General features: G+C 38.6%; 105 protein-coding genes, 1 tRNA gene and 2 pseudogenes (1 of these 108 running past the window's edge). 58 read left to right on the top strand and 50 right to left on the bottom strand.

Annotation, left to right across the window (positions count from 1 at the left end; all coding sequences use genetic code 11):
* The 3 genes from ACKI4H_RS01765 to dnaX form a co-directional block, all read left to right on the top strand.
* Nucleotides 1–370, top strand: partial view of a serine hydrolase domain-containing protein gene (locus tag ACKI4H_RS01765; RefSeq protein ID WP_407303429.1) — the 3' portion only. The gene continues 881 nt to the left of window position 1, outside the view; the window shows 370 of its 1251 coding nt (coding positions 882–1251); its start codon lies off the left edge, out of view; its stop codon occupies nt 368–370.
* Nucleotides 371–475: 105 nt separating this feature from the next.
* A complete protein-coding gene (locus tag ACKI4H_RS01760) occupies nt 476–937 on the top strand; it encodes a copper resistance protein NlpE N-terminal domain-containing protein (protein ID WP_407303428.1) in 462 nt (153 codons plus the stop codon).
* 134 nt (nt 938–1071) lie between these two features.
* Nucleotides 1072–3189 carry a DNA polymerase III subunit gamma/tau gene (gene dnaX, locus ACKI4H_RS01755; protein WP_407303427.1) on the top strand — a complete coding sequence of 706 codons (2118 nt, stop codon included), beginning with the start codon at nt 1072–1074 and terminating at the stop codon, nt 3187–3189.
* Between the two features lie 2 nt (nt 3190–3191).
* On the opposite strand, the gene ACKI4H_RS01750 is transcribed toward dnaX, so the two are convergent.
* Nucleotides 3192–3629, bottom strand: coding sequence for an acyl-CoA thioesterase (locus tag ACKI4H_RS01750; protein WP_407303426.1), 438 nt, complete (start codon nt 3627–3629; stop codon nt 3192–3194).
* 180 nt (nt 3630–3809) lie between these two features.
* Nucleotides 3810–4970, bottom strand: coding sequence for an iron-containing alcohol dehydrogenase (locus tag ACKI4H_RS01745; RefSeq protein ID WP_407303425.1), 1161 nt, complete (start codon nt 4968–4970; stop codon nt 3810–3812).
* A gap of 116 nt (nt 4971–5086) precedes the next feature.
* Between ACKI4H_RS01745 and ACKI4H_RS01740 the strand changes: the two genes are divergently transcribed.
* From ACKI4H_RS01740 to ACKI4H_RS01725, 4 genes are read left to right on the top strand one after another with little or no spacing between them, the layout of a single operon-like run.
* Nucleotides 5087–5611, top strand: coding sequence for a low molecular weight protein-tyrosine-phosphatase (locus ACKI4H_RS01740; RefSeq protein WP_407303424.1), 525 nt, complete (start codon nt 5087–5089; stop codon nt 5609–5611).
* A 12-nt stretch (nt 5612–5623) separates the two neighbouring features.
* Nucleotides 5624–6658 carry a UDP-N-acetylmuramate dehydrogenase gene (gene murB / locus ACKI4H_RS01735; protein WP_407303423.1) on the top strand — a complete coding sequence of 345 codons (1035 nt, stop codon included), beginning with the start codon at nt 5624–5626 and terminating at the stop codon, nt 6656–6658.
* A gap of 6 nt (nt 6659–6664) precedes the next feature.
* Nucleotides 6665–7789 carry a YdcF family protein gene (locus tag ACKI4H_RS01730; protein ID WP_407303422.1) on the top strand — a complete coding sequence of 375 codons (1125 nt, stop codon included), beginning with the start codon at nt 6665–6667 and terminating at the stop codon, nt 7787–7789.
* A complete protein-coding gene (locus ACKI4H_RS01725) occupies nt 7789–8832 on the top strand; it encodes an alpha/beta hydrolase (RefSeq protein ID WP_407303421.1) in 1044 nt (347 codons plus the stop codon). Before ACKI4H_RS01730 ends, ACKI4H_RS01725 begins: the two co-directional genes overlap by 1 nt.
* An 85-nt stretch (nt 8833–8917) precedes the next feature.
* On the opposite strand, the gene ACKI4H_RS01720 is transcribed toward ACKI4H_RS01725, so the two are convergent.
* Complete coding sequence (locus ACKI4H_RS01720; RefSeq protein ID WP_407303419.1) at nt 8918–10588, bottom strand: FMN-binding glutamate synthase family protein; 1671 nt, start codon at nt 10586–10588, stop codon at nt 8918–8920.
* 562 nt (nt 10589–11150) lie between these two features.
* Nucleotides 11151–12149, bottom strand: coding sequence for a helix-turn-helix transcriptional regulator (locus tag ACKI4H_RS01715; RefSeq protein ID WP_407303418.1), 999 nt, complete (start codon nt 12147–12149; stop codon nt 11151–11153).
* Nucleotides 12150–12391: 242 nt separating this feature from the next.
* On the opposite strand from ACKI4H_RS01715, the gene ACKI4H_RS01710 reads away from it, so the two are divergent.
* From ACKI4H_RS01710 to ACKI4H_RS01690, 5 genes are all read left to right on the top strand, one after another.
* Nucleotides 12392–13945, top strand: coding sequence for a circularly permuted type 2 ATP-grasp protein (locus ACKI4H_RS01710; RefSeq protein WP_407303417.1), 1554 nt, complete (start codon nt 12392–12394; stop codon nt 13943–13945).
* A 24-nt stretch (nt 13946–13969) separates the two neighbouring features.
* Nucleotides 13970–14572 (top strand): alpha-E domain-containing protein, encoded by a 603-nt coding sequence (locus ACKI4H_RS01705; RefSeq protein WP_407303416.1) that lies wholly within the window; start codon nt 13970–13972, stop codon nt 14570–14572.
* Entirely contained in the window at nt 14569–15348 is a 780-nt protein-coding gene (locus tag ACKI4H_RS01700) for a transglutaminase domain-containing protein (protein ID WP_407303415.1), read from the top strand. The genes ACKI4H_RS01705 and ACKI4H_RS01700 overlap by 4 nt, the downstream gene beginning before the upstream one ends.
* 28 nt (nt 15349–15376) lie before the next feature.
* Nucleotides 15377–16117 (top strand): peptidase, encoded by a 741-nt coding sequence (locus tag ACKI4H_RS01695; protein WP_407303413.1) that lies wholly within the window; start codon nt 15377–15379, stop codon nt 16115–16117.
* 141 nt (nt 16118–16258) lie between these two features.
* Nucleotides 16259–16669: a BLUF domain-containing protein gene (locus ACKI4H_RS01690; protein WP_407303412.1), complete on the top strand. Its 411-nt coding sequence runs from the start codon at nt 16259–16261 to the stop codon at nt 16667–16669.
* A 53-nt stretch (nt 16670–16722) separates the two neighbouring features.
* Here the strand turns inward: ACKI4H_RS01690 and alr are convergent, their stop codons facing one another.
* The 12 genes from alr to ppsA all read right to left on the bottom strand — a co-directional run bounded on the left by alr (nt 16723) and on the right by ppsA (nt 29715).
* Nucleotides 16723–17790: an alanine racemase gene (alr, locus tag ACKI4H_RS01685; RefSeq protein ID WP_407303411.1), complete on the bottom strand. Its 1068-nt coding sequence runs from the start codon at nt 17788–17790 to the stop codon at nt 16723–16725.
* 395 nt (nt 17791–18185) lie between these two features.
* A complete protein-coding gene (dnaB, locus tag ACKI4H_RS01680; protein ID WP_407303410.1) occupies nt 18186–19631 on the bottom strand; it encodes a replicative DNA helicase in 1446 nt (481 codons plus the stop codon).
* A gap of 253 nt (nt 19632–19884) precedes the next feature.
* A complete protein-coding gene (gene rplI / locus ACKI4H_RS01675; protein WP_131216159.1) occupies nt 19885–20331 on the bottom strand; it encodes a 50S ribosomal protein L9 in 447 nt (148 codons plus the stop codon).
* 9 nt (nt 20332–20340) lie between these two features.
* Entirely contained in the window at nt 20341–20568 is a 228-nt protein-coding gene (rpsR, locus tag ACKI4H_RS01670) for a 30S ribosomal protein S18 (RefSeq protein WP_004676982.1), read from the bottom strand.
* Nucleotides 20569–20579: 11 nt separating this feature from the next.
* Nucleotides 20580–20966 (bottom strand): 30S ribosomal protein S6, encoded by a 387-nt coding sequence (gene rpsF / locus ACKI4H_RS01665; protein WP_004648827.1) that lies wholly within the window; start codon nt 20964–20966, stop codon nt 20580–20582.
* A 276-nt stretch (nt 20967–21242) separates the two neighbouring features.
* A complete protein-coding gene (gene cyoE / locus ACKI4H_RS01660) occupies nt 21243–22121 on the bottom strand; it encodes a heme o synthase (RefSeq protein ID WP_407303409.1) in 879 nt (292 codons plus the stop codon).
* Between the two features lie 10 nt (nt 22122–22131).
* On the bottom strand, nt 22132–22461 hold the full coding sequence (locus tag ACKI4H_RS01655) for a cytochrome o ubiquinol oxidase subunit IV (protein WP_407303445.1): 330 nt from the start codon (nt 22459–22461) through the stop codon (nt 22132–22134).
* Entirely contained in the window at nt 22458–23078 is a 621-nt protein-coding gene (gene cyoC, locus ACKI4H_RS01650) for a cytochrome o ubiquinol oxidase subunit III (protein WP_407303408.1), read from the bottom strand. Before cyoC ends, ACKI4H_RS01655 begins: the two co-directional genes overlap by 4 nt.
* Nucleotides 23079–23082: 4 nt before the next feature.
* Entirely contained in the window at nt 23083–25071 is a 1989-nt protein-coding gene (gene cyoB, locus ACKI4H_RS01645; protein WP_407303407.1) for a cytochrome o ubiquinol oxidase subunit I, read from the bottom strand.
* A 3-nt stretch (nt 25072–25074) separates the two neighbouring features.
* The gene (gene cyoA / locus ACKI4H_RS01640; protein ID WP_407303406.1) at nt 25075–26148 is read right to left on the bottom strand and encodes a ubiquinol oxidase subunit II; all 1074 of its coding nucleotides are present in this window, start codon (nt 26146–26148) and stop codon (nt 25075–25077) included.
* A 316-nt stretch (nt 26149–26464) separates the two neighbouring features.
* Nucleotides 26465–27235, bottom strand: coding sequence for an RDD family protein (locus ACKI4H_RS01635; RefSeq protein WP_407303405.1), 771 nt, complete (start codon nt 27233–27235; stop codon nt 26465–26467).
* Between the two features lie 101 nt (nt 27236–27336).
* Complete coding sequence (ppsA, locus tag ACKI4H_RS01630) at nt 27337–29715, bottom strand: phosphoenolpyruvate synthase (RefSeq protein ID WP_407303404.1); 2379 nt, start codon at nt 29713–29715, stop codon at nt 27337–27339.
* Nucleotides 29716–29869: 154 nt separating this feature from the next.
* On the opposite strand from ppsA, the gene ACKI4H_RS01625 reads away from it, so the two are divergent.
* Nucleotides 29870–30706 (top strand): pyruvate, water dikinase regulatory protein, encoded by an 837-nt coding sequence (locus ACKI4H_RS01625; RefSeq protein ID WP_407303403.1) that lies wholly within the window; start codon nt 29870–29872, stop codon nt 30704–30706.
* Nucleotides 30707–30857: 151 nt separating this feature from the next.
* A complete protein-coding gene (locus tag ACKI4H_RS01620) occupies nt 30858–31289 on the top strand; it encodes a hypothetical protein (RefSeq protein WP_407303402.1) in 432 nt (143 codons plus the stop codon).
* 305 nt (nt 31290–31594) lie between these two features.
* On the opposite strand, the gene ACKI4H_RS01615 is transcribed toward ACKI4H_RS01620, so the two are convergent.
* The 5 genes from ACKI4H_RS01615 to ACKI4H_RS01595 all read right to left on the bottom strand — a co-directional run bounded on the left by ACKI4H_RS01615 (nt 31595) and on the right by ACKI4H_RS01595 (nt 35574).
* On the bottom strand, nt 31595–32149 hold the full coding sequence (locus tag ACKI4H_RS01615) for a flavoprotein (protein ID WP_407303400.1): 555 nt from the start codon (nt 32147–32149) through the stop codon (nt 31595–31597).
* A gap of 508 nt (nt 32150–32657) precedes the next feature.
* Complete coding sequence (locus ACKI4H_RS01610) at nt 32658–33659, bottom strand: LLM class flavin-dependent oxidoreductase (RefSeq protein ID WP_407303399.1); 1002 nt, start codon at nt 33657–33659, stop codon at nt 32658–32660.
* A 172-nt stretch (nt 33660–33831) separates the two neighbouring features.
* On the bottom strand, nt 33832–34332 hold the full coding sequence (locus tag ACKI4H_RS01605; RefSeq protein ID WP_407303397.1) for a hypothetical protein: 501 nt from the start codon (nt 34330–34332) through the stop codon (nt 33832–33834).
* A 181-nt stretch (nt 34333–34513) separates the two neighbouring features.
* Nucleotides 34514–34951, bottom strand: coding sequence for a hypothetical protein (locus tag ACKI4H_RS01600; protein ID WP_407303395.1), 438 nt, complete (start codon nt 34949–34951; stop codon nt 34514–34516).
* A gap of 191 nt (nt 34952–35142) precedes the next feature.
* Nucleotides 35143–35574, bottom strand: coding sequence for a hypothetical protein (locus ACKI4H_RS01595; protein ID WP_407303394.1), 432 nt, complete (start codon nt 35572–35574; stop codon nt 35143–35145).
* 368 nt (nt 35575–35942) lie between these two features.
* On the opposite strand from ACKI4H_RS01595, the gene prfA reads away from it, so the two are divergent.
* Together prfA and prmC are read left to right on the top strand one after the other, a co-directional pair.
* Nucleotides 35943–37031, top strand: a complete 1089-nt coding sequence (gene prfA / locus ACKI4H_RS01590) for a peptide chain release factor 1 (protein WP_407303393.1) — start codon at nt 35943–35945, stop codon at nt 37029–37031.
* Nucleotides 37032–37850, top strand: a complete 819-nt coding sequence (prmC, locus tag ACKI4H_RS01585) for a peptide chain release factor N(5)-glutamine methyltransferase (RefSeq protein ID WP_131316524.1) — start codon at nt 37032–37034, stop codon at nt 37848–37850.
* Between the two features lie 44 nt (nt 37851–37894).
* Here the strand turns inward: prmC and ACKI4H_RS01580 are convergent, their stop codons facing one another.
* From ACKI4H_RS01580 to ACKI4H_RS01565, 4 genes are all read right to left on the bottom strand, one after another.
* Nucleotides 37895–38728 (bottom strand): ABC transporter permease, encoded by an 834-nt coding sequence (locus ACKI4H_RS01580; protein WP_407303391.1) that lies wholly within the window; start codon nt 38726–38728, stop codon nt 37895–37897.
* Nucleotides 38729–38730: 2 nt separating this feature from the next.
* A complete protein-coding gene (locus tag ACKI4H_RS01575; protein WP_407303390.1) occupies nt 38731–39696 on the bottom strand; it encodes an aliphatic sulfonate ABC transporter substrate-binding protein in 966 nt (321 codons plus the stop codon).
* Nucleotides 39697–40435: 739 nt separating this feature from the next.
* The gene (locus tag ACKI4H_RS01570) at nt 40436–41251 is read right to left on the bottom strand and encodes an MFS transporter (protein ID WP_407303389.1); all 816 of its coding nucleotides are present in this window, start codon (nt 41249–41251) and stop codon (nt 40436–40438) included.
* A complete protein-coding gene (locus tag ACKI4H_RS01565) occupies nt 41190–41654 on the bottom strand; it encodes an MFS transporter (protein WP_407303387.1) in 465 nt (154 codons plus the stop codon). The genes ACKI4H_RS01570 and ACKI4H_RS01565 overlap by 62 nt, the downstream gene beginning before the upstream one ends.
* A gap of 88 nt (nt 41655–41742) precedes the next feature.
* On the opposite strand from ACKI4H_RS01565, the gene ACKI4H_RS01560 reads away from it, so the two are divergent.
* Nucleotides 41743–42360, top strand: a complete 618-nt coding sequence (locus ACKI4H_RS01560; protein ID WP_407303386.1) for a TetR/AcrR family transcriptional regulator — start codon at nt 41743–41745, stop codon at nt 42358–42360.
* A gap of 643 nt (nt 42361–43003) precedes the next feature.
* On the opposite strand, the gene ACKI4H_RS01555 is transcribed toward ACKI4H_RS01560, so the two are convergent.
* Nucleotides 43004–44026, bottom strand: coding sequence for an AraC family transcriptional regulator (locus ACKI4H_RS01555; protein WP_407303385.1), 1023 nt, complete (start codon nt 44024–44026; stop codon nt 43004–43006).
* A 155-nt stretch (nt 44027–44181) separates the two neighbouring features.
* Between ACKI4H_RS01555 and ACKI4H_RS01550 the strand changes: the two genes are divergently transcribed.
* The 11 genes from ACKI4H_RS01550 (at nt 44182) to ACKI4H_RS01500 (ending at nt 54337) form a co-directional block, all read left to right on the top strand.
* Nucleotides 44182–44952 carry a 3-hydroxyacyl-CoA dehydrogenase gene (locus ACKI4H_RS01550; protein WP_407303384.1) on the top strand — a complete coding sequence of 257 codons (771 nt, stop codon included), beginning with the start codon at nt 44182–44184 and terminating at the stop codon, nt 44950–44952.
* Between the two features lie 303 nt (nt 44953–45255).
* A complete protein-coding gene (locus ACKI4H_RS01545) occupies nt 45256–46392 on the top strand; it encodes an acyl-CoA dehydrogenase family protein (protein WP_407303383.1) in 1137 nt (378 codons plus the stop codon).
* A gap of 265 nt (nt 46393–46657) precedes the next feature.
* On the top strand, nt 46658–48304 hold the full coding sequence (locus tag ACKI4H_RS01540; protein WP_407303382.1) for an AMP-binding protein: 1647 nt from the start codon (nt 46658–46660) through the stop codon (nt 48302–48304).
* 167 nt (nt 48305–48471) lie between these two features.
* The gene (locus tag ACKI4H_RS01535) at nt 48472–48645 is read left to right on the top strand and encodes a hypothetical protein (RefSeq protein WP_407303381.1); all 174 of its coding nucleotides are present in this window, start codon (nt 48472–48474) and stop codon (nt 48643–48645) included.
* A gap of 9 nt (nt 48646–48654) precedes the next feature.
* Nucleotides 48655–49080 carry a DUF4236 domain-containing protein gene (locus ACKI4H_RS01530; protein ID WP_407303380.1) on the top strand — a complete coding sequence of 142 codons (426 nt, stop codon included), beginning with the start codon at nt 48655–48657 and terminating at the stop codon, nt 49078–49080.
* Nucleotides 49081–49157: 77 nt separating this feature from the next.
* A complete protein-coding gene (locus ACKI4H_RS01525) occupies nt 49158–49913 on the top strand; it encodes a HesA/MoeB/ThiF family protein (protein WP_407303444.1) in 756 nt (251 codons plus the stop codon).
* A 57-nt stretch (nt 49914–49970) separates the two neighbouring features.
* Nucleotides 49971–51269, top strand: coding sequence for an ABC1 kinase family protein (locus tag ACKI4H_RS01520; protein WP_407303379.1), 1299 nt, complete (start codon nt 49971–49973; stop codon nt 51267–51269).
* 141 nt (nt 51270–51410) lie between these two features.
* Nucleotides 51411–51791, top strand: a complete 381-nt coding sequence (gene folB, locus ACKI4H_RS01515; RefSeq protein ID WP_171538985.1) for a dihydroneopterin aldolase — start codon at nt 51411–51413, stop codon at nt 51789–51791.
* Entirely contained in the window at nt 51748–52185 is a 438-nt protein-coding gene (locus ACKI4H_RS01510; RefSeq protein WP_407303378.1) for a 2-amino-4-hydroxy-6-hydroxymethyldihydropteridine diphosphokinase, read from the top strand. The genes folB and ACKI4H_RS01510 overlap by 44 nt, the downstream gene beginning before the upstream one ends.
* A gap of 338 nt (nt 52186–52523) precedes the next feature.
* The gene (locus ACKI4H_RS01505) at nt 52524–52949 is read left to right on the top strand and encodes a hypothetical protein (RefSeq protein ID WP_407303377.1); all 426 of its coding nucleotides are present in this window, start codon (nt 52524–52526) and stop codon (nt 52947–52949) included.
* 812 nt (nt 52950–53761) lie between these two features.
* Nucleotides 53762–54337: a DedA family protein gene (locus tag ACKI4H_RS01500; RefSeq protein ID WP_407303376.1), complete on the top strand. Its 576-nt coding sequence runs from the start codon at nt 53762–53764 to the stop codon at nt 54335–54337.
* Nucleotides 54338–54420: 83 nt separating this feature from the next.
* Here the strand turns inward: ACKI4H_RS01500 and coq7 are convergent, their stop codons facing one another.
* Both coq7 and ACKI4H_RS01490 read right to left on the bottom strand, forming a co-directional pair.
* On the bottom strand, nt 54421–55056 hold the full coding sequence (coq7, locus tag ACKI4H_RS01495; RefSeq protein WP_407303375.1) for a 2-polyprenyl-3-methyl-6-methoxy-1,4-benzoquinone monooxygenase: 636 nt from the start codon (nt 55054–55056) through the stop codon (nt 54421–54423).
* A gap of 4 nt (nt 55057–55060) precedes the next feature.
* Nucleotides 55061–56383, bottom strand: a complete 1323-nt coding sequence (locus ACKI4H_RS01490; protein ID WP_407303374.1) for an MFS transporter — start codon at nt 56381–56383, stop codon at nt 55061–55063.
* Between the two features lie 178 nt (nt 56384–56561).
* Here ACKI4H_RS01490 and ACKI4H_RS01485 point away from each other — a divergent pair, with 178 nt between their 5' ends.
* Both ACKI4H_RS01485 and ACKI4H_RS01480 read left to right on the top strand, forming a co-directional pair.
* Nucleotides 56562–59288 carry an autotransporter assembly complex protein TamA gene (locus tag ACKI4H_RS01485; protein WP_407303373.1) on the top strand — a complete coding sequence of 909 codons (2727 nt, stop codon included), beginning with the start codon at nt 56562–56564 and terminating at the stop codon, nt 59286–59288.
* Nucleotides 59289–59317: 29 nt separating this feature from the next.
* Nucleotides 59318–63829: a translocation/assembly module TamB domain-containing protein gene (locus ACKI4H_RS01480; protein WP_407303372.1), complete on the top strand. Its 4512-nt coding sequence runs from the start codon at nt 59318–59320 to the stop codon at nt 63827–63829.
* 446 nt (nt 63830–64275) lie between these two features.
* On the opposite strand, the gene ACKI4H_RS01475 is transcribed toward ACKI4H_RS01480, so the two are convergent.
* On the bottom strand, nt 64276–65499 hold the full coding sequence (locus ACKI4H_RS01475) for an alpha/beta hydrolase family protein (RefSeq protein WP_407303370.1): 1224 nt from the start codon (nt 65497–65499) through the stop codon (nt 64276–64278).
* Between the two features lie 393 nt (nt 65500–65892).
* Here ACKI4H_RS01475 and ACKI4H_RS01470 point away from each other — a divergent pair.
* Nucleotides 65893–66330 (top strand): annotated as a pseudogene (locus ACKI4H_RS01470) (Sbal_3080 family lipoprotein).
* Nucleotides 66331–66426: 96 nt separating this feature from the next.
* Here the strand turns inward: ACKI4H_RS01470 and ACKI4H_RS01465 are convergent.
* Complete coding sequence (locus ACKI4H_RS01465) at nt 66427–66636, bottom strand: cold-shock protein (protein WP_053577989.1); 210 nt, start codon at nt 66634–66636, stop codon at nt 66427–66429.
* A 562-nt stretch (nt 66637–67198) separates the two neighbouring features.
* On the opposite strand from ACKI4H_RS01465, the gene ACKI4H_RS01460 reads away from it, so the two are divergent.
* The 6 genes from ACKI4H_RS01460 to ACKI4H_RS01435 all read left to right on the top strand — a co-directional run bounded on the left by ACKI4H_RS01460 (nt 67199) and on the right by ACKI4H_RS01435 (nt 72564).
* Nucleotides 67199–67275: transfer RNA gene (locus ACKI4H_RS01460), tRNA-Met, on the top strand.
* Between the two features lie 155 nt (nt 67276–67430).
* On the top strand, nt 67431–67790 hold the full coding sequence (locus ACKI4H_RS01455) for a hypothetical protein (protein ID WP_407303369.1): 360 nt from the start codon (nt 67431–67433) through the stop codon (nt 67788–67790).
* A 156-nt stretch (nt 67791–67946) separates the two neighbouring features.
* Nucleotides 67947–68216, top strand: coding sequence for a hypothetical protein (locus tag ACKI4H_RS01450; RefSeq protein WP_171535796.1), 270 nt, complete (start codon nt 67947–67949; stop codon nt 68214–68216).
* A 296-nt stretch (nt 68217–68512) separates the two neighbouring features.
* Nucleotides 68513–71152: a bifunctional aconitate hydratase 2/2-methylisocitrate dehydratase gene (locus tag ACKI4H_RS01445; RefSeq protein ID WP_407303367.1), complete on the top strand. Its 2640-nt coding sequence runs from the start codon at nt 68513–68515 to the stop codon at nt 71150–71152.
* A 65-nt stretch (nt 71153–71217) separates the two neighbouring features.
* A complete protein-coding gene (locus ACKI4H_RS01440) occupies nt 71218–71937 on the top strand; it encodes a hypothetical protein (protein WP_407303366.1) in 720 nt (239 codons plus the stop codon).
* 408 nt (nt 71938–72345) lie between these two features.
* Entirely contained in the window at nt 72346–72564 is a 219-nt protein-coding gene (locus tag ACKI4H_RS01435) for a hypothetical protein (protein ID WP_407303365.1), read from the top strand.
* A gap of 176 nt (nt 72565–72740) precedes the next feature.
* On the opposite strand, the gene ACKI4H_RS01430 is transcribed toward ACKI4H_RS01435, so the two are convergent.
* Nucleotides 72741–74198: a DASS family sodium-coupled anion symporter gene (locus tag ACKI4H_RS01430; RefSeq protein ID WP_407303443.1), complete on the bottom strand. Its 1458-nt coding sequence runs from the start codon at nt 74196–74198 to the stop codon at nt 72741–72743.
* Nucleotides 74199–74583: 385 nt separating this feature from the next.
* Nucleotides 74584–75011: pseudogene (locus ACKI4H_RS01425) on the bottom strand (Lrp/AsnC family transcriptional regulator).
* Nucleotides 75012–75297: 286 nt separating this feature from the next.
* On the opposite strand from ACKI4H_RS01425, the gene gltS reads away from it, so the two are divergent.
* On the top strand, nt 75298–76524 hold the full coding sequence (gene gltS / locus ACKI4H_RS01420; protein WP_407303364.1) for a sodium/glutamate symporter: 1227 nt from the start codon (nt 75298–75300) through the stop codon (nt 76522–76524).
* 174 nt (nt 76525–76698) lie between these two features.
* On the opposite strand, the gene ACKI4H_RS01415 is transcribed toward gltS, so the two are convergent.
* Entirely contained in the window at nt 76699–77559 is an 861-nt protein-coding gene (locus tag ACKI4H_RS01415) for an alpha/beta fold hydrolase (RefSeq protein WP_407303362.1), read from the bottom strand.
* 117 nt (nt 77560–77676) lie between these two features.
* On the opposite strand from ACKI4H_RS01415, the gene ACKI4H_RS01410 reads away from it, so the two are divergent.
* Entirely contained in the window at nt 77677–78141 is a 465-nt protein-coding gene (locus ACKI4H_RS01410) for a hypothetical protein (protein WP_407303361.1), read from the top strand.
* A 78-nt stretch (nt 78142–78219) separates the two neighbouring features.
* Here the strand turns inward: ACKI4H_RS01410 and ACKI4H_RS01405 are convergent, their stop codons facing one another.
* Nucleotides 78220–78462 (bottom strand): hypothetical protein, encoded by a 243-nt coding sequence (locus ACKI4H_RS01405; RefSeq protein WP_407303360.1) that lies wholly within the window; start codon nt 78460–78462, stop codon nt 78220–78222.
* 670 nt (nt 78463–79132) lie between these two features.
* Entirely contained in the window at nt 79133–80419 is a 1287-nt protein-coding gene (brnQ, locus tag ACKI4H_RS01400; protein WP_407303359.1) for a branched-chain amino acid transport system II carrier protein, read from the bottom strand.
* A gap of 358 nt (nt 80420–80777) precedes the next feature.
* Here brnQ and map point away from each other — a divergent pair, with 358 nt between their 5' ends.
* Nucleotides 80778–81572: a type I methionyl aminopeptidase gene (gene map, locus ACKI4H_RS01395; protein ID WP_407303358.1), complete on the top strand. Its 795-nt coding sequence runs from the start codon at nt 80778–80780 to the stop codon at nt 81570–81572.
* 394 nt (nt 81573–81966) lie between these two features.
* Here the strand turns inward: map and ACKI4H_RS01390 are convergent, their stop codons facing one another.
* Complete coding sequence (locus tag ACKI4H_RS01390) at nt 81967–82866, bottom strand: LysR family transcriptional regulator (protein WP_407303357.1); 900 nt, start codon at nt 82864–82866, stop codon at nt 81967–81969.
* Between the two features lie 243 nt (nt 82867–83109).
* On the opposite strand from ACKI4H_RS01390, the gene ACKI4H_RS01385 reads away from it, so the two are divergent.
* Nucleotides 83110–84024, top strand: a complete 915-nt coding sequence (locus ACKI4H_RS01385; RefSeq protein ID WP_407303356.1) for a LysR substrate-binding domain-containing protein — start codon at nt 83110–83112, stop codon at nt 84022–84024.
* A gap of 61 nt (nt 84025–84085) precedes the next feature.
* On the opposite strand, the gene ACKI4H_RS01380 is transcribed toward ACKI4H_RS01385, so the two are convergent.
* Complete coding sequence (locus ACKI4H_RS01380) at nt 84086–84985, bottom strand: alpha/beta fold hydrolase (RefSeq protein WP_407303355.1); 900 nt, start codon at nt 84983–84985, stop codon at nt 84086–84088.
* Nucleotides 84986–85003: 18 nt separating this feature from the next.
* Nucleotides 85004–85546, bottom strand: coding sequence for a PadR family transcriptional regulator (locus ACKI4H_RS01375; RefSeq protein WP_407303354.1), 543 nt, complete (start codon nt 85544–85546; stop codon nt 85004–85006).
* A 137-nt stretch (nt 85547–85683) separates the two neighbouring features.
* Here ACKI4H_RS01375 and ACKI4H_RS01370 point away from each other — a divergent pair, with 137 nt between their 5' ends.
* The 4 genes from ACKI4H_RS01370 to ACKI4H_RS01355 all read left to right on the top strand — a co-directional run bounded on the left by ACKI4H_RS01370 (nt 85684) and on the right by ACKI4H_RS01355 (nt 89978).
* On the top strand, nt 85684–87708 hold the full coding sequence (locus ACKI4H_RS01370; protein WP_407303353.1) for an FAD-dependent oxidoreductase: 2025 nt from the start codon (nt 85684–85686) through the stop codon (nt 87706–87708).
* A gap of 192 nt (nt 87709–87900) precedes the next feature.
* The gene (locus tag ACKI4H_RS01365) at nt 87901–88317 is read left to right on the top strand and encodes a nuclear transport factor 2 family protein (RefSeq protein WP_407303352.1); all 417 of its coding nucleotides are present in this window, start codon (nt 87901–87903) and stop codon (nt 88315–88317) included.
* 82 nt (nt 88318–88399) lie between these two features.
* The gene (locus ACKI4H_RS01360) at nt 88400–89497 is read left to right on the top strand and encodes a YheT family hydrolase (protein WP_407303351.1); all 1098 of its coding nucleotides are present in this window, start codon (nt 88400–88402) and stop codon (nt 89495–89497) included.
* Between the two features lie 250 nt (nt 89498–89747).
* Entirely contained in the window at nt 89748–89978 is a 231-nt protein-coding gene (locus ACKI4H_RS01355) for a hypothetical protein (protein ID WP_067867009.1), read from the top strand.
* Nucleotides 89979–90491: 513 nt separating this feature from the next.
* Here the strand turns inward: ACKI4H_RS01355 and ACKI4H_RS01350 are convergent.
* Nucleotides 90492–90665: a hypothetical protein gene (locus tag ACKI4H_RS01350; RefSeq protein WP_407303442.1), complete on the bottom strand. Its 174-nt coding sequence runs from the start codon at nt 90663–90665 to the stop codon at nt 90492–90494.
* A 1077-nt stretch (nt 90666–91742) separates the two neighbouring features.
* Here ACKI4H_RS01350 and ACKI4H_RS01345 point away from each other — a divergent pair.
* Nucleotides 91743–91952 carry a hypothetical protein gene (locus ACKI4H_RS01345; RefSeq protein WP_235942475.1) on the top strand — a complete coding sequence of 70 codons (210 nt, stop codon included), beginning with the start codon at nt 91743–91745 and terminating at the stop codon, nt 91950–91952.
* A 224-nt stretch (nt 91953–92176) separates the two neighbouring features.
* The gene (locus ACKI4H_RS01340; RefSeq protein ID WP_407303349.1) at nt 92177–92434 is read left to right on the top strand and encodes a hypothetical protein; all 258 of its coding nucleotides are present in this window, start codon (nt 92177–92179) and stop codon (nt 92432–92434) included.
* A gap of 141 nt (nt 92435–92575) precedes the next feature.
* Here the strand turns inward: ACKI4H_RS01340 and ACKI4H_RS01335 are convergent, their stop codons facing one another.
* Nucleotides 92576–93211 carry an SOS response-associated peptidase family protein gene (locus ACKI4H_RS01335; RefSeq protein ID WP_407303348.1) on the bottom strand — a complete coding sequence of 212 codons (636 nt, stop codon included), beginning with the start codon at nt 93209–93211 and terminating at the stop codon, nt 92576–92578.
* A gap of 1119 nt (nt 93212–94330) precedes the next feature.
* On the opposite strand from ACKI4H_RS01335, the gene ACKI4H_RS01330 reads away from it, so the two are divergent.
* From ACKI4H_RS01330 to ACKI4H_RS01315, 4 genes are all read left to right on the top strand, one after another.
* Complete coding sequence (locus ACKI4H_RS01330) at nt 94331–94498, top strand: hypothetical protein (RefSeq protein ID WP_407303347.1); 168 nt, start codon at nt 94331–94333, stop codon at nt 94496–94498.
* Between the two features lie 127 nt (nt 94499–94625).
* A complete protein-coding gene (locus ACKI4H_RS01325) occupies nt 94626–94898 on the top strand; it encodes a hypothetical protein (protein ID WP_407303346.1) in 273 nt (90 codons plus the stop codon).
* A gap of 759 nt (nt 94899–95657) precedes the next feature.
* Nucleotides 95658–96218, top strand: coding sequence for a glycine zipper domain-containing protein (locus ACKI4H_RS01320; protein ID WP_407303345.1), 561 nt, complete (start codon nt 95658–95660; stop codon nt 96216–96218).
* Nucleotides 96219–96601: 383 nt separating this feature from the next.
* Entirely contained in the window at nt 96602–97759 is a 1158-nt protein-coding gene (locus ACKI4H_RS01315; protein WP_407303343.1) for an MFS transporter, read from the top strand.
* A 33-nt stretch (nt 97760–97792) separates the two neighbouring features.
* On the opposite strand, the gene ACKI4H_RS01310 is transcribed toward ACKI4H_RS01315, so the two are convergent.
* Nucleotides 97793–99283, bottom strand: coding sequence for an amidase (locus ACKI4H_RS01310; protein ID WP_407303342.1), 1491 nt, complete (start codon nt 99281–99283; stop codon nt 97793–97795).
* Between the two features lie 470 nt (nt 99284–99753).
* On the opposite strand from ACKI4H_RS01310, the gene ACKI4H_RS01305 reads away from it, so the two are divergent.
* Nucleotides 99754–100236: a hypothetical protein gene (locus ACKI4H_RS01305; protein WP_407303341.1), complete on the top strand. Its 483-nt coding sequence runs from the start codon at nt 99754–99756 to the stop codon at nt 100234–100236.
* A gap of 76 nt (nt 100237–100312) precedes the next feature.
* Here ACKI4H_RS01305 and accC read toward each other — a convergent pair whose 3' ends face one another.
* The 4 genes from accC to ACKI4H_RS01285 form a co-directional block, all read right to left on the bottom strand.
* Nucleotides 100313–101680 carry an acetyl-CoA carboxylase biotin carboxylase subunit gene (gene accC, locus ACKI4H_RS01300; RefSeq protein WP_407303340.1) on the bottom strand — a complete coding sequence of 456 codons (1368 nt, stop codon included), beginning with the start codon at nt 101678–101680 and terminating at the stop codon, nt 100313–100315.
* 18 nt (nt 101681–101698) lie between these two features.
* Nucleotides 101699–102115, bottom strand: coding sequence for an acetyl-CoA carboxylase biotin carboxyl carrier protein (locus ACKI4H_RS01295; RefSeq protein ID WP_407303339.1), 417 nt, complete (start codon nt 102113–102115; stop codon nt 101699–101701).
* A 16-nt stretch (nt 102116–102131) separates the two neighbouring features.
* Nucleotides 102132–102587 (bottom strand): type II 3-dehydroquinate dehydratase, encoded by a 456-nt coding sequence (gene aroQ / locus ACKI4H_RS01290; protein WP_407303338.1) that lies wholly within the window; start codon nt 102585–102587, stop codon nt 102132–102134.
* A gap of 236 nt (nt 102588–102823) precedes the next feature.
* The gene (locus tag ACKI4H_RS01285; RefSeq protein WP_407303337.1) at nt 102824–104140 is read right to left on the bottom strand and encodes a Y-family DNA polymerase; all 1317 of its coding nucleotides are present in this window, start codon (nt 104138–104140) and stop codon (nt 102824–102826) included.
* 317 nt (nt 104141–104457) lie between these two features.
* On the opposite strand from ACKI4H_RS01285, the gene ACKI4H_RS01280 reads away from it, so the two are divergent.
* The gene (locus tag ACKI4H_RS01280) at nt 104458–104604 is read left to right on the top strand and encodes a hypothetical protein (RefSeq protein ID WP_407303336.1); all 147 of its coding nucleotides are present in this window, start codon (nt 104458–104460) and stop codon (nt 104602–104604) included.
* Between the two features lie 144 nt (nt 104605–104748).
* Here ACKI4H_RS01280 and ACKI4H_RS01275 read toward each other — a convergent pair whose 3' ends face one another.
* The gene (locus tag ACKI4H_RS01275) at nt 104749–105357 is read right to left on the bottom strand and encodes a LexA family protein (protein WP_407303334.1); all 609 of its coding nucleotides are present in this window, start codon (nt 105355–105357) and stop codon (nt 104749–104751) included.
* A gap of 125 nt (nt 105358–105482) precedes the next feature.
* Between ACKI4H_RS01275 and ACKI4H_RS01270 the strand changes: the two genes are divergently transcribed.
* The 5 genes from ACKI4H_RS01270 to ACKI4H_RS01250 all read left to right on the top strand — a co-directional run bounded on the left by ACKI4H_RS01270 (nt 105483) and on the right by ACKI4H_RS01250 (nt 109790).
* Complete coding sequence (locus ACKI4H_RS01270; RefSeq protein WP_407303333.1) at nt 105483–105839, top strand: hypothetical protein; 357 nt, start codon at nt 105483–105485, stop codon at nt 105837–105839.
* 276 nt (nt 105840–106115) lie between these two features.
* Entirely contained in the window at nt 106116–106373 is a 258-nt protein-coding gene (locus ACKI4H_RS01265) for a hypothetical protein (protein WP_407303332.1), read from the top strand.
* A gap of 4 nt (nt 106374–106377) precedes the next feature.
* A complete protein-coding gene (locus ACKI4H_RS01260) occupies nt 106378–107130 on the top strand; it encodes a zeta toxin (RefSeq protein WP_407303331.1) in 753 nt (250 codons plus the stop codon).
* A gap of 1565 nt (nt 107131–108695) precedes the next feature.
* Nucleotides 108696–109460, top strand: coding sequence for an alpha/beta fold hydrolase (locus ACKI4H_RS01255; protein WP_407303330.1), 765 nt, complete (start codon nt 108696–108698; stop codon nt 109458–109460).
* A gap of 180 nt (nt 109461–109640) precedes the next feature.
* Nucleotides 109641–109790, top strand: a complete 150-nt coding sequence (locus tag ACKI4H_RS01250) for an OmpA family protein (protein ID WP_407303329.1) — start codon at nt 109641–109643, stop codon at nt 109788–109790.
* Between the two features lie 628 nt (nt 109791–110418).
* Here ACKI4H_RS01250 and ACKI4H_RS01245 read toward each other — a convergent pair.
* The 4 genes from ACKI4H_RS01245 to ACKI4H_RS01230 all read right to left on the bottom strand — a co-directional run.
* Nucleotides 110419–111783: a hypothetical protein gene (locus tag ACKI4H_RS01245; protein ID WP_407303328.1), complete on the bottom strand. Its 1365-nt coding sequence runs from the start codon at nt 111781–111783 to the stop codon at nt 110419–110421.
* A gap of 126 nt (nt 111784–111909) precedes the next feature.
* Nucleotides 111910–112737 carry a DUF3883 domain-containing protein gene (locus ACKI4H_RS01240; protein ID WP_407303327.1) on the bottom strand — a complete coding sequence of 276 codons (828 nt, stop codon included), beginning with the start codon at nt 112735–112737 and terminating at the stop codon, nt 111910–111912.
* A complete protein-coding gene (locus tag ACKI4H_RS01235; protein ID WP_407303326.1) occupies nt 112737–114524 on the bottom strand; it encodes a restriction endonuclease subunit S in 1788 nt (595 codons plus the stop codon). Before ACKI4H_RS01235 ends, ACKI4H_RS01240 begins: the two co-directional genes overlap by 1 nt.
* A 15-nt stretch (nt 114525–114539) precedes the next feature.
* On the bottom strand, nt 114540–115343 hold an 804-nt coding region (locus ACKI4H_RS01230), incomplete at its 5' end, for an N-6 DNA methylase (RefSeq protein ID WP_407303325.1).

Raw genomic sequence — 115343 nt, 5'->3', positions numbered from 1 at the left:
TTTGGCAAAAATTTATGCCATGTTGGCGAATTCTGGCACATGGAAGGGGGAGCAATTGATTCGCCCGGATATTTTTAAAGATTTAAGTACAGTTCAATATACCAAGCGTGACCGTATTATGCCGCTACCGATGCATTGGCGTTTAGGTTATCACCGGGTTTTAACTTTAGGGAAATCATCAAAAGGGTTTGGGCATATGGGCTTTAATGGTTCTGCTGCGTGGTGTGATCCTGAACGTCATTTAAGTTTTGCTTATACCCATAATTTTGCTACAGGATCAATTACAGGGGATTATCGTCTGTGGGGTTTAACTCAGGAAGCATTACGTTGCGCAGATGCAGCCTTAAAAAGGCGTAAGGGATGGTTTTAAACGGCATATTATTTAGAAATGTAAACATGCATATTCTGAAGGCATAAATTCGCTAAAAAGTATGATATTTTCCCAAGTTCAGAATCTCCCCATTCGGTTACCTTGATGAAAAAGCCGCTTCTTATTCCCTTAATTACTTCTTCTGTCTTGTTGGGCTGTCAGGATTCTACGCAGCCAAGTAGTGAAAATAATAAGCAAGTTGATCAGGTTTCTGAGCAAAAAGTCACAGTTGCGAAATGGGTTGGAGAATATCAGGGAACTACACCATGCCTGGGTTGTATTTCACGTTGTGAGGAATGTCCGGGTATGGCAGTAGATTTAGTGCTCAATCAGGACAGGACTTATACTTTAAAACAGGAAAGCTTAAGTGGTCATAATGAAATCGAAACGATTAAAGGCCATTTTCGATTTGATAATCCCGATCAGACTAAACTTGAATTAATGCAGGTCAAGACTCGCAATTTAATCTATGTGGATTTAGATCAGCAACTGATTGAAATATTGGAAGATCAGACTGGGAATATTTATAATTCTGAAGATGATTTTATTTTAGAAAAGAATATTTAGTTCATTTTTTAAAGTTATTGCAAAATCGAAAAAATAGTTTTACATATCTCGCATTTGATTGAACGCTTTTGCAGATTGTTCATTCACTCTTGGGCAAAAAAACAGTATGCTTAGACCTGTAAAAAGGAGCATACATGTATCAAGTACTTGCGCGTAAATATCGTCCACGTAATTTTATTGAATTGGTTGGGCAAAACCATGTGTCACGAGCACTCACCAGTGCCTTAGAACGTGGTCGTTTACACCATGCGTATTTATTTACTGGCACACGTGGCGTAGGTAAGACTACGATAGCGCGTATTTTGGCAAAGTGCTTGAACTGTGAAACGGGTGTAACTTCTACGCCGTGTGAAGTGTGCGCAACCTGTAAAGCAGTCAATGAAGGTCGTTTTATCGATTTGATTGAAATTGATGCGGCATCACGTACCAAAGTTGAAGATACACGTGAACTGCTCGATAACGTTCCCTATGCACCAACGCAAGGTCGTTTTAAGGTCTATCTCATCGATGAAGTGCATATGCTTTCTACGCATTCATTCAATGCGTTATTGAAAACTTTGGAAGAGCCACCTGAACACGTCAAATTCCTTTTTGCAACGACCGATCCACAAAAGCTTCCTATTACCGTCATTTCTCGCTGTTTGCAATTTACTTTGCGTCCACTTGCTGTGGATGAAATTACTGAACATCTCACCCATATTTTACAGAAAGAAGAGATTCAGGCAGAACAGGACGCAATCTGGCAAATTGCTGAATCTGCACAAGGTTCACTCCGTGATGCACTGTCTTTAACTGACCAGGCGATTGCCTATGGTCAGGGTGCAATTCAGCATCAAGATGTTAAAGAGATGTTGGGCTTGATTGACCGAACCATTATTTATGATCTGGTTTCAGCCATCCATCAAAATCAAAAGCAACATGTTAGTGAATTGTTGATGCAATTTAGACAACAAGCTTTAGATGTTTCGCTGGTTTTAGATCAGTTGATTTCCACCTTGCATGAACTGGCTTTACTGCAATATTTACCAGATTTAAGTCTGAAATATAGTGCTGAAATTAATAAAAAAATTATGCAATTATCGCAGCTGATTTCAGCTCAAGATTTACAATTGTACTATCAGGTGGCTTGTAAAGGCCGTGCGGATTTGCAACTTGCGGTGACACAAGAGCAAGGTTTTGAAATGTGCGTGTTACGCTTGCTTGCGTTTCGACCATTACAACCGAATGAAGTTTTGGTATCCGCACCCCAGCAGGTTCAGCAACAAGCGCCACAAATCGCCGTTCAAGCACCTGTACAAAATGCACAACAACAAATTGATGAATATCAAGAACCGGCAGCACCAGCTGCAGAAATTCAATCACAGTTAAGTTCACAGAATCCAGAACCCTCTTCGGATGATTTTCTGGATGAACCAATGCTTGATGTTGCTAAGCCAAATTCAACAGCAAGCTCAGATCAAATTGTATTTGATCCTGCTTCGGAAGATGCCCTGTTCGATTTAGATGAATCGAATGACGATTTTCAGGCCGTATCTGATAACGTCAAGCAAGAAGAGGCAAGCAGTGATGATTTCCTATTTGATGAAATTGCTCCATTAAATGATACTTTCGCTGCTGAAACTACAAACTCTCAAGATGATTCTCAAGACAACATTGCTGTAGCGGCTCAAGAAGAAGATTTGTTCTTAAGCCAAGAACAGATGCCAATTGAGGCTGTACAAGCTGAAGTTACGGCAGTCGAGGTTATCGATGAGCCTGTTATGGAATTACAACAACCGAGCCTTGAAGAAAAGCAAGTTGCGGTTGAAAGTGTATTGGCTCAAAATCCGGGCTTAATGCCACAAGATATTTTAAGACTCACCCCTCAACAGCTTGAAGGTGATTGGACCGTAGACAAGTGGGAATACTGGTTTAGAAATAGCACTTTAACACCTGCTGTGCAGGAACTGGCACAACAAGGCGTGATGACCGGTCAAATTGATGGGGAGTCGTTATTCCATATTCCACCCCAATATGAACAGTTGTTAAATCAGTTACAGCACACCTTAGAGCAAGCATTAAAAAATGAATGGCCGAATACGCATTTTCAGGTCAAATATGCTGAAGTTGAGGCAACCACGCCATATAGCATGCAAAATCAACGTAAAGAAAAGGCCTATGCACGTGCTTCAGAGCTCCTTCATGCAGAAGCCGCGGTAAAGGATATTCTGCAAAACTTTGATGGTGAAATACAGAATATCCAGCTCAAATAAGTTTATTTATTCACACAATATTGAGATAAAGCATCCCGCATTTCAATAGGAATCGGGGTGCTTTTTCGTGTCAGGCGATCCACAAAGACATGTACGAAATGACCTTGTGCAGAGGCGATATCATGCAACGGTTTAAAAATTGCCAAATCGTATTGCATGGATGAATTGCCAAGTTTGGAAATGACCACGCCGACTTCAATAATTTCAGGATAAGAAAGTTCCTGAAAAAAACTGCAGGCTGAATCGACGACCAATCCAATCACGGGGGAAGATCGAATATCAAAGCCTGCTTTTTCAATCAATAAAGCATTGGCTGCGGTATCAAAATAACTGTAATAGATGACATTATTGACGTGACCATAGATATCGTTATCTGACCAACGGGTTTGAATGAGTAAGAAATATGAAAAATCTGCACGTTGTTTGGGTATTTGCTTCATGGTGATTTTATTTTCTATAGGTCATTTATATTCAGTTGTACTGTTAAAAATAAATGAGTGCAAGCCGGTAAAAACAAGGTCATTTACGCGTAAGTAAATGACCTTGTGATATTTTTTTATTTATACAAATTTTTGATTTCAATAAAAACTGGTTAAAAAGGGGGTAATTATGAATATAAATTATGCATAAACCGCTTCATAAATCTGTCGGGCATCCTGTAACTGCAGTTCACGCGGATTATTTTGTAAAAGCCGAGTTTGCAACATGGCATCACTGGCTAATTGCTCAAGCTTATTTTGCGGAATATTCAAATTTTTCAGTTTTAAGATCAAACCGCTTTTATCCAGATGATTTTGCATATGATCAATAAATAAATCGCATAAACCATCGGTACTGCCGGTACTTTTTGGATCTAGCCAGCACATCAATTCAGCATAGAGTTGCTTTGCACTGGGCGTATTAAACTTTAAAACTTCGATCAATACCAAGGCATTGCTATGACCATGGGAAATATGGAAATGTCCCCCTAATGGATACGCCAGTGCATGTACTGCCGCGACTGGAGCATTAGCAAAGGCTTGACCGGCAAGCATTGAACCGACCAGCATATTTTGACGTGCTGCTAAATTCTGTCCATCTGTCAATACTAGGCTTAAATTATTATTGAGTAGCCTGAGTGCCTGTTTGGCCAGCATGTCTGCATAAGGATTCTTTTTAATTTTTGATGTGTAGGCTTCAATTGCATGCACCATCGCATCGATGCCTGTTGCCGCAGTGATGTGGGCAGGCAAGTTTTGGGTAAAGGTGGCATCTAGAATGGCGACATCAGCAAATAAAACTGGAGAGACAATCCCGGTTTTTGTGGTTTCACCTGTAGTGACAATAGAAATAGGGGTGACTTCAGAACCAGTACCTGCCGTGGTTGGAACTAGAAATAATGGTAGTCTTGGATTTTTAGCATTATTGATACCGTACAAATCTTGCAAGGTTTGATGTTGCGCTGGATGAGCCAAAATGGCGATGACTTTTGCGACATCCAAAGAACTTCCGCCACCAAAACCTAACACGATATCTGCCTTTTCATTTTTCGCGAATTGAACTGCATCTAAAACAATATGTTCAGGTGGGTCCGCTTGAACGCTAGAATAAATCACATAATCAAGTTGAATGGTTTCTAAAATTTCAATAATCGGTAAGTGTAATTGTTGCTGAATCATACCTGCATCAGTGATCAGCAACAGCTTTTTATAGGACTGCTGTTGCAACAATTGCCTTAACTCATAGATCGAGCCGAGCCCTGAAATAATATTCGAGACGGTCTGAAATTGAAAATGGCTCATCTATTGCATCCTTTTTGATATCAAATTCAAGATTATTGTTTTAGCGTTCTATAGGATTCATCCCATAAATAACTTAACATACGATATCTGAAAATAAAGCAGTTATTGAGGTTGTTATGTCATCCAAAACGCCATATAAGGTGTTATGTGTGTGTTTAGGAAATATTTGTCGCTCTCCTACGGCAGAAGTTGTACTTAGATATTTTTGTGATAAACATCAACTGGATATTGTGATTGATTCAGCGGGAACCAGTAATTACCATCCGGGAAAAGCACCCGATGAGCGTAGCCAGAAACATGCCTTAAAGCGTGGCTATGATTTATCAGCCTTGCATGCACGCCAATTAAAGCTTCAAGATTTTATTGAATTTGACCTGATTTTGGCTATGGATCATGAAAATTTATCGAATATTCAAGATCTTTTTGCACAAGCACATGTCGAGTATGGTGTAAGTCAAATTCGGACAAAAATTGCATTGATGAGTGAATACGATCAAACTTATCTTAAACAGGCCGTACCAGACCCATATTATGGCGGGGTAGATGGTTTTGAGCGTGTACTCGATCAGTGTGAATCGAGTAGCTTGGCGTGGGTCAATATTTTTACACAACAGTTCAAACAACAGATAGATGTGAAATAAAGGTTTAAGCACATGAATATTCATACTCAAATTCAACTTAAGCTTTTTAATACCTTAAGTCTTGATGCGACTGCATCGCATTACATTAAAGTTCAATCGCAACAGGAATTGGTCGATGCCTTAAATTATGCCAAGCAACAGCAGTTAAATATTTTGATTCTGTCGGGTGGTAGCAACATGTTATTGCCCGAATATATTTATGCACTGGTACTTCATATGGATATTCAGGGCATTGAATTTGTCAGTGAAGATGAACACAGCAAGACTGTTCGGGTGGGTGCAGGTCAAATTTGGCATGACTTTGTTTTATGGACTACAGAGCAAAATTTATACGGTTTACAAAATCTTGCTTTAATTCCAGGTTTGGTCGGTGCATCGCCAGTACAAAATATCGGAGCTTATGGTGTTGAGGCAGGTGAATTTATTGAATCGGTTCAGGTTTATGATCGCCAGTTAGAAAAATTTAACCTTATTGTTGCTGCAGACTGTGATTTTTCATATCGGCATAGTATTTTTAAAGATGATCCGAATCGTTTTGTGATTACTCATGTGACTTTTAAATTGCTTAAACATCCAAATTTAAAGCTGAACTATGGTGATCTTAAGCAAGCGGTAAGTGATGAGCAAACGGCTGAAAACTTGCAAAAACAAGTAATTCAAATTCGTCAAAGCAAGTTGCCAGATCCCAAAGAATATCCTAATGTGGGAAGTTTCTTTAAAAACCCGATTATTTCAGAACAACTTTATGATCATTTAGCCCTATCATTTCCGAATTTACCCCATTATCCTCAAACAAAAGGTGGCATTAAAATTGCGGCAGGTTGGTTGATTGATCAATCAGGCTGGAAAGGCAAGCAGCTGGGTATGGTCGGGATGTTTCATAAACAAGCCTTGGTTTTGGTGAATTATGACCGGGCAACTTTGGCGAATGTGAAAGCCACTTATCAGGCTGTACAACATGATGTTCAGCAAAAATTTAACATTTTATTAGAACCTGAACCGGTCCTGTTTGATGAAACTGGTTTAATTCGTTCACATTTGGAATAAAAATTTATGGCGAAATCACATTGGATGGTCCGATGGGTACAAATAGCATCCGTGTTATTTGTTCTTTTCGGCTGTTTCATGTTTTTAATTTATTCGCCATTTTATTCAGGTTGGGTGGTGAAAGCCCTGAACAGTCTTGTTCCTGTTGAAGTCAATCAAGTGGCTGCGAAAAGTCAACAAATGGCTGCATTGAGTGAGCATGAAAGTTTAGAGCCAGGTTCTAGATTATGGATTGCTCGCCAAGCCTATTTAAAGTTGATGGAAGAGGCGATTCAAAGCAAGAATTCAGAAAATCTGACTGTGATTCAGGCGCGTTATAAAGCCTTGCAACACATGATTGAAGACGCGCAACAACGGGAAAATGAGCATGAAGAAAAACCGCGTATTCCCTTGCTTGCAAAACCTCTGGATGGTGAGATAGAGCCAGAAGATCCTACTCAAGCGGTCAAAGATTTATTGGACTTAAACAGCACTGAAAATCAAGCGTTGATGGAGAAATATATAGAATTTCTTCGCACGCATAAAATTGAACAGCAGCAGGTCGCGCAAGAGCCTGTCGATGAAACCATTTATCAGGATATTGCCCTTATTCACGAACAGAATCAACCACCGCTACAAAGTTCAAAACCCTACGCCATTGTAGTATTAGGTGGTGGACTGACTTTAGATAAAAATGGTAAAGATATTGTGGTGAATGACTACACACGCTTGCGTTTAGAAAAAACTTTAGCCATTGAAAAAGAACATCGGCTGCCGATTGTACTCAGCGGTGTAGAAGCGCCGTATATGCAGCGCTGGTTAAAAGAACATGATGTAGATGCGAAATTGCTTGAAGATCGCAGCATGAATACCTGCGAAAACTCGCGTTTTAGCTCGTTGTTATTGCAAAAAAAAGGTGGAGCACCACGGGTGATATTAATTACCGACCGTTATCATATGCCGCGTACGCGTCGTTTATTTGCATTAAATGGTATTGAAACTGTACCTGTTGAAGCGCCCATGCCGACACATCTGACACACTGGCGTCCAAGTAAACAAAATTATGATCATAGCCGCCGTGCCAATTATGAAATGTTAGCCACGATTCGTGATGTCTGGTTTGGTTCCAGTGATTGTCGGGAGGTGCCTTAATGCCAGATATCCCATTTTTAAATCCCAGTATTTTAAAACAGCTGGATTTACCGATTCCCAGTCGGGAAACCACACCTCAATTGCTTGAAGCTTTAAACCTGAATAAGCCTTATCAACCGTCCGTGGAGATTCAGGCTTATCGCAAGTTATATGGCATGCATTTACTGGATTGTGAGCATTGGCAAGGGTATGTACAAATGCCCTTGTTTAAATTGCATGTACAGGTATTCCAGCCGAATTTAGCCAATATTGATGTTAATAAAATACGCGGAACGGTGTTCTTACTGCATGGTTATCTGGAACATAGCGGTATTTATCAGCCGATTATTCGCGAATTACTAGAACAGGGTTTTAGTGTTATCACCTATGATTTGCCCGGTCATGGTTTAAGTGATGGCTCACCTGCAAACATTAAGAACTTTGATCATTATCAGCAGGTTTTACATGCTGTTTATCACTACGTTAAAAATGCCAGTCAACTGCCTAAACCCTGGTTGGGGATTGGACAAAGTACCGGTGGTGCCATTTTGTTGCATCATTTGCTCGCGTTTGCGGAGCGCCGTGAAAACCCTTATGTGGAGCGTGTTTTATTACTTTCTCCACTGATTCGACCTGCAAAATCGGCCTGGTGGCATAATTCTGTAGGTTTGGGCATTATTCGACGGATCAAGCGTCAAGTACCCCGTCATTTTAGACGCAATAATCATAATCCCGAGTTTCTACGCTTTGTGCGTTTAAAAGATCCGCTTCAGCCTCGTATGATGGGCATGGACTGGATTTTGGCCATGTCAAGATGGATGCTTGAGATGGAAGCACGTCCGGCATGCCGCATTCCTGTATGGTTGGCACAAGGCGCGCAAGATCAGACTGTGGACTGGCGTTATAATATTGAGTTTATTCGTCGCAAGTTTCGGTTACAGACCTTGTTGATGCTGGAAGAAGGTTCACATCAGTTAATTAATGAACGCGCGGATATTCGTGCGGCATTGACGGGTTTAATTCCGGCATTTTTACATGCACAAAGTTCCGATGGTTATTATTAAATTTCACTCAATTAGCATAAAAAAAGAGGTCATATTGACCTCTTTTATATTGAAACTCTTGGCTTATTTATAGGTCATGCAAAGTTTAAAATTTCTCTGCATCGGCCAAATTCCACATCCGAAAGTAAAAATTTTCATCATTTGTATTTTCACAGCAGAGCAATTCGCCTTCTTTTAACCAGAAGTGTAATTGCGCATAATTTTTAATTTCCCGGTCGTTAATACGCTGTGCCAAATGGTGAGCCTTAATATCCGCTGGGTGTTTTAATCCTGCTGCGGCAATCATTTCTGACAAAGCCAGCATGGTGTTTTTATGAAAGTTGAATACCCGTACAGCTTTGGTTGGAACATGCAGGGCTGTTTGGCGTTCTTTATCCTGTGTTGCAACCCCCACAGGACACTGGTTGGTATGGCAACTTTGTGCTTGAATACAGCCGACAGCGAACATAAATCCACGTGCTGAATTCACCCAATCTGCACCAATCGCCATGATACTGGAAATATCAAAAGCACTGATAATTTTACCACTTGCCCCCACTTTAATTTGCTTGCGCAAGCCTGCACCAACCAGAGTGTTATGCACAAATAGCAAGCCTTCCCGTAAAGGCGTCCCTACATGATCAATCAATTCAATCGGCGCTGCACCCGTACCACCTTCAGAACCATCCACTACAATAAAGTCTGGCACAATTTTAGTTTCCAGTATGGCCTTAACAATACTCATAAATTGCCAGGGCTGTCCAATACACAGCTTGAAGCCAACCGGTTTTCCGCCCGATAATTCACGCAACTGTTGAATAAAATACATCATTTCAATCGGCGTATTAAAGGCTGAATGTTTAGAAGGAGAGACACAGTCATGCTCACGACTGATGCCACGAATTTCGGCAATTTCTTCTGAAATCTTGCTTTTAGGTAAAATGCCGCCATGTCCGGGTTTCGCCCCTTGCGATAACTTGATTTCAATCATTTTGACTTGCGGTAGCAGGGCTTGTCGGGTAAATTTTTCCGGATCAAATTGGCCATCCAACGTACGGCAGCCAAAGTAGGCACTGCCAAGTTCCCAGACAATATCGCCACCATTTTCCAGATGATAAGGGCTAATACTGCCTTCACCCGTGTCATGGTAAAAATTCCCCATTTTCGCTCCCAAATTTAAAGCGCGTATCGCATTGGCACTTAAGCTGCCAAAACTCATAGCGGAGATATTCATAATGGAAGCACTATAGGGCTGCTGACATTGATGATTGCCAATTTGAATACGAAAACTTTCAGGGTCGGCAGCTTTGCACGGCGTTATTGAATGGGTAATAAAACGATAGTCTTGTTGATAGACATTAATAATGGAACCAAAGGGTTTGTCGGCATTTTGATTCTTTGCCCGCTGATAAACCAGGTTGCGTTGCATACGTGAAAATGGCAGGGCATCCTGATCGGCTTCAATAAAATATTGCCGAATTTCAGGACGGAAATCTTCAAAAATAAAGCGAAAATGTCCCATGATGGGATAGTTTTTTAGAATGGAATGTTTGTTTTGTAAGATGTCATATAGGCCAACGAGGGTCAGAATTCCTGAAATCAGCCATAAAGAATTCAGCAAGGTATCGGAAATAAAATAATAAATATAATGCGGAGCATACACAATCCGGAACCAGCTAATAGTTAATGCAATGAAAATAAAACTAAACCAGACTGAGTAACGGGAGAAAAAAGTATTTAAAAGTCTATGTCTGATGATTTGGGCTGGAACTGGCATTCTCATGTTTTCCATCGAATGATACATAACATGAATCTGCCCATTTTATAGATTCTTCACAAGTTCTGATTTGTAAAACCATACTTTTACTCAATAGAGCGAGGGTATGTCACCAGAGTCATCATTCATTCTTTTACTGAATAATATAGTTGAAATAAAATTCTATCCTGCACTTAAGAAAAATTGAACAAAGAGAAATTTAAGTATAGTGGGTATGAATTGAATGAGATAGAAATCCAGAAAAAATGCTTAATAAAAAAACAGCTTAAAATTGCTGATCTTATGATTTCTAAATAAGCAGTTTATGCACTAAATTGGTTTTACCTAATCAGTAGAAGGAATTTCTATAACGATGAAATCAATTCGATATAACAGCGGAGATTTGGCGTGCTAAAGCATACTATTTTCTGCTCCATGGATAAAATCATTCACTATCAAGCTTTGGATGGGGGAACAAAGCTTGATGTTCTTTAAGCCCGCAGGATGACAATAAAAAATAGATCCAAATAAAAATATTCTCCAGTCCCAGTTATTGGGACTTTTTTTATTTCAGTTATTTTATTTAATTTGCAATTTCATGTACTGCATTTGAAACTTCAATCGGTTCGATATGCTGAATCTTGTTGCCAAAACCTCTTAGCCACCAGACCAGTTGCGAGGTAAAAGGTACGCTTGCAGTAATTTGAGCTAAACCATTGTCCAGTTTTTGGATGGTCTGATCTTTACTCAGCTGACTTTCATCAAAATAATGGGCATCTTCTTCAGTCATGATCAGTTTCAAAGCGATATTTTTAGTCGGCTGGTTATAGTCGACTCTAAAGCCTAGGGCGCCTGAATCAATATAAGCATCAATATCAAAGTTAACCGGATGCATTGCACGTGAGTTTAAAACAATGGCTGATTTAAAACGGTGCAAGGCAAAGGTCTGAATGTCAGTTTTATCATGCCGGGTACAGATTAAATAAATAATTGCACCTTTTTGTACCAAAGCCAAGGGATTTAAAATATAGGTTTTTTCTTCACTTAAGTGACTACGTCCCTGATAAATACATTCCAGTTGTTTATCTTGAAGCAAGCCTTCGTAAATGGCCTGCTGCGCCAGTTTATCCACCACAGGCGGAATAAGCGGTTGGGTGGCGGGAACAATACGAACCCGGTTAATCCATTGTCGTACATTGTTCTGAGTTGATAGGCTGCGACGTGCCAAGTCGAACCACGGGTTCATTTCCTCAATCAGGCTTGGTGGCAGCAAGTGTTTTAAATGTTCTTCGACCATCATAAACGTGACTGCCTGAGAGCTGGTCATATGCGGCAAGCTTTGAATAGGGGCATCTGAGCGCCAACGCCAGCCTTGAGGTACGGTTTTGCTGCTTTCAATAGGAAAACGCAGCGAGATCTGGTTTAAGTCACGCTGAATGGTGCGTAAGCTGATATCTATACCTTCACGTTGCAAAATTTCCTGTAATTCCCGGGTACCCATCCATTTCCCGGTAGAAAGACGAGATAAAATTTGCCATTGTCGGTACAGGCTGTTCGAGGTTTCTTTTTCTTGTGAGGACATAACTTAAATTAAAAATCGAGTAGCTTGTTTATATCTGCATTGAATGCTGAACACAATAAAAAACCTAAAATTTTTCGCAAGTCTTCTTATCAGGCTCGTCTATATTTTGAAACATGGTTGAACGAAACTGCCATTGAATCGCACTTATTTTGATGAATAAATACACAAGGCGACAAATGGATTGTTCATTGGCATATTTGTTGCATTATTTCATTCAAATAAAAAACAATTAAGAGGGTTGTATGCTTAAAGAAAAGGATCGGCCAGATTTAACATTAACGGTTGAAAATTTTAATCATCCTTTAGGAACCACTATTCATTCCTCTATAGGAGAATATAAGAACCATTCGAAAATAAGCGGTTTATTTCAGCAGTTTAAATCTCATTTTTTTAATGAAATGGTGGATGATCAAACCATGTCAGGGGAAACCTGCAGCAAAATCGAACATTGGTTATCCCAGCATAGCATTGATGAATTAAAGTCATTAAACCAGACAGCGAAAGATCATTTTTTGTATGAGGGTATTACCTTTACGGTCTATGGTGAATCAGAAGGGATTGAACGAACCATTCCTTATGATTTAATTCCGCGGGTGATTGAGAAAAAGCAATGGAATAAAGTAGCACTCGGTTGTTCGCAACGGGTACGTGCGCTGAATTTGTTTTTGCATGATATTTACCATCAACAAGATATTTTAAAAGCCAATATTGTGCCTGAGCTGCAAGTGCTGACGCATGAAGCTTATCAACCGCATATGTATGAACACGACTTAAAAGGTAAAATTTACAGTCAGATTAGCGGGATTGATATTATTCGCGACCGCCATGGCGAGTTTTATGTACTGGAAGATAATTTAAGAACGCCATCTGGTGTGTCCTATATGCTGGAAAGTCGTAAAATCAGTCAGAAACTCATGCCCGATTTATGCCAGCAAAATAAGATTATGGGTATTGAACAATATCCGCAATTACTCAAAGAAATTCTGGCTGAGAATGCCAATGTCGATAAGCCCTTTATTGTGGTGTTAACGCCTGGACGTTATAACAGCGCATATTATGAACATTCGTTTCTGGCAAGGGAAATGGATGTACCTTTAGTGACATCACGTGATCTTTTTGTAGAGAACGATAAGGTTTATGTCAAAACTATCCAGGGAAGGCAGAAGGTTGATGTAATTTATCGACGGGTGGATGATGCTTATCTAGATCCATTATGTTTTATGCCGGATAGCACTTTAGGGGTGGCGGGCTTAATGTCAGCCTACTTGAGTCACAATGTTGTGATTGCAAATGCACCCGGTACCGGTGTGGCAGATGATAAATCGATCTATCCCTATGTCGATAAAATGATTCATTTTTATTTGGGTGAACAAGCAATCTTAAAAAATGTTCCTACTTACCAATGCCGAGAAGCTCAAGACCGGGATTATGTTTTATCTAACTTGGAGCAATTAGTTGTAAAAGAAGCCCAAGGTTCAGGGGGATATGGCATGCTGATTGGTCCGCAAGCCTCAAAAGTTCAAATTGAATCTTTTAGAGAAAAAATTATTGCTACACCGAATTTGTATATTGCGCAGCCAACTTTGGATTTATCCGTTTGCCCAACCCTGACCGATTTTGGAGTGGCTGAGCGTCACATCGATTTGCGTCCTTTTGTCCTCAGTTCACCTTATCGGACAGAGATTGTTCCTGGTGGTTTAACACGTGTAGCCATGCAGGCAGGATCTTTAGTAGTGAATTCTTCACAAGGTGGTGGAGTTAAAGACACATGGGTGGTCGATAATCTTCATTCTTAAACATCTAACCATGGGAAAGAAATCATGATTTTATTAAATAGTAATGCTCAACATATTTTTTGGTTAGGTCGATACTTAACGCGTATTCAATATTTGTGTAGTCAGTTTCCCTTTCATAATAACCAAGACGCATTGGAATATGCGCATGCATTTTGCTTGCCGGCTTTTGATGCAAGCTCACTGAATTCGTTATTGCTTGATGCAGACCAACCTTCATCTTTTACTCATCAGTTCCAGTATGCTAAAGACAATGTACAAGATTTACGTGGCGTATTTTCTGCAGAAGCTTATGCAGAGCTCAATCAGCTGATCAAAAATGCCACTGAAAATGCGGCTTATATTTGTGATGTGGCGGGAGAATGTCAGGATATTTTGGAAGCGGAATCTGAATTTATCTTTTTATTTTTTAGTTTGGGACAGAATATAGAGCAGCTGGATCGACAGCTTCGACTGAAGCAAGATCAAACCATAACACTACAAAATATTGATAAAACAGTGGATTTATTGAACCAGATGGGATGGGATAGACTGGATAATGCATGGCAGCAACTTAAGCTAAAACCGGACAGTATGCATTTTTATCATTTTAGTGATCATATTCAATATCTATTTGAGGTAGATGTATGAAGCTAATGATTAATCACCAAACCCATTATCAATATACTGATCAAGCGCGTAACAGCATTCAATATATTAAGATGACTCCGACTACAAATCTACATCAGCAAGTACAGGCTTGGAATGTGAGTGTACCGGGTGAAAAACAAGTTAAATCTGATGCTTTTAATAATGTGTGGATTACCAGTTCGCAGCGCCAACCTTACAGCCAGATGACGATTATGGCACAAGGTATTGTTGAGATAAATCCGAATACCCAGTTTGGAGTTGATATAGCCATCAATCCCAAATTATTTTTACAGTCCACGCCTAGTACAATGTGCAATGCAGAAATGAAAAGTTTTGCCGAGTGTTACGTTCCTCGGCGGAATCGAGGCAACTTAATGGTTTTATCGGAAGCCATACTCAATTATATTCCTTATGTACCTAATCAAACTTCTGTACAAACCTCTGCTATTGATGCCTTTGAATGTAGGCAGGGCGTGTGTCAAGATCATAGCCATGTGTTTATTGCGATGTGTAAGCATTTAGGCTTACCCGCACGTTATGTATCAGGTTATTTATTTGTACCCAATACCTCTCACCTCGCAAGTCATGCTTGGGCAGAAGTATTTCTTGAAAATTCGTGGTATTGTTTTGATACCAGCAATCAGTTGTTTGTGCCTAATTCGCATATATATGTGGCAATCGGTCGAGATTATTGGGATGTTGCACCAGTAAGAGGCATAAGAGAGCGCGGTGGTATTGAGTCGATGAACTCTATTGTTCAAGTACTCGCTTGCTGAAAAATTTAAAGGTCATAAGGAGTTTCTCATGACTTATTGTTGCGCGCTACGTTTAAAAGATGGCCTGGTCTTTGTTAGTGATACGCGCACTAATGCGGGTGTAGATCATATTTCGGTATTTCGTAAACTCTATACCTTTGGTGTGGAGGGCGAAAGATTTGCCACGATACAAACCTCTGGGAATTTAGCGACAACCCAAGCGGTTATTGGGCATTTGAACAATCACTTGGAACTTAATCAAGAACCCAACTTATATAGTGTGAATACCATGTTCGAAATGGCTGACTTGGTGGGTCAGACATTAAGAAAAGTCATTGCTGAAGTTACTCAAGAGACACATGCTCAAGAACAGAGTAATTATTATTGTAGTCTTTTACTGGGTGGACAAATTAAAGGTTCAGAAATGGAGCTTTATAATATTTATCCGCAAGGTAACTTTATTTGTGCAACAGAAGATACGCCTTATTTTCAAATTGGGGAAAGTAAATACGGAAAACCGATACTGGATCGGGCGTTATTTTATGAAATGCCCTTAGATGAAGCAGTCCGTTGTAGTTTGATTTCCTTTGATTCTACTTTACGCTCCAATGTGTCAGTCGGAATGCCATTAGATACAATCGTTTATCAAAAAGATTCATTGCATATTCCGAATGGAAAAAGGATCTATGAAGAAGATCCTTATTTTAGACAATTGAGTAAGCAATGGTCCGATACTTTGCGCCGTGGCTTACTGAAACTACCTATTCCAACAGATGATTATTTAGATTAAACGCCTGCTATTCATAGCTAGAAAGTATCCGCTATATTTCATTCAATGGGAAAATTAATAAATTCCATTGGATGTTTTTCTCGTCTGTAAAGAATAGTCCTTATTTAAAACAACTAGAAGGTATAGGTTATGATATTTCAGATGTGTTATGCCAGTAAAAAAACCTCAAATGACGAAACCATTTTAAAAGATCTGCGGGATATCTTAAGCGAAGCTAGAGATTTTAATACCCAATATCAAATTCATGGGGTTTTGTATTATGCCGATGGTTATTTTTTTCAATGTCTAGAAGGTGAAGAAAAGCATATCCGGATGCTTTTAGAGAAACTGGAAAAGGATTCCAGACATCACGCAATCGTTTTACTTAAAGCCTGTGCAGTAAAAGAAGGCAATTTTTATAATTGGTCTATGAAATATGTGGCGCGAAATAGTGGGATACAAAACTATTTTAAATCTCTGGGTTATCATTGTTTTACGCCAACTGAGTTGAATGAAGAAAGCTTGGAGGTATTCTTGAGCTTTTTATATAATGTGCAGCATAGCGTGGCTTAATGATTGAATTAAAAAACCCAAGTAACAACTTGGGTTTTTATAAATATAGGAGTTTATTTTCTTATTGGACGGGCACTTAGGCGACACAAGAGTTCATAACCAATCGTACCATTGGCTTCTGCAACATCATCGACTAATCGGTTTTTACCCCAAAGCTCAATTTCTGTACCAATTTTCGCATCTAAATCTGTGATATCAATCGCGATCATATCCATAGCAACACGACCAATTACACGTGTTGGTTGACCTTTAATCGCCACATAATTCTGTTTAAGAAAAGAACGCGGGTAACCATCACCATAACCAATCGAAACAATGGCTAAATCCATTTCTTTTTCAGCGGTAAATGTGGAGCCATAACCCACAGATTCACCGGCGTGAATATGGTTTAAAGCAATGATTTGAGCAGTAAAAGTCATGACTGGTTTAAGGTCTAAATCATGTACCGATTTATCTGCAAAAGGTGATGCACCATAGAGCATAATCCCGGGACGGACAAAATCAAAATTCAATTCAGGCCATTTATAAATGGCTGCCGAATTACAGCAAGAACCCATGATCGGTGCACAAGCATCTTTGACTTGAAGAAATTGGTTCTTTTGTTGTTCATTTAATGGATGGTTTTCTGCATCCGCATTGGCAAAGTGCATCGCTAAAACACAAGTAAAACCTTCGGCTTTAAGTGAATTAATGACTTCAATAATTTCTGGTACTTTAAAACCAAGACGGTTCATACCACTGTTGAGTTTGACCCAGACTTTTAAGTTTTTGCCGATATAAGCATTTTTATAGCTTCGTAACCATTCGAGTTGTTGCTGGTGATGGACAACGCATTCAATGTTATTTTCAACCACAATCCGCATTTCATCTTCAGAGAAAATACCCTCGATAAGGGTGATCGGCTGTTGATATCCCAGCTCGCGAATTTCAAGTGCTTCTTCAAGGCAGGCCACACCAAAAGCATCCGTTCCACTTAAGGCTGCTAAACAGTCTTTGATTCCATGTCCGTAGGCGTTGGCTTTAACCATACTTACAATTTGAGCAGTTGGTGCAAGTTGTTTAACACGGTTTAAATTATATTGCAGCGCTTCTCTGTCAATATAAACTGTTGCTTGGCGCACCCTAGTTACTCCTTGGGGTTACAATGAAACCTTACAGTAATTTGAATAAATCACTTATAAGCTACGATCAGAATAGTATGGATATGCTTGTAATCTCACTTAAAGTAGAGTGAAGAACTAAAGCAGAATAGAGTGCCATATTGTATTCCTATGGCTGAAAATAAACACTAACTTAAAGTATATTTCAATTAAAATTTAGATAGCATTGTTTGATTCTATTATTAAAATATCCAGGTAAATGGCATTACTTTTATCTTTATGATATTTAAATGAAATGAGTTATAGAAAAATATGTTGAGCTGAAATCATGGTTTCAATCAACATCATTTTAAGCTCAGGTCTAAAGCAAAATAGTCAGCTAAAAAAACGAGGTTAGAACCTCGTTTTTTTATTGATTATTCATCATCATTGTATTGAGCATAAAACTCTGGTGACAGGTTGCTGAATCTGGTGTATTGACCTTCAAAAGCCAGACGCACTGTACCAATAGGGCCGTTACGCTGTTTACCAATAATAATTTCGGCAGTACCTGCTTCTTTAGATTCTTTGTTATAAACCTCATCGCGGTAAATAAACATAATCAAATCGGCATCCTGCTCGATTGCACCGGATTCACGAAGGTCAGACATCACAGGGCGTTTATTTGGCCGGTTTTCCAGCGAGCGGTTCAACTGTGAAAGGGCAATCACAGGACACATCATTTCTTTAGCCAAAGCTTTTAAGCTTCGTGAAATTTCCGAGATCTCACCGACACGGTTGTCGCCCATGCCGGGTACTTTCATTAACTGCAGGTAATCCACCATGATACAGCCGATTTTACCGCCATGCATTTTGGCAATACGACGTGCGCGGGCACGTAATTCTGTGGGTGGAAGGGCGGATGAATCATCAATGTACAGGTTTTTTTCTTGAAGCTGTAAAATCGTACCAGTGACTTTGGACCATTCATCACCATCCAGTTTACCTGAACGCAAATGACCTTGGTGAACTTTACCATAAGCCGAAATTAAACGCATGGCGATCGAATCTGCTGGCATCTCCATAGAGAACACAAGGGCAGGCAGGTCACAGTTAAACAGCACACTTTCCACCAGGTTCATGGCAAATGTGGTTTTACCCATTGAGGGACGTGCAGCGACAATAATCAAATCACCCGATTGCATACCCGAGGTTTTATTGTCCAGTTCCAAGAAGCCGGACGTTAGACCGGTAATATTGCCTTCCATTTGAGAAAGTTCATTTAACTTGTCAAATACGTCTGCCACTACGGCATTAATGGGTTTTGGTCCTTGCGCTTTGGCATTGTTATTATGCTGTTCAGCAATGGAAAAAATATTGGTTTCAGCCAGATCCAAAATTTCACTGACACTACGGCCTTTGGTGTCATAAGCATTTTGTAAAATTTCAGAGCTGACTTTAATCATGCTGCGTAAGGTTGCAAATTCTTTAATTTTATTGGCATAAGTTTCCAGGTTGTAAAAACTGGAAGGGGAGTCTGCCATTAATTGCATTAAATATTCTTCGCCACCCACAGCATCAAGCAGGTTCTGTTTGATCAACCAGTCATTTACCAGAACAGCATCGTAAGGCGAGTTTTCCTGAGTTAATTTTTCAATGGCGCGAAAAATATATTTATGACGAGTCGCATAAAAATCATTTTCACTCAGTACATCCCCGACCTGTTCGAAAGATTCAGCCACAGTCATCAGCGCTGCAAGTACAGCTTGCTCGATGGCCAAGTTATGCGGTGGGGTACGAAACTCTTTTAATTGGCTTGACTCATTTCCTTTATTATCTACTTTAGATGAGTTAAGCGTAGCTTTGGCATTCGCCTGTGACATATAAAAACCTGATTTTAAATGCGATAAAGAAGTAATGTGAAAATTGGGATGAATAGTGAATTTTCAACGATTTTCGTCTAGACAGATCATACCTGTTCTTCAAAAAAATGCGAATCGAAAATTTCATTTAGCTAAAAACAGTAAAAATAAATTGTGTTCATTACTTTGAATGAATCTCTGGAGAAGCTATTTTGACTATTTTCAGAGATAAAAAAAGAGCATGCAAAAAGCATGCTCTTTCTCTTGCAGAAAATTACTCAGATACGATAGTAACGAGAACTTCAGCAGTAACATCATGATGCAATTGGATTGCGATGTTAAATTCACCAGTGTTGCGAAGCGCACCATTTGGTAAACGAACTTCTGCACGGTCAACTTCAAGACCAGCATTAGTTAACGCGTCAGCGATGTCACGAGTACCGATTGAACCGAATAGTTTACCTTCGTCACCAGCTTTAGCAGTGATTACGATGTTAACTTCGTTCAATTGGTCAGCACGTGCTTGAGCAGCAGCTAAAACATCAGCTTCAGCTTTCTCAAGTTCGGCACGACGAGCTTCAAAAGCAGCAGTATTCGACTCAGTCGCTGCTACTGCTTGACCTTGAGGAATAAGGTAGTTGCGGCCGTAACCAGCTTTAACTGAAACTTTATCGCCTAATTTACCAAGGTTTTTAATGCGTTGTAATAAAATAATATCCACAGCTCAACCTCACTTATGATTGTCAGTGTAAGGGATCAAAGCCAAGTAACGAGCTTGTTTAATAGCAAGCGCTAATTGACGTTGGTAACGAGCTTTAGTACCTGTAATACGGCTAGGAACAATCTTGCCGTTTTCAGTGATGTACTGTTTTAAAGTATCGATATCTTTGTAGTCGATGTACGCAACTTTCTCAGCTGTAAAGCGGCAGAACTTGCGACGACGGTAAAAACGTGCCATTAATGTTCTCCTTATGCTTCAGCAGAGTCTTGAGATTGTTGTGCTTCTTCACGTTGTGCTTTACGCGCACGTTTTTCTTCAGCACTTTTAGCAAGCAATGACTCTTCAGTAATTGCGTGTTCACGACGAATAATAACATTACGAAGGATTGCATCGTTATAACGGAACAATTCTTCTAATTCATTAAGCGTAGTTTGACCACATTCAACATTCATTAAAATGTAGTGAGCTTTATGGATTTTGTTAATTGGGTAAGCCAATTGACGACGGCCCCAATCTTCTAAACGGTGAATTTGACCTTCAGCTTCTTTGATGTGAGTTAGGTAACGTTCTACCATACCCACAACTTGATCGCTTTGGTCTGGATGTACCAAAAGTACGATTTCGTAGTGACGCATTGTCAGCTCCTTACGGTTTGTGCAGCCCCTAACTTTTGAAAAGCCAGAAGCAAGGAGTCACAACCAAAGTTGTGTCGCAAAAATTGCGAAGCGTGAATTTTAGTGGTTTTATGAAAAAATTACAAGGGAATATTTTTGTAATGATTGATTGGTATGCAAGGTGGGGACAGCACAGAGATTCAAGTAAATAAAATGGAAAGAGATATTGAATAGGTGTTTTTTTAGAGTGATGGAAATCAATGAATAAAAAAAAGATAGAGTAGAACTCTATCTTTTTTAGAAAAACACGATTTGTGTTGCTGGCGCTTGGGAGGTAAAACTAAAACATATACTGATGATCGTAATCAGGATAACCGAAAACAGGAAAAAGCGTTTTGCCCATAATTGGTCATTTTCAGCTTTAAAGCCCAGTACACCAATATAAAACCAATAAATGCATAGCACGTTTAAAATAACGAGATATAGCCAGTTTGTATAACCATATACAAATAAGGCATTCATGGCGATGGTAAATAAAACAACATAAATCAGTGATTCAATTTTAGTACGTAAAACAGAACGTGCTACAGGGAGAATCGGAATGCCTGCATTTTTGTAGTCATCGAAACGATATACTGCAATTGCCCATGAATGGGGCATTTGCCAAAGTGCATAACCAATAAAAATAAGCAGTGCAGCTAAGTCAAATTCATTACTAACAGCGGTATATCCAATCACTGGCGGGCTTGCACCAGAAATACTTCCAATAACGGTTTGGTGAATGGTTGTGCGTTTTGTCCAGAGGCTATAAAACACCACATAGACCACAAACCCAATCACAGCAAATAAAAAAGCGTACGCATTTACCCAGAACCATAAAATGCTAAAACCAATCACGCCAAGTACCAAGGCGTACACCAAGGCCACAGGAACAGAAATAGATTTTTTAACCATCGCACGGTTTTGTGTGCGCTGCATTTTTTGGTCGATGTCTTGGTCAATTACATTGTTGACCACACAACCAGAGGCAACAACCAAAGTTGTACCAAGGAGGGTAATAAGCAATAAAAGGAAATCTACAGAACCTTGAGCGGCAAGGAAATAGCCGCCCAAAGTGGTAACGAAGTTACCAAAGAGAATTCCTGGTTTAGTCAGGAATAAATACTTTTTTAGCATGACAATCAGTTTAGATCATCATGTTGTAGTGAAGGTAATTCATGATCCATACAGAACCAACCAGTAAGATTGCAACTGTAAGAATTGTATAGATGAATGCAATGACATTCCAGCGTTGTTCTGAAGAAGAGTTCATGTGCAGGAAGTAAATTAACTGTACAAGAATCTGAGCAACAGCTGTGATCGCAATCGTTGCAATAACCAGACCACGTCCAAAACCGCCTGCCATAACCATACCGAAAGGAATGACTGTAAGCAAAACTGAAAGAATGAAGCCAATGGTATATTGCTTGGTATTGCCGTGCGCTGCACCAGCAGAGTTGTGGTCATGACTCATTATAGAACTCCCATCAAGTAAACTACGCTGAATACACAGATCCAAACGATGTCAAGGAAGTGCCAGAACAAGCTTAGGCAAGCAAGACGACGAGTGTTTGGAAGAGTCAAACCATTTTTCTTGATTTGATACATCAACACAAGCATCCATACCAAACCAGAAGTTACGTGAATACCGTGCGTACCAACTAAGGTAAAGAACGCAGATAAGAACGCACTTGTAGTCGGACCATGGCCTGCATGTACAAGGTGGTTGAACTCATAAAGTTCCATACCGATGAAGGCAGCACCAAATACCCAAGTAATTGCTAACCAAGTGAGAACTTGACCAACATTTTTCTTGTATGAAGCAAGTACGGCAAAACCGAAGGTCACAGAAGAGATCAAGAGGGCGAAAGTTTCAGTTAAAACGAAACCTAAAGAATCACCAAAAAGCTCTTTAGCACTTGGAGTACCAAGAGGAATGTGACTGCTTAATACAGCGAACGCGATGAAGAGTGTCCCGAATAGGATCAAGTCACTCATCAAGTAAGTCCAGAAACCAAAGACAGTGATGTCAGTATCATCGTGATGATGATGCTCATCGTGGTCATGGTTGTCGTGATGAAGTACTTCAGCCATTGTCTTAGTCCTTCTTCAAGTGTTTTTCAAGAATCGCATAGCGTTCGTTTTCAATGCGTTCTACTTCAGCAGCAGGCACATAGTAATCCACTTTTTCAGTGAATGAACTTACGATAAACGAAACGATAGCACCAATGAATCCAACGGCTACTAACCACCAGATATGCCAGATTAAAGCAAAGCCCATTACAGTAATCAGCATTGCAATAACGAAACCAGCCGCACGGTTGGTTGGCATATGAATGTCTTCATACTTGGTAGGTTTAGCATATGCGATGCCATTTTCTTTGTCAGTCCAGAAAGTATCAATACCATTGATCTTTGGAAGATGAGCAAAGTTATAGAACGGAGCAGGTGAAGAAGTCGCCCATTCTAAAGTACGGCCATCCCATGGATCGCCAGTGTAATCGATATTGTTGTTGCGTTGTAAGAAGCCAACAATGATTTGCATTAGGAAGCATGCAATACCAAGAGCAACCAGAACAGCACCAAACAATGCAATCGATACATACGGATCCCATTCTGGATTGTCATATGTATTCAAGCGACGAGTCATACCCATGAAACCAAGGATATAAAGTGGCATGAATGCAAAGTAGAAACCGAAGAACCAGAACCAGAAAGCAGCTTTGCCCCAAGTTTCATTGAGTTTCCAGCCAAACATTTTTGGCCAGTAGAAAATGATACCTGCGAACATTGCAAATACTACACCACCAATAATTACGTTATGGAAGTGAGCAATCAAGAATAACGAGTTATGTACCAGGAAGTCCGCTGGTGGAACTGCCATTAATACACCTGTTAAACCACCGATACCAAAAGTCACGAGGAAACCAAGTGTCCAAAGCATTGGTGTTGTAAAGGTAATGCGACCCTTGTACATGGTGAATAACCAAGAGAAGATTTTCACACCAGTAGGGATGGCAATAATCATGGTCATGATACCGAAGAACGCGTTAACGTTGGCACCAGCACCCATGGTAAAGAAGTGGTGAACCCATACAACGAAAGACAATACTGTGATTGCTACAGTTGCATACACCATTGATTTGTAACCAAACAATGCTTTACGAGAGAAAGTTGCTACAACTTCTGAGTAAATACCGAATGCAGGTAATACCAAGATGTAAACTTCTGGGTGACCCCAAGTCCAAATCAAGTTTACATACATCATTGGGCTACCACCCAAATCGTTTGTAAAGAAGTGGAAACCGAAGTAACGGTCAAGTGACAACATTGCAATCGTAGCAGTTAACACAGGGAACGCTGCAATGATCAATACTGCTGTACATAAAGATGTCCAGGTAAAGATCGGCATATCCATCAGTGTCATGCCAGGTGCGCGCATTTTAATGATGGTAACAAAGAAGTTAACACCGGTTAAAAGCGTACCTAAGCCTGAAATTTGCAGTGCCCAGATATAGTAGTCAACACCTACGCCTGGAGAATATTCAATGCCTGATAGTGGAGGGTAAGCCATCCAGCCAGTTGCAGCGAATTCGCCCAGTGCAAGAGAAGCCATCATTAGACCCGCAGCACCGGCAAATAGCCAGAAACTGAGTGAGTTCAATAATGGGAAGGCAACGTCACGAGCACCAATCTGTAAAGGTACAGAGATGTTCATTAAGCCAACTACAAGACCCATCGCCACGAAGAAGATCATGATTACGCCATGGGCAGTAAAGATCTGATCATAATGTTCAGGATGTAAATAGCCTTCACCACCACCTCGAGCGAGGAACTGTTGAAGACGCATCATGATCGCATCTGCGAAACCACGAACTAACATGATTACAGATACAAAGATATACATGATACCAATTTTTTTATGGTCTACAGATGTGAACCATTCAGTCCACAAGTAGTTCCATTTTTTAAAGTAGGTGATCCCTGCAACGACTGCAAGGCCACCTAGGATCATCATCGCAACAGTCACCAATACAATTGGATCGTGTGGGATTGAATCCGGACCTAACTTACCTAATAAGCTCATGTCTTATTCCTCTACAGAAGCTGCAGTCGCATGTTCAACATTTGCATGAGTATCAGAAGCAGCAGCTTCGTGACCAGCCGTTGCTGAATGATCAGCACCGTGGTAATTACTCATGTATCTGTTAATCACTGATTCGAACAATTTAGGCTCTACTGAAGAATAATAAGTCACTGGGTGTGGCTTAGTTGGATAAGGCTTCAATGCTTCAGCAGCAGCCTTCTCTTCAGGAGTTTGAGCATTCACAACCATTGCTTCGATTTGGTGCTTAGAACGGTTACCGTCACGTAAAGCAGCAAATTCAGTTTGATCTAAAACAGCCTTTTGAATTGCATTAGGATTTACTGAAGTGCCGTTACCTGATTTAACTGCCGCTACCCATTCAGCAAACTGTGCATCTGTCACAGAATGAGCACGGAAGCGCATTTGTGAGAAGCCATAACCTGAATAGTTAGAAGAGAAACCGCGGTAGCCTTCGGCTGGGCTAGTTTCGTCTGCCAAGAAGTTCAAGTGAGTCTGCATACCCGCCATTGCATAAATCTGACCAGATAATGCAGGGATAAAGAACGAGTTCATTGTGAAGTTAGAAGTTAAACGAAGAGTAACCGGAGTTTTCTCTGGGAAGCGCATTTCGTTAACAGTCGCAATGTTTTGTTCTGGGTAGATGAAGATCCATTTGAATTGTTCAGCAATAACTTGAACAGTTAAAGGCGCTTTATCAGATTCTACCGGACGGTATGGATCATACTTGTGGGAACCCCACCAAGTTAACCACGCTAGAATACCAATAATAATGACAGGTATGCCCCATACTACAATTTCAATTGCAGTCGAGTGTGCCCATGTAGGTTTATAGTCTGCATCTTTATTCGATGCGCGATATTTCCATCCAAACCACAATGCCATAATTGCTGATGGAATAACCACCAAAAGCATTAAATAAATCGCAGTCATCATCAAGTCAGATTGACCTTGAGCAACTGGACCTTTTGAGTTTAGAAGTACCATATCACCGCCACACCCAGTCAAGAGTGCAGCCATCGCAGATAAAGACAATACAGCTAAAATTGTTTGTCTCATTTTACAACCTCGGTGAAGAGTCCCATTCCCTAATTTAATATGGGATAGCGATTAAAGTGTCGCATGATTGGAAATGTTTTTATTTTCACTTAGAAATTCTAAGAATAGAAAATCCTTCCCAATCATGAGACACCGCTACGTTGTGAGGCATTATGCCTCATATTGTTGAACTAAGCTATATGTAAAGAGGCTTTAAATGACTGTTATAAAAACCGATTTTTTTACTCGGAATTGAACTTTTCATGTAATAATTTTATTTTAATATCAATATTCTGGGAGGAAACAGGGATATAAATAATCCCTGTTTTGAGTGTGACTACTGTTTGACCACTTTGGTTTTTGCGAGCTTATCATGCAAAGTTTGGCGTTTTTCGCCAATGGCAAAAATATGGTCAATAATCGTAACAAATGGCATAAACAGCAAATTCAAAATAATGAAAATGAAACTACGTAAGGTAAATGCACGCATTAAACTTACTTTCTCACCATTTTTTGCATCCACAATTTTGATTTTGGTGAGTTTCTTGCCAATACTTTGTCCCGATTTAGCCAGCATAAATGCCTGAATTGCCAGCATGATAATGATATATACAAACATTGCCTGCCAAGCTTCTGCAGGAATAAGGACGAATAATTGCTGCTGTAACTGGACTGCCTGAGTGGATGTATCAGCGGATTGCATCTTTTGCTGAATCTCAGACAACTGGTTAACCTGTTCTGGTTTCAGAAAAAAGGATGGAATGGCAGCTGCGGGCAACCAGAGTAATAAGTCGATAATTTTTGCCAAGATCCTGGTACTAATCGAAGCAAGCTCATTATTGTATGTTGCTTTTTTTTCAAGTTGTATTTTGCTAAAACTGGAATTTTGAACAGAGCTTGGTTCAGGAAAGGGTGTGGGAGCTGTATAACCTTCAGGTTGATATACAAGTTTACCTTGGGTTAATTCACCTAAAGCCTTCCATTCGGTCATGCCTTGGTGCCAAGCCAAATCTGTAAGCAGAACTTGCTGACTAGCGAGCATTTGGTTCAACTGCTCTAAGGTGTATGGACCAGCTTGTTGATTATTACGAGCCAAGTAGATTTGCATAAATATTAAATCTCAAAACGTAAATTGGGTTTGTATAGCAAACCCCTAAATTATAGTTGAAAAAAAAGACCCAAATGTGGGTCTTTTTTTAACATAGTTTCTTAAGCTTGTTGAGCTTTTTCTTCAGCAAGGAAGAACCAAGTGTCTAAAACCGAATCTGGGTTTAGCGATACTGACTCAATACCTTGTTCCATCAACCATTGCGCAAGATCTGGATGGTCAGAAGGACCTTGACCACAAATACCCACGTATTTACCTGCTTTACGGCATGCATGAATCGCCATGGAAAGGAGTGCTTTAACTGCCGGATCGCGTTCATCAAACAGGTGCGAAACGATACCAGAGTCACGGTCAAGACCCAGTGTTAACTGAGTCAAGTCGTTAGAACCAATAGAGAAACCATCAAAATGTTCAAGGAATTGTTCAGCCAATAATGCATTGGTTGGCAACTCACACATCATGATCACTTTAAGACCATTTTCACCGCGTTTAAGACCATTCAGTGCCAATAATTCGATCACACGTTTCGCTTCAGCAACTGTACGTACAAAAGGAATCATGATTTGAATATTGGTTAAGCCCATTTCATCACGTGCTTTCTTTAATGCGCGGCATTCAAGTTCAAAGCAGTCACGGAAATTATCAGAAACGTAACGGCTAGCACCACGGAAACCCAGCATTGGGTTTTCTTCTTCTGGTTCGTATAACTTACCACCGATCAAGTTTGCATATTCGTTTGACTTGAAGTCAGACATACGAACAATCACTGGTTTGTCAGCGAATGCAGCAGCAAGTGTCGAAATACCTTCAACCAATTTTTCTACATAGAATTCGATAGGAGAAGAGTAGCCCGCAGTACGTGCCATAACAGCTGCGCGAGTTTCGCGTGGAAGGCTGTCAATGTTTAACAATGCTTTAGGATGCACACCAATCATACGGTTGATGATGAATTCTAAACGTGCAAGACCAATACCTTCGTTCGGAATGGTTGCGAAATCGAATGCGCGGTCAGGATTGCCCACGTTCATCATGATTTTGAACGGAAGTTTAGGCATCGATTCAATCGAGTTGCGTTGAATTTCGAAATCTAAAGAACCTTCATAGATGAAGCCTGTATCACCTTCAGCGCAAGACACGGTTACTTCCTGACCGTCTACAAGGACTTCTGTTGCGTTACCACAACCCACAATTGCAGGAACACCAAGCTCACGAGCGATAATTGCTGCGTGACAAGTACGGCCACCACGATTTGTAACAATCGCAGCTGCACGTTTCATTACTGGTTCCCAGTCTGGGTCCGTCATGTCAGATACAAGAACGTCACCGTCTTGTACTTTGTCCATTTCTTTGATTGAAGAAACAATACGTACTTTACCAGAACCAATACGTTGACCAATTGAACGACCTTCACAGATCACCGTACCTTTTTGTTTAAGCAGGTAGCGTTCCATGGTACCGACATTTTCACGGCTTTTAACTGTTTCAGGACGTGCTTGAACGATATAGATTTGATCGTCATCGCCATCTTTCGCCCATTCGATGTCCATTGGCGAACCGTAATGGTTTTCAATGATCAATGCTTGTTTAGCAAGTTCTTGAAGTTCGTGATCATTGAGCGCGAATTGTTGACGATCTTGCTTTTCAACATCTACAACAACAACAGATTTACCTGCAGAAGCTTCTTCGCTATAAATCATTTTTTGGTGTTTAGAACCAAGATTACGACGCAGGATAGAATGTTTGCCTGCGTTTAATAAAGGTTTAGATAAATAGAATTCGTCTGGGTTTACTGCGCCCTGAACAACCATTTCACCCAAACCATAAGATGCAGTAATGAAGACCACATCACGGAAACCAGATTCTGTGTCAAGTGTAAACATTACACCGGCAGCGCCTGTTTCAGAACGTACCATGCGTTGAATACCCGCAGAGAGAGCAACCACTTCATGTTTGAAGTTCTGATGTACACGGTATGCAATTGCACGGTCATTATACAAAGATGCAAAAACTTCTTTAATCGCGATCAAGACATTATCGATCCCGCGAATGTTCAAGAAAGTTTCTTGCTGGCCGGCAAAAGAAGCGTCTGGTAAATCTTCTGCAGTTGCAGATGAACGAACGGCAACCGCGATGTCAGGGTTGCCGTTAGATAGTTCAGCGAAAGCGTCGCGAACTTCTTTTTCAAGTTCTGCTGTAAGCGGAGTATCGACAATCCATTGGCGAATTTTAGCGCCAGTTACAGCAAGAGCATTTACGTCATCAACATTTAAAGTTGATAGCTCTGCCTGAATTTTAGCGTTTAGGCCACTTTGCTCGAGAAATTCACGATAAGCAGCCGCTGTAGTAGCAAAACCACCCGGTACTGACACACCAGCATTAGATAAGTGGCTGATCATTTCACCCAGAGATGAGTTTTTCCCACCTACAAGTTCAACATCGTGTTTCCCTAATTTTTCTAGACCAATTACGCGCGCTTCCAAAGTTGTTACTCCACTTTTGCAGTATTTATCACTATCTTGGCATGAAATTATAACAAATCGCGTAGCTTTTTAATTTAACTCGGCGACAGTCATGTAAGATCGGTTTACTATAAAGATTTTACAGTACTTAGACAAATATTTAAGGAGAATTTTGATGTCAGAAGGTAAACAAATTAAGCGCAGTGTATTTTTTATCTCCGATGGTACCGCAATTACAGCTGAAACCCTTGGCCACTCACTGTTAGCGCAGTTTCCTCACGTAGATTTTGACATTCATATTATTCCTTATATTAGCTCTGAAGAAGCCGCAATGAATGTGGTTGCAGAAATCAATCAACGTGCTGATCGCGATGGGCAGCAACCTTTGGTATTTGATACTCTGGTAGATCCCTATGTACGTGACATTATCAATACTGCAAATGCAGTAAATCTTGATGTATTTGAAGGGCTTATTGGTAAATTGTCTGAGGTTCTAGGTACTCCTCCTACAACTTTAGTCGGACAAACCCATGCGGTGACCGATTCAGAGTCATATAAAGCCCGTATTGATGCAGTTCATTTTGCTTTGGACAATGATGATGGTGCACGTACACGCCATTATGACAAAGCCGATTTAATTCTGATTGGGGTTTCACGTTCAGGCAAAACGCCAACCTCTATTTATTTGTCATTACAATTTGGCATTCGTGTGGCGAACTATCCCTTAACAGAAGAAGACCTGGACGACAACCGTTTGCCTGCGGTATTGCGTCCCCATAAAAGCAAACTGTTTGGTTTAATGATTGATGCAGAGCGTCTTGTGGCGATTCGTACTGAACGTAAAGCCAATAGCCGTTATGCAAGTTTCAGTCAATGTCAGATGGAGCTGCGTGCTGTAGAGGGGATTTATATTTCTGAAGGAATTAAATATTTGAATGTTTCTGAGATGTCGATTGAAGAAATTTCAACCCGTGTTTTACAGATGACAGGTCTTAAACGTCGTATTGGTTAAAGTAAAAGTAGAGTTAAATATTGATTTAACTCTACTTTATATAATCGAAAAATAAGAGGATTGTTATATGTATAAAATATTAAAGTTAAAAACAATTGCTCTTTTTTTCGCTATGTTGAGCCTGGTCAATAGCTAGACTTTTGCAGAATCTGTGGCTCAATTTGAAAATAAGATCATCACTCAATATTATAAAACCAGTCTGACTGATCGCTATGAGAATGACAGTGTTAATCAAGAAGTGGCTTTATTTATTTCCCGGTTTATCGCAGAAAATCCGCAAAGTTTTGTATATCCATTTAAACAAGTATTCGATAAAAATCTTTTGTTATTGAATTACAGCCCTGATCGAAAGCTTAAATTTTATACATTTAATGTTTCTGCTGGTGGCTCAATGCGTGAATTTGAGTCTTATGTGCAATTTAAACGTGGCAACAAAGTCATTACACACGCGCTGAATGATAGGGGATTTATTAAAGCAATTCGCCAAACTCAATTGAATAATATACCCACCTACTTTATTTCTAGAACCTATATTGGCAGTGGTTGTGTAGGGGCGTATAGCATTCAAGGGGCTCAAATTTAAAATGCCCAATATAAACCTGTGAATGTCTTTAAAACTAAAACAAAAGTACTCGACCAGATTGAGGTTAGTTATGACTGCAATTATTATCCAAAAAATATCCAACCTTTTGAGATGGATCGTCACTATATTCGGGTATCTCAGAATCTGAAAAAGATCGATATTTTATTGATTAAGCCATCAGGGGAATTGACACAAAATTATTTGCGTTATCAAAAAACTCAAAACAATTATCAATATGTCGGGACAGTGAAATAAATTGATCGATACACAAGAGGCCTATTAGCCTCTTGTATATATTTAAAATTTTAATACGTCGTGATTATCACATCTACCAAGTGCTCAATACCTTCCATGCTTTGTACCCCTTGATCTGTGATTTTAACCACAGGCCAGGTAATTAACTTACAGTTTTCACGCTGTAATGCTACATAGTAAGTATCTGATTTAAAGAACAGTTTATTTTCACGTGCCGAGTTGGGCATTAACTGACGTTTTAACCAGTTGTCTTTCATTTGTGATTCAAGATAGCGAATAGCCAATAATGATTTGATGCGAGTGTTAAATAGGCGGCGATTTTTAATAATTAAAGGATGTGAAAGCAGTTTATGAATGGCTTTTTCTGTATGGGGTAAAATAAAATGCGGAGTAATCTGAAATATTTTAACCAATTTCGCATGATTGCAAAGTTGATTTAAATGCATCACTGTCATTTGATTTGCACCGATAATAGCAACATTCAAATTGGAAAAATCAAAGTGTTTGATATCTTCCGATGAAATAATTTTTCCCTTAAACTTTTGAAAAAAATCGGGTGTATTCTGAAAGAAACCATCCAATGGATCTTTTTTCTTGTTAACCATTTACATATCCTTTCTTATTTTTACTTTGTCACGATTGGTTCTACAGTTCATTGGTATATCCAAGATGAAACTTTGGGTAAAGATTTTTTTGAAATCTGGTCAGTCATCGAAACACTGTAAATGATGAGAATAGGAGGCTATTTTTGCCTATGATTGAGTGATTTATGGATTTAACATTAAATAATTCTATTATCAGGCCTTACAAAGCTCTAATTGGGTTTTCGTCATAATCTTAAAATATTCATCATGACATAAGCTTCTCTTGGGCTTGATCTTCATGATATTTTAATTGTTATCCCATAAAAAATAAAAACTGGTCAGGAGAGAATAAATCTTAGATTTTATTGATTTTACTTATACCGCTTGTTTTTTATATAGTTATTATGCCTAAGCTAAACAAGGTCAAAAAATATTGTTTTATCTTATTGATATAAAATAGATAATCTGAATAGGGATTTGACATAAAAAATAGCACCTATAAAGGTGCTACTTAGAAGATTTGAAAATATCAAGAATTTTTGATATCCATCAATAATTCAAAGTTCTGAATACGTTTATCTGTATCGTAAATATCACAGGTGAAAATGAATTCATCAACATTGTATTTTTCCAGTAGTTTTTCTAAGCCAGCTTTAACGGTCTCTGGTGAACCAACTTGTGCCATTGCATAGAAATTATCGACTGACATTTTTTCCGCAGGTGACCAGATTCCTTCCATGGTTTTAACAGGAGCTTTGAGTTTTAAGCTTTGTCCACGCATCAAGCCCAGTACACGTTGATAGGCACTGGTCGCCAGATATTCAGCTTCTTCATCTGTTTGAGCAACCACAGTTGGAACACCCATGGAAACATAAGGACGATCCAGATATTCAGAAGGTTCAAAGTTTTCTCTATACAGTTTGATCGCTTGATCCAGCATGCGTGGCGCAAAATGTGAAGCAAAGGAGTAGGGAAGTCCCAATTTAGCTGCCAGTTGCGCGCTGAATAAACTTGAGCCTAAAAGCCAAACCGGAACATGCGTGTTTTGACCTGGAGTGGCCACAATACGTTGATGCGGTGCAGGCTCTTTAAAGTATTGCAGAATTTCCAGTACGTCTTGTGGAAACTGGTCTTCAGTTTCCTGGCGACCACGACGTAAAGCACGCATTGTGACCTGATCTGTTCCAGGTGCTCGGCCAAGACCCAGTTCTACACGATTTGGATAAAGGGTTGCCAAAGTACCAAATTGTTCTGCAACCACTAATGGTGCGTGGTTGGGCAGCATGATGCCACCCGAACCGACTTTTAAAGTAGTAGTATTTGCTAAGATATAACCCAGTAAAACCGCAGTTGCTGAACTGGCAATACCATCCATATTATGATGTTCTGCAAGCCACAGACGTTTATAGCCTAATTGTTCGGCTTTTTGTGCCACTTCCAAAGCATGATGCAGTGAAAATTGAATGCTTTTATCATCACGGACGGGTGCAAGTTCAAGAATTGCAAATTGGATGTCTTTTAATGAACGCATTGGTTTTCTCAAATATGGAATCTAAGAAAAGCATACGATGACTGATTGAATTTGTATATCGTTTTTTTTCGATATATTGATATTATGAGTATGAATTAAGTAATTGCTGTATCTATATAAAATACGTATATAAAAAAAGCCCCCGAAGGTGCTTTAAATTAAATCTTTAGAATTAACGACGTTTGTTCCAGCCCAAATGACCGCCATTGTCATGGCGGTCATTATAACGATACTTGCTGCTACGACGGTCATAGCGATCATTATAGCGACGGTCATCTCGATCGTATCGGTCATCATAACGGCGGTCTTCACTTACTTTTTTTCCCAGCAATGCACCACCTGCAGAACCTAAGCCAGCACCAATATAACCACCGTTGGTACCACCCATGTTTTTACCTACGGTATAGCCACCAGCACCACCTAAAGCACCGCCAATTACAGCGCCAGTACGGTCGTGTTTATTTGCAGCCACACCTGCACCTGCACCGCCACCAATAGCGGAACCAATCATTGCACCTGTGGTGCCACCCATTTGTTTACCGACTGCAGCGCCCACGACACCCCCTAAGGCAGAGGTCAAGGCTGTGTTTGTGGAATTGCCTGCATTGGCTGTAGTCATTGTTAAAGCAGACGTCGTTACCACAGCAGCTAGAATAATTGAATTAAATTTCATGACAAACTCCTTTTTGAAGCTTTTGTTATCTCTTGAGTTAAATGTAATAAGAGATGTAGAAATGAAAATGAATAAGTTGTTCATTATTTGTAGTTTTTTTCTGCCAGATTTATTCATAATTAATCATCATAATAAAAATAAAAAAAGCACCTGAAGGTGCTTTAAAATTTAAATCTAAATATTAACGGCGATTGTAGCGACGGTTGTTATAGCTATTATAACGGCGGTCTGTACGGTCATCATAACGGCGGTCTTCACTTACTTTTTTACCCAGTACTGAACCACCGGCAGCGCCTAAAGCAGAACCGATATAACCACCAGTCGTACCACCCATATTTTTACCTACTGCATAACCGCCTACACCGCCTAAACCACCCCCAAGGGCAGCACCGGTACGGTCACGTTTATTTGCTGAAACAGCAGCACCACCAGCACCACCAAGTGCAGAACCAATCATTGCGCCAGTATTGCCACCCATTTGTTTACCCACTGCTGTACCTACAACACTACCAAGCGCAGAGGTTAAAGCAACATTGGTACTATTACCTGCATAAGTTGCAGTGGTGGCAATAGCAGATGTCGCAACGACCGTAGCAAATAAAATTGAATTAAGTTTCATAGTGAACTCCAGTGGGAATCTTTTGTTATCTCTTGAGTTAAATGTAATAAAAAATGTGGAAAACAAGATGGATGAGCTGTTAAGAGTTTGTATTTTTTATCTGCCGAATTTATCCATAATTAACAAGAAATCAAACGGGTATAAAAAAAGCACCAGAAGGTGCTTTTAAAGTTCAGCCGAACGGTGATGAATTAACGATGGCTGCGACGGTATTTTTTAGAATGTTTTTTATAAGAGCGTTGGTCAGCATGACGATCTTCTGATACTTTTTTACCCAGAACTGAACCACCGGCAGCACCTAGTGCAGAACCCACATAACCGCCAGTAGTACCACCCACATTTTTACCTACTGCATAACCGCCTACGCCGCCTAAACCACCACCAATAGCAGCACCGGTACGATTACGTCGGTCGGCAGAAACTGCAGCACCACCCGCACCGCCAAGTGCAGAACCGATCATTGCGCCAGTATTACCACCCATTTGTTTACCAAGAGCAGTACCCGCGACACTACCTAAAGCAGAAGTTGCAGCAATACGAGTTGAATTGTCGGCATGAGCATTGACTGCCATCATTGATGATGCAGCTAATGTTGCGCTTAATAATAATGTATTCAGTTTCATAGTGAACTCCAGATCCAAAAAAGCGGACGTTCTAATTAAGTTATTTCGATGGAGCAAATGTAACAAAAATATTTTCGATAAATGTGAAGAGGAGCAATCAAAGTTGTGGCGTTTAGTGTTTACTTTGTAAAGTTATATTAACAATGTGGAGAAATCCCCTTGAAATATGTGTTTATGACTGAAATGTGAATAAAACCAGAAGTAATTTCAATTCAATTTTCAGAAAATCCTTGTGGATAAGTTGACTTGTCCCAACAATATCTATGTCATTTGAACCTTAGAATCGTTACACTAAGCACAATTTTTTTGAGCTGATCTATGTCATATAAGGCATGGAGATAGCCCTTTGTATTGAGATATTTTGCAAAATGAAAGAATCGTTACGTTTACGATTAGATCAACTTTCTGACCGTCATGAAGAATTAAACGCATTACTTGCGGATATAGAAGTCATTTCTGACAACAAACGCTTTCGTCAGCTTTCGCGTGAACATAATGACTTAACGGAAATTACTGAAGTTTGGAAAAAGTACACTCAAGCTGAAAAAGACATTGAAACCGCTGAAGCCATGTTGTCCGATCCTGACTTTAAGGAAATGGCGCAGGAAGAAATTCAGGAAAACAAGGCGCTGATTTCATCCCTTGAAGCAGACTTAAATATCCTGATGATTCCGAAAGATCCGAATGATGCCAACTCGGCCTATTTAGAGATTCGTGCCGGAACCGGTGGTGATGAAGCTGCGATCTTCTCGGGTGACTTATATCGCATGTATAGCAAATACGCCGAAACTCAAGGCTGGAAACTCGAAATCCTGTCCGAAAATGAAGGCGAGCATGGCGGTTATAAAGAAGTCATTTGTCTGATTAATGGTGAAGGGGTGTATGGTCGCCTGAAATTTGAAAGTGGCGCGCACCGTGTGCAGCGTGTACCTGCAACCGAATCTCAAGGCCGCGTCCATACTTCTGCATGTACGGTAGCGATTCTTCCAGAAGTGGATGTCGATACTTCAGTTGAAATCAATTCTTCTGAACTGCGTATTGATACTTATCGTGCATCGGGCGCGGGTGGTCAGCACATTAATAAAACTGACTCTGCGGTGCGTATTACCCACATTCCAACCGGCACAGTGGTTGAGTGTCAGGACGAACGTTCACAGCATAAAAATAAAGCCAAAGCCATGGCTTTACTGGTTTCACGTCTGGAAAATGCCAAACGTGCTGCTGCCGATGCGGCTACTTCTGAAATGCGCCGTGATTTGGTCGGTTCAGGTGACCGGTCAGAACGTATTCGTACCTATAACTATCCGCAAGGTCGTATGACCGATCACCGTATTAACTTAACCTTGTATAAGTTAGATGCGGTGATGGAAGGGGATTTAACAGAATTGCTCGACAGTTTACATCGTGAATATCAGGCGGATCAGTTAGCAATGCTTGCACAACAGAATGGTGGTTAATTGAATATTGCACAGGCTTTGGCCTTACGTGGTGAAGCAGAAAGTTATGAGCGCCAAGAAAATGCTTGGTTACTCGAACATATTACCAAAATTGATTCTTTTGATTTGGTGATGAAAAAGGATCAGCAACTGACCGCTGAGCAAGAAGATGCCTATATCGATGGTTTAAATCGAATAGAAGATGGCGAACCTTTGGCCTATGTCACAGGTTCACAGCCATTTTGGACGCTAGATTTAAAAGTCACCAAAGATACTTTGGTGCCGCGTCCAGATACTGAAGTTCTGGTGGAATCGGTTTTACATTTGGACTTGCCTGAAGATGCGCGTGTCGTTGATTTGGGTACAGGAACGGGTGCAATTGCTTTATCACTTGCCAGTGAGCGTCCTGAATGGCAAGTAACTGCAACGGATATTTATGCGCCAACTTTAGAAGTTGCGAAATTTAATGCGGATAAACACGATTTGAATCATGTGAAATTTTCATGTGGCAGTTGGTTTAAAGCGCTAGAAAAAAACCAGTTCTTTGATGTGATTGTTTCGAATCCGCCATATATTGACCCTCAGGATAAACACATTAAAGGTCTGGCGGCAGAGCCTAGACGCGCTCTGGTTGCGGGCAATAATGGGCTGGCCGATATTGAATTTATTATTCAAAACGGTAAAAAGTGGTTAACTGCCAATGGCTGGATTGCACTTGAGCATGGTTATGACCAAGCCGGTGTGGTGTACCAACTGTTTAAAAAATATGGTTATAAAGATATTCAAACCATTAAAGATTATGGTGGCAATAACCGCGTAACGATTGGTTGTTCAAAATAACTAAAAAAGTAATCGATTTAAAAAATAAAGCGCTCAAAAGCGCTTTATTTTTTGACCACATCCCGCCAGCGCAATAGCCAGTTTTCCGCAAGTTTCATTAAACTATCGGTTATTTTTCCTAAAATCGCCAATAATATAATTGCAATAATAACAATGTCAGGTCGAGAAGTTTCCCGTCCATCACTGAGTAAATAGCCAATCCCTTGAGTCGCGGCAATCAGTTCGGCTGCAATCATAAACATCCAGGATAAACTTAAACTGTTGCGTAAGCCGGTTAAAATGCCGGGTGAAGCTGCAGGCAAAATAATTTCTTTAATCTGCTGCAAATATTTCAAGCGATAGACTTGAGCCACTTCAATCAGCTTACGGTCTACACCCTGAATGGCAGCAACGGTATTGGTATAGGTCGGAAAAAATGCACCAATCGCAATCAGGGTGATTTTAGACGTCTCATCAATGCCTAACCATAAAAGTAAAAGTGGAATCCAGGCCAGACTTGGAATCGATTTAAGCGCTGAAAAAGAAGGTTCTAAAAATTCTTCCGCTTGCTTGTTTAAACCGACCAGAATGGCAAAAACCAGAGCAAGACCACTGCCGATAAAGAAACCTAAAAATACCCGCCAGGTACTGGTCCAGATATGCAGCCACAAATCGCCTGTAGACAGTTCTAAGAAAGAGTCCCACAAGCTACTGGGTGCTGGGAGCAAGTAAGGTGCTATAAAACTATTTTTAACTAAAGTTTCACAAAGAATGAGTAAAAAAACAGGGATAACCAGCCCCTTGAGCTTGTTTATGAATCTAAGCAAGCGAGGAGCTGTGGCGCTGCTACCAACTTTAGGTTTAATAGCTGCCTTATGGGGTGTTACAGGCGAACTCATTATTACTTCACAACCTTTTGCGCATATTTTGCATCAAAGAGTTGATCAATCACCTGATTAACGTTGGTGCCGGGGCGAACCAAATCTTCTTCAGTTAAAATGCTGCCAGATTTTTTTAAGGCATTGATATGTTTTGCAGTCGGTGTGTTTTGCTCAAAATTGGTTCGGCTGAGTTGAAGTTTGGCAACCGCAATAGGGAGCTTGGATTCACGCGCCAGCAATTCTGCCAGTTTGTCTGGATTGGCTTTGGCCCATTTACGTGCCTGTTCATAGGCTTTAATCACAGCTTCAATGGCTTCAGGACTTTGTTTGGCGAATTGCTCTTTGGTACTCAATACACTGTAACTGTTAAAACCAACATTCCTATAGAGTAGTTTTGCACCAGATTGTACTTGGGCAGAAGCCATCAAGGGATCTAAACCTGCCCAGGCATCGACTTGTCCACGCTCAAGTGCTGTTTTACCATCAGGATGTTGTAAGTGCACCAGTTGAACATCCTTTTTATTCAGGCCTGCAGTTTCGAGTGCTTGTAATGTGAATAGGAAAGGATCTGTCCCTTTAGTTGCTGCAATTTTCTTACCTTTTAAATCTTTTATGCTCTTAATTGGAGAGTTTTTTGCAACAACTAAAGCTGTCCATTCAGGCTGACTCTGGATATATACGGTTTTAATTGGGCTACCATTGGCACGACTGAGAGCGGCAGCTAAACCTGCTGTTGAGGAAAAATCCACACTATCACTGTTTAAATATTCAAGTGAACGGTTACTACCTTGGCTAAATACCCATTTAATTTGAGTTTCAGGCAACGCTTTTTCCAAAAGTTTTTGTTCCTTAACCACCAAACTGGTAGGCGCGTAATAAGCATAATCCAGCTTAAGCGTATCCGGGATAGCGGCCAAGCTATAATGACTTGCCAGGCTTAGTGTAATTACAGTGAGTATTTTAGTTTTAAAGCCAAAATTTTGCATATAAACCCCATTCATTAAATTATTAGAACTATGTATGGGGCAAATAGTGCCAGTGAATAAAGTGGCAAGACAAAAGAGTAATTTTTATAAAATTATCTTATTTCTAGATATGTTGAGTTTTGTTAAATAAGTTGTTGAATATTATTGGATTTAATTTTATTTTTCGATATTTTTGATTATATATTAAAAACATACATTGGCATGAATAAAAGTAAAATAAAAAGTATTTTAAAATGAGGGTTATAAGGTGAAATTTCATTGTAATTGTTATGTAATTACAATGTGGGTGAGCGAATAAAAAAGCCGATATTTACCTAATGCTGATCAATTAAGAGATTGGACCATAAACTCCTTAGCTTTTGAGTTATTCACAGTGGAGTCTTATCTGTTTAAATTAAATATTTGAAGTTCGTCAGTTCTTTTGTTTAGCCAAATGAGAAGCGAAGCTTCGCAAGAAAAGCATCTTACAAAGACTTTAAATAAATTATTTAAAGTCTTTTCATCACAAAACTCGTCTACTACCACCGAGTAGTAAATCTATCGCAGAAACAGTAGCTTATTAATGTAATCCTGCCTTAAACAGTTGCGAATGACGTTTTCGCGTATCAAACAACATGATAATTTAAAATAAAAAATGCCAGTCAATTTCTTAACTGACTGGCATTACGACATTTATCGGCATTTTTATTGCATATTTTAATAGCCATTTCTTTAAATAATAGACGATTTAAATAAAAGCTTATTTAAACGAAGGCTGCTGCACATCTGCATCTTGTTTTTCAAATAAGATATTACACATCAGTGCTGAAACCCGAGCGCAGACAAAAATAACCAGAATCAGCCCTAAACCACCCCAAGCAGCTAAAGTTCCAGTGATTGCAGAAACAATCGCACCCGTACCGAACTGCATTGAACCCAACAGGGCCGAAGCTGTTCCCGTATGTTCATGCTGATGCATTAATGCAAGCTGGCTACCTGTAGGCATAATAAAACCGAGTAAGGTCACAGCAATAAACAGTCCAGCGCATACGATATACAAATTGTGATAACCCATGCAAAGCAAGCTAAACAATAAACCAATAACAATGAAATAAGCCGTATTGACTAGACGATAGGTTTTTAAAGCACCAAATTTTTGATGTAATTTAGGATTAAAAATGGCTGCGGCAACCAGACCTAAAGCATTGATGGCGAATAACACACTAAATTGTGTTGCAGTGAGTTTATATTCAGTAATGAAAACACTTGCAGAACCGGCCAAGTATGCAAAAAAACCGGCTTGTGCAATACACAGAGTCAGTGCATAAACGATAAATTTTCGATCAAAATAAATTGTAAAATAATGATGGAAAGTTTTAGAAAGTTTGAATGAAGTACTGTGTTCTTCAGAGCGTGTTTCAGGCAATAAGCTTGCACATGCAATGAAAACAATCGCTGCATAAACTGCTAAAAAGATGAAAATAGCACGCCATGATTCTAAATGCTGTAAACCATTACCCATCAGTGGCGCCAGTACCGGTGATAGACCTAAAATCGCCAAAACCATCGAGATCATTTTGCCCATCATTGGCCCATGATACAGGTCTTTGGTCTTTAATAATGACAAAGGCAATCACCATACCAATAGATCCACCCAAACCCTGGATCAAGCGTAAAAAGTGTAATTGCATGACTGATTCTGCAAATGCACAACCGATCGAGCCTAAAACAAAGATGCTTAGACCCAGATAAATCATCGGTTTGCGACCAAATTTATCTGACAATGGGCCATAAAATAGCTGACCCAACATCAAGCCTAAGAAAAAAGTTATTAAACTGAGTTGAATCGCATCTTCTGTACAATTCAGCAATGCGGCCATAGCAGGAATACTGGGTAAATACATATCAATTCCGAGCGGACCAATAGTACTGAGTGCCGCAATGAGCAGCGGCGTAGTACGATTTGTAGAAGAAGTCATGAGTTCCTAAGATGCAATCTTTTTTTACAAAGCATATATTAGAAACCAGTGGGTTTCATAATTCAAGAAAATCTGATGAGTGAGTTAAATGACGAAAATTGGTCGGCCATTGGTAATGCCGGTAGAAGATCGGTGTAAAGAAATTTATGCTGCAGCAGAAAAACTCTTTGGTGAAAAGGGTTTCGCAAATGTGACGATGGCTGAAATTGCGACTGCAACAGGAATGTCAAAAAAGACCTTATATGTGCATTTTGCCGATAAAAGAGAATTACTTAACTCACTGATCTCTTCTTCATATCTGTGGTCGCAGCAGACGGTTGATCTTAAAAATGAAGATAATCCTGTTCATGCCTTGAAACAGCATCTCAATATGATTGCTGAATATGTGCTGTCTGAACGGCATTTGAAATTATGCCGTTTAGCGATTGCGGAAAACTATGGCTTGGAGGGGATGGCAGAAACATTTTATCAAATGGGTATTGCAAATAGCAGGCAAAGCTTGATTGACTCGATTCAGCGTATTCCAGATTCAAAGCATAAGCTGCAATTAGACGTGAGTCTGCTTGCAGATATGCTCTTTGGGGCAGTGATTGGCAAGTTATTGATTGATGCCTTAATGGGCGCCCAAAATACCGTGATTAATCTGCTACCGACTCAGCAAAAAATAGAACTGGTGGTTAATGCCATGTTTCAAGCGAATGAATAAAAAAGGAAATATCGTATTGATATGCATTTAGATCAGTTAAATTTACCCAAAGAAAAAGCGACTCACTGGAGTCGCTTTTTTTGATTTGTTTCAGATTTATACCGGGAAATCTTGGAAACAATCAGATATGTCTAATTGATTTAGAGCATCAGTTTCGAGTGCCAAGCAAAGCGTCATAATTTTTGTAGTATCTGTAAGATATTGATCATCTTTTAAAGCTGTACCTGTTTATAAAGCTTGAATACGATCAGCGCTGATATCAAGTGCCATTGAGTCAATGGCTCTGCACGATTGAAAAAGCAGACTGCAGCCTTTTGAAGTGCTGAATCAGAAGCATTTTAAATACTGTAATTCAATAACTTATTAGATTGAGAAGGGTGTATATTGAGAGGATGAGCAAAATTTTATACCAAGTTTTACTCTAGTACATCAATCATCTTAAGCATGTCGAAGCTTTCATTGAAGGGGATTTTATGGTGAGGAGTCCGGCAGATTAAGCATAAAAATAGGTTTTTAAATTGAGTGGGAATAACTTATTTGTGGTTATGCAAACATTTTTCGAGCAATGGAATATCGGTTTTAAACTCTTGAAAATTTTGTAAATTATTAAATAATCCTCTTAGTCTCTTTAAATATAAGTCACTTATTGCGCTTTATGCTGACGATAAGCACCGGGACTGACACCGGTCCATTTTTTGAAAGCACGATGAAATGCACTCGGATCATGAAAGCTTAATTCATCACTAATGTCTTGCAGGGTTTTGTCGGTCTTGGTCAAAAATTCAATTGCGGTATCCCGACGGATATCATTTTTTAATTGCTGATAACTGACGCCCTCGCTTTTTAAACGGCGTTGAATAGTCGCATCCGACATATTTAACCGTTGTGCAATTTCATTCAGTTCTAGCCATTCAGAAGGTGGAACATTCATTAAATGTTTACGGATCTGAGAACTAATGGCATTGGGATTTTTAAAGCGGACCAATAGATTGTGTGGTGTCTGTTTAATGAATTTATACCAAGATTGCTGATCTTGCTTGATCTGAATTTTTAAATAATTGGCATCGAACTGAATGTAGTTTTCATTGCTATTATACTGAATATTTTCACAAAATCGGACTTTATAGTCTTGATCATCGGGCGGAGCATCGCATTTGAGTTGAATCTGCTTCAGTAAAATTCTTTGCCCGCTTAACCAGCACATCAAGCCATGAATCAGCATTAAATAGGTGGCATAGCTGAACATTCTTTTGGTCTGCTTTTGCTCGTAAATCACGATATAAGCGTAGTTTTCCTGAACAAATAACTGGCTCACAAAATCATCCAGGACCAGATTCAAAAAATGCAAAATCCACTGTACTGCTTTTTCCAGTGTTTCGGCATGTATGACGGATTTTGATAAGAATTTAAAACTGCCGCGACGCATAGGGTGACCGTCCATGCCAAAAAACTCGTCGTTCATGGCATCAGCCAGTTCGGTCCAAAGCTGAGCATATTGGGACACTGAAACACGTGCTTTACTGGATTGCATTAACTCAACTGGAATGCCTGATTTGGCCAAGATGGTTTGGGTGTTTAATCCTTGATGCTGTGCAGACAGTAGTGCTTCATGCACCAGACTGATCGAGATTGTTCCTTTGCTATAGTTTAAATTTTGTTCATTCATGTACTGATGTCCATGTTCAGTTCATTTGTACGATAGATTGGACTGTCCAAATCCATCATTCAGGATGCAATATTTGGAAATTGTACTCTAGCTTAACTGCATTTACTCTGCATCTTAAGTCGAGTGTTCATACAAAGAATTGATAGGAAAACAAAATGAAAATTCAAGGCAAAGTGTTTGTTGTAACAGGTGGTGCATCGGGATTAGGTGCAGCGACCGCAACATATTTGGTTGGTCAAGGTGCCAAAGTGCTCATGGTCGATATGAATCAGGAACTTGGCCTGGAAATGCAGCAGCGTTTAGGTGAGCATTCCGTCTTTGTAAAGCTGGATGTCACAGATGAACATGCGGTAAACGTATTTTTTGACAATGTTGAAAAAGAGTATGGTCAATTAAATGGTCTGGTCAATTGTGCCGGGATTGCACCCTCTGCCAAAGTGCTTGGGCGCGATGGCATGCATGATTTTGCCATGTTCCAAAAAGTTTTGAATATTAACGTCAGTGGCACATTTAATATGATTCGTTTTGCTGCAAATTTAATAGCAAAATATAAATTAAAAGCAGGCGAAGAAGAACGGGGTGTGATTGTAAATACTGCTTCAGTTGCTGCATTTGATGGCCAGATTGGTCAATCCGCTTATGCAGCATCAAAAGGTGCCGTGGTTGCCATGACTTTGCCTTTGGCACGTGAGCTTGCACGTGAAGCGATTCGTGTAATGACCATTGCGCCCGGCATTATGGAAACACCGATGCTTAAAGGCATGCCACAAAATGTACAAGATGCTTTGGGGCAGATGGTGCCATTTCCACCGCGTTTAGCCAAACCGGAAGAGTTTGCGCATTTGGTCGGACATATTTTTGAAAATGCTTACTTGAATGGTGAAGTGATTCGTCTGGATGGCGCGATTCGTATGCAGCCTAAATAGTTTTTTAGGTATTTCCACTACGGAGTCATACCTTTATTAATTATTTTGCCGCAGCTAATTCCGTTACTTTTGTTTCGGCAAAAGTAACCAAAACCATTGTCATGTGTAAAACTCGTTAAATTGCGTCTTGTGAGCAAAAACTCGCAGAAACATTACAGAATGATGTAATCCTGTCTTGAACAACAGTTGCAAATGACTTTTTCACTTATCAAATTTTAGATATGAACGCTAAAAAATAAATCTTCAGATTTTTTATATGATTTTGAATATTAAATCAAAAACTGACCATGAGAAGGACACTCAATGATTCTAAATGATGAACAAAAAATGGTTCAGGACATGTTGCGCAACTATTCACAAAACAAGCTGAAACCGACTGCAGCAGAACGGGATAAAACTGCCAGATTTCCTGCACAAGAATTAAAAGAACTCGGTGAGCTTGGCGCCTTAGGTATGACCGTGTCAGAGCAATGGGGCGGTGCAGGTCTGGATTATGTTTCCCTCGTGGCAGCTTTAGAGGAAATTGCCGCCGGTGATGGCGCGATTTCTACCATTGTGAGCGTTCAAAACTCACTGCCATGCGGGATTACCCAACGTTACGGTACAGAAGAACAGAAACAAAAATATTTGACCAAACTTGCAACAGGTGAATGGCTTGGCTGTTTCTGTCTGACTGAACCACAAGCGGGTTCGGATGCGGGAGCACTGGAATGCAAGGCAGAACGTGATGGCGATGATTGGGTATTGAATGGCACTAAACAGTTTATTACTACCGGTAAGCATGCACAGGTTGCCATTGTCTTTGCCGTAACGGATAAATCTGCAGGGAAAAAAGGCATTTCGTGTTTCATCGTACCGACGGATAACGAAGGTTATATTGTTTCCCGTCTTGAAGAAAAAATGGGACAACACTGTTCAGATACTGCAACTATCATCTTTGAAAATTGCCGGATTCCTGCTGAAAATTTATTGGGCAAGGAGGGTGAGGGTTACAAAATCGCTTTATCCAATCTGGAATCTGGGCGAATTGGTATTGCTGCACAATCAGTTGGCATGGCACGTGCTGCCTTAGATGCTGCGGTGGAATATGCCAATGAGCGTAAAGCATTTGGCGTAGAGATTGTTCAGCATCAAGCGGTGGCATTTCGTTTAGCCGATATGGCCACCCAGATTGAAGCTGCGCGTCAGCTGATTTTCCATGCGGCAACTTTAAAAGATGCAGGATTGCCGTGTTTAAAAGAAGCTTCTATGGCGAAATTGTTTGCCTCAACAATGGCAGAACGCGTCTGTTCTGATGCCATTCAGATTCATGGCGGTTATGGCTATGTATCTGATTTCCCGGTAGAGCGAATATACCGTGATGTACGGGTCAGCCAGATTTATGAAGGTGCATCGGACATTCAGCGTTTAGTCATTGCCCGGGAAGTGACTAAAGTCTAAATCGCAATTGACTGATGGTTGGATTTTAGACTTTGGTTGATGCTCAAATTCTGCATATTTCTTGAGGGATTCGGAAATTGCAGGATGTCAGCAATCATAATTATCTAAACAAGTTATTTAAGTAAATTATCTAAGTCGATAATGAAGTAAAAAAGATGAGAAATGCTGAATGAGTTTTGGTATTTTCAGGATGAGAACAATAAGCAATATAGATCAAACAAGGCAGGAGCTTTGTTTATAAAATAACGGATGAGGGGTTGTCGCCATGAAGACATTACAACAAGCATATCAAGAGTTTAATTTTGATGATTTTCTTGCGCAGCAACTGGTGGGTACAGCTGAGTCAGTCAATGCCTATGTCGAATGTTGTGAGCGTTATCTCGGCTTAAATAAAACCGCCTTAATTTGGGAAGGTAAAAATGGCGAGTCAGCAGAATGGACATTTGAACAATTGGCAGAAGCTTCTGGAAAATTGGCAAATTATTTTGTGTCAGCAGGCTTAAAAGCAGGTGATTGTATCGCGGGTTTATTGCCACGTACGCCTGAATTATTGATTACGATTTTAGCAACATGGCGCATGGGGGCAATTTATCAGCCATTGTTTACTGCGTTTGAATCGAAAGCCATTGAGTACCGAATCAATACTGCCAAAACTCAATTTGTTGTGACCAATGCAGAACAACGCCTAAAACTGAATAGTGTCGCTGCCCCGCATATTTTAACGGTGCATCAAACCAATACATTAAGTCATCAGGATGATGATTTCTGGACAGAACTGACCAAGCAATCTTCATCTTTTAAACCTGTGATGCAAAGCTTTGAAGATGATTTTCTGATGATGTTTACCTCAGGAACGACTGGATTAGCAAAATCTGTTCCTGTTCCTTTAAAAGCGGTATTGGCATTTAAAGGGTATATGACCTATGCAGTAGATTTGCGTGAAGAAGATTCCTTCTGGAATCTGGCAGATCCGGGTTGGGCATATGGTTTATATTACGGCATTACCGGACCTTTAAGTCTCGGTCATAGCATCATTATGGATGAGCGCGCGTTTAGTGTAGATAACGCCGTGCAGATCATTCAAAAATATAAAGTCAGTAATTTGACCGGTTCACCAACGGCGTTTCGGATGTTCTTTGGATTTAAAGAAAAATTTGATCCATCGATTAAACAGCATTTACGTGTGGTGAGTAGTGCCGGTGAACCTTTAACGCCTGAAGTGATTCACTGGTTTAACCATGATTTAAATGTGAATATTTATGATCAATATGGCCAGACTGAACTGGGGATGGTAATTGCCAATCATCATGCTTTGGAACATGAAAAGAAAGTTGGTTCAGCAGGTTTTGCCAACCCCGGTCATCGTTTTACAGTATTGAATCAAAACAATGAAGAAGTGGAAAGAGGTGGGGTCGGCACATTGGCCATCGACTTTTCTCAGTCACCTTTAACCTGGTTTAAGGGTTATGGCGGAAATAACCTTAAATCTTTCGTCGGCAAATATTATTTAACTGGTGATACGGTTAAATTAAATGAATTTGGTGGAGTAGATTTTATCAGTCGTGCTGACGATGTCATTACAACGTCGGGCTATCGTGTGGGTCCTTTTGATGTTGAAAGTACTTTGCTTGAATGTGAAGAAGTTCTGGAATCTGCAGTCATTGGCAAACCTGACCCAGAGCGTACAGAAGTGGTCAAAGCTTTTGTGGTACTTAAGCCAAAATTTTCAGCTTCAGATGAGTTAAGTCTTAAGCTTCAGGAATATGTACGTTCGCGATTGTCTAAGCATGCTTACCCGAAGGAGATTGAATTTGTAAAGGGCTTGCCTAAAACCTCCAGTGGAAAAATTCAGCGTAATTTACTCAAGCAACAGGAAATTGCCAAAATGCAGGGAATTCAAAAAGTAAGCTAGACCATTTTTAGTCTTTAAAAATTCCATACTCTTGCGCCCGAAAGGGTGCTTTTTTTATCTCGAAAATATGTTTAGCAATGCTTTAAATTATAAAAAGTAGAGATAGAGAATATTAACTTTATATTTTTCTTTAAAATTAGTATCTTAAATCTTTATTAGGGGTGGAAATGAATAAAATATTATTTTTAAGTTTATTGGCTTTATGTGTGAGTACATCTGTAGAAGCAGGAAAAGGCCGTCAACCTTGTTCGGGAAAAAAAGGCGGTATTAGCCACTGTCAGGGAGCGAAATTTATTTGTCAGGATGGTTCAATGAGTACATCTAAGAAAACCTGCAGATAAGGAGGTCTTATGGGATTAAATTTTCGTAAAAGTTTTAAAATTGCTCCAGGTGTTCGTTTAAATGTGGGGAAGAAAGGCATAAGTAGTGTTTCTGTAGGTGGAAAAGGTGCGCGGGTAAGTGTGGGGAAGAAAGGTACAAGAACTACGGTTGGTATACCCGGTACAGGACTTTCTTATAGCTCACATCAATCATTTAAAACCACCAATAAGCAACAAAAACTTAGAGAACAGCCTCAGGCCTTATTTAATAATGATATGCCTCTACCTTTAAATTATCAAAATGATAGCCGTAAGGTATCAGTTCTACTCGGATTGGGAATCTTTTTTCTTCCCTATATATTTTCGTGGTTTACCTTAAGACAAGGTCATACGGCTTTGGCTAGAGTGGTCAGTTTTGGATGGATGATTTTATTCATTTTAATGATGAAGTCTTGATGTGTCCTACACTATAATCATTCTCTGTTTTTGGCGTTAAGCTTACATAGGATAACCAAGTGACCAACCCACTCGATATGGACTTAGAGTTAAGTGATGACGAAATGCATCTTTATAGCCGTCAAATTCTTCTTGATGGCTGGGATATTGAAGCACAGGAAAAACTCAAACTCGTCAATGTCTTGATTGTCGGTTGCGGTGGAATCGGTTGTACAACCGCAGAACTTCTAGCCCGTGCAGGTGTAGGGCAAATTACCTTAATTGATGCCGACACGATTGAGATGAGTAACCTGCAACGGCAAATAGCCTATGTAGAAGAAAATATTGGTTTCTATAAATCTGAAATACTGGCTAAACGTTTGAGGCAGATTAATCCGCATATTCGCGTTGAATCGCAAACGGTAAAATTGGATCAAAGCAATGCAGAACAACTCATTTCAAATCAAGATTTGGTTTTGGATGGCTGCGATAACTTCATCACACGTTATTTGGTCAATCAAGTTTGCAAGCAATTCAATGTGCCTTTAATCAGTGCTTCAGCGATTGGTTTTCAGGGGCAACTGTTTATGGTTGAAGGGGAATCGGCCTGTTATGAATGTCTATTTCCCAAAGAACAACAAGCTAATGAAAACCTGCGCTGTGCCGATTCTGGCGTATTAGCCACAACACCAAATGTGATGGCAAGCTTGCAGGCGCATCACGCATTGCTGTATTTAGGTTTGGGTAAAACACCACTTAAGCAAAAACTGATGCTTTGGGACGGATTAAGCATGAAACAACGCTTGCTCGCTTTCGAAAAAGATACAGATTGTCCAATCTGTCAGGCAAGATAGGCCTGCAAACGAATATTTTTTGCTACACTCACTACAATTTAATTCTAAGCTGACATTATGAAAAACAATATCTGGTTAGATGGACTGCGTTCGGTTGCCCGTGTTGGGGAAACAGCTGTCATTGCAGCTAAAGCAGGCATTAAATACGCCACAGAAAAACCAAGTAACGCAAAACTGATGCGTGAAACTTTTGAATCACTGGGTTCAACCTATATTAAACTTGGGCAGTTTATTGCCAGTACACCTTCACTGTTTCCACGTGAATATGTTGAAGAATTTCAAGGGTGTCTAGATCAAACTCCATCTTTACCTTTTAGTTATGTGCAAGGGGTGTTGGCTTCTGAATTTGCAGGCAGAAACTTGGATGAAATCTTTGCTTCGATTGATGAAAAGCCTTTAGCTTCAGCCTCTATTGCACAAGTTCATGCAGCTAAACTGGTGACGGGCGAAGATGTGGTTATTAAAGTGCAAAAGCCGGGTGTAGAAACCATTCTGTACACTGACTTAAATGTCTTGCACTGGGCCACCAAAATTTTGGAAAAAGCAGTACCGAAAGTAAAATTTGCATCACTTGCTGATATTGTCGATGAGATTAAAACCCGTATGGTACGTGAAGTCGATTTTATTGAAGAAGCGCAAAATCTAGATGATTTCGTCAATTATCTGAATGTGACTCAAAACTCAAAAGCGACTGCGCCAAAGGTCTATCATCAATATTCAACCCGTCGTGTTTTGACCATGCAACGCTTGTATGGCGTACCATTGACTGACTTTGATGTGGTAAAAAAAGTCTCTAAAGATCCATCCCAAGTATTAATTACTGCCATGAATACCTGGTTTGGCAGCTTGATGATGTGTAAGAGCTTTCATGCAGATTTGCATGCAGGCAATCTGATGTTGCTGGAAGATGGTCGTGTCGGTTTTATCGATTTTGGTATTGTCGGTCAGCTTGATCCTGAAGTGTGGACAGCCTGTATCGCATTTATGGATGCACTGCAAAAGACTGATTACAACTTAATGGCAGAAAACATGCTGAAAATGGGCATGACGGATAAGCAGATTGATACTCAAGTACTTGCAGCTGACCTAGAACGCCTATTTAGTGGGGTGCTTTTATCAGACCCACAGGAATTGTTGACTTCAAATCCTGCTGATTTAAATGACATCATGATGGATATGGTGGGAGTAGGTGAACGTCACGGTATTCGCTTCCCGCGTGACTTTGCCTTGCTGTTTAAACAAATGCTGTATTTCGATCGCTTTATGCGCATCCTTGCGCCGTATACCGATATTTATGCAGACCAAAGATTGCAAATGGTGCAAACTCTTGATCCAAATGTGCTGTTAAAAAACTAAGTTCTTTTTAAGAAAATCCCCCTAAATCCCCCTGAACAAGGCTTAAGCACTGCTTTAAGCCGAAGTGCAAGAAGGGGGCTTTCCTTTTAAAAAGGGAGGTTGGGAGGGATTAAAAAATCAAAGTCAGTTAAGGGTAAAAATATGGATGCAATTATCATTGAAGGTTTAAAGGTCGAAACAGTGGTGGGATGTTTCAATTGGGAACGTCAAATCATCCAGCCTTTAATGCTTGATATGACCATTCAGACCAGTTTGGAACAAGCCTCTCATTCTGATGAACTGGAACATACGCTGAATTATGCAGAAATTTGCGAAATTTCTGCTACGGTTATTCAAAAAGCACAGCCAAAATTGATTGAACATGCAGCAATGCTCGTTCTCAATGCGCTTTTTACTACCTTTCCTGCGGTTGAATCGATTATGATTACGATCCGTAAGCCTGCCATTATCGCGCAAGCAAATTCTGTAGGAATTCGTCTTGAACGCCACCGAAACGATATTCGCCTTAGCTCTGGCGAGTAATTGTCATCCTGAACACCATTTTAAGCAGGCATTTGCCCAGATTGCTAAAATTGGACAGGTTAAATGTTCTGAAATTTATTTAATTCCATGTCGTGATGGCATTGGTGCAGATTATTGGAATGCTGCGTGTTTGCTCAAAAGTGAAATGAGCGTTGAAGAAATGACCTCCATCCTTAAAAAAATGGAAGATGATTCAGGTCGTGTACGTCCATCGCATCAAATTTCTTTGGATGTGGATCTCATTGCATGGGGAGAAGACTTGTCCCATATGCAATTTAATCCGAAGAAATTACCCCTCGCAACTGATGTCAAAATCCCAATGCTGGATATTTGGCAGAGTGTTGAGTTTCTACACGAAAAGCATGAATTTCCTATTGTGCATTGTGTAGATTAACTTTAACTAAGTTCATCAGAAGACGAATTTTAGTTTTAAAATAGCCTAAGCAAATCATGACTTTAATCTAAAAGTATAATTCGAGTTGCTCTAACAACAGAGAATATGGCAATAGGTGAGTGTTGGTAGAATTTGACTGATTAAAATTGTAAAAAAATGATCGAATTTTAGATGCAAAACGTGAAAAATCATTCAAAAAACCTGATCTGTAAGGATGGGGCTTTTTTATTTTAATTAAACTAATGATTTATAAAAAATTTTACATTTACAGAGGCAAAGCTCTTTGCGAGAATCGATATAGTGGTAATATTTATCGAGTAAAGAAGAGAATTAAGTTAATGAAATACTCAAAAGAAAAAATAGTAAAAGCCCTATTACTTGCTCCGTTACCATTACTTTTCTTTGCAGCATTGTTCTTTATCATAATGAATCGTGAATACAGCCTATATTCAATTTTTGTGGTTTTTGTAGGGCATACTCTTGTTTATTTAGCTTATTGTATTTTAACTGTACCACTCACTTTTTTGTTCTCTATTCTTTTAGATCGTTATTTCGCTCTCAACTTACTAACTATCTGTATAAGCTCTCTAGCTGTTGCTACACCATTTTTTATTCTTTTGGGATGGGGTCATACGGGAGAAATTTCTGAAGAATGGTGGATGATGTACACGAATATACAAACCATTCTTATGGTTCTATTTCCAGGCTTATGTTATTGGCTATTTCTGATTAGCCTAAAAGATAAGAAATCAAAAGCTATTTAACAAACTACTTAATAGAGATTCTTAAATATTCCTAAAATTAACATAAGGCACGTTATACAAAAAATAATTGAAATAATATTTTAATATCAACAAGTTAAAATAAAAGAAAAACTAGAAATATCAGCAGAATTCCGGCTTGGAAACAAGTCGGATTTTTTTTAATCACAAATGATATATTACGCCAATAAAATTAATGCTTTTTGTAAGTTATCAATCTTCCGAGATCAGAAAGAATCTTCAATTTTTGCGGATAAAAAGGGGACAGTTTTTAGCCGATCTTGTACGCATATACTCACAACAATTACAGCCCTTTGCGTCTAGGCGATCTAGGGTTTATTTCTTATGATAGGGACATAGAGAACAGGATGTTCCAAACTATAAAAACAATAAAAAACAACATAAGGAATGTGCGGTACGACAGGAGTTATACCTAAGCAGCAAACACGAAAAAGCCCAACAGGATGTTGGGCTTTTTTATGCTTGATCAATTATTGTGTAATGCAGGTTGCTGACAATCTTAACGATGGTAAACATAATCGATTATGTTATCAGTGATGATTTTAAATTGAGTATTTTTAGGCACATAAAAAGATTCATCTGCATAATAGCTGACTCTATCAATTGTGACTAAGTTGAACCTGACACTTGTCTGAAACAATTTTCATGCATTCAGCGACTTGGATTTTAAATAGGCAGAGAAATCATTTTATTTTATTGATGAAATATAAACGCTTAAAAAAGCAACCAAATTTGTCTTGGCGGTGAATAGTGATATGGCGAACATAGTAAAATTGTTATCAGACACATAAAAAATGATGAACTGGACTGATCTCATCCAACACTATGGTTATTTTGCCATTTTGCTTGGTAGCTTCTTTGAAGGTGAAACTGTTCTCATGCTGGGAGCCTACGCTGTACATCAGCATGTCTTCAATTTCTGGTTATTAATTATTGTTGCCATGCTGGGTGGGTTTTTAGGGGATCAACTCTATTATCAGATCGGCAGGCACTATGGCATCGGCTTTATTCAAAAAAAGCCGAGACTTGCGCAAAAGTTTGAGCAATCAAGCCAATTTATTGAACATTATCCTGTTTTGACTATTTTTCTGATGCGGTTTGCCTGGGGGCTGCGTACGATTTTACCTATTTCAATTGGGATTAAAGGCTATCCTTTATTGAAATATATGCTCGTGAATATTGTCGCCTGTTTTATTTGGGCATTTGTGATTGTGAGTGTTGGCTTGCAGCTCAGCCATTGGTTGCATGTGTTCTGGCAGAAAATTTTACCTTATCATCAAGATTTTTATATTGTCGGCAGTGTCATTGCTTGTATTTTAATATTACGTATTGCTTACAGTATTTTTATTTATTGCCGCCAAAAAAAATAATTTAAACTACATTTTAAATGTGCTGAGTAAAAAAAGCATAAAAAGCCCGCAATAATACGGGCGTTTAATCATTCAAAAATCAGTTAAATATAGTAACTGGTCTTGGTCATCAACTTAGAAATTGCCGTCATGGTAATACGCACAGGGGCAGGTAAATCCACACCGCCAGCATTCAACGCTGTATCTCTATGATGCAATTCATCTTCATTCATCTGTACCAAAATTTTACGCGAACGTTCATCTTGTTCAGGCAACTGTTTGATATGGTCTTGTAAATGTAGACTAACTTGACGTTCAGTTTCGGCCACGAAACCTAAGCTGTATTTATCGCCGGCAATTCCTGCAATCGCACCCATACCAAATGATAAACCGTACCAGACTGGATTGAATAAACTGGTATGGCTATCCAGTTCTTTCAAACGGTCTTCACACCAGGCCAAATGATCTTGCTCTTCAATCGCGGCCTGTTCCATTTCACGGCGTACATTGGGTAGTTTTGCAGTCAGCGCCTGACCATGATAAAGCGCTTGTGCACAAACTTCACCACTATGATTCACCCGCATTAAACCAGCAACATGACGTGCTTCACTGACACCGAGTTTTGTTTCAACAGTACTGCCCGGATTTTCACGATGTGCAGAGGTCGTTCCCGGAACCAAGCTGCGAAGCGCCTGGTCAAACGAATGAATAAATTTGTCGATACCGGTATATTGACGCATAAAATTAATCCTCTAAAGCTTCTTGTTGCTGTGCTGCAAGCATTGGCTTGAGCCTAAACAGGAGCCATGTAGTGAAAATGGCGCTGAGAATGGCGGTAATACTGAAAAGTATTTTAATATCAATCTTGAAGATACTTAAGATGATAATCGAAAATATAGCAGAGGATACCATGAATACGGCATTGAGGATGTTATTCGCAGCCACCACACGCGCACGATGTGAGCGCGGAGAAAAGGCCTGCATCATGGCATATAAAGGTACGATATAAAAACCGCCACTAATTCCCAGCAAGGTCACGGCAAGCATGACATGGTAATAGCTCCAGCCTTGGGTAAATACCTCTTTTAAACCTAACATGTCACCGCTACGTTCAGGTACAAAAGCCAGACTTGCGGCTAAATAAAAAGCAAAAACCGTTAAGCCAATGGCACCAATCGGTACCATCTTCAAGTTCACCTCTGTACCGCCAATTCTACGGCACAATAATGAACCGACACCAATCCCCACAGAGAAGAAAGTTAAAAGCAGACTCACGACATTTTCAGAAGCATGTAGATTTTGCTGCGTTAACTGGGGAATTTGGGTCAGATAGGTTGCTCCATAAAACCAGTACCAGGAATTGCCTAATAAAATTAGAAAAATGATCGGTAAGCTTTTGGCATATTTCAAGGTTTGAAAACTGGTTCTAAAAAAGTTCCAGTCAATTTTAATGTCAGGTGAGCTTACATTTTGCTTTAATACAAAACGACTCGAGATATAACCTAGCACAGCAATGGTGACCACAGTCAGGCTGATCCAGATCAGATTGCCATTCGATGCAGAAATCACCGCACCCCCTAAAATCATACCCATTAAAATGGCCATGGAAGTGCCAGACTGAAACAGGGCATTTCCGGACATCAGCTCATTTGGCTTTAATATTTCAGGTAAAATGGCATACTTAATTGGCCCGAAGAAGGTTGAATGCACACCCATTAAAAATAAAGCAATTAACAATAGCCACAAATGACCCAGTAAAAAGCCAGCAGAGCCAATCAACATAATTACAATTTCGAGTATTTTAATACCGCGTACAAGTTGTGAACGTTCATATTTATCTGCAATCTGTCCGGCTGTGGCAGAAAATATAAAATAGGGTAAAATAAACAACAAAGCTGCGAGATTGTTCAGGGTGCTGACACTAGCGCTTTGCTGATTGATCCAACCATAGGTAATGACCAGTAATAAGGATTGTTTATAGACATTGTCATTCAATGCACCGAAAAATTGAGTGACGAACATCGGTAAAAATCGACGTGTGCCTAAAAGATGTTCATTTTTTTCCATGGTTTTGGGACTTCATTAAGTTTTATTAAGAAATGTGAGCATTTGGTAAAACACTATAAAAAATCATGTATTATGTTTTAAACCTATACTTTAGTGAAAATTCCAATAGATTTAAGTTTGTTAGCAAGCGAATATTGGTCATTTCCATTATAAATATTATATTCGTTTAGAGTTCTTTATGCTTTCAAAACTGAATTTTAAAAAGTCGACTCTTACACTAAGTGTCAATTCTTTCATACAGTGGGATAATCCACATAAACAACTTTGTTTAAGTCTCTTTTTAATATTACTTGCACAGCAAGGTTTTGCACAAGTTGAATCACCCGAGACAATGCCCCCTCAAAAAGAACTTGAACAACAACTCAAGAGTGAAGCTGTCAAGCAAGGTATGGACAGTGCTGAAGAAATTGAAAAAATTGAAAACTTTCAAGAAAAACAAGCCGAACCTGATAGTGTGCAAATGCTGCAACAACAAGAACAGGCAGGACCAACGCTAGCAGAATTTAAGCCTATCGAATTTGAAGATTTAGAAGAACTGCCGATTGAGCCAGTCAGCCAAAGCATGGCAGACGAAATTTTTCGCGAGGCTGAAAATGCGAAAAATCAAGCACAGCTTTACCGTGCAGGACAGAGCGCAGAGGTGGTGGTTTCTGATGCAACGCAGCAAGAACTGGTTGAAATTAATCAGGCACCGGTGAACGTCGATCAATTGATGTCGAGTATTCAAAACGATAGCAAAATTGTGGTTGAAGCCAATGAGGCGGCGAGAACTTTACCTGAAATTATGCCTGCGGATGAAATTGAAGAACCCAATTTTTTTAAGCGCTGGTTCTATAAAATACGACCTTCACGTCAATTAAATACTGTGAAAGTTCCGCGTATTAGTGCGGATGTGGTATTTACCTCAGTCCAAAACAGCAGTGAAGTTTCAAACAAAGCCTATGCTCAAGCATTAGAAAATCTGCAAACCAATATTAAAGGCAAGCTTTCCAGTTTTACTCAGGAATCCTTTAGTGATTTTCCTTCCGCGCTACCACAATTAAGAGCCATGTCGAATCAGGCAGCGCAAGCAGTGGGTTTTTATAATGCTGAATTTAAATTTGAAAAACTCAGTGAAAACCGTGTTCGCGTTAGAGTAACGCCGAATGAACCTGTGCAAATTAAAGAACAGAACGTTGACTTTAGTGGCGCAGGTGAACAACAAGCGCAGTTTCAGGTCATTCGTGTATTACCTGATCAAGAGGTGGGTGATATTTTTAATCAAGGTTTATATGAACAAACCAAAAAACGAATTAATGATGCAGCGACCAATAATGGTTATTTTGACAGTTATTGGCGTTTACATGATGTAAAAGTTGCCTTGCCGCAAAATACTGCCGATGTGAATTTACGTTTTGAAACAGGTGACCGCTATAAATTAGGGCCTGCTGAATTTCGTATGAGTGATCCATCGAAACCTTTCCCGATCGATATGGATGTATTGCAAAGTATGGTGCCATGGAAAGATGGCTCAGATTACACCTTTTGGCGTGTCAATAATCTAGCCAATAACTTAACCAACTCACGTTATTTTAATTACACTTTGGTGGATGCGGTACGTCCCGATCCGATTGAAAAACCGCTAGAGCTCCCGCCTGATATTCAAGCATTGGTGGATCAGCAAAAAATATCGGAAAATGAAGCGAGTATTCAGGACAAGAAACAAGTCGCTTCTGCCAAGGAAGTCACTCAGTCGGTTGTAGATGAGACACAATTTGCGGGTAAAACAGGGGCAGAAGCTGATCAAAATCTGCGTCAAATGCACGTAGAACAGGAAGCCAAACAATCTGAAGAAGAACGCTTAAAAGTTCAAGCACGTGAAGAAAAGAAAATTCCGGTGATTGTCACTTTAAATGCCGACCGTTTAAATACTGCAGAAGTTGGTGCCGGTTATGGTAGTGATACCGGTGCTCGTGTCCGTGCTCAGTATCGCCGCGCCATTGTAAACCGCCGTGGCCATTCATTTGATGCCAATCTGGAAGTATCCAAAATCCGCCAGTCAATTGACGGCCGTTATAGTATTCCTTATAACCATCCATTAAATGACTATATTAGTCTGGTGGGCGGTTATGAGCGTGAAGAACGGGATGATGTTGCACAAGGTAATGGATTGATGATTGAATCTGCAGTCGCGGGTGTAGATCGAATTATTAAAAGACCGCGCGGAAGCTGGCAACATACTTTTGGTATGCGTTATCGTTTAGATCGTATTACACAAGATGGGGTGCTAGATGCTGAAGAAATTCCTGATGCATTTTTAGCAAATCCGAATGAGCAGCAACAGTCCTTATTATTTGGTTATGAGGTTTCTCGTACCACCAGTGATAAACGCGTCAACCCAGGCAAAGGTTTTAAACAGACTTATAAAGTGGAAGTCGGCAGTGAAAGTTTACTGTCTGATGCCGATATGGCCATTGTAAATGCAGGTTGGCATTTTATTTATTCATTAGGTGAAAATGATAACCATCAGTTTGTGGGGCGTGGTGACGTAGGTTATATCTTTACAGAAGATTTTACTAAAGTTCCTTATAATCTGCGTTATTTTACGGGTGGGGATCAAACTATTCGCGGTTTTGACTATAAAAGTTTATCGCCAGAAGAAAATGGATTTAAACTGGGCGGCCAAGCTTTAGCTGTGGGTTCCTTGGAATATAACTATCAATTTAAAGAAGGCTGGCGTGCAGCCGTATTTAGTGATGTAGGAAATGCATACGACAAAGATTTTAATACGCCCACTGCATATAGTGTCGGTTTAGGGGTGCGTTGGGCATCGCCAATTGGTCCAATTCGTGTAGATGTGGCTTCAGGCATTTCTGATCCCGATCATCCAGTCCGCATTCATTTCTTTATTGGTTCACAATTATAAATTATAAATTTTAGGTTTTAGAGAGCATTATGGCGGAAGTAGAACAGCAACCAGAAACAGAAACCCCTCGACCAAAAAAACGTCGTATTTTAAGGAGTGTGTTATTCACACTCCTTATTGTGTTGGTTCTGCTTATTGCTTCTTTCGCTGTCATGTTTACTACGGATAAAGGCAGTAAATTTTTACTGGATCGAGTATTGGAACGCCAGCAGATTATTCATTATGAATATGAAGGCGGTAATCTGTTAAAAGGTATTATTCTAAAAAATATTCTGATCACTTTAAAACCTGTGGATGTCAAAATTGATCGTGCCGATGTGACTTTGGGTTGGCGCGCCATCTTGAAAAAAGAAATTCATTTGAATCGTGCCGATGTACGTAATCTGCAAATTATCAGCAAGAATCCGGCAAGTGATGAGCCCTTTAAATTTAATGAAATCCGCTTACCTTTTGTTTTGCGTTTGGACACGGCAGATGTTGATCATCTGGTGATTAAAACCTCATCTACTAGCGTTAAATTTAATGATATCCACTTGAATCAGGCACTTTGGTCAGGTACGGAGCTTAAGTTTGAAGATTCCCGCATGGATATGGGTTATCTATCGGTAAAAAATGCTACAGGAAACATGCAGTTTGAAGGAAAGTATCCTTTAAATGCTGTGGGTGATCTGAATATACCCTCATTAAATAAAAGCCTGAATATTCATGATATTAAAGTGGTGGCTCGAGGTACTCTGGATACGATCCAAGCCGGTGTGGCCACCAATACGCCTGATCTGTTAACTGGTTGGGTGGTGCTCCATCCCGTACGTAAACATGTACCGATGTTTGGCGAGTTGCAGTTCAAACAATATCACTGGCCATTAATGACTGAACAAAAGCTGTTTACCAAAGAGGGTGTGGCGAAATTTAATGGTGATATTGAGCGTTTAAATATCGATGTTGTGACTGATTTAAGTGGCAAGAATATTCCGCAAGGTCAGTATAACGGTAGCATGCATACCGATTTAGTCCATCAGCTCGATATTAGCAATTTAAATGGCCAGCTTATGAACGGCGCTGTGAATGTCGCAGGTATGGTGAGCTGGAAAGATCAGGTGACTTGGGATGTGAATGGTCGTCTTGACAAAATTAATCCTAAAGACAAACTGATTCCTCAAGTTGTTCAGGATTTTTTACCGCCCAGTCTGGATGGTAGAATTGCCTCTAAAGGTACTCTCGAAAAAGGCTTGCATTTAACTGCATTGGTTGATTTTGACCGTTATGAAACCTGGAAGCTCAAACTCGATCAAGCCGAGCAAAAAGGTAAAAAGCCTAATCCGATGCTACTTGATGTTGCCTGGGAAAATATTGACCGCGCCGTGCCCTATGTAGGTTGGTTAAGCAGTAAATCAGGTGATGTGCAAATGGCCTTGGTGAAAGGCAGTCAAGATATTCATGTCGCAACGACTGTGACTAAAAATGATAAAGGTATATTGCCAGAAGGGTTCTACAAGGCGAAACTCAACCTTAAAAATAATAATTTAAATGTGCCGAGTTTTAGCTATGTGGCCGGTAAAGGCAGCTTAAGCGGAAGTGGCAAAGTCGACTTACCGACTGAAAAGCGCCAATTAAAATGGAATGCAACTATTAATGCCAAAAATTTTAATCCACAAAATATAGCAGATGCTGCACCGGTAAACTTGTTGAATGGACAAATCAAAGCCAATGGTTTTGCCAAACCGAATCAGCAAATTATTCAGTTAAATGGCATTAACTTAACGGGTCGTCTTGCACAGCAAAATAATGAAACTGTCCGTTTAACCGGGCGTAGTACGGTAGCCCTGATTTTCAATAATGAAAAGTTAGGCGGTGGTTTTAAAAGTTTTGCTGTAAATTATGATGGGGCGCTGAATGCAAGTAATATTCAGGCAAGTAAAGGCTTACTCAAGTTTAAAGTTTCAGGTACACCTGAACTGATCAAAATTGCTGAATTGCAGCATGCAGGTATTGCCGGGAAGATTTTTGCCACTGGTTTGGTCAATCTTAAAAATGGCATTGGCTGGAACGTAAATGCTTCCTTGGTTCGATTTAAACCACATTATTTTGTGTCGTCTGTACGTGGTGAATTATCGGGGAATATCAAAACTGATGGGGTTTGGTCAGATAAATTAAAGCGTATTAATATCGAAAAATTAAATTTAGCCGGTATCATCAACAATAAACCCGTTCGTGGAACAGGTAATTTGGCGATAGTGATCGATTCAAATCAAAAAGGTTTTTTACCTAAACAATTTGAAGCCAATAATCTGTATCTATCCTATGCAAAAAACCAGCTTCAAGCGACAGGCAATGCACAAAACCTAAGGTTAAAAATTAATGCACCGGCCTTATATGAGGTTTATAGTGGGCTGCGTGGTCGTGCTTATGGTTATTTAAATGTGCAATCTCAACCACGCTTACGCGCTACGGCAAATCTGGCAGTCGATAATTTTGGTTTTAATAATCTATTCAGTGTTAAAAAATTACGTGTGCAGGGTGAGTTGCCGACTTCAGAACAGACTCCAACACTGATGACTGCGAAAATGCAAAGTTTGCGTAGTGGTACACGTGAGATTCAGCAAGGTGAAATTTCACTGGCGGGGACACGTAAAGCCCATATATTGAAAGTTCAGGCAGAAAACAGGATTTCCAAATTTTATGTGCAATTGGCCGGTGGTTTTAATGCACAAAATGATTGGCTGGGACAAATCCAGAAAGGTGATTTTGATTCTTTACGTGCCCGATTGGTGCAACGTCAAAATGCCTCCGTCATTTACAGTTCCGCAAAATCTGAGTTATTTGTCGGTGCGCATTGCTGGTCAAGTCAGCAAAGCCAGCTGTGTTTTGATCAACCCATTCGTGTCAGCAAAACCAAAGGTAATGTGTCCTTTGTTACCCAAAATGTCGATTTAAATGATTTTGCAGCATTTATGCCGGAAGGCTTGGCCATTACCGGTAAAGTGAATGGTTACGCAAAGGCAGCATGGGCACAAGGCGCTAAACCGAAAATTGATGCAAGACTGGTCACTCGTAATGGTGTAATTGGCCTTGCAGCGGAAGACCCTCAAGATGTGGGTTATACCTTGCGTTATAATGAAATTGGTTTAATTGCGAAAAGTATAGCCGAAGGTTTGCAAATTCGTTTAGATGTTAAAACACCTGAAATTGGTGCCGGTTATGCCAATGTCATTATCGATCCTTATAAAGCCAACAAACCCATACGCGGTGAAGTGGCGTTTGACCGGGTGCAACTCAAAGTCTTTAAGCCTTTTATTCAAGATGTTCGGTCACTCGCTGGAACCTTGTCTTTCGCAGGAAAAATCGCAGGAACACTGACTCAGCCTTTATTTAATGGTGAAATGCGCCTGAAAGATGGCGCGATCAGCATGATTTCATTGCCTGTAAACTTAAGTAATATTCAGGTTTATTCATCTATTCAACAAGATCATGCTAGCATTAATGGGGCATTTAATAGTGGTCAAGGCGTAGGAGCCTTAACAGGTAATGTAGACTGGAAAAATGATCCACATATTCAGTTGCATTTAAAAGGTGAAAACTTACTCATTCGCCAAGCGCCACTTATTACAGCAGTCGTTACACCCGATCTAACCTTGGATATTTTGCCATTCAATAAAAAATTAACATTAAATGGCAAGGTTGAAGTGCCGCGTGCCTTAATTTCTATGCCTGAGGCTTCCGCACCTGTAGTCAATGTTTCATCGGATGTACGTATTGTTCATGAAGGACAAGATCAGCTTGCAATCTTGAGAGCAGCTCGACCATGGGATATTCGTGCAGAGGTCATGGTGAACCTAGGTGATCAAGTAATTTTTCAAGGTTTTAATAGCCGTATTCCATTGCTGGGACGTTTATATTTATCACAACGCGGGCTTGAAACAGCTATGCGTGCTAATGGTGCAATTGGTGTTAGCCAACGTGTGACAATTGAAGCCTATGGACAAAGTCTGGATTTAAACCGTGCGATTGCTCGTTTCAATGGTCCTTTATCTAACCCAACTCTAGATATTGATGCCAATAAGAGCGTACAAGGTAGCACAGTGGGTGTACGGGTTACCGGAACAGCAATCAGTCCAAATATTCAGCTTTATAATGATGCCGGTTTATCTGAACAGGAAGCGTTAAATGCATTGCTTACTGGCCGTATTAATGAAGGCACCAGTGGTATTAGTCAGACTGAGGGCTTTAAGTCCGATGTAAATAATACCATTGCTGCTGCCGGTATCAGTATGGGCCTAGGCGGTACACGTGCCTTGACCAATCAGATTGGGCGTACCTTTGGTTTAAGCGGTTTGGCGCTAGATGCTCAAGGAACAGGTGACGATACTCAGGTGAGTGTGACGGGTTATATTACACCTGATCTGTTTATCCGTTATGGTGTGGGGGTGTTCACGCCTGTGAATAAATTGACCTTGCGTTATCAAATGAACAAACGTTTGTATCTGGAAGCAAGCCAATCCTTAGAACGAGCTATAGATTTATTCTATAATTGGCGATTCTAGTGGTGTGAAAAGATTAATATCTATAAGTTTTTATTTTATACAATTATTTTTGGATATTTATCTGTATTTGAGTTTAGATTGTTAACAGATTTCAGGCTTAAAATGCAAGTGTCGAATTTGTAGTATAAGCCTAAGATTAAACTCAATAAGACTAATGTTGATGCTATTGCATTAGCCGAAAAGGGGCAAGCCATCTAACGTGACTCCGATCTGACCGGTTTTTGCTGTTCGTGATATCACTAAAAGAAAATCTTCCAAGGATAAGAAATTAGCACAAGATTTATCTGCAGCTGTGGCAAAAGTATGGATCGAATATGAAAAGGAAGGGGAGTAAAGTTTTACTGCTGTGCTTCCTTATCCAAGTTGCACAGCCAATTCTAATAAAAATGTAAAAATGAGGATCGGGGGGGACATTCTTTAAAGGTTAACTTTGTAAGTTTGACCAATTATTCTTTACCACACGTGCTTTTAAATTGTTTGTGTTCAATTGAATTAATAAAGTCTGCAACCATAAATTCGCTTTGACTTAATGAACCGTGGTGATCGGCACCTTCAACAGGTTGAAATGCGATAGGTTTTCCCATTTTACAAATTTGCTGGTAGTAAGCATATGTACCATGAGGATCTACGATCTGATCTTTATCACCCTGAATAATCATCACTGGTACGGTGGGTATCATGTTTTCAATGGACTGTTTTTTGGAATAGTCAATTAAAGGATTGAGATTTGCATCTGGCTTGAATACTGTTTTGGGCGCTTCTTGTACTGAGGCTTGTAATTCTGACAAACCACGATTGCGTGCACGATTAACAATTTCGCCCATTTCTGGACTGAGTAGATTCATGATATCCAGGCTTGGCTCTGCTGCTTCAGCACCCAAAAGAACGATGGGGAGAAATGCAATCACACTTTTTTCAATTTGAGGATGAGAGGCTGCATATTTAGCAATCCCTTCATATTGATATCCACCCGGCGCAACCGCCATTGCTCCGCGTAGATTAAATTCAGGTGCATCTTTTTGTCCGTAAGCGGCTACCATCAGTGTGGCAGCGCCCCCTTGACTATGTCCCATAACATACCAGTTTTTACTAAACTGATAAGGCTTTAATAGATGGATTGCCCTGACGGCATCAACCACACTATGTAACTGGCTTTGTGCATTCATATATGGATGGCCACCCGGTGTACCTAAACCCTGATAGTCAGGTGCTACTACTGCATAGCCACAAGCCAGCCAGGCATTCAGCGGGTTGGCAGCTAGTTGCTGATAGGCATGCACAGGTCCACCTACATAATCACCGGAGGGTGCACAAGTATCTGCCACACCTGTTGTACCGTGTGCCCAGGCTAGGACAGGCCAGCCGCCTTTGGGTGCTTTACCTTTAGGTAAAAGGATGAATCCAGAACTCACGATGGGCTCCGAATGTATGCCACGACTCCGGTAAGTAATTAAAAACCGTTGCGAGGCATTAGAAAATAAATCGGTACTTTGTTCCTGAATAGAAAATAGGGTACCTGATGTTTTTGCTGCAACTTCAGGTAATTGATCTTTGCATTTATGACTATGACGTTTATGAGAAATTATTGGAGAAGCAAGCATATATGCAGCAGAGCCTAAGCCTACACAACCGACTACAGTCTTTAGGAGAGGATTTTTAATTTTCATCACAACACCATTTTTAATTTTTATATAATAGAGTTTTTAAGGTATTAGCTTTGATTAGCTACTTAAATTTACTTTTTGTGAGATTTGTAAGTTATATTAAATAATAACAAGCTTGGCAGGATTTGAAATGAAGTAGGCTGTGCCTCCTGCACTCAGTCCAAGAATAAAGGATATTTGTCTAGGACGGGCAGTCCATAGTTTCAGTCAAGATCAAATATCACTTCCCCTTAATTACCCTTAAAAACAATGCTGTTAGACCTGGTGGTTTTAAAACTGATAACCATAAGATTTTCTCTGCCTTATTTAATACCGCCTTCGGGCGGTTTTTTATATGATAGAAAATATTGTTTTTGTTAGATTGCTATTACTTTGTAAAAATGGAAAAGTAGTGAAAAAATACTAATTGCGGGGATAGTGGGATTAGGATTGGCGGGGGTGTACTGCTATTCAAGTCAATAATACGACTGGATTTAATCCAGATTCAATTAAACAAGTGTGTATTATTCATAATCCAAAAGTAATAATTAAGGATTTTGACTAACTAGCAGAAAAAAGTTTTGCTAGATACAACACATCTTGGCTAAGACATATCAAGAAACAGGTAATTTAAGTTTCTGTCAAACCACATTGAATTATATAGCGCTAAGATCTTGGGATTTCGCTCCCTATATGGTATCTGCACAATTTAATTTAATACAAAACGGTCGTCAGGTATCAGAAGCATCCTTTAGATTAAAAGGAAATGGTGGGTTGGCTCTTAATAAATGGAGAAGTACCGAGACTAAAATCAATGAGCTAGTCGATCAATTATTAGATAAGACTCCGCGAGAATAATTTAAGTTTTTATAAAGTCCAGATGCACAAAAGCGAGAGTTAACTCTCGCTTTTTACTCTTAAACTATCCTTACAGATGTAAGGATGGTTTTAGAATTATAGTGCTACGATGTTTACAGCATTCGGGCCTTTTTGACCTTGAGTGATGCTGAATTCAACTTGTTGGCCTTCAGCCAAAGTTTTAAAACCAGAGTTAGCGATTTCGCTGAAATGAGCAAAAACGTCAGGACCGTTTTCTTGTTGAATAAAACCGAAACCTTTAGTTTCGTTGAACCACTTAACAGTACCTTTAACAGTATTAGACATAATACAATCCTATAAACTTTAATATTTTTTGGCTTAATTAAAAACCGGATGTTAACTTGAAAATATGAATGGAACTTTAAATCTGAAAAACGAAGGATTATGACTAAAACTGCGAAATACAAAAAGATTTACCAGAACAAAACTATTTTTCTAGTTGAGATAAAGAATACAGGTATATTTAAAAATGTGCAAGTTAATATTTAACAATTGACGATTTTTATGCCCACTATTTGTAATTAAATAATTATTTCTATTAAATCAAAAAATTATCTTATGGTCGGGTTGGGCTTTTTTTGAGTTAAAGCTATGGCTCGATTCTATTCCATAGATTTAAACTGCTTATTTGAACTTAATTTGAATAAAAGACTTAATTTATTCCTCATTGATTGGCTTATGCATTAAATAATACTTATCCTGCCTTAAGCAGTTCTGGGTAGGTTTTCATGGATCGTGAATTTAGGACTTAAATAGGGCAATGAATGCTTAAAAGGGTTATTTTTCACTTAAAACTGAATAAAGTTTGCTTTGTTATGCTTTAGGGCGTATAAAGCTAACTCGTTGATGCGGGATGGAGCAGTCTGGTAGCTCGTCGGGCTCATAACCCGAAGGTCGTTGGTTCAAATCCAGCTCCCGCTACCAACGATAGAATAAAAGAGTTTATAGCCTAATCTACACAGATTAGGCTTTTTTTATGCCTCTTATTTGTCTAAATCTGGATTTTTTCCTGTATAAAGGATGCGTTATTTCGTATTTTCCTTAACTTTGATTATGATAGAGGTAATAGGAGAAGGTTCATGAACAAGTTATTCACTTTAATGGTGATGGTTGCTTTGGTGGGTTGTGCTGAAAAAAAGCCATTAACCGCTGAAGAGCAATGGAAAGGCTATTGCACAAGTGTGGGAAATGCTGCAAATACGATTATGTATGATCGTCAAAATGCAATTGATAAAGCAGCTGCATTAGAACATGCCAGTAAAATTGAAGATGAAACCACAAAAACCTTCATCTTAGATATTATTGAACAAGTTTACGCGTTTCCATTAGCTGAAATTACTGCAGATCCGGAAGCAAGCCGTACTCAATTCAAGCAAAAAATCATAGAAAAATGTATCACGACTCCGCATGATAAAATGCCAGATTACAAACCGTTCTAAAGAACGGTTTTTTTATATTACCGTGATTTAATTTTTTAAAATAGCCTAAGCAAAAAATAGGCATAAATTGTGACATTTGACCAAATCATAAATATAGAAAAGCTTATATAAATAGTGAATAATAAACATAACTATAAAAAAACCAAGGAGTGCTATATGGACGTTGTGGGTTATCTACATAATGCAGACTTGCTCTTAGAAGATGAACAGGGTGTTGTTGTGATGGGCGGAAGTCACTATGTGCTCAGTTTGGGCGATAAAGTCTATCTTCAGTATATGATTGATCAAGAAACGAAGCTTTATCAGGTTCATATTTCGTTTGCCAGCGCAGAGCATGCTATGCTGCATGAAGATGAAATTCAGGTTAAATTTGAAGGTTGTCGCGATGATTTACGTGAATATATCAATGCAACGACAGTCCACTAAGGTTGAATGTTTTTCTTTTTTAAAAAAGGGCAACATTTGGTTGTCTTTTTTATGTATGAATTTCAGTTAAAAGTTAATTGTCATCAGCTTTAAAGGTGTACATTGGGGTTGGCTTGGTTGTTGAGTGATCAGGATGGGCATCATTTAGATACTAAATAATGGACATCAAAAAGAAACACTCTACTTGCATTAACTTTTAACTGGAATTTTAGTAAAATTTTGCAGTCCATATTATTTGTGAAGCTTTATAGAAGCTGGAATTCACAAGTAATTTTTTAAAAAAGAGGAATAACACCGTGCTAGAAGCTTACCGCCAACACGTTGCAGAACGTGCCGCACTCGGAGTCCCACCGAAGCCACTTGATGATGTTCAAACAGCTGACTTGGTTGAACTATTAAAAAATCCCCCAGCTGGTGAAGAAGCTTTTTTAGTTGATTTGCTAGAAAACCGTGTTCCTGCAGGTGTTGACCAAGCTGCTTATGTTAAAGCTGCTTTCTTGGCTGCTTTGGCAAAAGGTGAAGCAACTTCTCCACTTATTTCTAAAGAACGTGCGGTTTACTTACTAGGTACTATGCTGGGTGGTTATAACGTAGCGCCTTTAGTTGCCTTGCTTGACGATGCGGAACTTTCAGAGCTGGCTGCTGAAGCGTTGAAAAAAACCCTTCTTGTATTTGATGCGTTCCATGACGTTGCAGATAAAGCGAAAGCGGGCAACGCAAATGCACAAGCTGTTATGCAGTCTTGGGCTGATGCTGAATGGTTCACTACACGTCCTGACGTTCCATCTGAAATTAAATTGACAGTTTTCAAAGTAACTGGCGAAACAAATACAGATGACTTGTCTCCTGCTCAAGACGCTTGGAGCCGTCCAGACATTCCATTGCACGCAAATGCGATGTTGAAAAACGTACGTGACGGGATTAACCCGGAAGTTCCTGGTGAAGTGGGTCCACTTAACCAAATTAAAGAACTTATCGCGAAAGGCAACCAGGTTGCTTACGTCGGTGACGTTGTGGGTACAGGCTCAAGCCGTAAATCTGCAACGAACTCTGTACTTTGGTTCTTTGGTGATGACATTCCACACATCCCGAACAAAAAAGACGGTGGTTACTGCCTAGGTTCTAAAATCGCTCCAATTTTCTTCAACACTATGGAAGATGCTGGTGCGTTACCAATCGAGATCGACGTTGCTAACATGAACATGGGCGACGAAATCGTTCTTAAGATCGATCATGCTGCTGCTAAAGTTTCTGCATCTAAAGACGGTGCAGTAATTGCTGAAGCTGACCTTAAAACTCCAGTACTTCTAGACGAAGTTCGTGCGGGTGGTCGTATCAACCTGATTGTTGGTCGTGGTTTAACCACCAAAGCACGTGAAGCTTTAGGTCTTCCAGTATCTACCTTGTTCCGTACTCCGGTTCAACCTGCTGCTACTGGCAAAGGTTTTACTCAAGCACAGAAAATGGTTGGTCGTGCTTGTGGTCTTCCTGAAGGTCAAGGTGTACTTCCAGGTACTTACTGTGAACCACGTATGACGACTGTTGGTTCGCAAGATACAACTGGTCCAATGACTCGTGACGAATTGAAAGACTTGGCTTGCCTGGGTTTCTCTGCTGATCTTGTTATGCAGTCTTTCTGTCATACAGCTGCGTATCCAAAACCAGTTGACGTTCAAATGCAACACTCGCTTCCTGATTTCATCATGAACCGTGGTGGTGTGTCTTTACGCCCAGGTGACGGTATTATTCACTCTTGGTTAAACCGTATGCTTCTTCCAGATACCGTTGGTACTGGTGGTGACTCACATACTCGTTTCCCAATTGGTATTTCATTCCCAGCGGGTTCTGGTCTTGTAGCGTTCGCTGCAGCAACTGGTGTTATGCCGCTTGATATGCCTGAATCTGTTCTTGTTAAGTTCAAAGGTAAAATGCAGCCTGGTATCACACTACGTGACTTGGTACATGCCATTCCTTATGTTGCGATTCAGCAAGGTGACTTAACTGTAGAGAAGAAAGGTAAGAAAAACATCTTCTCTGGTCGTATTCTTGAGATCGACTTAACAGAAATGGAAAATGACTTAACGGTTGAGCAAGCGTTCGAACTTTCTGATGCTTCTGCTGAACGTTCAGCTGCTGGTTGTTCTATCACTCTTTCTGAAGAGAAAGTTGCTGAATACCTTAAATCAAACATTACGATGTTGAAATGGATGATTTCTGAAGGTTATGGCGATGCGCGTACTATGGCTCGTCGTGTTGAGAACATGGAAAAATGGTTAGCGAACCCATCACTTCTTAAAGCTGATGCTGATGCTGAATACACGAAAGTGTATGAAATTGACCTAGCAACAATTACTGAACCTGTTCTTTGCTGTCCAAACGACCCAGATGATGCGAAATTGTTATCTGACGTTCAAGGCGTGAAAATTGACGAAGTTTTCGTTGGTTCATGTATGACGAATATTGGTCACTTCCGTGCAACTGGTAAGTTGCTTGAGAAAGTTCCTGGTGGCGTATTGTCAACTCGTTTGTGGATTGCTCCACCGACGCGTATGGATGAACGTCAATTGATGGAAGAAGGTTTCTATAACATTTATGGTAAAGCTGGCGCGCGTACTGAAATGCCAGGTTGTTCATTATGTATGGGTAACCAGGCACGTGTAGCGCCGAACACTACATGTGTATCGACCTCTACTCGTAACTTCCCGAACCGTCTAGGTCAAGGCGCTAACGTTTACTTAGCATCTGCTGAGCTTGCTTCTGTTGCTGCTGTATTAGGTAAATTACCTTCTCCAGAAGAATACCAACAATATGCAGCTCAAATTGACAGCATGTCAGCTGACATCTATCAATACTTAAGCTTCGACAAAATGGGCGACTATACTGACGCTGCTGCAAATGTTGATACCAAGAAAATTGCTGCTGCTCAGTTGACTTAATTCGTTGTTAATTAAGTAATAAGCGGTATAAGATAAGGGCTGATTAATCAGCCCTTATTTTTTATATGAATAATGAATTAAAATCTATCTATGAAGCAGTTTGGAATAACTTATTAAAAGATTTGTATGCTTTTGAGCATGCGAATGAATATACCTCACCATTGTTATTAGAATTTCCAGATGACTACTTTAAACCTGAAAACAAAAGAATCATGTTTTTTGGGCAAGAGACTAGAGGGTGGCAAGATAAAATTGATAATCAATTGCCATCAATTGAAAAAATCATGAATGGATATCAACGATATTTTATTGATAACGACATGAAATATCTTGATCAGAAAAATCAGAAAATGATTTCGCGTAGTTCATTTCGTTCTGGGATCGTTAATTTAAGAAGAGGTTTAAAAAAGAGAAATTTATCTGTAGATTTAATATGGAATAATATTAACAAAATTGGTCGTCATGGTGAAAAGGTTGGTATTAATTCTAGAGTTAGAGAAATTGAATTTGAAAAATTTAATATTATTCCTCAAGAAATCGAGTTACTTAAACCTGATTTTTTAGTTTTTTTTACAGGTCCTTACAGAGATAAAGAAATTTTAAATAAGTTTCCAAACCTAACAATTGAAAAACATCTAAATTTTAGCTCTAAAGAATTAGTTTTGATTAAGGATGCTGAAGGTAAAGTTATTGGTTTAAGAACTTATCATCCAAATTATTTAAAAGGTTTTTATTCAATGCTTGAGCCGCATTGTTTAAACCTCATTACAGAAGTTCTAAAATAATGAAAATAGGAATTTTTTGGTACTTTAAAACCCAGATGATTGGCATTTCTCATCATTTTAATCAATCAGATCAAGACTCACTTGGTCTGATTGATAGCACATATACCCACGTTGAATATCGGGAAACACCCAAGCAATCCTTTACAAATTTATAAGAACTTAAATACGAAGACATCCCACGTGGGCGCGTTATATACAATTCTAAAAAACAGAAAACCTATGTCTATCTATATGGATGCTAAATTACTCAAAAAACCTATAGCCAAACAAGTTGTTGCATTTTTTGAACTAGATTTTGATTCGGTGATTTGGATGAAAGCCCCACACTATAAAACTTAAACTTTACAGCTCGCCCAATACATCGTTTAATCGCCACATTGAAAAATGATTTAGCAAGTTGATATAACAATGGCAAAACAATCCCGATTCCTCTGTATTGGTGGTTTCTTAAATAGAACTCAAGTCAAAGATCAAGGCGATAGCTTTATCTGTGTCGAAAAAGGTAAAAACGTCACTTATACCAAAAAGGAAATTTTCCATCCGGATGCTTGGGATCATGACTACTATGTGTGTGAAGACACAACCGAAAAGCAAGCACGCAACTGGGTATATGACCTCGAGAATTAATTTTGCATCGCTAAAAGGATTCAAAAAATTCTTGGACATGAAATTTCTTAAATAGCAGACATTAAAAAGCCCCTTGATTAGGGGCTACTCATATACACATGAGAAGACTTTAGAGTGTTCAGGTTCCTGACTGTAACTTTCATTAGATCCTGGTAAATATCCATAATCCTTTAAATTTACCAATACCCGAGTATTTTCCACCAAATCCCACCTAATACTATAAAAATAAGCATATTGATTACACTCATGGCAAAACCGGCTTTCCACCATTCACCGAGCGTTGTATAACCTGAACCGTAAACAATAGGTGAGGTTCCGGTCGCATAATGGGTGAGGGTCATCATAATACTTGAGGCCGCAGCCATCATTAAAGCAAAGTACATTGGGGGTGCACCTACCGCAATACCCGCTATGTAAAATGCCGAAAACATGGCGGTAATATGTGCCGTTGTACTGGCAAAAATATAATGGGCGTACATATAAGACAGGAGCAAAAACATGGACGCAGGAATCCAGCTTAAACCCATTTGTTCAATGCTTGCTTGTAAAGCACTGGAAAACCATGCAATCAGTCCCAGTTTATTGAGAAAGGTTGCCATCATGACCAAGGCTGAGAACCATGTGATGGTGTCCCATGCGCTTTTATGTCCCAAAACATCATCCCAGGTCAGAACACCAGTCAGCAGCAAAAGTGATAATCCAATAAATGCGGTGGTCGTCGGATCTAATGACCACATATCGCCAAGAATCATGGCCGGTATTCCTGCCCAGAGGACCAATAAAATTCCGAAGACAATCAGCATAATCATTTCATGCCTGCTAATCGGTCCCATTTCTTTTAAACGATCTTTGGCAAATTGCGCAGCATCCGGGGTCTTCTTGATTTCCGGAGGGTATATTAAATAGAGGGCAAGCGGCATGACGGCGAGTGCCACAATCCCGGGTAAAAGCATTGCCAGTGCCCATGTAGTCCAACTCAAGGAAATTTGACTGTCGGTTGCATCTGCAATCAGTTGAACGATTAACGGGTTAGGTGCAGTAGCAGTAATAAACATCGCAGAAGTAATTGGATTGGAATGGTAGTTAACCAAGGCTAAATATTTACCGATTTTACCTTCTGTACCTTTTGCCGGATCTGAGTCAAAACTGCTAGCAATGGAGCGGACAATCGGGTGAATGATCCCACCGCCACGTGCAGTATTACTTGGGGTAACTGGAGCAAGAATTAATTCTGATAAGGCAAGGCTGTATCCGATTCCAATGGTTCTTTTGCCCCAGACGGCAATAAAATAATAACCTAGCCGAGCACCCAAACCTGTTTTTTGCAATCCTTTTGAGATCATGATGGAGATCCCAATCAGCCAAATCAGTGGAAGAGCAAAGCCACTGAGCGCATCTTTAATCGCATCAGCGGGGTTTTCTGAAGTTACGCGTGTAATGGCGACGAGAGAAATTGCAATAATTGAAATGGCACCGATAGGCATCGCTTTACCTATAATGGCTGCAATGACGCCTATGAACATGGCAAATAGTAACCATGCATTTGCTGTAACTTCTTGTGGTATTGGAATGAAAAGCCAGATAATCAGTGTGATAGCCACAGAAACTAATGTTGGTATTAATTTAAATCCCATCACGACTTACTCCCGCACATTATAATAATTATTATTTGACCTGATCATAATGATCATACCTAATGTTGAAGTCTAGCCTTCGTAACATATCCTCAATAAAAAAGAGCATAGGCTTTAAAAGAAGTTTTAACAAAATTGATTGAATTATTTATCTAAGATATTATTATTATTAATAATTTTATTCTAACTGTATACTAATAATAGTAAAGGTAAGTTATATTCAGATACTTAAAAACTCCTCTATATGGAGTAATTTATTTACATAATAGGCATGTGTTTCAATAAGCACATTTTATTGCTGTATGCAGGCATAAAAACATAATTGCTGGAATAATATATTTCTTTCTTTTTATTATTCAACCATGAGTAAGTCAATATTGTTCGCCTATTTTAATGGACGTAAAGCAAAGACAGAACGAGTGTGACGTACGCCTTTCATTGAATATAAGTTTTTATGCAAAAAAAAACGTTCATAATGTTCTGAATTTTTAACGGCAACTTTGACCAGATAATCCTAATCACCGGTGACTAAATGAGCTTCAACCACTTCAGGCATATTGGCTAACGCTTCACTGAACTCATTTAAAATTTCATCATCAGGACGCTCAAGTGTAATCTCAATAAAGAAAAGTTCATTGATCCCCATAATACCTTGGCATTAATATTGATTGTATATCCTTGGATAATATTATTATTTTACAGACCTTTAGACGTGTCCAGTAAGTATGAAGTCGACAGGTTTACTTTCTCTGCCAGTTTGGTCACGCTCAGGCGACCATCCTTACGTAGTTCACCAAGAATTTCATGATCAATTCGATCACAACATAATTAGTGTTGGCTATGATGAATAAGAGCATTTCAAGCTATATAAGTAAGTTATATTCTTGATAACCAATAAATTGATGATACTTTGTGTATTAGCGTTTACTTGCATTAAAATTAAGCAAGCTGATAAATATTTAATGGAATGCAAGAGATCGTAGATATTCTCAATTGAGTAAAGCTTTAACAAAAACAGTTATATATATAACCTTTCTCTAGTTGATCTGTAGCTATATATCACGGAATAATAAATAATAAAGCCGTACTGGACTTACATATGAATTATGAACTGGATGCTTTTCTAACCATTGTAGTGGCTGTTTTCGTTTTAATGGTCGGATTTTTGGTGGTCAATAAAATCAGCATTCTAAAACAATATAATATTCCTGAGCCTGTTGCCGGGGGACTCGTAGCTGCCTTCATTACTTATATCTTATTTAAAAAGTTTAATATTACCGTCAATTTTGATGCCAACATTCAGCAGATATTTATGTTGATGTTCTTTACTTCTGTAGGACTCAGCGCCAGCCTAGTAAAGCTGAAAGAAGGTGGCAAAGCGCTGCTGCTATTTTTGGGTTGTGTCGTGGCTTTTGTCGTCGTCCAGAATGTGGTCGGAATCAGTCTGGCCAAGGCTTTAGGTCTAGATCCCCTGATTGGTCTGATTACAGGTTCAGTGACCTTAACCGGGGGGCACGGCACGGCCGGCGCATGGGGGATGGTCTTTGAGCGGGAGTATGGTGTTCAGGGTGCAATTGTACTGGGAATGGCAAGTGCAACCTTTGGTCTGATTATTGGCGGGATGATGGGCGGGCCAGTAGCCAAGTTTCTGATCCGTCGTTATCAATTGGCAGAAGAAATAGCACCACCAAGTTCAGGTCGTAATGAAGCACCACCTTCATCTGAAACAGCGCCCTTCGAATATCCAGAAAAAACACGACTGATTACAGCAGATGATGCTGTCAAAACTTTGGGCATGTTTGCCATCTGTATCAGTTTTGCCTATTTCATGACGGCAATCGCCAGAGGACAATGGTTTGAGCTACCGTCTTTTGTATGGGCTTTAATGTGTGGAGTAATCTTACGGAATTTTCTGGAAAATATTCTTAAGATTGAAATTTTTGACCGCTGTATTGATGTTTTTGGAAACGCATCACTATCTTTATTTCTAGCCATGGCATTGATGTCATTACAGTTATGGTTGTTGGCAGATTTAGCCGGTGCATTGGTGATTATTTTAATTGTACAAACCCTTGTACTTGCACTTTATCTCTACTTTGTGACGTTTAGAGTTATGGGCAAAAGCTATGATGCGGCAGTACTATGCGCAGGACAATGCGGGGTGAATCTGGGTGCTACCCCAACAGCAATTGCCAATATCCAGGCGGTAACCAATACCTATGGACCTTCACATAAAGCCTTTCTGATTATTCCTCTGACAGGTGCTTTCTTTGTAGATATTGTGAATGCGGTGATGATTCAGTTTACGTTGAGCATTTTTGGTTAATGATATGTATGTCGTGTGAAATACCCATAAATATTTTTCATAAATTTCAGGCAATAAAAAGCCCCATGGTTAGGGGCTAGTCGTATACAGGTCAAGCCCATATACTGTAAGAGGCTCATCTCAAACTGAGAGTATTAAAACACAGCAGCCTTCAAATAACTATCTAAATCTGACTTAAACTGCCAATTGTTGTTCAATCACCGGCCACAAGTTTTGATGTGACTTTTTAAACATCAACATATGACCAATCGCTTTATGGTCATAGTTTTTAGGCTTTAATTCAATCATTTGAGTGTCTGCATTTGGGTATAAACGCAGTAAATCTTTTACGTTTGCAGCCGTTGCAATTTCATCATCCGACGACCAGATGGAGATAATCGGGCACGTAATTTCAGCATGATAATCTTCAAATACGGTTTTACCGATCGCATTCATGACATAACCCGGTTTACTGCAAAATTGCGCCCATTGTTTAGCCACATCTTTTGGTAGGTTTTCACCCATACCAATGGCTTGGGTTGGACCGTATCCCTTGGTCATACGCGCTAATGGGAAAATGATATTGAACATGACCGGGGCCAGCAGTTTGGTTTTACCTTTTAGTCCTTTTAGGTGTCCGGTTGAGCCGGCCACAGCGACCACTTTTGCGACTTTGCCGTAATTCGGTACGATGCCTAATAGCTGACCACCGGCGCTATGACCCAATAAGATGACTTGCTCAGTTTGAGTTTTGCATAATAAGGTGTCTATTGCCGCAGGAATATCCAGCTGTCCCCAATTTACAATACTGGCTTCAGACTTGTTTAAAGGGCCGTGTAGGGAGCGACCAATGCCACGGAAATCAAAACTTAAAACATCATAACCTTGCCTAGCTAGCCATTCTGCAAAAGCTTGGTAGAAATGCTGGGTAATGCCAGTTGCGGGGCAAATTAAAACCGGATAATTATTTTGACTTGAATTTTGTTTAGGATAAAAACGGCTACTGAGAGAATATCCGTCTTTACAGCTAATTTCTAATGATTCAAAAATACTCATATTTAGAACAAGCGTTCAATTTATCTTATGACTACTGTACCCAAATTTTAAAAAGAAACTTGTGTAAATAATGACTTTAAAGTCAGAATAGCACTCTAAAAATAAGGATATAAATCAATGAATATTGGAAGTTTAAATCATTCTGTTTCGCTGGCCATTATATTTAGCGGTATTTTTCTTTGGGTGGGTATGCTGACTGGGGTGTGGAAATATTATCAAATACGTCATTCTGAACAGGCGCGTGCTCATTATTATGTCGATATTGCCCATAGAAGCAGTTTGCTTTATGCACCCGCCAGTTTAATTCTGGCGGTATTGGCTTATTTTTCCATCTGGGATGAAGGGCTTAATTTAATTTTTGTGTTGATCAATCTTTTCTTTTTTAGTTTTTCAATTTTAAGTTATATCTTACATGGCTGGCTTCAAGATACCAGTAACCAATTTAAACAGCCACATCAAATGGGACGTTGGCATTTGCCAAAATGGATGCTCAGTAGTGTGATGATTCTTTTGGTGATTGGCGAATTGGGCGCTACAGCAGGGTTGTTGCTTGGAACAATAATGGGATTAAATGGATTTTGAATAAGAAGCTGTGACTAGATCATATTTATAATTTTTATTAATTTTTTTTCTAAAAATGGGTGATAAGTCACCCATTCTTTATTCGGTAGAATTAATTTGTTTCTGTTGGCGATACTTGTGATCAACCACAGCCCAAATATAAAAGGCGATTGACACAATAAAAGCATATAAAAAGTATTCAGGTTTTAGATTGCCTTGAATCAAACCATGAATAATAATTGTCACGAGCAGAGCAGCAGTCGTACTCAAATAGGTGACCATGTTCTTATTTGCTTTTAGAGCATTAATGAAGACTTGTTTATTGAAATGTATTGATAACATCTCCATCCCTCCTGTTGTTTTTGACTCTAAACCTAATTGTTTTAGTCTGATTAGTCTCTATTGTTGTACTGCTTATTTAAGGTTGTTTCAATAGCTATTGTCATTATTTTGTAATAAAAGCATGTTAATACATAAATTTATTGGCAGATGTAAACAAAAATTCAAATATTAGATGTTTTTAGTACAAAGAGCAGCTATCGTTCACTGTCATGCTCATCAATAAATAAGCTTTCTTCAACAATAGTAGATAGATATATAAGTAAGCAATATTGATGCCACCGGCATATAATGTGGTTTATTAAAATAACCTGAATCGCGGATAAGGTTTTTTCTTTAAAATCATAAAATAACTATAATTTTATGATTGATTTTAATCAGCTTTTAGTGTTGTTAGATCAAATCATAGACTTTTTTATGCTCAAGCTGATGAATAAGTCTCAAGATAAATGATCTCTCTTTCTTAAGCATGATTCGGGTTAAAATAGCAGATATTGTGATAAGTAATGATGAATCCTCACTCATTATTTTTAGTTTGGAAGATATAAACAGAAAACTGCGCCGGTAAGAGATGTAAACAATAAAACTCTGTTTGGATAAAACTCGATGTTTTATTGATCACGATTAAAATCATGCTTGGGTAAAACCTGATTTTAACGACATCAGTTTTCGGTTATTTTTTAACTTTGTCGATCACAATGGCAATTATCAGCACGAGAGTGGAGGGAATCAGCCAGGCTAAATTTTGTGCATTTAAAGGTAAATGCTGTACGATTTCAGGCAAGTTAAAACCTGCAACTTTAAGTCCATCCAATATGCCAAATAAAAATGCAATCGCGGTTACGGGTGCAACCACGTAAGTAGGCTTATTAAAAAACTTCCAGCAGAAGCTGAGCAGAATGACCACAATCGCTGGTGGGTAAATTGCGCTTAAAACAGGCACAGATACGGCAATAAGTTTAGTTAAACCCAAGTTTGAAATAATGAACGAGAAGCCCACCAAAACAAAAACCAGGATTTTATAAGGCACTTTAGTCAGTTTGGAGAAGTATTCTGCACATGCACAGGTTAAGCCAATGGCTGTAACCATACAGGCAAGGAAAATCATTCCGGTTAAGAACAGCGAGCCAATATCGCCAAATGCATGTTGCACATATGCATGCAGGATCACTGCACCATTTGCTGCATTTGGAGCAACTTCATGACTGCCTAAACCTAACTTGAACAGGCTTAAGTAAACTAGGGTTAAACCCACACCAGAAATCAGACTTGCGATCACTGCATATTTAGTCACCAGTTTTTTGTCGGTTACACCACGTGAATGAATCGCGTGAATAATGACAATACCAAAAACCAATGCACCTAAAGTGTCCATGGTCAAGTAACCATTAACGAAACCTTCAGAAACAGGAGCAGTCACATAGTTATCTATTGCAGGTGGAATGAATCCAGCTGGAATTGCAAATGCAGCAATACCCAACACAGCCAAAGAAATGATCTTTAAAGGTGCAAGGAAGTGACCTACAGTATCAAGCAATTTATTTGGGTATAAAGAGACTGCTGTTACAACGGCAAAATAAATTGCACTGTAAATGAGCAGACTGCTACTTGCTGTACCAAAATAAGAAGAAAAACCGATTTCATAAGAAACCGTTGCTGTACGTGGAGTTGCAAATAAAGGACCAACAGCTAAGTAGCACACGACAGTTAAAATCAAACTGGCAATTTTACCTAAAGGTGAACTTAAATTTTGGATGGATCCTTCTACACGCGATAACGCCATAATGGTGATAACAGGCAGACCAACTGCGGTGATTAGAAAACCTAAAGCAGCTAACCATACATGCTCACCCGCTTGTTGGGCGACAATCGGAGGAAAGATAATATTGCCCGCACCAATAAAAAGTGCAAATGTCATAAAACCTAAGGCAATAATATCTCTTGTACGGAGACTTGTCATAGAGGGGAGATGGAGTGACCAAAAGAGGCAATTTTAGAGGATAGAAAAGCATTTTGGTACTTTATTTATTTAGGTTATGACTTTTATTTATATTTCTATATCACGATATGAATAAATGGCTGATTTGAGGTTGATTTATATTGTTGATTATTGGGTGGAAAATAACAAATAAAGAAAAATAGTCTTCTGTTATAAAGATTTACACACTGTTTAATTTTTTTGTAATGACAGTCTAAGTGCATATAAATTAGTCATTAAAATCCTAAATTTAGCCACTCTTTTTCCTTTTCTCCCTGTAAATAAACAAAAAAATGGTAAAAGGTCTATAATCATAAGCCTTATTTACGAGGATGATGCAATGAAAGCTTCCACTGTTACCATTAAAACTGAGCAAGATCTCGAGAAACTGCGTATTTCGGGGCGTCTGGCAGCTCAGGTTTTAGAAATGATAGGGAAGTATGTCAAGCCGGGCGTGAGTACAGAATATCTGGATGACATTTGTAATGATTTCATTGTAAATACTTTAAAAGTGATTCCCGCCAATGTTGGCTATTATGGTTATACCAAAACTACCTGTATTTCACCCAATGAAGTGGTATGTCACGGGATCCCATCGCCAAATACCATTTTGCAAGATGGCGATATTATCAATATTGACGTTGCGATTATTAAAGATGGTTACTTTGGGGATACCAGTCGTATGTATTATGTGGGTGCGGTTAAGCCTGAAGCTAAAAAACTGGTTGAAACCACTTACGAAGCTATGGTTGCGGGTATTCATGCAGTGAAACCAGGTGCAACGCTAGGTGATATCGGTTTTGCCATTCAGTCGGTTGCCCATCGTGAAGGTTATAGCATAGTGCGTGAATATTGCGGTCACGGCATTGGTAAGGTTTATCATGAACAACCGAATGTTTTGCATTATGGTCAACCGGGTCAGGGGCTTCAACTCAAAAAAGGTATGGTCTTTACCATTGAACCGATGGTCAATGCCGGTAAACCGCGTGTGAAAGAGCTTAAAGATGGCTGGACAGTGGTTACAGCAGACCGCTCTTTAACTGCACAATGGGAGCATATGGTTGCTGTGACTGATACCGGTTTTGAGCTTTTATCTCCTTGGCCAGAGGGTACAGGTTCCTATCCTGCAATTTAATTGGCAATTTTTATATGAAATAGAGTGTTTTAACTTCTGGTTAAAGTTGGTTTATTTTGTGTACTAATAAAGTTTTAAAAACGATTGGTTGTAAAATCAAATCATTGTTTTTATTAGGTAAATTTATTTTTATTTTTTTTTATTATATTTATTAAATATTAGATTCTTATGTGTTTTTTTCGTATTATAAACGTATAGATTCTAGCTGTAGTTTCTTTTTTCAAGTTTATAGGCTTATCCACCTCGGGTAAGCTTTTTTTTGTCTAAAATTTTTCATTAGATCAAGTGATGGTTCATATATTGTTTATAAGCATCATTTTTTTGCCCCATTCGTGATGACTGAAATGTATATATGTTAGTTGCTTTAAATATTCAGCCATCCATCGTGAAAAAATTAATATTTACTGAGCTGCTCTACTAAATAATCGATAAAGACACGCACAGCAGGCAATAGTCCACGGCGCGATGGATAAACGGCATGGAAAATGCCATGTGGTGCTTTCCAGTTCGGGAGTACGCGAACGAGTTCACCACTTTGGAGATAGTCTTGCACAATGGTATCCGGTAATAAGGCGATCCCGCAATTTTGTCTGGTGAGTTGTGCCAGCATCATCAGATCAGAACCCATCACCATTGGGTTAACCTTGATTTTTTTCTGATTATTGTGTTCATCGTGTACCACAATATGCTGATCTAAATGTTCATCGGCCATACTCAGAATTTGGTGCTGGCTTAAATCTTCCGGTTGTTTTAATTCTCCAAATTCATTTAGATAAGCCTGACTGGCAAATAAGTGCTGTTCAATATTTTCAAATTTGCGTATCACCAGGCTCGGATCATTATCTAGATTTGAGCGAACACGTAATGCGATATCAATACCTTCATTGATGATATCGACACGGCGATTACTGACAATGAGCTGGATTTTAATTTCAGGATAGGTCTTGAGGAATTGAGGCAAAATTTTGGCAATTTCATTTTGCGCAATGGAGACGGGTAGACTGATCTTAATCACGCCGCGCGGTTGGATACTTAAGTGATCAACCAGATCATGGGCAGCTTGTGCAGCATTCATCATGACCTGTGCGTGACGATAAATATTCATGCCAATATCAGTGACTGCAAAATGGCGCGAACTGCGTTGAATTAACCGAACCCCCAAATGCTCTTCCAGATTATAAACGCGACGACTTAGCTTTGATTTGGGGATATCGGTTGCGCGTTCCGCGGCACTAAAGCCCCCATGTTCAACCACCAATGCAAAGCAATAAAAATCATCAAGATCAGACAGCATGTAAAAATTCCATTTATGCAACAATATTCCAGATTAAAGGTTTATCGTTTCAGTTTGTCAATTTTAATTTTTCAGAATTGTATTGGCTATCTCATTGAGACAACAAGGCTAAAGTGGCATAGCGATACGACTGACTTTTGTTTATTTTATTACTTGGATGCTTCTAGTTTTAAGTATCGCTTGATTTAAAAATATTTAAGCTGCGTGTTGGAAAGGTGAAGATGTGAATAGAGGAAAAATGCCATGGAACTGAGGCATTTACGTTATTTTGTCGCAGTGCTTGAGGAACAGAGCTTCACCAAAGCTGCTGAAAAATTGTTTATTGCCCAGCCTCCTTTGAGTCGTCAAATTCAAAACCTAGAAACTGAGCTGGGTACTTTGCTGTTTGAGCGTGGAAGTCGACCATTAAAACCTACCGCTGTAGGATATTTCTTTTATCAGCAAGCGGTGAAGCTGTTATCCAGCGCAGACCAGTTAAAGTCGATCACCATGCGTGAAGGCATTATTAAAAAAACCATCACTATTGGCTTTGGTGGTTCATTGTTGTATGGATTATTGCCGCGAGTGGTTTATTTGTTTCGTCAGCAACAGCCGTATATGAAAATTAACCTGGTTCAAATGAATGCAATGGAGCAAATAGATGCGCTTAAAGAGGGGCGTATTGATGCCAGTTTTGGTCGGGTCCGAATTTCTGATTCTGCAATCAAGCGAATTTTATTGCGTGAAGAACCATTGATGGTTGCTGTGCATTCAAGTCATCCTCTTGCTGCAGAAGAACATGGGGTCAAACTCGAGGGAATTGTGGAAGAACATGTATTGTTGTATCCCAATCAACCCAAACCGAGTTTTTCCACTCAAATGAAAGGTTTATTTTCCGAGTATGGTTTAGAGCCGAAGAATTTAACCGTAGTTGAAGATATTCAACTGGCTTTAGGTTTGGTTGCTGCAGGTGAAGGTTTATGTATTGTTCCAGAAAGTGCCAAAACCGTGCAGTTTAAGCATCTGAATTATATTCCTATACTGGATGATGACGCTGTTAGCCCTGTATTTTTGATTATCCGCAATGCTGATAATAGCGATTATATTCGTTCATTATTAGATAGTGTTTATCAAGTTTATGATCTGGAAGCCATCAAATATGATCGTCGGATTTTCTAGGATTGATCGGTATTGAATGACTTTATTTATTATTTAATTGCTCTGTTTAAGAAATATTGCTTTATTTTAGAAACTGGGCAATTTCGCGGCCGAATTTGATCGGTTCACTAATTAACGGCGTATGCCCAGACTTTTCAAAGATAATCTGTTTGGAGTTTTTTACGCTCTGGGCAATCATTTTTTGCCCTGCTGCCGGATAGAGTTTGGATTTCTCACCAATAAAAAAAGTACTTGGACAAGTAAGCTGAGCAATGGCATCACGGTAGTCTTCGTCATGATGTAAATAATTATTGATATACCAGGCCAAATAATCCAAACGCTGCATGGGTAAAATAAGAGACTGTAATTTTGGCTGTTTTAATGCCATTTTAAATACTAACGGTGCAGCCTTATTACTGGATTGAAGCTGAACAAACCCGAGCCAAAGTTCCAATAAATGTTGACGGGATGCTGAATCGAGATCAGACCACTGAAATACATGAGGCTTTGCGGCTAGCAATTGTGAGATCTCCGCCAAGAGCTGTTTAACTTGAGGGAATTGCTGGCCAAGTAAACCATATTGCCAAGTTTCATCGACTGAAATTTTAGGCGTTTGATCAATATGTAAATACCGTGATAATTTTGTATTTAAATTACCGTAATGCATGCCATGCATGGCCGTGGTTGCACCCATGGAATAAGCAATCACCGAGAATTGATCTAACTGAAGTTGTTCAATCAAGCTGTCTATATCAAGCCAGTGACTGGAAATGGCATCCAGTTCAGGAATGCAGCAGTGCTGTGAGCCACCAAAACCACGCCAATCGGGAATAATGAATTTATGGTTCTTGGCTTGGGGATACAAGAAAGGAAGCCATTGCCAACTTTGCATGCCCAAACCTGACAGAACCAATACGGGCTGTCCTTGGCCAAATTCGCGGACAAAAAGTTGTTCGCCGTCGGACATGCGGTAATGTGACATGGTTATTTCCCTGGTTTATTATGGTTCATCGAATGCTTTTAATTGTGGAATCATGCTTTCTAGCCACGTGATCCAGCCCATTTCCAAATCAATTCCAAGTTGCAGAATCATTTTATGAATAAACTGGGTGCGATCTTGATCTTGTCCATTGGCGAAATCTTTTGCAAAAATTGTTTGGTAAGTTTTTAAATTCTCTTTGTGTAATATCAGATGCCGTTCTAGTTCAGGCAGTACAGTGTTGCCGCCCAGTTGAGCTTCAGCACGTAGCCGCACCATTAACTCTTCACGTAATTGCGCTGGTGGACTTTGTTTGACCATCCAGTTCGCTAATTCAGTACGACCTAATTTTTCCACCTGATAGGTTTTTTTACGACTGGTCGCGTTATGGTCTTCAATGGTGGAAATCCAGTTTTTTTGTTGCATCCCGCTGAGTTCACGGTAAATCTGCTGATGCGTTGCATTCCAGAAGAAGCCCATAGAGCGGTCAAAGCGACGAGCCAAATCAATCCCCGTGCTGGGTTTTTCAATTAAGCTGGTCAATAAAACATGGGCTAAAGACATAAATGACTCAGTCAGTAAAAATTCACCCAATCATTATGCAACATGTTGCATAAAAATCAAATCTGGAATATAAATTGTGCAACAAGTTGCATTAAGCACCGTATTCGCCAGCTCAAATGGCACGCCAAGGAGATCATATGTCTAATTACCCTCATTTATTAGCACCTTTAGATTTAGGCTTTACCACGCTTAAAAACCGTGTCTTGATGGGATCCATGCACGTGGGCTTGGAAGAAGCGCCTGGTGGTTATGATCGTATGGCTGCATTTTATGCTGAACGTGCTCAAGGCGGTGTAGGGCTGATTGTGACTGGGGGTATTTCACCGAATGATGCAGGTCTGACCTTTGCCGGTGGAGCGAAATTAGACAGCCGTGAAGAAGCTGAAAAGCATCGAGTGATTACTCAGGCGGTGCATGATGCAGATGGCAAAATTGCCATGCAGATTTTACATACCGGCCGTTATTCTTATCAGGCTGATCTGGTCGCACCATCTGCCATTCAAGCACCGATTAATCCAACTAAACCCCATGCTTTGACTACAGCAGAAGTGAATCAGACCATTGCAGATTTTGCTCATTGTGCCAAGTGGGCACAATTTGCGGGCTATGATGGTGTAGAAATCATGGGTTCGGAAGGTTATCTGATTAATGAATTTATTGCTGCCCGTACCAACCATCGTGATGATGAATGGGGCGGTAGTTATGAAAACCGTATTCGTTTCCCGATTGAAATCATAAAACGTACCCGTGAAGAAGTTGGTGAAAACTTTATTATCATTTACCGATTGTCGATGCTGGATTTAGTCGAAGGCGGTTCAACTTTTGATGAAGTGGTACAACTGGCGAAAGAAATTGAAAAAGCCGGTGCAACCATTATCAATACCGGTATCGGCTGGCATGAAGCTCGTATTCCGACTATTGCCACCAAAGTGCCGCGTGCAGCATTTACCTGGGTGACAGAAAAACTGAAAGGTCTGGTCAAGGTTCCACTGATTACTTCAAACCGTATCAATACCCCAGAAATGGCAGAGCATGTTTTGGCTTCTGGTCATGCCGATATGATTTCCATGGCGCGTCCAATGCTTGCTGATGCATTCTTTGTGCAAAAAGCGGAACAAGGTCGTAGTGATGAAATCAATACCTGTATTGGCTGTAACCAGGCTTGTTTAGATCACATTTTTTCGATGAAAATTGCAACTTGCCTTGTCAATCCACGGGCGTGTTATGAAACAGAACTGATCTTTAAAGAAACCGCCGTTGCAAAAAGTATTGCAGTAATTGGTGCGGGTCCGGCTGGTTTAAGTTTTGCCACCTATGCAGCGGAACGTGGACATAAAGTAACTATTTTTGAAGCAGCGAATCAAATTGGCGGTCAATTTAATATTGCCAAAACCATTCCAGGAAAAGAAGAATTCTATGAAACACTGCGTTATTTCAAACGCAGAATTGAATTACTTCCTAATATTCAGTTACGTCTAAACCATTACGCGACTTATGATGAACTGAGCAAAGCAAACTTTGATGACATCGTAGTCGCAACAGGTGTGACTCCACGCCATTTAGAGATCGAAGGCATTGATCATCCTAAAGTCTTGACTTACCTGGAAGTATTAAAAGAACGTAAACCAGTCGGTCAACGTGTCGCAATTATTGGTGCAGGCGGTATTGGTTTTGATACGGCTGAATATTTAACCCATGAAGGCGATAGCGCAAGCCTGAATCCGGAAAAATTTTATAATGAATGGGGTATTGACACCACGTATGAAAATGTCGGTGGTTTGAAAGCAGCTAAATTAGAACAATCCAATCGTGAAATTTACCTGCTGCAACGTAAAGCAAAATCAGTAGGAGCAGGCTTGGGCAAAACCACTGGCTGGATTCACCGTACCGGTTTAAAACACCGTGAAGTAAAAATGGTGGCAGGGGTAAGCTATGAAAAAATTGATGATCAAGGCTTACATATTCTGGTCAATGGTCAGCCCACAGTACTAGAGGTTGATAACGTGGTGATCTGTGCCGGTCAGGAACCGTTTACAGCGATGTTTGATCAACTTAAGGCAGATGGCAAGAATGTACATTTGATTGGTGGTGCTAAAGAAGCCGGTGAATTGGATGCAAAACGCGCCATTCGTCAAGGTGCTGATTTGGCGGCAGTGATTTAACAAGAAATAGACCTCTCTAAAGAACTCAAAATATATTTTGAAGATTTTTTTTGAAGATTTTTATCTCCTAAAAGGAGAGGGGAATCTCTCTTGGTTTTAAATGAGTAATAAATATTCCCTCACCCCAAGGGAAAGGCTTGGGGTGAGGGAATAAATAGAATGAAATAATGGATATAAAGAGAGGAAATAAAAATGGCTTTAACAAATACTCAAGCCTCAGTTCAGCGCTGGCATGAAATGCTGAAAACAAGTGATATGTCTATTTTGAATGATCTGCTTGCTGATGATGTGGTTTTTCGTTCACCAGTGGCATATAACCCTTATCCAGGTAAGCAAGTGGTATTTTTTATTTTGACCAATGTTATTCAAATCTTTGAAAACTTTAGGTATCACCGTGAATTTTATTCAGAAGATGGATTGAACGTGGTACTGGAGTTTTCAGCCAATGTGGGTGAAAAAAAACTTAAAGGCATTGATATGATTCAGTTTAATGAACAAGGTCAAATTATCGATTTTGAAGTGATGTTGCGTCCTAAAAGCGGTTTGGAAGCATTGGCCGTGCAGATGGGACAGCGTATGGCTGCTTTTATGCCAAAAGCACAAACATAAAGAGTATAGTAAAGAGATCAACGGTCATGGAATGACATTTACTGAATATTTTGAGTTGCATCATTTTTAAGGTGGAGCGAATATGAAATTTTTAGTCAAAGCTATCAGTCTATTGGCACAAGAATTGGTCGATCAGATTACAGGTGCAGAATTCCCTACGCTTTATTTTAATCCACAAGGCGAGGCAAGGCAGATGCTCGATGTTTTGCCTCAACTGAAACAGAAATATCGTCCGACACCGTGGTTATCAAATACGCATTTGCATTTGATGTATTTTGACTTGATTAAAAAGAAAACTATTCAGCTGAAATATGATGTCATTGAACAGTTGCACATGCCTGATGGTGGTGTCACGGGTATTGCCTGGTATGGGCTTGACCTTCCTGCAGATACTCCGACTATTATATTAATGCATACACTGACTGGTACACCTGAAAGTATGTCAGAACTGGTGCGTGACTTACATCAACATACAGGCTGGCGTGTGGCATTATGTTTGCGCCGTGGTCATGCCAACTTGCCCATGCCGATACCCAAAATTTCTATATTTGGTTCAACGGATGATTTGCGTGAACAAATTCACCACATTCAAACAAAATTTCCAGATTCTTCTTTATATGCCGTAGGTTCATCTGCCGGTACAGGATTATTAGTGCGCTATTTGGGAGAAGAAGGAGCACAAACACCCATTAAAGCCGCTTTTGCACTTTGTCCAGGTTATGACACGGAGCATGGTTTTAAAAATGTCCATCCATTTTACAGTAAGGTCATGACCAAAAAACTGTTTAAGGCTTTTATTTATCCTTATACAACAACGTGGGAAAAAACTGCATCTTTATCACAAGTACTAGCGACTACAAGCCTGTTGGAATTTCAATACCAATGTTTTGAACTGGCAGGTTATAGCAGTTTTGAAGACTATAATCAGGCAACCAATCCAATCTTGGTATTTGAAAATGTCAAAATTCCATTGATGATTTTAAATGCCGAGGATGATCCCGTTTGCCATATTCAAAATTTTGCCCCCTACAAAGAAACCCTTCTACAGATGTCGAATATTATGGTGGTGACCACGAAAAAGGGCAGTCACTGTGGTTTTTATGAGGGCGTAAATCACACGCACTCATGGTCAGCACGGTTGATTTCAGACTATCTGGTTGCACAATATGAGCAAATTTAAGAGTGTGAAAATGATTGATGAACGAAAACTATGAAATATTTTGATGCAATTACCTTGGGTTGGACGGGCAAATAATTAGTATCTAAATCAGAATTTCTGTTACAATCATTTCAACAATAAAAATGACATGAAAGTGTTCTTTTTTTTAAATTGATATAACTCTTATTTTAATCTGAATTATCAAAGTAAAGGTTGTTATTTTGAAATGCCAATGGTGGCGTTTCTGTATGTGTTGAAAAAATTGGTGTAAATGTTGAATATAATTGAAAATTTAGTAGCAAAATCTGTAAACGGTAGTGAAATTATTGTATCGCTGGTACCTTCAAAAAAAATGCAAAGTACTCGTGATGGGTTTAAATGGGTTGAAGTTGGTAAAAGAGTAATGCTTCAGTCTGGTGTTGAAATTGATTTGAACCTTGATGGTCGTAGCTTCTATACAGGTGTTAATGAAATGTTTCGATTCACCTCACGTGTGAATTAAACATTTAAATAATCACTCATCTAAATTAAAAACCGCCTTGATGGCGGTTTTTTGCTATCTGGTCATCCATTTACAGTTACTGTTTTGTATCGATATGAATTTTCTTATAAGTCATCATTTAATGATGAGTAATCATTTTTCGTTTATGAAACAGTGATGCAAACTTGTTGTTTAGAGGATTGAGGGGTTTTATTTATATGCTTCAATTAAAAAATTTATGTTTAAGAGAATTTAAAAGAAATTAATTTTTACAATTTTGTAGATTTTTTGGCATTTTTTGTCACTTTTTGTCATTTATTAGTGAGTGTGATAGCGGTATAAAAAGTAATCCACTTTATATAGGGGAGTGGTAGATTGATGAGCACACTAGAATTATTATTAACTTCCTCATCTGTGCTGATGTTGATGTTAGTGATCTATGCCTTTGGGCAAATGTTTAATTAGTTAGAAATATGCTTGATAAAAAAGTACCTTAGGGTGCTTTTTTATGGATCTGATTTTTACAAAACCATTTTAAGTGGTTTCATGGCTAGTATGAATGAGTTCAGACAAATGATAGCCAAAGCTTTCTACATCAATTAAATGTACTTGTTTAGTCGCTTTACCTAAGCTTCGATCACGATTGGGTAGCCATAAGTATTTTAAGTTAGGGTCATCAATTAATCCCATGTTGTAATTTATATCAATTTTTAAAACCTAATCATCAGCTGTGGTAAATTTCATCTATTGTAAAACTTTAGTAGGAAACTCATCTCACGTTTTCCATTCAGTCCATTCATGATAGTGGCTCTGCAATTGCTTCATTTGGGGCTTTGTATTTATCTAAATGGTGGTTTTGTATCCAGATTATGCTATTTCATTTAAGCTGTAAACAGCTGCGATATCTGTGCTATCTCATACCAAGAACCAAGATGACAATTGAATTAGAAATTGTTGAAATTTTATCAGATATTTTTTTCCCCTAGTCATGTTCTTTTAAGTAACAAAAACAGTTTCACTGATGAATAATATATTGAATATATAGGATTTTTTTGATTGTGAAATTTTAGATATTATTTTTTTAAATATGATTGATATTTTTATTTTTAAATTCTGAGAGTGAATGATTTTATTTATAAAAATTTAGCTTGAATTATTTTTTATAAATATTTATTTAATAATTATTGGTTTTTATATGTTAATTCAGTAACTGAGAGGCTGTTTTATAATGCTATTTAACTTTATAAGTATAATTTTATTTTAGTATTATATTTTGATACATCATTACTATTTTTATTAAGTTAACTTCAGTATATGCTGATATTGTGATTAATAATTTGACCGGTATTTTCATTAAGTCAAGTGATCAGTAGGAATACTATTATGTCTAAATCTAAGTCTCAAAATCCACCCGATTCTAGTCAACGAAATCAGCCCATAAAACAACCCCATCACTTACCAGAGCATGACCATAGGAATAATGAGAAAAGATCGCCTGAAAAGCCGGTACAGAGCGAAAAATAAGAATAGCTCATTATACCATTGCCATGTTGAAAGAGGTTTCGGCCTCTTTTAACAGGATTATAGTACATTAAACCCATAAAATTTTATAAAATGAATGAGGATTTTAAAATTTTTTCCAAGCTTGTTTATATGGGTAAATAGGATAAAGCTATAACTTACTTCATTTCTGTAAAGCATCTTAAGAAAAATTAACAAGAATTATAGGGGATGTTTTTTTAGAACACTATCTTCCTGATTTCACAGATTAAAGGTCTATGTAAAATGAATATGACAACAACATATCCACAAAAATTAGTCACATTTTATAAATTGGATAGTCCCGATATTCAAAGAGGGGTTTGGGCTAATTATGATAAAAATGGAAATTTTATAAATCTTACCAATTATTATGGTAAAAAATTAGAGTTAATTGGGCCTGATCGTGTCCGAATAGATGGAGAGGTATGGGTGTGCAAAGACCATTTTAAATAGACACTTAATATGTTTTATTTAAGTCATGCTATTGCCTATAAGGATGAAATTTTATATTTAAATGGGTGGAAATTATAATTATACACCTTGATTTTAAAAAATTAATTTGACCCTATAAATGATAGATCATGATTAAATATTTATAATGATTAGAAAAATTAAAGAAAATTTTAACAAAATCATATATATTTGTATTTTTATCAAAGCTCATATGGCAAGTAACAATGATTGCAAAAAAATTAAGAATACTTAGCTCTGTTCTAGCCATTCTGGGTATCTCTGCATTTTTCACATTTCAGTATTTTCTACAAACTGAAGAGTTTAGTGGTTTTAAAGAGGGGACTGAACAATACAATGGGTATCGCTATGCCCAAGACAATCAGCTGACGTCTATAGGTCAGTGCGATGATGAGAAAGATGAACCTGCTATGAATTTTAATCCTGATTTTATGCAAGGTTGTAAGCAGTACTTTGATCGATAGTATGAATAGGTAAATCTGTTTAGTTGGTGATTTATTGAAAATGAAATCACCTTTTAAAAGATTATTATTGGGATTTTGATTTGATGACTGAATACTCAAACCTGAAAAATTTTGAATAATCCTATACATCAAAAAAATAGATTAATACTGTCGCTTTTCTGAGGGGTGCTTTTTAGGAATTGCTATATATTCATCTTTCATTTCAAAGAAAAATTGATTTGCTTCGCCAGCGTTGCAATTCAGCCATTCCATTCTATTGTCTTCAGGTATCACAATAATGGAACGCTTTTCACTATTAGGTTTATGGAATTGTTTCATAAATGGATGATGATCTGCATTTATGGTGAGCAAGCTCATTGATCTGATCTGTTTATTGTCGACTACTGCATCTTCATAGATCGCTGCAAGTGTAAACGGCAGTTTATCTTCACGAGAAATTCCAAACCAATGCGGCTTTCCATCTATATATTTGGGCTCAAAAATTGTTTCGACCGGCACTAGGGTGAATTGATTTTTATGCCATGCATGTCGAAAACTCGGTTTTTCAGCCACGCTTTCAGTTCTGGCGTTATAGGTATGACGACCAAATTTTACTTCCTTAGCCCAAAAAGGAATAAGACCAAATTTGGCTAGATCCCATTCTGGCTGATCTGCGCCATGCATTAAAATTGGCGCATCGTATAAAGGGAAAATATCATTAGGAAATTCAAAGGGAGGTTCTGGAAGATTCAGAAGAAAGGCTCTATTTTTTTTGATCGCTTCAAAATTTGCACACATGAGCTGTCTCTTTATTTTTATTCCTTTTCATTAAATCAAAAATAATTAACAATAATAATAAATCTTACAAATCTAGAACCATTCCTATTAAAGCAGTTATGGTCAGAATTTTAATCACATTGCATTTAGCTAAACCTACATGGTTGAATATATTAAGCTTAATCTTTATTTGAGCTTTAAATTAAGCCATTTTAATGTAATGAGTAAGGCTTAAAATAATTTTTTTTCAATTTTATATCGGATTTAAAAGAATATACCGCTTATTTTGATAACTTGATTATCTATGTAGACTAATGAATATAATGAATTTTTTGCCCATAAGATGCATTCATTATCTCTGGAACATAGAGGATAGAACTTAACTGAAATGTATATCGTTTCATCCAGAATTATGTTTGAGTTAAATCCTTATAGTATTCCAGATAATTTCGTGGAGACAGCAGCAGGCTTGATTTTCTTCCTAAACTATTTTGCTTTCATGTTTATGAATTTAAGGGGGAGCATAAACATAGATATCTTCACGAATGTCACAATAGATATCTTCACGAATGTCACAAATGTGGTAAAGCAGATGAGTGCGCTTTTTTTCCTGAGAATTGAATTTGTCTAAATCTCTGTTAAATACTCAATATTGCCAATTTTTTTCTTTTTATATTCTAGGTGGCTGTAAAAATACCTGGCCAGATAAAAATAATTTAAAGTGCTGTTGAGATGCATTGTTAAAATATTAAGCTTTAAGTCATCATTTTGAATATCTCAAAATTATAATTTTTGAATGTTTGCTTTAAACTGAGCCAACTCAACCCAGTACCTAATCGGGAAAAATCTAAATATATATCTGCATACTAGAGATATATGGATGTGGGTTAAGAAAGATGTAATCTAAGTAAGCCTGGAATTAACTTGTTAATAAGTTAATAAGTTAATAAGTTAATATTTTTAGTAATTAATGTGAATTGAAATAGATGTATTTTATTTTTAAATCAATTATATATATAAATTAAACTTACATGGAAAAAAATTGAAACAGATGAAATGTAGGATAATAGAATTTCCGGAGTAGAGTGAAAAGTTGTAATGGGTACAACATATTTCAAACTACTAGAGGATATGAAAAAAATGGCTAATCCGCAAACAATTCAGCAAAGTCAACATAATCAACAGCCTGATCAACCGAAACAACCGAATCAGCCACAGCCAGACCAGCAGAACCAGCACATTCAGGAATCTAATCCACAAAAGCAGCCGAATGAGAAAACTCAAAGTCCGCAAAAGCAACAGAAATAAAATCTTGCTTTACTCGCCTTGAATCCATGTATTCAGGGTTTTTATTGCTCTCTAAATTTTTAACAGATAAGCTGTGTAATTATTTATAGGGATTGTTGTTTCATCTATAGGTAAGCAATAAATTAAAATGAACTTAAGACTATTCAAAATGATAAGTGCTATTTTAGCCATTATAGGTATTTCGGCCTTTTTATATTTCCAGTATTCAGTGAAACCAGAAAAATTTGGTGGTTTTAAAGAAGGTACCGAACAATACAATGGTTACCGCTATGCACAGGATATGCTTAAGTCGGCAGACCAGTGTGATGATGATAAGGATGATCCAGCCATGAATTTTAATGAAGAATTTTATGAAGGCTGTAAGAAGTATTTTGAAGAACAACACCAGCTTTCCAAATAATTTTTCTTATATCCCCCTCTAATAGGTGTTTATTCTTCAGTAATTTAGTCACCATTTCAATAGTAAGACTATCTTCCTAAAAATTCTTCGCAATGCTCTGCAATAAATATTCATTTTTTTGAATGCTAAATTTTTTGTCTCATTTTGCTTGTTGGTTCAGTGCCATTGACTAAACATCGCAAAAGTGACTTTGATAACTGTCAAGTATGTGAATCATTGATCTCATCAATAAGTTAAAAACCACTTCATCTATATACATAATTTCATCATGAATAGTAGGGTAAATGTTTAAGAGAAGTGAGTTCAAGTAATGATTGTGAATGTAGCAATAGTGCAGGCACCTTTGAATCAAAAGCATGCAATTATGCGGTTTACAAAGAAGGGAATTGATACAGATTTGAGGGTTGATCAGGCCAAAGAAAGAGTAAATTAATAGTGTCATGATTAAGGCAATATAAAAGAAAGGAGGGGAATAAGGATGGCTACTCCACTACAAAATCCGCAACCCGATCAGCTAAATCTGCATATTGGATTCTCCCGGAAACCTGATGAGGAAAAAGCACCCAATCTGCCTAATCCATAACCTGATCAACCTACCCAACATCTTCAATAATTGAATTTACAGAAATACCCATCAGCCACATAAAAATTTCTGGAGACCAGATGAATTAAACTTTACCCATCTATCTCTCAACATTGGAGGTATGTAGTGTTTTTCCTTACCCAAAGTTTTTGCTTAAATTGCTATAAGGAGAAAAGTTGATGAATTCCAATGATGATCGCAATGGTATAAAAAAATTACAAAATGATGTGAAAGTGGATTTGTATGCGGATCCAGTTACGGATAAATCCGATTCCCAGCCCTTGGGGCCGATGGGTGCAGTAGTAGGGGCGACTAGTGGCGCGCTTGCTGGTGCTGCTGTAGGTGCCACGATTGGTAGTATAGGTGGACCATTAGATGCTTTAATCGGTGGGGCGTTAGGTGCAATAGTGGGTGGTGTATCCGGTCATGCAACTGCAGAAGCGATAAACCCTATTATTGAAGATAATTATTGGCGCGAAAACAGTAGTTATCAGCTTTATTATAAATTGGCTCTAAAGGATTATCCTGATTTAAACTATGAGAGAGATTATCGGCAGGCTTATCGTATAGGTTATAACGATTTATCTGTGTACGATTCAGCAATGAATTTTGAATATATAGAGCTCCATCTTCGTTCTATATGGGAAGAATCGAAAGGGGAATCTCGACTTTCCTGGGAAGAGGCCAAACATGCTTCACGTGATGCATGGAATCGCGTGCATTTTTTAATGTCTTAAATGCCTCAAAAGAACTTTCATGCAATCTCAATCCATTTTTAACATGAAATGTTTGGTTTATTTATGAATTATGAATGTCATCTAGTCATAAAGTAGTATTTGTATTCCTGCCAGATTTATTACCTCATTGGTATATTTATTTGAAACTAATAAGTTCACTCCCAACGTTCTAGAAAATATAGTTATCCCCTTTTTTATAAATTTTTCTCTAAAATCAAGAAATATATAGAATATTTCACCATAATCTAAAAACCTGAAAATATTTATTTCAGGTTTTTAGAATGATTTGTAGGCTTTTAAATTGTAATTAATGAAAATTTCATCCCAGATGATGCAACTATCAATTATATTAAGTTGTTGAAAATAAAATGGAATACAGCTAAATGTTCAGCTTGCCCATCCAGCATAAACTGGCAGGATTCTACTTTTTCTACTATTCGATAGTAGGAACCTTTATGCCTTTTTGGAGCCTTTATCTTGAAGATCAGGGCTTTAACTATCAGGAGATTGGGCTCTTATCTTCCATCGCGATTGTGACTCGCTTTTTTGCACCTTTTATTTGGGGGTGGATTGCCGATAAATCTGGCAAAAGAATGTTGCTGGTACGCATCGCAACGTGGATGGAAGCCTGTATTTGGTTTATGATTTTCCTGATTCCAAATACTTTCCAATCTGTCGCCTTACTCATGTTGATTTTTAGTTTTTTTCAAAATGCCATTTTAGCGCAATTTGAAGGGGTGACTTTATTCTGGTTAGATGAAAATCGAACTCAACTGTATGGTAAAGTTCGAAAGTGGGGTTCAATTGGCTTTATTGTAGCCGTTTTTGGTATCGGGGCTTTATTGGAAATTATTCCTATTTCAATGTTGCCTGTCATGTTGCTGTGCATTGCATTTCTGGCTTTTATTTGGTCTTTCAGCATTAAAGAACCGACTACTGCACCGCGTTCACAAATGCAATTGGAACCACTATTGCCGATATTAAAACGGCCTATCGTGGCTGCATTTTTTACAATTGAGTTTGTGTTGTTATTTTCCCATGCGCCATTTTATAGTTTCTATAGTAACTATTTGCATCAAGTGGGTTTTAGCACCACTGAAATTGGCTTGTTATGGTCAGTTGGCGTGATCGCTGAAATTATCATGTTCGCTTTTGCCAATAGGTTATTAACTCGATTTTCCTGGCGTACTTTAGTCAGCCTATGTTTGGTGTTGACTGGAGCAAGATGGATGGTTGTTGGCCTATTACCCCATTCATTTACCGCACAGTTTTTAGCACAAACCATTCATGCCTTTAGTTTTGGCTTGTTTCATATGATTGCTATGCGCATTATTTTCCAGAATTTCTCTATGGGGCAACAAGGACGTGGTCAAGCCATGTATAGCACCATGTGGGGCTTAGGGGTTGCTATAGGTAGTATCTTGGCAGGTAGATACTGGCAATTGATCTCTGGCGAGATGGTTTTTATAATTGCCGGTTTTTCAACTTTAATTGGCTTGCTGTTTGTTCGATGGCTACCGAAACAGATCCAACAAGCCTAGACCTAAAGTTTAATCATATTGAGAGAGTCTATTTTATAGCTGGATTTCACTGTATCGATTGAACCAGGGCTGGGCTTCCTCAAGTTGAGCCGCAAGTTGTAGTAATAAGTCTTCACGGGCAAAAGGTGCAATAAACTGTGAACCTAAAGGTAAATTGTCTTGGTTCCAGTACAGTGGAACAGACATTGCCGGAAGGCCTGTAATATTGGCCAACTGGGTAAAGGGAACCCATTTTAAATTTTCTTTTACAATTTGATTGACCAATTTTCCTTGAGCCAGTAAATGGGCTTTGCCCAGTTTTAAGAGACTTTTTAAAATCGGTTTTTGCCAAGTGGGTATTTTAATTTCCCCATTTTTGGGTGCGACAGTGGCGGTAGCTGGTGTTAAATACAAGTCATAGTGATCGAAAAAATGATTCATTTGAGTGGCATAAACACCCCAGTTATTCAGATTGTGAATGTATTCAATTGCCGTGGTTTGTCCACCGAATGCAGCGAGTGCGAGTGAATCCAGTTCAAAATCGCTGTTTTTCGCCTGATATTGTTGTTTAATCTGGTCAAGAATATAAGAAAACTGGCTAAACCAGGTGGTAATAAAATCTTTGGCAAGCGCCATACCGTCAATCGGTGGTGTATCTTCCACCACAGTATGACCTAATGACTCCAGTAATTTTGCCGTATGTTGAACTGCAGCAATCGCATCTTTAGAAACATGGGTGCCAATGGGGGAATGAGTACTAAAAGCAATTGTTAATTTTTTAGGCAGATGTTGAATGGCGTCTAAATAGCTACCTTGAGGACGTTCAATTTTAAATAAAGAGCTATGTTCAGCGCCGTGAGTCGCATCAAGCATTGCGGCGCTATCTCGTACCGTTTTCGCAAGGATGTGTTGAATAGCTGCACCATGCATGGCCTCACTCATTTGTGGTCCCCAAGGTGTGCGTCCACGGCTGGGTTTTAATCCAAATAAGCCACAATAAGATGCTGGTATGCGAATAGAACCACCGCCATCTCCAGCGCCAGCAATGGGAACCATACCTGCTGCAACAGCAGATGCAGAACCGCCTGAAGATCCACCACTATTATGTTTTAAATTCCAGGGATTGTGACAGGTTCCCCAGGCATCTGGTTCGGTAATTCCTTTAATCCCGAATTCTGGAGTGTTGGTGCGGCCAAAGGTGACAATGCCAGAATTTTCCCAGCGATTGACAATTTCAGAATTCTGTTCAGAAGTATGGTTGATACGTTTTAAGCCCTTACAGCCGTAGGACGTGGGATAACCTGCATATTCTTGAAATAAGTCTTTCACTAAAAAAGGCACACCGGCAAAAGGACCGGTTAATTCTTGTTGAGTGCGTTTTTGTGCATAGTCATGCATGGGAATGATTATGGCATTTAATTGGGGATTCGTCTGGTTTGCGCGCTTTAATGCTAAGTTCAGTAATTCCGAAGACGAAACTTCTTTGTTGGCAACTAATTTGGCCAATCCTAGCCCATCATATTGTAGATATTCAGAAAGATTCATTAAGGTCCTGGTTTTATTTTTGATATGAACTTCGGTTGTTGTAATTGATTTTATATGAAGAAGCAATACTGGCTTGATTTTGCTTCGGGACTTTTAATTAATAAAGTGTTGGTTCGTTGCTGCATAGAAGGGGATTTATATGATCTCATCAGGATGTGCAAAGAGCAGTTCTTTATCATTTTCAAATATAGTTTAAGCGTTAAAAAAATTACTTTACTTATATTTCTCTGCTAAAAAATAATACAGAAATATTTGATGATCATTTGAAATCTCCACTATGATTACAGATCATATTAAGTATCTCGGTGCTATTCAACTTTAAAGTAAATAATTTAATCATTTCAAGCAAGTATCTTTCTATTTTTTAGTAAAAAATGAGTAAATATATTGTTGTAATATGGTGATAAATACTGGTTTTTCATAAAAATATGCTAAGTTAGAGAAAGAGATTTTTAGCCTTGAACTTCTGTATGAAAAATGCATATCTAACAATTTTACTTATATTATGCTCATCTGTAACGATGGCAAATGACAATAAAGCAGTTGTGGCAACAGAAGCTGACACAATTGAAACAGAAAGTTCAAATACAATTCGTGTGGCGACTCGTCCCGAAATTGTTGGCCTGTGGGGAATGCAGATTGCCAATAATAAAAAATGCATTGAATATTACAATTTTAAAAGTAATAACAATGTAGTTATAAAAAGTGGGCAAGAGTGGTCATCAGGTATTTATGACTATCAGCAATCCCCAGAGGAGCGTACCTTATTGCCAGCACTGGTTTTACAGGTAAAGTATGATAATAATGAAAAAGATTGTTCAGGTCTTCAGGAAGATCAAACCGGCGAGATTTCCCAGTATTTTGTGCAATGGAAAAATCCATCAACCATTAATTTTTGTAGTAATGAAAAAGCAGAACAATGTTTTGCGACATTACGCCGCGTTTTACCTTAAGGGCTAAAACTCAGCTTTAAAATTATAGATGTAAAAAACCGCTCATGAAGAGCGGTTTTTATTTAGAACATCAGTATTAAGACGCTTCTTTTTGTTGACCTTCCAATTTTTGAAGCAAATGCTTTTCAAGATAATGAATATCCATGGCTTGAGCACAGAAATTTTCATCTTGCAAGATCAGGTCTTTATGCAAAGGAATATTGGTCTTAATTCCAGTCAAGATCATTTCTTCTAATGCTTGTTTCATACGCGCAATACAAGTTTTACGATCTTTACCATGCGCAATGAGTTTCGCAATCATTGAGTCATAGTAAGGGGGAATGCTATAGCCTGGGTAGATGTGCGAATCCAGCCGAATACCTGCACCGCCTGGCGCATAATAATGCTCAATTTTCCCCGGAGATGGCATGAAGTTGCTTGGATCTTCCGCATTAATACGGCATTCCATTGCATGACCATGACATTCAACGTCAGCTTGTTCAATCTCTAGACCAAGGCCGCCCGCAATACGCAATTGTTGTTCAATAATATCGATACCAGTGACCATTTCGGTAACAGGATGCTCTACTTGAACACGGGTATTCATTTCAATGAAGAAAAATTCATCATCTTCAAACAAGAATTCGAATGTACCGGCGCCACGATATTGCATCATCTTACATGCATTAACACAGGCTTCTAAGATATCAGCGCGTGCTTGTTCAGGTAAGTTTGGTGCTGGTGCTTCTTCAAGCACTTTCTGATGGCGACGTTGTAAAGAACAGTCACGGTCAAAAAGGTGAATGGCATGACCATTACCATCAGCTAAAATCTGTACTTCAACATGACGCGGCTTTTGCAAGAAACGTTCCATGTAGACAGTGTCATCACCAAACCACATTTCTGCATCACGCTGTGCTGCCTGAACAGATTCAAGTAAGGTGTCTACACGTTCCACAATACGCATACCACGACCACCACCACCTGAAGCAGCTTTAACAATCAGTGGAAAGCCAATTTCTTTCGCTTCAGCCAAGGCGTTGTTGGTAGTTACTGCATGAGCAGAACCTGGAACGGTTGGAACACCGGCTTTACGCATCGCGGTAATGGCAGAAACTTTGTTCCCCATTAAGCGGATATGTTCCGGACGTGGACCAATGAAGATAAAACCTGAATTTTCGACAATTTCCGCAAATTCGGCATTTTCAGACAAAAAGCCATAACCTGGATGGATGGCATCTGCACCGGTAATTTCAGCAGCAGTAATAATTGCTGGAATGTTTAAATAACTTTCACTACTTGCACCCGGACCAATACACACGGCTTCATCTACAAAGCGCAGGTGCATGAGGTCTTTGTCGGCATCGGAATAAATACCAACGGTTTTAATTCCTAAAGTTTTGCAAGCGCGGGTAATGCGTAAAGCAATTTCACCACGGTTTGCAATTAACACCTTTTGCAACATTTATAAATCCCCGTGGTTTTACGCGCGATAGCGGAAAAGTGGTTGACCGAATTGAATGACTTCACCATTTTTCACTAAAATTTCTTCAACTACACCGCTTTGAGTCGCTTCAATCGGGTTCATGATTTTCATGGCTTCAATGATGCCCAAAGTATCACCCGCAGAGATGGTTTGACCCACTTTAACAAATGGTGCTTCGCCAGGGCTTTGTGCAGCATAGAACACCCCAACCATTGGTGAGGTTTCTACAGCACCGCGTGGCGTTTTTGCTACAGGTGCCGCTGCTGGAGCAGCAGTCATGGTTGGAACGCCTGCCGCAACCACTGGATTGCGACGAGTTAAGGCGATAGATTGATCACCTTCTTTAACTTCTATCGCTTGTAAGTCAGATTCAATCATCAGGTCGATGAGTTTCTTGATTTTACGGATATCCATGAGACAGTATTCCTAATTATGATTGCGTAGAAAGTTGAATTTTTTCGATGGCATAATTCAGTGCTGCGGCGTAGCCCTGAGCACCTAAACCGCAAATTACGCCAACGGCTTTATCGGACAGATATGAATGGTGTCTAAATGCTTCGCGAGCATGGACATTCGATAAATGAACTTCAATAAACGGGATTGCGACACCAAGAAGGGCATCACGTACTGCAACAGAGGTATGTGTCAATGCGGCAGGATTGATAATGATGAACTGAATGCCTTCTTGTTGGGCTTGATGAATTCTGTCCACAATTGCACCTTCCCAATTACTTTGGAAAGTATCTAATAAAAGAGATGAATTTTGAGCTTGAGCGATGAGCTGCTGATTAATATCTTCTAGGGTGAGATGTCCATAAACTTCAGGTTCGCGTTTACCCAACAAATTTAGATTCGGTCCATGAATAACCAAAATGGTCGAGCTCATTCAGCTTGCTCCAATTATAAGTTTGCAAATTCACTTTGCAAGATGTCAGCAAAGTTTGCGTATTATGGCATATATTTCCACATTTTTATTATGAGCTGTTTGAATCAATGCGGAAGCTACGTGTCAAAACTGAGCTATATAATGAAAACTTTGCAAGGAATTGGCAATGTTAAAAAATGACATTTTTTATAATTATTACTATTTTTTACATTGTAAACTGAATTGACCAAAACAGTTCATTTATTTTGTGTAACCGCTAGGGCTGAATCATGGATAGTTAGAAGTTCTTGCCAACAGGTGGTATAACGTGGAGATCGGTAATGCTGTTTCATTTGCCATGCTATACTGGTGGAATGGTAACCAACTTGTATACAGTCTGAACCGTAGCGTTGCTTAATTTTCAATAAGATTTTCATCAAATCATTACGCTGTTGAATCAGTTCTAAGGGCTGCCATAAGTCATGAATATGCTGTTGCTTGGACTGCAGCGCCGTAAACATCACTTCAACTTTGACATACTTTTTATTTTCTTTAAATAAAACATCTATTTGCTTTAATGCTGCGTGATTTAAAATCAGTAAATCATCTGTAGCATATTCAAGTCCTACTGCGTGGGAAGTACTCTTTTTGTAGGGTGGATGGGGTATTTTTTCATAGAGCGCAACATGCACACATGCGCAAAGTTGCTGTTGTGCAGTTAAGCGTTTATAAGCACGGTTTACATGAAAAGTAAGGGCTTGTTTTATTATGGGATTCTCGCTTAAAGCTGAAGCAAAACTACGAGAGGACAGGATTCTTTTTGAAGGGATTGCAGGATCATCCAAGGCAATACAGGATTGACCTTTTAGCTCACGGATAGTGCGTGCAATGAGCACCGAGAACTGCTTGGCAAGATGATGTTCATTGGCAAAAGTTAAGTCATAGCTATTATAAATTTCATAATCTTGAAGTTGCTTGCTGATTTTACAACCAATACCCCAAACATCTGCTACCGGTGTTTCTTGAAGCAAGCTTTCATAACTGCATAAATCTAAGTTTGGTAAAAAGCACAGTGACTGAAAGCCGGTTCGTTTTTTCGCAAAATGATTCGCCAGTTTGGCTTGGGTTTTGGTAACACCAACGCCTATACAACAGGGTAAGCCAATCCATTGATTAATCGTGCTGATTAAATCATGGCAGTATTGTTCAAGATCCAGGTTTTTTGCATAAGGCGTTAAGCGGATAAAGCATTCATCTATAGAGTAAGGTTCCAGATCATCTATATGAAAGTATTGCTGCAAGATTAAAAAGAAGCGCCGTGACATATCGCCATATAACGCATAATTGCTTGAAAATACTTTTACTCCCCCCTGTAAAGCCTCTTGCTCAATTTCATACCATGGAAGAGCCATCCCAATGTTTAAAGCTTTGGCTTCATTACTGCGGGAAACCACACAGCCATCGTTATTGGAGAGCACAACCACAGGTTTCCCATTCAGTTGCGGGTTAAATACGCGTTCACAGCTCACATAGCAGTTATTAATATCTATTAAAGCAAATAGTTGTTCTTTCATTATTTTAATCTTGATTTTGTAACGTTATCAAGTAATCATAAAGAGATGATTAAGAAAACTCAAATTAAAAATTTATGAATAATCAATAGGGCATCCTATGAAGAGCTTTAACCTCGTGTAAGCTTCAGTTTAATTCGGGTTAATAGCGTAAAGCTATCCAAGAGTGAATTACTACAAATCAATAAATTAATATTTTGAATATTACAATGAATCAAGTCGATACAGTTTGAAGGTTGGTGAAATGAAAATATGCGCTAGATTAGTAAGAGTCGTAATTAGTACGGCATATCCCTAACAACTAAAGGATGGATATGGAAATGGCTAATCAACAATCCAATCAACAAAATGACAATCAACGTCAACAACAGCAAAATAACCCACAGAGTGACAAACAGCAACAGCAGCAAGGTGGGAAACAACAGCAACCCAATCAACAGCAGCAAAAAAATCCTCAGCAACGCTAAGGGTTAAACAAAAGCCTCAAGATTATCTTGGGGCTTTTGTTTATCTTATTAAAGGTCAGATGCTTTGCGACAATCAAAATACTTATTTGACTAAAGCTTTAGTCAAATCGAAAAGCCCATTTTTAGTACACTTATATAATTTTATTATCGTAATTTTTTTAAAATACAGGTTACTACTCCCCAAATAATTAACTGTTCTTCATTACGTAGATAAATATCTGGATATTCCGGATTTTCTGCTTTTAACCAGATCTTGACTTGAGCATTGTTTTGCTTCTCTATCATCAAGCGTTTTACAGTAAACTCATTATTGATTAAAGCTAAAACAATATCGCCGTGTTCTGCGTTTAAGCTACGATCAATGAGAATCTGATCATCTATATCTATACCTGCATTTTTCATCGACAAAGAATTTACCCGTAATACAAATGTACTCAGGGGGTTATGGATCAAGTATTCATTTAAGTCGATAAAGTCTTCTGTGTAGTCTTGAGCAGGAGATGGAAAACCCGCGGCAACCGATTCCAGAGGATAAGGGATATCTAACTGTGTTCGGATTTGAATGGGATGCAGTTCAATATTCTTAATGCGATCATCTTCAGGCTTTGGCTGTAACCATGCCTTGATTTCCAGCACTTTAGATTCTGGCACACGCATGACCACCGTTTTTTCTTGATACTGGGTTTTTCGCCCGGAATTTTTGCGTCTGCCGCCGTGACTATGCTTTATTATCGTGGGATCTTTAGGTTTCATTGTTATTTCTTGATTTTGTAACTATTTCAAGTTTAACAAAAAACACTGAAAATAAAAAGATTGCCTACATATTTAGGATCTAGGATAAAATGTCTTATTCAGCTCAATTTACCAAGGTATAAGCCATGAACCAGAAATCTCCATTAGAAGAATTAATCGCAGAACAAAAGCTATTATGCGAGGAATTTGATTCTGCTTATATCAAAGTCAGTGGTGACGATGTTGTTGCGGTTGCTGTAGATACCTTAAATCAGGAGCCGATTGTCGGGATTCGTAAAAAGCCTGAAACTGAAGAAAATGTCGCTTGGTTTATCTATGGTGGGGAAATGGGAGAGGGTGAAGATTTTTTTCAAACCATGACTGTTCGAGAGTTACAGGATATTTTGCCTGAAGTCCTTCCGTACCTGGCTTTGGCTGAAGGTTTCCGCTTTATGATTGATCGTGAAGATTATGAAGATGTATGGAAAGAAGGCCAAGTTTAAGTAAGAATCAGCCGATCAAATTGATGATATGAGCCACTGAATAAGTGGCTTTTATTTTATTAAGCACCGAGATCAGAAATTAACAGTATTTAAACTACTGAGGTATGCTACTTTCTAGTAAGTCACTTCATCGCTTTTAAATGAAACTATATGATTAAAGGTTGAATTGAGTCTGTCTACCCATGCATTACATTTCTATGTTGGTGTATAAATAGACAATTATTGTAGTATGTTAGTATAATACGAAAATCCACCTTGTGTAACGGGAGTTGTTCTATGACAGCTTATACCATCATGAAAGCAGGTAAATATGAGGATGAGATGATTCCTAAACTTGCTATACATGCATTTCGTCATGCCTTTAATAAAGCATGTTCGGTAGCGACGGTCGTTTATGTAAAAGAACAGCAACTGCTACAACGTGAAGTTAATGGACATCAAACCGTGATTCAAGACTTATCGAACGCTTATGTGAGTGTTGATCATCTTCCTAAAGTTTTAAAACGTAAGAGAATGCAAGAGGCAGCTGTATAACTTAATGCCTCAACCAAGAATAAGGATGTTTGCCGGTCCCAACGGATCTGGAAAGAGTACAGTCAAGGAATATTTGTTGCCCCATCATATAGGGGCTTATTTAAATGCTGATGAATTAGAACAATATCTGAATATCCATCATCAACTAGATTTGGTGGCTTATCATCCGGCCTTAATAGCAAAAGATTTGCTTCATTTCCTTAAACAGAAAAAACGCCCTAATGCTGGACAGTTATTTCCTTTACTGAAAAGCGAGCCTATTTTATTAGATAATGGAAACATTCAGTTTGATGCAGCAGAAATAGATTCCTATCTCTGCGCACGTATTATTGATTATATTCGCCTAGAATTTTTACGCTTAAAGATCAGTTTTACTTTTGAAACGGTAATGTCGCATATTTCTAAAGTAGAGTTTCTGCAAGAAGCCAAACGACAGGGTTTCAAAACCTATTTGTATTATGTTTCAACTGTTGATCCGATGATTAATATTGCCCGAGTCAAGTATCGTGTCAGTGTCGGCGGACATTCTGTACCTGAGCAAAAGATTGTGGAACGTTATTATCGTAGTATGGATTTACTCATGCAGGCTGTAGATGCCAGTGATCGAACCTATTTATTTGACAATTCTTCAGATGGTGAAAAAGCGGCATTTATTGCGGAAATTCAATCTGCAGAAACTTTAAAAATGAATCCTGAAATTCAACAATTACCATGGTGGTTTGCAAAAAAAGTCCTTAAAGATTTTACAGATCAATAAGATTATATAAATGTCCTGTTTAGAGTCTATAGAATGCTTTTAATATCCTATATTGAAACATCAAAGACGCTCAATAATATAATTTTCAGGGTTTAATCAGTTTAATTTGATTAAATCTTAGACATAAAACTGAGTCGTTATCCCCTTATGGTAACAGTATTTTTTTGATCTAAATTTATGGTTTTAATGGTATTTATTTAAAATCTAAACCTGCTTTCACGTACGGCTTTCTATTTACCTTCTTAGGCTTATCCGTAAGGGTGGTATTTGTACGTTAACAGTCGTATTTCCGGAATCAATACAATAAATAGTTTGATTGCTCCGCTATTAAACCCTCAAACGATATTGAATACCCCTGCAATATAAGTTTTTATTCGGTTTATTTGTTGTGCCGTTTTCTATGACATGCTGCAAACTTCCGCTATTGAATTAATAGGCGAGTCCCTTGATGCTAATTGTTGTAAGGTCTAAGGGGTGGACACGTATGAGTTGTGGTTGTACACGGGAATTGTGGAATAAACGGCTGTCTAAGTGTTGAAGGGTCGCAAAATTAACATTTGTCATGTTAGGTGCAATCGCCGTGGCATTTATTCTGTTTCGAAGGGAAGTGCATAATCAGGCTCTCAAAACAGCATATGTATATATAATTGATTTTAATAAAAAATAAGATATATTCTAAGCTGGTATTCAGCAGTGTGATCTTTGGGAATCGGTTAGGTTAGAATTGCTGAAATCTATCCTGTGCTCAGCCTGACGTTAATTGGCATGGGATATATTATCAAGTGTTTAGTTTATTGCCGTCAGATATATGAGCATGTTAATTCAGCGTACATTGATGGGGGAAATTCATGAGGAAATATCCGCAGGTTCAGCATGATTTGATACTCAGACCAAAACTTTTAGTTATGTCCTCACAGATATTACAAGTTCGCGATGTGCCATTATTGATGAAATAGTATTCTAAATTAGAATATACCTTCAGACAGGGCTAAAACCATCACAAGCCGAGATTTAAATGGGCTGTATTCTTAAAATAGCCTAAGCAAATAATAAAATATACGCCTAGATGTTTAAGCTATCTAAGGGTAGGAGAGACTTTGTTTATGACTGATTATAATAAGCATGGCTCACTATGATTTTCCGAAGAGCGGTGCAGCAAACACCATTACTTATATTAATGATCAACAGAAAGGCTGAATTTTTAGAAACTCGAGACCTCCATAATGCAATATGGCCTATAATTAAATAAATACAGAGTAGGTAATTTTTCTATTTTAAATGCAAAAATTCATTTTTATTAGGGAGTTGGTAACGGTTAATTATTTATTAAATTTCAAATACATAAATGATAATAAAAAATTAATATTTCAAATATTTGTTTTATATAGAGTTTATTTGAAGAGAGATACCGGGCATTAATCCAGACTAGACTCCAATACCGCTCAACAGCTATCATTTATGAAGATCTAAAATAGCCTAAGTAGATTTATAATTTTATAAAATGGCAATTGATTAAATACCTATTATCATCAAAAATAAGCTAACTTAAAAATGTCTGAAAAAATATGATTTTAAATTATCAAATTCATCTTAATAAAACCCTTACCGAAAAAACACCTCTGGTTTTTATTCATGGTTTATTCGGTAGTCTAAGTAATTTAGGAATATTGGCTCGACATTTTTCCGAGCAAAGAACCGTGATTCAACTTGATGTACGTAATCATGGTCATTCTGGTCATAGCGCAGACTTAAATTATCAGCTTATGGCTGAAGATGTACTTGAAACTCTATCTAGTTTAAATATTCAAAAATTCGTTGTGGTAGGGCATTCCATGGGCGGAAAAATTGCCATGAAGTTGGCTGATTTAGCACGCGAACAGACTGAAAAGCTGATCGTCCTTGATATTACACCGATCCAATATCATGAAAGTCATCATACTGAAATTTTTAAAGCCTTATTCGCAGTGCAACAAGCCAATGTTACTTCACGGCTTGAAGCAGCAAAAATTATGCGTGAATATATTTATGAAGAAATGGTGATTCAATTTTTATTAAAATCCTTTAATAAAGGTCAGTGGCTCTTTAATGTTCAGGCTTTATTCGATCATTATCCAGATATTATGGATTGGGAAAAGGTCGAACAAATCAATCAGCCTGCATTATTCCTGCGCGGCGGTAACTCTTTTTATATCTCAAAACCTGAACATTTTGAGGCAATTAATGACCAATTTTCTCAAGCGAAAATTAAAGTTATCGAAAATACAGGACATTGGCTACATGGCGAAAAGCCAGATGAAGTGATCAAACATATGCAGACATTTCTGAATTAATTAACTATTAAAGCTAAGGCTAAAATCTTTATACCTATAGTTGACCTTCATGTATCAGCTGATGTACCACTTCAGTTGTTTTCTTTAAACCAAGCATACGATATTCAGTATGTCCGAAATCTTTATTCCAGGATTTAATGCCAGCGGTTTACCATTTAAATACTTAAATTTCAGTTAATTATGATGATAAGTAAGACCTTGGATGACATAGTAACTGCTGTAAATAAGGTTGATAGCAAGAAAATACAGATTATTGGACATACTAATAGTTCTTCAGGTGATGCCAATAAAAATAAAGTACTGAGCCAACGGCGTGCAAATATGTATTGATCAACTAGATCTATTAGCTTGAAGATCGTAGGAAAAATCCCAGGATTGATAAAGTGCTTTAAAGCCTATGTTGCTTGAGCAACATAAAAGCATAATTTCGTATAATGTATATTATGTTAAATAGATAACAACTGATAATAAGTTCATTAATATTGATGTCCGAAAAAGCTAATTCTGAAATTTTCGGCTACAATTAAAGTTAAAAATGAAATCACACCAAAATTAAAGCTAAAAATGAAATAAAGTCCACTTGGACAAAATTTCAAAATAAGCTTTATAAAAAGAGTCAGCCCAATTCTACTGAATTGGGCTGACATTCTTGTATCGCCTGCGTACAAGAGAAACGCAACTGAAAAGGATTTTTATGACTTGTATATTTTACTTGTCTAAAAATTTAGACCGTTTCTCCCACTTTCGAAACATAAGCGAGTTCAACCGACATATACCAGATCAACACAAAAGCCAAACATCACTAAAGACTACTTGCTAAAAACAAGATTAATCAATTGTTTAACAGCCTACAAGCGTTAGGTACAAATTCATTGAAATTAGCCTACCAACGCCTAGGTAGTAAAAATAATAATTAAAAATCAATTAGATATGAGTATATATTTTTGATTTTTAAAAATTATAGAATTTCGTGCTGTTTAAATAGTGCCGTAAAGAAGTCTTTGACCACAGATGTCGCATTTTCTTCGGGTGTATTTTGATCATTATAGAACTCCGCACCACCAAAACGATAAACCTCATAACCTCTTAGACGTAAGTCACGGTCTACCCTGACCATTTCAGCATAACGTTTGGTATCAGCACGACCATCTGCATGTGCATAATGTTGTTTACCATCAATTTCAATAATGATACGTTTTAGATTCGGTAAAACCATGAAGAAATCAATGCGTTGTCTAATTCTGGTTTTTCCATTCGGAAGGTCTTTAGCAGAAATTGGGTCATACGCCACATAAACTTGCGGAATTAGTGCGGGTAAATTTTCACCTAATTCAGAGTAAAAGTTCTGGAAATATGCTTTAAAGAATAGAACTTCAGGTTCTGAATCCAAAGACTCAATCAGACGTTTTTTGAGAGAAATTTTCGAATCTAAATTGTAATCATTCCACCATTCTAATAGTTCTGACCAATTCAGACTGTCTTCTATTTTCTGGTCATAGATAAGTGCTTCGCCATCATTAGCAACTAAGTTAATGTCACCATCAATAACATCAGTGATTCCAAAGTTTGGTTTAACACCTTTTGCTCCAAAAATTAATCTTTGTGGAACTTTATTTGAAATTTTTCTAACTTCGACAAATTTATAACGGGTACGATATTTCGACTTTTCTTTGTCAGGCACTAATCCACAGTAATCTTTATTCACTATATCATTGAAAATTTTGACTAATTTTGAATTTTCTTCTTCTGTTCTAAAGTTGGGGTCTAAAATCTCTAAGATTACTTTTCTAAAGCTACGAGTAGCACAGGTATAAGCACCAACATATTCAAACAACTCATCCAATGACCATGCATTTAGATTATCGACAAGCTCAATTAATTGATTGAATTTTGATGGTTTGCTATTTTTACTCGTATAGTCTTGATATTGTGAAATATAAAAATATTTCCTTAAAAATTTAACTCTTGAATCTGAACCACAAAAATATTCAGGTAAATTAGCAATAATCTCTTTACGTGAGTCTAAACAAATAGCGGGTATGTCATCATCATAAAAAAACATAACCATATTATATAAAACGGGTTCTGGCATTTTTTTAGACATATCTAAGCAGAACTTTAGACAAGTTTGCCAATCCAAAGAACTTAAAATATTAGCAATGCTATTACTTGTAATTTCTATCTTCTTATTATATAGACTAAACCACTGATCAAAATGACCAGAATTGTGAGTAATACCTATAAGACCACCCAAAGTATTAATATCATTTTTAAACACATTCAGCCAAAAAGCCGCAGATTTTATTAGTTCGCCACGTTCCATCACTATATCCGTTAAATTTCAAAATCATTTAAATTGGCTTTAAAAGCAACAGGTTTTAGTTTCTTTGGATGTCTTTCACCAAAAGGATCATTAAGCTCTATAACTTCAGGGTAAGAGTCTTTTTCCTCAAAAAAAAATACGATAGATATAAGCTTCTTCGCCTTTAGCTTTTAATACCTCGTACTCATTCAAGCTAAAGAAAAAATCACTTTCAGCTTTGGAAATTGTGGTTTTTACCTCAATATAGCGGGATTCACCATTGTAGTGACTTTCTATGTCATAGCCTGTTGCAACATCAGTTATAGCAATATGTTTAATGGCTTGTTCTAACTCAGCTTCAGTAATACTGCGATAGCTATCTTTAAGTCGTTTCTTCTCATACTCAATTGCAAATAACTCACCTTTTTTACCAATTTCAGAGTGGCGTTCGAGCTTTTTTAATAGATCTTCAGGAGATAATTCTTTCTTTTTCGAAGCAGTCGAAGCAGTCGAAGCAGTCGAAGCAGTCGAAGCAGTCGAAGCAGTCGAAGCAGTCGAAGCATGCTCGATTAATTTCTTATATTGTGTAAATTTTACATCAGAAATTACTAATACCTCTTTCGCTTCTTTTATACCTTGAATCGCCTTTAAAGCAGAATGAGCGTCTTCAGGCTTGGTGATCCTTATTTTATTAGACGTAAAAATACCTAAATCTCTAATATCACCAAAACTATAGGTAGTTTTTACATAAAATGTTGAACTAATTTTATTAGCTTTAAAAACCAGGGTAAAACCTTTATAAACCTCGTAGGCTATCAGTGGTTCATTCTTCTTGGCTATAGCGTGAAGAGCTTTACCACCACATAATTTATTTAAATCTTCAAATATTTCATAACTTTCGCGATTTAAAATTTCAGTTTTTAAAATTTTATCCTTTTCCTTACGATTCGGAGCATGAATTTCAACCTTAAACATCACACCCCCTCCACTGCATTTGCCATCAAAGCATCGGCTAAATGAAGTTTAGTTTTCTGTAATTTACTTTGTAAAGTTTGAAGCTGTTCAATCATAGAATAAAGTTGATTTACTTTCTCTACAATGCGTCTCTGTTCATCTAATGAGGGTAACGGCAACCAAATTTCACGAATTGTAGTCATTGATATGCTTGGTTGTGCAGTCGCTTTTAAAGATTTAAATATTTCATCTCTACCAATTGGACTATTCAAAAAAATTAAAAGATATTTAAGATCAGTATCAGCAAAAGGTTCGATTTTTGCGACATTCGGTGCTAAATGATATCTTTGTTTTTTATTAAAGATACAAACATCCCCAATACCCGCTCCGATAAATGTCATTAATAAGGCATCTCTATCTAAAGCACATCTTTGTAATTTTTTAGATGTTTCCAAATCTATGTACTTTAAACTGCTTTCATTCAACTCAAATGGCTTGACATTCTGAGCTCTAATAACAGGTACTTGTCCAGAATCTTCTAATTTCATATATTTTGTATATTCGAAACCAGCTAGTTTAGTAACAAATGCTATATCGTTAAGAAGTACTTTTTTCCAAGTTTCAGGAGCATCAAATTGTAATGAATCATCAACAATAATAGATTTAGGCTTTTGTATCTCCTTATTTTTGACTCTCTCATTCTTATTTTTTTCTATTCTTTTTAATAATGTAGCTACACTTTCATCACTTGGGTCTTGTTTCACCAATTTACCCATCACAGCAAGCTGTAAAATCGTTTGTTTTAACTGCTCAATGCTGTATTCTGTGCTAAATAACAAATCAAAGTTAGCCACAATGCGTTGCCAGTTGGCTTGAAACTCTTCGGCATCGTTTGATTCGGTTAAGGCTTTTAGCAATGTATCTACCAATGTGGCATGGGCATCACTGCTTAAAGTTTGCTGTTGCTCAAGCTGATCGCAAAGTTGCATCAGCTCATCCACTTTTTCAACAATACGTTGTTGTTCTTCAAGTGGTGGGATTAAAATTAATGCGGATCTTAATTTATCTTGTGAAATATTAACCTGACTTTCTGCCATACCAGATTGATTTTCTTTTAAGTAAATACAGGTAGGACCAAAATTTATGCTTAAAGCAAAAAACTTACCATTGATATAATTTGAATTGTATTTCAGCCTAATTAACTTATCTGAAATCATTAAATTAGGTCGAACATTCTCTACATAACAAGCTATACCAACACGATTATATGGTCCTGCTCTAGTTACTAGAATATCACCTGCTTGGACTTCGTATTCTTTTTTAGGGCTTAAGCTTTCAGGTAAGGCTTTATTTTCAAAAGCTAAAAAATAATTAGATTGAACAGCAGTTGTCTTTAAAACACCCCATTGATTATCGTTGGCAGGTTCAGATAAACATGCGGGACTCCAACCTGCATCCATATCAAATATTAAATTATTGATAATTGTTAGTTCCCAACCAAATGGAATTTCAGTATCACTTTCAGATTGAATATATTTTTTATTAGTTTTTTTTATTTTTCCTTCTTTGATTAGTTGTTTTTTATCTTCCTCAATCTTTTTGATTACTTCCGCAACAGAAATATCACATGGAATATGTTCAACCAATTTTCCTGTAAGTGCTAAATTTACAATGAGCTCACGAAGCTTTTGTACGCCATAAATCGTATCACTCGAACCCGAACTACGCCCACGCCCTGACTTTTTCTCAGTTTCCGCAGTCAGCCAAATATCTAAATGCTCTGTAATGAGCTGTTTTACATTGGTCATCTCATTCACCCTAAATTATTGGCTTAACGCTTCATCTAAAATCGTTTTAAGCTGATTGCGGATTTTGCAGATCTCAGCCTGTAAATCCGCATACTGCGCCAACAATTCCTCAGGGTCTTGGACTTCCTCTTCCACTTGATGCGGATTCTTAATATCTAAGTTGTAGTTACGATCTAAAATTTCTTGTTTAGAAACTTTCCATGCTTGTTCATTTTCCACACGACTGGCAAAACCGTCTGCTTCGTTGCCCCACCATGCTTTAATCGAGTCAAACTCTTTGAGCTGAATTGGCTTGGTCTTGTTATATGCCTTCACACCTTGCGATAATTGATGCTCATAGAACCAAACATGTTCGGTTGGCTTACCTTTAGTAAAGAACAGGATATTGGTGCTAATCGATGTATAAGGTGCAAATACAGATTTCGGTAAACGAATGATGGTATGTAAATTACAATCCGTCAGCAGCTTTTCTTTAATCGCTGTTTTAATGCCTTCACCAAACATAAAACCATCAGGTAAAACCACTGCTGCACGACCATTAGCTTTTAAAAGCTGAATCAGTAACACCATAAATAGATCAGCAGTTTCACGAGTCTGGAACTTTGCAGGAAAGTTTTTTTCAATGCCTTGTTCTTCCGTACCGCCAAATGGAGGGTTGGTCAGAATCACATCCACACGTTTATCTGCACCCCATGAAATTAAAGGATAAGACAGAGTGTTATCTCGGCGAATCTGCACTGGCACATCAATACCATGCAAAATCATATTGGTGGTGCAAAGCAAATGCGGTAATGGCTTTTTTTCGATACCAAAAATACT

It is taken from the genome of Acinetobacter sp. (assembly GCF_045628685.1).
In the GTDB taxonomy this organism is placed as follows: Bacteria; Pseudomonadota; Gammaproteobacteria; order Pseudomonadales; family Moraxellaceae; genus Acinetobacter.
Note: the sequence above shows the minus strand (reverse complement) of the source record. Positions and strands in the feature narration are given on the sequence as shown.

Coding starts and splice junctions, on each gene's coding strand:
- ACKI4H_RS01760 (WP_407303428.1), top strand. CDS start 476: ATGAAAAAGCCGCTTCTTATTCCCTTAATTACTTCTTCTGTCTTGTTG.
- dnaX (WP_407303427.1), top strand. CDS start 1,072: ATGTATCAAGTACTTGCGCGTAAATATCGTCCACGTAATTTTATTGAA.
- ACKI4H_RS01750 (WP_407303426.1), bottom strand. CDS start 3,629: ATGAAGCAAATACCCAAACAACGTGCAGATTTTTCATATTTCTTACTC.
- ACKI4H_RS01745 (WP_407303425.1), bottom strand. CDS start 4,970: ATGAGCCATTTTCAATTTCAGACCGTCTCGAATATTATTTCAGGGCTC.
- ACKI4H_RS01740 (WP_407303424.1), top strand. CDS start 5,087: ATGTCATCCAAAACGCCATATAAGGTGTTATGTGTGTGTTTAGGAAAT.
- murB (WP_407303423.1), top strand. CDS start 5,624: ATGAATATTCATACTCAAATTCAACTTAAGCTTTTTAATACCTTAAGT.
- ACKI4H_RS01730 (WP_407303422.1), top strand. CDS start 6,665: ATGGCGAAATCACATTGGATGGTCCGATGGGTACAAATAGCATCCGTG.
- ACKI4H_RS01725 (WP_407303421.1), top strand. CDS start 7,789: ATGCCAGATATCCCATTTTTAAATCCCAGTATTTTAAAACAGCTGGAT.
- ACKI4H_RS01720 (WP_407303419.1), bottom strand. CDS start 10,588: ATGCCAGTTCCAGCCCAAATCATCAGACATAGACTTTTAAATACTTTT.
- ACKI4H_RS01715 (WP_407303418.1), bottom strand. CDS start 12,149: ATGTCCTCACAAGAAAAAGAAACCTCGAACAGCCTGTACCGACAATGG.
- ACKI4H_RS01710 (WP_407303417.1), top strand. CDS start 12,392: ATGCTTAAAGAAAAGGATCGGCCAGATTTAACATTAACGGTTGAAAAT.
- ACKI4H_RS01705 (WP_407303416.1), top strand. CDS start 13,970: ATGATTTTATTAAATAGTAATGCTCAACATATTTTTTGGTTAGGTCGA.
- ACKI4H_RS01700 (WP_407303415.1), top strand. CDS start 14,569: ATGAAGCTAATGATTAATCACCAAACCCATTATCAATATACTGATCAA.
- ACKI4H_RS01695 (WP_407303413.1), top strand. CDS start 15,377: ATGACTTATTGTTGCGCGCTACGTTTAAAAGATGGCCTGGTCTTTGTT.
- ACKI4H_RS01690 (WP_407303412.1), top strand. CDS start 16,259: ATGTGTTATGCCAGTAAAAAAACCTCAAATGACGAAACCATTTTAAAA.
- dnaB (WP_407303410.1), bottom strand. CDS start 19,631: ATGTCACAGGCGAATGCCAAAGCTACGCTTAACTCATCTAAAGTAGAT.
- rpsR (WP_004676982.1), bottom strand. CDS start 20,568: ATGGCACGTTTTTACCGTCGTCGCAAGTTCTGCCGCTTTACAGCTGAG.
- rpsF (WP_004648827.1), bottom strand. CDS start 20,966: ATGCGTCACTACGAAATCGTACTTTTGGTACATCCAGACCAAAGCGAT.
- cyoE (WP_407303409.1), bottom strand. CDS start 22,121: ATGCTAAAAAAGTATTTATTCCTGACTAAACCAGGAATTCTCTTTGGT.
- cyoC (WP_407303408.1), bottom strand. CDS start 23,078: ATGGCTGAAGTACTTCATCACGACAACCATGACCACGATGAGCATCAT.
- cyoB (WP_407303407.1), bottom strand. CDS start 25,071: ATGAGCTTATTAGGTAAGTTAGGTCCGGATTCAATCCCACACGATCCA.
- cyoA (WP_407303406.1), bottom strand. CDS start 26,148: ATGAGACAAACAATTTTAGCTGTATTGTCTTTATCTGCGATGGCTGCA.
- ACKI4H_RS01635 (WP_407303405.1), bottom strand. CDS start 27,235: ATGCAAATCTACTTGGCTCGTAATAATCAACAAGCTGGTCCATACACC.
- ACKI4H_RS01625 (WP_407303403.1), top strand. CDS start 29,870: ATGTCAGAAGGTAAACAAATTAAGCGCAGTGTATTTTTTATCTCCGAT.
- ACKI4H_RS01615 (WP_407303400.1), bottom strand. CDS start 32,149: ATGGTTAACAAGAAAAAAGATCCATTGGATGGTTTCTTTCAGAATACA.
- ACKI4H_RS01610 (WP_407303399.1), bottom strand. CDS start 33,659: ATGCGTTCATTAAAAGACATCCAATTTGCAATTCTTGAACTTGCACCC.
- ACKI4H_RS01605 (WP_407303397.1), bottom strand. CDS start 34,332: ATGAAATTTAATTCAATTATTCTAGCTGCTGTGGTAACGACGTCTGCT.
- ACKI4H_RS01600 (WP_407303395.1), bottom strand. CDS start 34,951: ATGAAACTTAATTCAATTTTATTTGCTACGGTCGTTGCGACATCTGCT.
- ACKI4H_RS01595 (WP_407303394.1), bottom strand. CDS start 35,574: ATGAAACTGAATACATTATTATTAAGCGCAACATTAGCTGCATCATCA.
- prfA (WP_407303393.1), top strand. CDS start 35,943: ATGAAAGAATCGTTACGTTTACGATTAGATCAACTTTCTGACCGTCAT.
- ACKI4H_RS01580 (WP_407303391.1), bottom strand. CDS start 38,728: ATGAGTTCGCCTGTAACACCCCATAAGGCAGCTATTAAACCTAAAGTT.
- ACKI4H_RS01575 (WP_407303390.1), bottom strand. CDS start 39,696: ATGCAAAATTTTGGCTTTAAAACTAAAATACTCACTGTAATTACACTA.
- ACKI4H_RS01570 (WP_407303389.1), bottom strand. CDS start 41,251: ATGATCTCGATGGTTTTGGCGATTTTAGGTCTATCACCGGTACTGGCG.
- ACKI4H_RS01565 (WP_407303387.1), bottom strand. CDS start 41,654: ATGACTTCTTCTACAAATCGTACTACGCCGCTGCTCATTGCGGCACTC.
- ACKI4H_RS01560 (WP_407303386.1), top strand. CDS start 41,743: ATGACGAAAATTGGTCGGCCATTGGTAATGCCGGTAGAAGATCGGTGT.
- ACKI4H_RS01555 (WP_407303385.1), bottom strand. CDS start 44,026: ATGAATGAACAAAATTTAAACTATAGCAAAGGAACAATCTCGATCAGT.
- ACKI4H_RS01550 (WP_407303384.1), top strand. CDS start 44,182: ATGAAAATTCAAGGCAAAGTGTTTGTTGTAACAGGTGGTGCATCGGGA.
- ACKI4H_RS01545 (WP_407303383.1), top strand. CDS start 45,256: ATGATTCTAAATGATGAACAAAAAATGGTTCAGGACATGTTGCGCAAC.
- ACKI4H_RS01540 (WP_407303382.1), top strand. CDS start 46,658: ATGAAGACATTACAACAAGCATATCAAGAGTTTAATTTTGATGATTTT.
- ACKI4H_RS01535 (WP_407303381.1), top strand. CDS start 48,472: ATGAATAAAATATTATTTTTAAGTTTATTGGCTTTATGTGTGAGTACA.
- ACKI4H_RS01530 (WP_407303380.1), top strand. CDS start 48,655: ATGGGATTAAATTTTCGTAAAAGTTTTAAAATTGCTCCAGGTGTTCGT.
- ACKI4H_RS01525 (WP_407303444.1), top strand. CDS start 49,158: ATGGACTTAGAGTTAAGTGATGACGAAATGCATCTTTATAGCCGTCAA.
- ACKI4H_RS01520 (WP_407303379.1), top strand. CDS start 49,971: ATGAAAAACAATATCTGGTTAGATGGACTGCGTTCGGTTGCCCGTGTT.
- folB (WP_171538985.1), top strand. CDS start 51,411: ATGGATGCAATTATCATTGAAGGTTTAAAGGTCGAAACAGTGGTGGGA.
- ACKI4H_RS01505 (WP_407303377.1), top strand. CDS start 52,524: ATGAAATACTCAAAAGAAAAAATAGTAAAAGCCCTATTACTTGCTCCG.
- ACKI4H_RS01500 (WP_407303376.1), top strand. CDS start 53,762: ATGATGAACTGGACTGATCTCATCCAACACTATGGTTATTTTGCCATT.
- coq7 (WP_407303375.1), bottom strand. CDS start 55,056: ATGCGTCAATATACCGGTATCGACAAATTTATTCATTCGTTTGACCAG.
- ACKI4H_RS01490 (WP_407303374.1), bottom strand. CDS start 56,383: ATGGAAAAAAATGAACATCTTTTAGGCACACGTCGATTTTTACCGATG.
- ACKI4H_RS01485 (WP_407303373.1), top strand. CDS start 56,562: ATGCTTTCAAAACTGAATTTTAAAAAGTCGACTCTTACACTAAGTGTC.
- ACKI4H_RS01480 (WP_407303372.1), top strand. CDS start 59,318: ATGGCGGAAGTAGAACAGCAACCAGAAACAGAAACCCCTCGACCAAAA.
- ACKI4H_RS01465 (WP_053577989.1), bottom strand. CDS start 66,636: ATGTCTAATACTGTTAAAGGTACTGTTAAGTGGTTCAACGAAACTAAA.
- ACKI4H_RS01455 (WP_407303369.1), top strand. CDS start 67,431: ATGAACAAGTTATTCACTTTAATGGTGATGGTTGCTTTGGTGGGTTGT.
- ACKI4H_RS01450 (WP_171535796.1), top strand. CDS start 67,947: ATGGACGTTGTGGGTTATCTACATAATGCAGACTTGCTCTTAGAAGAT.
- ACKI4H_RS01440 (WP_407303366.1), top strand. CDS start 71,218: ATGAATAATGAATTAAAATCTATCTATGAAGCAGTTTGGAATAACTTA.
- ACKI4H_RS01435 (WP_407303365.1), top strand. CDS start 72,346: ATGGCAAAACAATCCCGATTCCTCTGTATTGGTGGTTTCTTAAATAGA.
- ACKI4H_RS01430 (WP_407303443.1), bottom strand. CDS start 74,198: ATGGGATTTAAATTAATACCAACATTAGTTTCTGTGGCTATCACACTG.
- gltS (WP_407303364.1), top strand. CDS start 75,298: ATGAATTATGAACTGGATGCTTTTCTAACCATTGTAGTGGCTGTTTTC.
- ACKI4H_RS01415 (WP_407303362.1), bottom strand. CDS start 77,559: ATGAGTATTTTTGAATCATTAGAAATTAGCTGTAAAGACGGATATTCT.
- ACKI4H_RS01410 (WP_407303361.1), top strand. CDS start 77,677: ATGAATATTGGAAGTTTAAATCATTCTGTTTCGCTGGCCATTATATTT.
- ACKI4H_RS01405 (WP_407303360.1), bottom strand. CDS start 78,462: ATGTTATCAATACATTTCAATAAACAAGTCTTCATTAATGCTCTAAAA.
- brnQ (WP_407303359.1), bottom strand. CDS start 80,419: ATGACAAGTCTCCGTACAAGAGATATTATTGCCTTAGGTTTTATGACA.
- map (WP_407303358.1), top strand. CDS start 80,778: ATGAAAGCTTCCACTGTTACCATTAAAACTGAGCAAGATCTCGAGAAA.
- ACKI4H_RS01390 (WP_407303357.1), bottom strand. CDS start 82,866: ATGCTGTCTGATCTTGATGATTTTTATTGCTTTGCATTGGTGGTTGAA.
- ACKI4H_RS01385 (WP_407303356.1), top strand. CDS start 83,110: ATGGAACTGAGGCATTTACGTTATTTTGTCGCAGTGCTTGAGGAACAG.
- ACKI4H_RS01380 (WP_407303355.1), bottom strand. CDS start 84,985: ATGTCACATTACCGCATGTCCGACGGCGAACAACTTTTTGTCCGCGAA.
- ACKI4H_RS01375 (WP_407303354.1), bottom strand. CDS start 85,546: ATGTCTTTAGCCCATGTTTTATTGACCAGCTTAATTGAAAAACCCAGC.
- ACKI4H_RS01370 (WP_407303353.1), top strand. CDS start 85,684: ATGTCTAATTACCCTCATTTATTAGCACCTTTAGATTTAGGCTTTACC.
- ACKI4H_RS01365 (WP_407303352.1), top strand. CDS start 87,901: ATGGCTTTAACAAATACTCAAGCCTCAGTTCAGCGCTGGCATGAAATG.
- ACKI4H_RS01360 (WP_407303351.1), top strand. CDS start 88,400: ATGAAATTTTTAGTCAAAGCTATCAGTCTATTGGCACAAGAATTGGTC.
- ACKI4H_RS01355 (WP_067867009.1), top strand. CDS start 89,748: ATGTTGAATATAATTGAAAATTTAGTAGCAAAATCTGTAAACGGTAGT.
- ACKI4H_RS01345 (WP_235942475.1), top strand. CDS start 91,743: ATGAATATGACAACAACATATCCACAAAAATTAGTCACATTTTATAAA.
- ACKI4H_RS01340 (WP_407303349.1), top strand. CDS start 92,177: ATGATTGCAAAAAAATTAAGAATACTTAGCTCTGTTCTAGCCATTCTG.
- ACKI4H_RS01335 (WP_407303348.1), bottom strand. CDS start 93,211: ATGTGTGCAAATTTTGAAGCGATCAAAAAAAATAGAGCCTTTCTTCTG.
- ACKI4H_RS01330 (WP_407303347.1), top strand. CDS start 94,331: ATGGCTAATCCGCAAACAATTCAGCAAAGTCAACATAATCAACAGCCT.
- ACKI4H_RS01325 (WP_407303346.1), top strand. CDS start 94,626: ATGAACTTAAGACTATTCAAAATGATAAGTGCTATTTTAGCCATTATA.
- ACKI4H_RS01315 (WP_407303343.1), top strand. CDS start 96,602: ATGTTCAGCTTGCCCATCCAGCATAAACTGGCAGGATTCTACTTTTTC.
- ACKI4H_RS01310 (WP_407303342.1), bottom strand. CDS start 99,283: ATGAATCTTTCTGAATATCTACAATATGATGGGCTAGGATTGGCCAAA.
- ACKI4H_RS01305 (WP_407303341.1), top strand. CDS start 99,754: ATGAAAAATGCATATCTAACAATTTTACTTATATTATGCTCATCTGTA.
- accC (WP_407303340.1), bottom strand. CDS start 101,680: ATGTTGCAAAAGGTGTTAATTGCAAACCGTGGTGAAATTGCTTTACGC.
- ACKI4H_RS01295 (WP_407303339.1), bottom strand. CDS start 102,115: ATGGATATCCGTAAAATCAAGAAACTCATCGACCTGATGATTGAATCT.
- aroQ (WP_407303338.1), bottom strand. CDS start 102,587: ATGAGCTCGACCATTTTGGTTATTCATGGACCGAATCTAAATTTGTTG.
- ACKI4H_RS01285 (WP_407303337.1), bottom strand. CDS start 104,140: ATGAAAGAACAACTATTTGCTTTAATAGATATTAATAACTGCTATGTG.
- ACKI4H_RS01280 (WP_407303336.1), top strand. CDS start 104,458: ATGGCTAATCAACAATCCAATCAACAAAATGACAATCAACGTCAACAA.
- ACKI4H_RS01275 (WP_407303334.1), bottom strand. CDS start 105,357: ATGAAACCTAAAGATCCCACGATAATAAAGCATAGTCACGGCGGCAGA.
- ACKI4H_RS01270 (WP_407303333.1), top strand. CDS start 105,483: ATGAACCAGAAATCTCCATTAGAAGAATTAATCGCAGAACAAAAGCTA.
- ACKI4H_RS01265 (WP_407303332.1), top strand. CDS start 106,116: ATGACAGCTTATACCATCATGAAAGCAGGTAAATATGAGGATGAGATG.
- ACKI4H_RS01260 (WP_407303331.1), top strand. CDS start 106,378: ATGCCTCAACCAAGAATAAGGATGTTTGCCGGTCCCAACGGATCTGGA.
- ACKI4H_RS01255 (WP_407303330.1), top strand. CDS start 108,696: ATGATTTTAAATTATCAAATTCATCTTAATAAAACCCTTACCGAAAAA.
- ACKI4H_RS01250 (WP_407303329.1), top strand. CDS start 109,641: ATGATGATAAGTAAGACCTTGGATGACATAGTAACTGCTGTAAATAAG.
- ACKI4H_RS01245 (WP_407303328.1), bottom strand. CDS start 111,783: ATGGAACGTGGCGAACTAATAAAATCTGCGGCTTTTTGGCTGAATGTG.
- ACKI4H_RS01240 (WP_407303327.1), bottom strand. CDS start 112,737: ATGTTTAAGGTTGAAATTCATGCTCCGAATCGTAAGGAAAAGGATAAA.
- ACKI4H_RS01235 (WP_407303326.1), bottom strand. CDS start 114,524: ATGACCAATGTAAAACAGCTCATTACAGAGCATTTAGATATTTGGCTG.